86 protein-coding genes are annotated in these 99,785 nt (G+C 62.4%); 44 read left to right on the forward strand and 42 right to left on the reverse strand.

Annotated features, from left to right (window positions below; translation table 11 throughout):
• Positions 1 to 168: 168 nt before the first annotated feature.
• Complete coding sequence (locus M0D66_RS23915) at positions 169 to 1,125, forward strand: LysR family transcriptional regulator (protein ID WP_308112708.1); 957 nt, start codon at positions 169 to 171, stop codon at positions 1,123 to 1,125.
• Positions 1,126 to 1,162: 37 nt separating this feature from the next.
• On the opposite strand, the gene M0D66_RS23920 is transcribed toward M0D66_RS23915, so the two are convergent.
• Positions 1,163 to 2,299: a nucleoside hydrolase gene (locus M0D66_RS23920; protein ID WP_266211720.1), complete on the reverse strand. Its 1,137-nt coding sequence runs from the start codon at positions 2,297 to 2,299 to the stop codon at positions 1,163 to 1,165.
• A gap of 65 nt (positions 2,300 to 2,364) precedes the next feature.
• Here M0D66_RS23920 and M0D66_RS23925 point away from each other — a divergent pair, with 65 nt between their 5' ends.
• Positions 2,365 to 2,601: a LysR substrate-binding domain-containing protein gene (locus tag M0D66_RS23925; protein ID WP_266211789.1), complete on the forward strand. Its 237-nt coding sequence runs from the start codon at positions 2,365 to 2,367 to the stop codon at positions 2,599 to 2,601.
• A gap of 113 nt (positions 2,602 to 2,714) precedes the next feature.
• Here M0D66_RS23925 and M0D66_RS23930 read toward each other — a convergent pair whose 3' ends face one another.
• Complete coding sequence (locus tag M0D66_RS23930) at positions 2,715 to 3,662, reverse strand: hypothetical protein (protein WP_200619734.1); 948 nt, start codon at positions 3,660 to 3,662, stop codon at positions 2,715 to 2,717.
• Positions 3,663 to 3,787: 125 nt separating this feature from the next.
• On the opposite strand from M0D66_RS23930, the gene M0D66_RS23935 reads away from it, so the two are divergent.
• The 4 genes from M0D66_RS23935 (at position 3,788) to M0D66_RS23950 (ending at position 10,745) form a co-directional block, all read left to right on the forward strand.
• Positions 3,788 to 4,633: a M15 family metallopeptidase gene (locus M0D66_RS23935; RefSeq protein ID WP_054036462.1), complete on the forward strand. Its 846-nt coding sequence runs from the start codon at positions 3,788 to 3,790 to the stop codon at positions 4,631 to 4,633.
• A gap of 268 nt (positions 4,634 to 4,901) precedes the next feature.
• Positions 4,902 to 8,804 (forward strand): type VI secretion system membrane subunit TssM, encoded by a 3,903-nt coding sequence (gene tssM / locus M0D66_RS23940; protein WP_093638465.1) that lies wholly within the window; start codon positions 4,902 to 4,904, stop codon positions 8,802 to 8,804.
• A complete protein-coding gene (gene tagF, locus M0D66_RS23945; RefSeq protein WP_054036464.1) occupies positions 8,801 to 9,793 on the forward strand; it encodes a type VI secretion system-associated protein TagF in 993 nt (330 codons plus the stop codon). Before tssM ends, tagF begins: the two co-directional genes overlap by 4 nt.
• A 4-nt stretch (positions 9,794 to 9,797) precedes the next feature.
• Positions 9,798 to 10,745, forward strand: a complete 948-nt coding sequence (locus tag M0D66_RS23950) for an OmpA family protein (protein WP_200565966.1) — start codon at positions 9,798 to 9,800, stop codon at positions 10,743 to 10,745.
• Positions 10,746 to 10,828: 83 nt separating this feature from the next.
• Here the strand turns inward: M0D66_RS23950 and tssA are convergent, their stop codons facing one another.
• From tssA to M0D66_RS23995, 9 genes are all read right to left on the reverse strand, one after another.
• On the reverse strand, positions 10,829 to 11,938 hold the full coding sequence (tssA, locus tag M0D66_RS23955) for a type VI secretion system protein TssA (RefSeq protein ID WP_200619736.1): 1,110 nt from the start codon (positions 11,936 to 11,938) through the stop codon (positions 10,829 to 10,831).
• A 67-nt stretch (positions 11,939 to 12,005) separates the two neighbouring features.
• A complete protein-coding gene (tssH, locus tag M0D66_RS23960; protein WP_266211721.1) occupies positions 12,006 to 14,681 on the reverse strand; it encodes a type VI secretion system ATPase TssH in 2,676 nt (891 codons plus the stop codon).
• 35 nt (positions 14,682 to 14,716) lie between these two features.
• Positions 14,717 to 15,811 carry a type VI secretion system baseplate subunit TssG gene (gene tssG / locus M0D66_RS23965; protein WP_093638448.1) on the reverse strand — a complete coding sequence of 365 codons (1,095 nt, stop codon included), beginning with the start codon at positions 15,809 to 15,811 and terminating at the stop codon, positions 14,717 to 14,719.
• Positions 15,775 to 17,613 (reverse strand): type VI secretion system baseplate subunit TssF, encoded by a 1,839-nt coding sequence (gene tssF, locus M0D66_RS23970; protein WP_093638443.1) that lies wholly within the window; start codon positions 17,611 to 17,613, stop codon positions 15,775 to 15,777. The genes tssG and tssF overlap by 37 nt, the downstream gene beginning before the upstream one ends.
• Positions 17,614 to 17,714: 101 nt before the next feature.
• Positions 17,715 to 18,194, reverse strand: a complete 480-nt coding sequence (gene tssE, locus M0D66_RS23975; RefSeq protein ID WP_054036473.1) for a type VI secretion system baseplate subunit TssE — start codon at positions 18,192 to 18,194, stop codon at positions 17,715 to 17,717.
• An 83-nt stretch (positions 18,195 to 18,277) separates the two neighbouring features.
• Entirely contained in the window at positions 18,278 to 18,781 is a 504-nt protein-coding gene (locus tag M0D66_RS23980) for a type VI secretion system tube protein Hcp (protein WP_054036475.1), read from the reverse strand.
• A gap of 72 nt (positions 18,782 to 18,853) precedes the next feature.
• Positions 18,854 to 20,344, reverse strand: a complete 1,491-nt coding sequence (gene tssC / locus M0D66_RS23985; RefSeq protein WP_093638439.1) for a type VI secretion system contractile sheath large subunit — start codon at positions 20,342 to 20,344, stop codon at positions 18,854 to 18,856.
• Positions 20,345 to 20,362: 18 nt separating this feature from the next.
• Positions 20,363 to 20,908, reverse strand: a complete 546-nt coding sequence (tssB, locus tag M0D66_RS23990; protein WP_093638435.1) for a type VI secretion system contractile sheath small subunit — start codon at positions 20,906 to 20,908, stop codon at positions 20,363 to 20,365.
• A gap of 37 nt (positions 20,909 to 20,945) precedes the next feature.
• A complete protein-coding gene (locus tag M0D66_RS23995) occupies positions 20,946 to 21,635 on the reverse strand; it encodes a tetratricopeptide repeat protein (RefSeq protein ID WP_093638432.1) in 690 nt (229 codons plus the stop codon).
• A 363-nt stretch (positions 21,636 to 21,998) separates the two neighbouring features.
• Here M0D66_RS23995 and tssJ point away from each other — a divergent pair, with 363 nt between their 5' ends.
• The 3 genes from tssJ (at position 21,999) to icmH (ending at position 24,856) form a co-directional block, all read left to right on the forward strand.
• Entirely contained in the window at positions 21,999 to 22,625 is a 627-nt protein-coding gene (gene tssJ, locus M0D66_RS24000; RefSeq protein WP_093638827.1) for a type VI secretion system lipoprotein TssJ, read from the forward strand.
• 108 nt (positions 22,626 to 22,733) lie between these two features.
• Positions 22,734 to 24,080, forward strand: coding sequence for a type VI secretion system baseplate subunit TssK (gene tssK / locus M0D66_RS24005; protein WP_093638429.1), 1,347 nt, complete (start codon positions 22,734 to 22,736; stop codon positions 24,078 to 24,080).
• A complete protein-coding gene (icmH, locus tag M0D66_RS24010) occupies positions 24,077 to 24,856 on the forward strand; it encodes a type IVB secretion system protein IcmH/DotU (protein ID WP_093638426.1) in 780 nt (259 codons plus the stop codon). The genes tssK and icmH overlap by 4 nt, the downstream gene beginning before the upstream one ends.
• 88 nt (positions 24,857 to 24,944) lie before the next feature.
• Here the strand turns inward: icmH and M0D66_RS24015 are convergent, their stop codons facing one another.
• The 7 genes from M0D66_RS24015 to urtA form a co-directional block, all read right to left on the reverse strand.
• Positions 24,945 to 25,274, reverse strand: coding sequence for an FmdB family zinc ribbon protein (locus M0D66_RS24015; RefSeq protein ID WP_200653276.1), 330 nt, complete (start codon positions 25,272 to 25,274; stop codon positions 24,945 to 24,947).
• Positions 25,275 to 25,394: 120 nt separating this feature from the next.
• The gene (gene fmdA / locus M0D66_RS24020; protein ID WP_266211722.1) at positions 25,395 to 26,627 is read right to left on the reverse strand and encodes a formamidase; all 1,233 of its coding nucleotides are present in this window, start codon (positions 26,625 to 26,627) and stop codon (positions 25,395 to 25,397) included.
• 36 nt (positions 26,628 to 26,663) lie between these two features.
• A complete protein-coding gene (gene urtE, locus M0D66_RS24025) occupies positions 26,664 to 27,353 on the reverse strand; it encodes an urea ABC transporter ATP-binding subunit UrtE (RefSeq protein WP_054036482.1) in 690 nt (229 codons plus the stop codon).
• Positions 27,354 to 27,387: 34 nt separating this feature from the next.
• Positions 27,388 to 28,131, reverse strand: coding sequence for an urea ABC transporter ATP-binding protein UrtD (gene urtD / locus M0D66_RS24030; RefSeq protein ID WP_266211723.1), 744 nt, complete (start codon positions 28,129 to 28,131; stop codon positions 27,388 to 27,390).
• A complete protein-coding gene (gene urtC / locus M0D66_RS24035) occupies positions 28,128 to 29,291 on the reverse strand; it encodes an urea ABC transporter permease subunit UrtC (RefSeq protein WP_093638414.1) in 1,164 nt (387 codons plus the stop codon). Before urtC ends, urtD begins: the two co-directional genes overlap by 4 nt.
• 60 nt (positions 29,292 to 29,351) lie before the next feature.
• Entirely contained in the window at positions 29,352 to 30,269 is a 918-nt protein-coding gene (gene urtB, locus M0D66_RS24040) for an urea ABC transporter permease subunit UrtB (protein WP_093638411.1), read from the reverse strand.
• A gap of 72 nt (positions 30,270 to 30,341) precedes the next feature.
• Positions 30,342 to 31,607: an urea ABC transporter substrate-binding protein gene (gene urtA, locus M0D66_RS24045; RefSeq protein ID WP_266211724.1), complete on the reverse strand. Its 1,266-nt coding sequence runs from the start codon at positions 31,605 to 31,607 to the stop codon at positions 30,342 to 30,344.
• A 215-nt stretch (positions 31,608 to 31,822) separates the two neighbouring features.
• Between urtA and M0D66_RS24050 the strand changes: the two genes are divergently transcribed.
• Positions 31,823 to 35,347, forward strand: coding sequence for an ATP-binding protein (locus tag M0D66_RS24050; RefSeq protein WP_200619742.1), 3,525 nt, complete (start codon positions 31,823 to 31,825; stop codon positions 35,345 to 35,347).
• Entirely contained in the window at positions 35,340 to 36,386 is a 1,047-nt protein-coding gene (locus tag M0D66_RS24055; protein WP_266211725.1) for a response regulator transcription factor, read from the forward strand. Before M0D66_RS24050 ends, M0D66_RS24055 begins: the two co-directional genes overlap by 8 nt.
• Positions 36,387 to 36,420: 34 nt before the next feature.
• On the opposite strand, the gene zwf is transcribed toward M0D66_RS24055, so the two are convergent.
• From zwf to M0D66_RS24080, 5 genes are all read right to left on the reverse strand, one after another.
• Positions 36,421 to 37,908, reverse strand: a complete 1,488-nt coding sequence (gene zwf / locus M0D66_RS24060) for a glucose-6-phosphate dehydrogenase (RefSeq protein ID WP_093638403.1) — start codon at positions 37,906 to 37,908, stop codon at positions 36,421 to 36,423.
• 203 nt (positions 37,909 to 38,111) lie between these two features.
• Positions 38,112 to 39,065, reverse strand: coding sequence for a bifunctional Delta(1)-pyrroline-2-carboxylate/Delta(1)-piperideine-2-carboxylate reductase (gene lhpI, locus M0D66_RS24065; protein ID WP_266211726.1), 954 nt, complete (start codon positions 39,063 to 39,065; stop codon positions 38,112 to 38,114).
• 74 nt (positions 39,066 to 39,139) lie between these two features.
• Complete coding sequence (locus M0D66_RS24070) at positions 39,140 to 40,243, reverse strand: TrkA family potassium uptake protein (RefSeq protein ID WP_200653287.1); 1,104 nt, start codon at positions 40,241 to 40,243, stop codon at positions 39,140 to 39,142.
• A gap of 153 nt (positions 40,244 to 40,396) precedes the next feature.
• Positions 40,397 to 40,654 carry a hypothetical protein gene (locus tag M0D66_RS24075; RefSeq protein ID WP_093638393.1) on the reverse strand — a complete coding sequence of 86 codons (258 nt, stop codon included), beginning with the start codon at positions 40,652 to 40,654 and terminating at the stop codon, positions 40,397 to 40,399.
• A 94-nt stretch (positions 40,655 to 40,748) separates the two neighbouring features.
• Complete coding sequence (locus tag M0D66_RS24080; protein WP_093638390.1) at positions 40,749 to 41,381, reverse strand: C39 family peptidase; 633 nt, start codon at positions 41,379 to 41,381, stop codon at positions 40,749 to 40,751.
• Between the two features lie 207 nt (positions 41,382 to 41,588).
• On the opposite strand from M0D66_RS24080, the gene M0D66_RS24085 reads away from it, so the two are divergent.
• The 3 genes from M0D66_RS24085 to M0D66_RS24095 all read left to right on the forward strand — a co-directional run bounded on the left by M0D66_RS24085 (position 41,589) and on the right by M0D66_RS24095 (position 44,332).
• Positions 41,589 to 41,843, forward strand: coding sequence for a helix-turn-helix transcriptional regulator (locus tag M0D66_RS24085; protein ID WP_054036490.1), 255 nt, complete (start codon positions 41,589 to 41,591; stop codon positions 41,841 to 41,843).
• 2 nt (positions 41,844 to 41,845) lie between these two features.
• A complete protein-coding gene (locus M0D66_RS24090) occupies positions 41,846 to 43,186 on the forward strand; it encodes a type II toxin-antitoxin system HipA family toxin (RefSeq protein ID WP_200619748.1) in 1,341 nt (446 codons plus the stop codon).
• 291 nt (positions 43,187 to 43,477) lie between these two features.
• Positions 43,478 to 44,332: a helix-turn-helix domain-containing protein gene (locus M0D66_RS24095; RefSeq protein WP_093638384.1), complete on the forward strand. Its 855-nt coding sequence runs from the start codon at positions 43,478 to 43,480 to the stop codon at positions 44,330 to 44,332.
• An 80-nt stretch (positions 44,333 to 44,412) separates the two neighbouring features.
• Here M0D66_RS24095 and M0D66_RS24100 read toward each other — a convergent pair whose 3' ends face one another.
• Together M0D66_RS24100 and M0D66_RS24105 are read right to left on the reverse strand one after the other, a co-directional pair.
• A complete protein-coding gene (locus M0D66_RS24100; RefSeq protein ID WP_266211727.1) occupies positions 44,413 to 46,290 on the reverse strand; it encodes an ATP-binding protein in 1,878 nt (625 codons plus the stop codon).
• Positions 46,260 to 46,814, reverse strand: a complete 555-nt coding sequence (locus M0D66_RS24105; protein ID WP_266211790.1) for a molybdopterin-dependent oxidoreductase — start codon at positions 46,812 to 46,814, stop codon at positions 46,260 to 46,262. The genes M0D66_RS24100 and M0D66_RS24105 overlap by 31 nt, the downstream gene beginning before the upstream one ends.
• A 300-nt stretch (positions 46,815 to 47,114) precedes the next feature.
• Here M0D66_RS24105 and M0D66_RS24110 point away from each other — a divergent pair, with 300 nt between their 5' ends.
• Entirely contained in the window at positions 47,115 to 48,062 is a 948-nt protein-coding gene (locus M0D66_RS24110; protein WP_266211728.1) for a phosphoribosyltransferase, read from the forward strand.
• A 7-nt stretch (positions 48,063 to 48,069) separates the two neighbouring features.
• Here M0D66_RS24110 and M0D66_RS24115 read toward each other — a convergent pair whose 3' ends face one another.
• Positions 48,070 to 49,755 carry an ATP-binding domain-containing protein gene (locus tag M0D66_RS24115; RefSeq protein ID WP_266211729.1) on the reverse strand — a complete coding sequence of 562 codons (1,686 nt, stop codon included), beginning with the start codon at positions 49,753 to 49,755 and terminating at the stop codon, positions 48,070 to 48,072.
• 246 nt (positions 49,756 to 50,001) lie between these two features.
• On the opposite strand from M0D66_RS24115, the gene M0D66_RS24120 reads away from it, so the two are divergent.
• Together M0D66_RS24120 and M0D66_RS24125 are read left to right on the forward strand one after the other, a co-directional pair.
• A complete protein-coding gene (locus M0D66_RS24120; RefSeq protein ID WP_093638819.1) occupies positions 50,002 to 50,628 on the forward strand; it encodes a glutathione S-transferase family protein in 627 nt (208 codons plus the stop codon).
• A gap of 111 nt (positions 50,629 to 50,739) precedes the next feature.
• Positions 50,740 to 51,318 (forward strand): Fur family transcriptional regulator, encoded by a 579-nt coding sequence (locus M0D66_RS24125; protein ID WP_266211730.1) that lies wholly within the window; start codon positions 50,740 to 50,742, stop codon positions 51,316 to 51,318.
• A 113-nt stretch (positions 51,319 to 51,431) separates the two neighbouring features.
• Here the strand turns inward: M0D66_RS24125 and M0D66_RS24130 are convergent, their stop codons facing one another.
• A complete protein-coding gene (locus M0D66_RS24130; protein WP_200619752.1) occupies positions 51,432 to 51,944 on the reverse strand; it encodes a response regulator in 513 nt (170 codons plus the stop codon).
• 497 nt (positions 51,945 to 52,441) lie between these two features.
• Between M0D66_RS24130 and M0D66_RS24135 the strand changes: the two genes are divergently transcribed.
• Positions 52,442 to 53,164: a ribonuclease activity regulator RraA gene (locus tag M0D66_RS24135; protein WP_266211731.1), complete on the forward strand. Its 723-nt coding sequence runs from the start codon at positions 52,442 to 52,444 to the stop codon at positions 53,162 to 53,164.
• 13 nt (positions 53,165 to 53,177) lie between these two features.
• Here M0D66_RS24135 and M0D66_RS24140 read toward each other — a convergent pair whose 3' ends face one another.
• On the reverse strand, positions 53,178 to 53,966 hold the full coding sequence (locus tag M0D66_RS24140; RefSeq protein ID WP_266211732.1) for a TetR/AcrR family transcriptional regulator: 789 nt from the start codon (positions 53,964 to 53,966) through the stop codon (positions 53,178 to 53,180).
• 75 nt (positions 53,967 to 54,041) lie between these two features.
• Here M0D66_RS24140 and M0D66_RS24145 point away from each other — a divergent pair, with 75 nt between their 5' ends.
• The 3 genes from M0D66_RS24145 (at position 54,042) to M0D66_RS24155 (ending at position 58,360) form a co-directional block, all read left to right on the forward strand.
• Positions 54,042 to 55,589, forward strand: coding sequence for an MDR family MFS transporter (locus M0D66_RS24145; protein WP_266211733.1), 1,548 nt, complete (start codon positions 54,042 to 54,044; stop codon positions 55,587 to 55,589).
• A gap of 440 nt (positions 55,590 to 56,029) precedes the next feature.
• Complete coding sequence (locus M0D66_RS24150) at positions 56,030 to 57,037, forward strand: hypothetical protein (protein ID WP_266211734.1); 1,008 nt, start codon at positions 56,030 to 56,032, stop codon at positions 57,035 to 57,037.
• A gap of 249 nt (positions 57,038 to 57,286) precedes the next feature.
• Positions 57,287 to 58,360, forward strand: a complete 1,074-nt coding sequence (locus M0D66_RS24155; RefSeq protein WP_266211735.1) for a TAXI family TRAP transporter solute-binding subunit — start codon at positions 57,287 to 57,289, stop codon at positions 58,358 to 58,360.
• A 24-nt stretch (positions 58,361 to 58,384) separates the two neighbouring features.
• On the opposite strand, the gene M0D66_RS24160 is transcribed toward M0D66_RS24155, so the two are convergent.
• Positions 58,385 to 59,824 (reverse strand): PLP-dependent aminotransferase family protein, encoded by a 1,440-nt coding sequence (locus M0D66_RS24160; protein ID WP_266211736.1) that lies wholly within the window; start codon positions 59,822 to 59,824, stop codon positions 58,385 to 58,387.
• A 116-nt stretch (positions 59,825 to 59,940) separates the two neighbouring features.
• On the opposite strand from M0D66_RS24160, the gene M0D66_RS24165 reads away from it, so the two are divergent.
• Together M0D66_RS24165 and sapR are read left to right on the forward strand one after the other, a co-directional pair.
• A complete protein-coding gene (locus M0D66_RS24165) occupies positions 59,941 to 60,828 on the forward strand; it encodes a DMT family transporter (RefSeq protein ID WP_200619758.1) in 888 nt (295 codons plus the stop codon).
• A 116-nt stretch (positions 60,829 to 60,944) separates the two neighbouring features.
• Entirely contained in the window at positions 60,945 to 61,850 is a 906-nt protein-coding gene (sapR, locus tag M0D66_RS24170) for a sap1 transcriptional regulator SapR (RefSeq protein ID WP_256457893.1), read from the forward strand.
• Between the two features lie 69 nt (positions 61,851 to 61,919).
• Here the strand turns inward: sapR and M0D66_RS24175 are convergent, their stop codons facing one another.
• The 4 genes from M0D66_RS24175 to M0D66_RS24190 are packed head-to-tail and all read right to left on the reverse strand — an operon-like array spanning position 61,920 to position 66,610.
• Positions 61,920 to 62,660: an ABC transporter ATP-binding protein gene (locus M0D66_RS24175; protein ID WP_266211737.1), complete on the reverse strand. Its 741-nt coding sequence runs from the start codon at positions 62,658 to 62,660 to the stop codon at positions 61,920 to 61,922.
• A gap of 18 nt (positions 62,661 to 62,678) precedes the next feature.
• Positions 62,679 to 63,521 carry an ABC transporter ATP-binding protein gene (locus M0D66_RS24180; RefSeq protein ID WP_093638339.1) on the reverse strand — a complete coding sequence of 281 codons (843 nt, stop codon included), beginning with the start codon at positions 63,519 to 63,521 and terminating at the stop codon, positions 62,679 to 62,681.
• A 10-nt stretch (positions 63,522 to 63,531) separates the two neighbouring features.
• Positions 63,532 to 65,355, reverse strand: a complete 1,824-nt coding sequence (locus M0D66_RS24185) for an ABC transporter permease (RefSeq protein WP_266211738.1) — start codon at positions 65,353 to 65,355, stop codon at positions 63,532 to 63,534.
• A gap of 58 nt (positions 65,356 to 65,413) precedes the next feature.
• Positions 65,414 to 66,610, reverse strand: a complete 1,197-nt coding sequence (locus M0D66_RS24190; RefSeq protein ID WP_266211739.1) for an ABC transporter substrate-binding protein — start codon at positions 66,608 to 66,610, stop codon at positions 65,414 to 65,416.
• A gap of 350 nt (positions 66,611 to 66,960) precedes the next feature.
• Between M0D66_RS24190 and M0D66_RS24195 the strand changes: the two genes are divergently transcribed.
• The 12 genes from M0D66_RS24195 (at position 66,961) to M0D66_RS24250 (ending at position 78,591) form a co-directional block, all read left to right on the forward strand.
• Positions 66,961 to 67,947: a LysR family transcriptional regulator gene (locus M0D66_RS24195; protein WP_266211740.1), complete on the forward strand. Its 987-nt coding sequence runs from the start codon at positions 66,961 to 66,963 to the stop codon at positions 67,945 to 67,947.
• Complete coding sequence (locus M0D66_RS24200; protein WP_266211741.1) at positions 67,944 to 69,434, forward strand: NAD(P)-binding domain-containing protein; 1,491 nt, start codon at positions 67,944 to 67,946, stop codon at positions 69,432 to 69,434. The genes M0D66_RS24195 and M0D66_RS24200 overlap by 4 nt, the downstream gene beginning before the upstream one ends.
• A 15-nt stretch (positions 69,435 to 69,449) precedes the next feature.
• Positions 69,450 to 69,992: a CMD domain protein gene (locus tag M0D66_RS24205; RefSeq protein ID WP_266211742.1), complete on the forward strand. Its 543-nt coding sequence runs from the start codon at positions 69,450 to 69,452 to the stop codon at positions 69,990 to 69,992.
• Entirely contained in the window at positions 69,989 to 70,600 is a 612-nt protein-coding gene (locus tag M0D66_RS24210) for a peroxidase-related enzyme (RefSeq protein WP_266211743.1), read from the forward strand. Before M0D66_RS24205 ends, M0D66_RS24210 begins: the two co-directional genes overlap by 4 nt.
• Before the next feature lie 55 nt (positions 70,601 to 70,655).
• Entirely contained in the window at positions 70,656 to 70,934 is a 279-nt protein-coding gene (locus M0D66_RS24215; protein ID WP_200653737.1) for a hypothetical protein, read from the forward strand.
• Positions 70,935 to 71,158: 224 nt separating this feature from the next.
• A complete protein-coding gene (locus tag M0D66_RS24220; RefSeq protein ID WP_200653736.1) occupies positions 71,159 to 71,749 on the forward strand; it encodes a GNAT family N-acetyltransferase in 591 nt (196 codons plus the stop codon).
• A 9-nt stretch (positions 71,750 to 71,758) separates the two neighbouring features.
• Positions 71,759 to 72,625, forward strand: coding sequence for a MerR family transcriptional regulator (locus M0D66_RS24225; protein WP_266211744.1), 867 nt, complete (start codon positions 71,759 to 71,761; stop codon positions 72,623 to 72,625).
• Between the two features lie 209 nt (positions 72,626 to 72,834).
• Positions 72,835 to 73,836 (forward strand): sulfonate ABC transporter substrate-binding protein, encoded by a 1,002-nt coding sequence (locus M0D66_RS24230; RefSeq protein ID WP_266211745.1) that lies wholly within the window; start codon positions 72,835 to 72,837, stop codon positions 73,834 to 73,836.
• A 247-nt stretch (positions 73,837 to 74,083) separates the two neighbouring features.
• Positions 74,084 to 75,688 carry an NAD(P)/FAD-dependent oxidoreductase gene (locus M0D66_RS24235; protein ID WP_266211746.1) on the forward strand — a complete coding sequence of 535 codons (1,605 nt, stop codon included), beginning with the start codon at positions 74,084 to 74,086 and terminating at the stop codon, positions 75,686 to 75,688.
• Between the two features lie 48 nt (positions 75,689 to 75,736).
• Positions 75,737 to 76,645, forward strand: a complete 909-nt coding sequence (locus tag M0D66_RS24240) for an SDR family oxidoreductase (protein ID WP_093638305.1) — start codon at positions 75,737 to 75,739, stop codon at positions 76,643 to 76,645.
• Positions 76,646 to 76,723: 78 nt separating this feature from the next.
• Positions 76,724 to 77,605, forward strand: a complete 882-nt coding sequence (locus M0D66_RS24245; protein WP_093638812.1) for a metal-dependent hydrolase — start codon at positions 76,724 to 76,726, stop codon at positions 77,603 to 77,605.
• The gene (locus M0D66_RS24250) at positions 77,602 to 78,591 is read left to right on the forward strand and encodes an alpha/beta fold hydrolase (RefSeq protein ID WP_266211747.1); all 990 of its coding nucleotides are present in this window, start codon (positions 77,602 to 77,604) and stop codon (positions 78,589 to 78,591) included. Before M0D66_RS24245 ends, M0D66_RS24250 begins: the two co-directional genes overlap by 4 nt.
• Here M0D66_RS24250 and M0D66_RS24255 read toward each other — a convergent pair.
• Entirely contained in the window at positions 78,566 to 79,120 is a 555-nt protein-coding gene (locus M0D66_RS24255) for a putative glycolipid-binding domain-containing protein (RefSeq protein WP_200619774.1), read from the reverse strand. The genes M0D66_RS24250 and M0D66_RS24255 overlap by 26 nt on opposite strands.
• Positions 79,121 to 79,381: 261 nt before the next feature.
• On the opposite strand from M0D66_RS24255, the gene M0D66_RS24260 reads away from it, so the two are divergent.
• The 3 genes from M0D66_RS24260 to M0D66_RS24270 all read left to right on the forward strand — a co-directional run bounded on the left by M0D66_RS24260 (position 79,382) and on the right by M0D66_RS24270 (position 81,463).
• Complete coding sequence (locus M0D66_RS24260) at positions 79,382 to 80,326, forward strand: urea transporter (protein ID WP_266211748.1); 945 nt, start codon at positions 79,382 to 79,384, stop codon at positions 80,324 to 80,326.
• A gap of 131 nt (positions 80,327 to 80,457) precedes the next feature.
• Complete coding sequence (locus M0D66_RS24265; protein ID WP_266211749.1) at positions 80,458 to 81,234, forward strand: class II aldolase/adducin family protein; 777 nt, start codon at positions 80,458 to 80,460, stop codon at positions 81,232 to 81,234.
• Entirely contained in the window at positions 81,116 to 81,463 is a 348-nt protein-coding gene (locus M0D66_RS24270; RefSeq protein ID WP_200619777.1) for a 4-oxalocrotonate tautomerase, read from the forward strand. The genes M0D66_RS24265 and M0D66_RS24270 overlap by 119 nt, the downstream gene beginning before the upstream one ends.
• A gap of 255 nt (positions 81,464 to 81,718) precedes the next feature.
• Here the strand turns inward: M0D66_RS24270 and M0D66_RS24275 are convergent, their stop codons facing one another.
• The 7 genes from M0D66_RS24275 to garD form a co-directional block, all read right to left on the reverse strand.
• A complete protein-coding gene (locus tag M0D66_RS24275; RefSeq protein WP_211703497.1) occupies positions 81,719 to 82,918 on the reverse strand; it encodes a porin in 1,200 nt (399 codons plus the stop codon).
• A 73-nt stretch (positions 82,919 to 82,991) separates the two neighbouring features.
• A complete protein-coding gene (locus tag M0D66_RS24280) occupies positions 82,992 to 84,344 on the reverse strand; it encodes a TRAP transporter large permease (RefSeq protein WP_054040217.1) in 1,353 nt (450 codons plus the stop codon).
• Positions 84,345 to 84,351: 7 nt separating this feature from the next.
• Positions 84,352 to 84,831: a TRAP transporter small permease gene (locus tag M0D66_RS24285; RefSeq protein WP_200621969.1), complete on the reverse strand. Its 480-nt coding sequence runs from the start codon at positions 84,829 to 84,831 to the stop codon at positions 84,352 to 84,354.
• 137 nt (positions 84,832 to 84,968) lie between these two features.
• Positions 84,969 to 85,961, reverse strand: coding sequence for a TRAP transporter substrate-binding protein (locus M0D66_RS24290; protein ID WP_093646447.1), 993 nt, complete (start codon positions 85,959 to 85,961; stop codon positions 84,969 to 84,971).
• A 641-nt stretch (positions 85,962 to 86,602) separates the two neighbouring features.
• The gene (locus tag M0D66_RS24295) at positions 86,603 to 87,532 is read right to left on the reverse strand and encodes an SMP-30/gluconolactonase/LRE family protein (protein ID WP_266211750.1); all 930 of its coding nucleotides are present in this window, start codon (positions 87,530 to 87,532) and stop codon (positions 86,603 to 86,605) included.
• Positions 87,529 to 88,371 (reverse strand): NAD(P)-dependent oxidoreductase, encoded by an 843-nt coding sequence (locus tag M0D66_RS24300; protein WP_093646442.1) that lies wholly within the window; start codon positions 88,369 to 88,371, stop codon positions 87,529 to 87,531. The genes M0D66_RS24295 and M0D66_RS24300 overlap by 4 nt, the downstream gene beginning before the upstream one ends.
• Positions 88,372 to 88,405: 34 nt before the next feature.
• The gene (gene garD / locus M0D66_RS24305) at positions 88,406 to 89,995 is read right to left on the reverse strand and encodes a galactarate dehydratase (protein WP_266211751.1); all 1,590 of its coding nucleotides are present in this window, start codon (positions 89,993 to 89,995) and stop codon (positions 88,406 to 88,408) included.
• A 239-nt stretch (positions 89,996 to 90,234) separates the two neighbouring features.
• Between garD and kdgD the strand changes: the two genes are divergently transcribed.
• The 3 genes from kdgD (at position 90,235) to M0D66_RS24320 (ending at position 93,572) form a co-directional block, all read left to right on the forward strand.
• A complete protein-coding gene (kdgD, locus tag M0D66_RS24310) occupies positions 90,235 to 91,152 on the forward strand; it encodes a 5-dehydro-4-deoxyglucarate dehydratase (RefSeq protein WP_093646437.1) in 918 nt (305 codons plus the stop codon).
• 125 nt (positions 91,153 to 91,277) lie between these two features.
• A complete protein-coding gene (locus M0D66_RS24315) occupies positions 91,278 to 92,630 on the forward strand; it encodes an MFS transporter (protein ID WP_266211752.1) in 1,353 nt (450 codons plus the stop codon).
• Positions 92,631 to 92,828: 198 nt separating this feature from the next.
• Positions 92,829 to 93,572 (forward strand): FadR/GntR family transcriptional regulator, encoded by a 744-nt coding sequence (locus tag M0D66_RS24320; RefSeq protein ID WP_054040224.1) that lies wholly within the window; start codon positions 92,829 to 92,831, stop codon positions 93,570 to 93,572.
• Between the two features lie 114 nt (positions 93,573 to 93,686).
• Here M0D66_RS24320 and M0D66_RS24325 read toward each other — a convergent pair whose 3' ends face one another.
• On the reverse strand, positions 93,687 to 95,270 hold the full coding sequence (locus M0D66_RS24325) for an aldehyde dehydrogenase (NADP(+)) (protein ID WP_266211753.1): 1,584 nt from the start codon (positions 95,268 to 95,270) through the stop codon (positions 93,687 to 93,689).
• Between the two features lie 245 nt (positions 95,271 to 95,515).
• On the opposite strand from M0D66_RS24325, the gene garL reads away from it, so the two are divergent.
• The 3 genes from garL to M0D66_RS24340 all read left to right on the forward strand — a co-directional run bounded on the left by garL (position 95,516) and on the right by M0D66_RS24340 (position 99,719).
• Positions 95,516 to 96,316, forward strand: a complete 801-nt coding sequence (garL, locus tag M0D66_RS24330) for a 2-dehydro-3-deoxyglucarate aldolase (RefSeq protein WP_211708795.1) — start codon at positions 95,516 to 95,518, stop codon at positions 96,314 to 96,316.
• A gap of 11 nt (positions 96,317 to 96,327) precedes the next feature.
• Entirely contained in the window at positions 96,328 to 97,242 is a 915-nt protein-coding gene (locus tag M0D66_RS24335) for a 2-hydroxy-3-oxopropionate reductase (RefSeq protein WP_093646426.1), read from the forward strand.
• 278 nt (positions 97,243 to 97,520) lie between these two features.
• Positions 97,521 to 99,719 carry a glycoside hydrolase family 28 protein gene (locus M0D66_RS24340; protein ID WP_266211754.1) on the forward strand — a complete coding sequence of 733 codons (2,199 nt, stop codon included), beginning with the start codon at positions 97,521 to 97,523 and terminating at the stop codon, positions 99,717 to 99,719.
• Positions 99,720 to 99,785 lie beyond the last annotated feature (66 nt).

Genomic DNA, 99,785 nt, shown 5'->3' on the forward strand with positions numbered 1-99,785 from the left:
GCAAAGAAAGTAAGTGCCGCCCCGCACAGGGGCAACGCTAATAAACCACTAACAATTCAAGGAAAGGCACCAAAGCCAGAACAAGGAAAGGCCAAAACCCTAAGAACCCGGCCAATGCCGCCGCCAAAGGCAAAAAAACACCCCCTCTCACCAACAGGAGTTTGCATCGTGATTGACAGAATAACTGCAATGCGGACATTCATCCGAATCGTGGACACCAACAGCTTCACCCGCGCAGCGGAATCCCTCAACATCCCCCGCGCGACAGCGACAACCATCGTCCAGAATCTGGAAGCGCTGCTAGGCACACCCCTCCTAACCCGCACGACACGGCGCCTGAGCATCACGCCAGAAGGCGCAGCCTACTACGAACGCTGCGCGCAAATCCTCGCCGACATCGACGAAATGGAAGCGAGCCTCCGTCACGCAACAGACAACCTGACCGGCCGCCTACGCATAGAAATGCCCGGCGCGGTAGCGAGCACCATCGTCCTCCCAGCACTGGAGGACTTCCATGCCCGCTATCCGAATCTCGATCTCGCCATCGGCATCAGCAACCGCACGGTTGACCTGATCTCCGAGGCCATCGACTGCAGCATCCAGCTAGGCGAATTGCCCGACTCGAATCTGATCGCGCGGCAATTGGGCACCCTCGAGCACGTGACATGCGCAAGCCCGGCTTATCTGGCCCGACATGGCACACCCGCCGACCTCGACGATCTGCGCGGACACGTCGCCGTCAATTGCATGTCGCCGCATAACGGCCGCGAAGTCGACTTCGACTTCGAAGTGGACGGCGAAGCGCAAAACGTCAAGGTCAGAGGCTTCGTTAAAGTCAGCGACGAGCAGGCTTATCTCACCTGCGGATTGCAAGGCCTGGGGCTGATCCAGCCCGCGCGAATCGCCGCACAACCCTACCTCGATTCGGGACTATTGCGCGAAGTACTGCCGCAGTGGAAACCTGTGCCGATGGCGGTTTCGGTCGCATATGTGAAAAACCGCCGGGTGTCGCCTCGCGTGCGAGCCTTCGTCGACTGGCTTGCGGAGTTGTTTGAGCAGACCGAACATGTCGATCAGGACTTGTCGCGAGTGCGTCAGTTATTGCGCGGCCTGCATCCCGCTTGAGGCGGGTTTCATGCAGGCCCGCAACATCACGGACGCGTTAGTTCGGTAGTGTCACGGGTACCGGACGTGTCAGCAGATCAACGTAGAAATTGAAAAAGGTCGGATTGTCGAAGCGTTTCACCACTGTCATCTTCTGCAAACCCGCCGGCGGCGAACTGGTGTAACCGGTCGACTTGCCGTCATTGGCGCCAAAGCTCATATCCACATCCACCCATTCATCCACTGTCTGCGTCGCGAACGACGGATGCATCAGATACGCCAGCGTCAGCGTGTCCCAGATATTCGTGGTGTAGTTCGGATTCGTTTCAAAACCGTTCTTCCCGTCGAACCCATAGCCGTTCAAGGTCTTGAATAGTTGCGTGATGATGGTCTGTTTGTTCGGATCGTGCGCAACGCGGTCGTACAGCGCTTTGTCCATCTTTACGGTGTCCGTCACGTCGAGCGGAATCACCACCTGTTTGATCGGCAGGCGCAACACGGTCTTCGCCGCTTCCGGATCGAACCACCAGTTGAATTCAGCCGTCGGTGTCGTGTTGCCAGGCACGTCGATCGCACCACCCATGTAGATGATCTGTTTGATCAACGGCACGATCTCAGGGTGCTGACGCGTGGCGAGCGCGATGTTGGTCAGCGGGCCGATCGCCAGAATCGTCACCTCGCCAGGATATTGCTTCACCGAATCGACGATGAAATCCACCGCGCTCTTGCCCTGCAATTTTGTGTGCGTGGCGAAGCCGTCAGGCGGTGCAACGAGGTCGCTGTCCGATTTCGGCTCGGGCGTATTCCACGCGCCGAGATAGCCGTCCCCGCCCGGGAATTGCTTCTGCTCGGCCTGGATGGTGGCGAAATCATGTGATAACGCATAATTGGCGCCTGCATAGACGCCGATCTGATTTTCAACGCCAAGACGCTCAACCGATTTCAATGCATCCGCTGCGCCCTGCTTCAACCATTGATTGCCTGAGACCACCGTAATACCCAATACCTTCAGTGAACCCTGCGCCTGCAATTGCGCAGCCATTACGCCGAGCTGACCGTCGTCGCTCAGTGTGTTGTAGTCGCTGTCGATAATCACCTTAGGCGGATTCGTCTGCGCATTGATATCGTTCCCGCTACACGCCGAGAGCGCCGAGACGGCTACCACGCAGGTCAACGCCACGAAAAGTCCCTTCACCGATGCCTCCTTTTAATGCAGTCGTACTGCTCCAATAAGCGGGCTCATCTTAGACGCAATATCTGCTGCCGCTCGTGCCTGAGTTTCTTGCGAATCATCCCGCCATTGCGCTCGACATCGTTCTGGCCGATCAGGTGGTGGACCTGCTTGAACAATGCGCCGATATCTCGCTGCGCAACGGTCCGCCGAAGGATTCACAACTGTTGGCGCGCAAGCTGGGGACGCGAAGCAACGCAGGATCGAAGTACCAGTGGAAGGTAATGCGCAGGTCGGCGGTGGCGAAACGAATGCGCGTCGAGTGACGCGCATCGCTAGCTGTGAAGCCGCAGATTCACAAAACGCTGCGACAGCGAATGTGAATTGCGTGGACCGCATGTGCCGCGAGTCACGAAGACGCGCCGCGCATTACGCGAACTTACGGCTGACGTGCCTGCGGCGCAGCCCCCGGACAAGCCGGGTCTTTACCCCAATGTCCATCGCACACGCGCCAGCGGCACAACTGGTCTTCAAAGAAGCCGCGTTGTCCGCACTCTTTCACGCGTTCTGCCAGCTTGGCGTTACCAGGCGCAGCCGATGCACTGACCTTGGTGGCCGTGCTGCCGTCTGCCACTTTCGCGTCAGCCGGTTTGGTGCGCGCCACGAGTGCAGCCAATAGATCGGCATCCGAATCATCTTTCGAAGCATTACCGGCAGGGCGCGATTTCTTCGTTTGAGCGACCGCGGTCGGCGCGCTCGCGTGATGATTGCTTGCGCTCGCGCTTTCCTTCTTGCTGTGCGCCGCTGTGTCGTGTTTCGCATTGCTGGCGACAGCCGTGGAGGAGCTCTTACCGTGCTTTGCCGCCGGCACCGTGACCGCCGACGCAGCCGTTGCGGACGCAACCGGTGTAGACGCGGTGCTCGGCTCAGCGCCATCGGCAAGCGCGCGCGATAAGCGGCTTCCATCACCGCTTGCAGGCTCACCCGCGGATGCCGCTGGCGCCTTGCTGTCGCTGTCATCAGCAACGATCGTGGCCGCTTGCGACGACGCTGCAGCCGGCGCCTCCGCTTTCGCAGTGACCTGCGCAGCACCGCTCGCGGCGGACGCCGGCACAGCAGCTTTCGTGGCGTTGGCAGGCGTGGCTGACGCCAACGACTCCGTCTGCACACGCTGCTGCATATGCCACGCGCCCCAGCCACCGGCCGCGATCACCAGCAAGGCGACCAGCAGCAGCGGCGTTTTGGACCGGCGTGGTTTATCGGTAGGCGGCTCGACGCGGCCTTCCAGATTCGCGAGAATTCGCGAACCATTGCCATCGGCGCCCTTAGCCTTATCGGATAACAGGCTAGGTGGGGCTTTGGAATTCGAACTTTCCGGCGCACTCATTCACTGTCTCATTGAATCCTGGATTATTTCGCCGTGATAATACCGTTCCGGCTCCTCTCCGAGCAGGCCTGATTCTAAGAGCAAGCATTACAAAATACAATTGTTTCCAATTTCCGGGGTCGACTTTGATTGCCGTAGTACTTCTCGCCTATTTCGCCTTCGCCGTTGTGATCGCCGCAATGCTGCTATTGCCGGCGGTACGCGCCTCTTTATTAGGCGCCGCACTCGCCATTCATGGCCGCGTTATGCGCGGAGCATCTCAAGGTGCTTCACGTGCTCGCGGTCAATTAGTGCGTTCGGCAAAAATTTCGCAATCGACTGCAGTCGATATGCAAAAGTTACTGGCAAAGCGGCGCTTGCTGATTTTTACCACCACAGGTATTCTTGCGACGCCGCCATTGGTGGCATTGGCTTTACGCGGCAGGCAATTATTCCAATTCGATGACACTGCACGGGTACCGGACGAGAAAATTGCCGCGTTATTGAATGGCGAACAGCTCGTGCCCCCGCCGCCGCTGCCGCCCGAGGTATTTGCAACGCAGGAAGTGGAGCAGATTCGGCCCGCGCTGAAAGACGCGAGCCGCGACTGGAATTTGCTCGACGCCGATTTCAGAACGCGTTTATTGCTCGTTTACAAAATCATGCACGAGCAGTACGGGTATGAAATGGCATTGCTGGAAGGTTATCGCAGTCCGGAGCGGCAAAACCGCCTGGCGCAAATGGGGGGCAACGTCACCAATGCCGCAGCGTTTCAAAGCTATCACCAATACGGTCTTGCCGCGGACAATGCGTTTTTGCGCGACGGCAAGCTCGTCATTTCAGAAAAAGATCCCTGGGCCATGCGAGGCTATCAGTTATACGGACAGACGGCCGAACAGGTCGGCCTGACGTGGGGTGGCCGTTGGAAATTGATGGATCTCGGGCACGTTGAATATCACAAACCCGGCTTCGTCCTGGGGCGTGGTCATTAAGGCGAAGTGGGCAATAAAGAGGTTGGCAATGGGGCGTTCAAGCAAATTTTCTGGCAAAAGTCGGCAATGCCGCCTGCATAACGGCATTCGTCCCATCGCCATCGGCGAAACATTCCACGGCGGATTTAACAATCCGGCCGCATTCACCTTCGCCTGAATATGCTTTCGATTTATTTCAAACGCGGCGCTGGCAGACTTTGCCCGCGCTCGCACCATGCTGTTTGTCACACACGCGCCACAACACACATCACCAAGACCTGAACGGCCTATGCGACGCATTCTTAACGTGTTGACCCATACACGCACGCTCTCGATCATCGGCTTGCTCGCGCTCGCTGCTGTTTTGTTCATCGGTGCCGATACCTTGCAAATCGACCTGATGTGGCCTGCCATCGTGCTCGGCGCGGTGATCGCGCTATGGCTGCTGGTCTGGGTGGTGCGCCGCCTGCGCGCACGGCGCGCGAACAACAAGCTCGGCGAAATGCTCGAGCAGCAAGCCGAAAAACAGACCGAAACCGGCCCCGCCCCAACGCCCGCGCGCCAGGCCGAACTCGACGTGCTGCGCACGCGCCTCGTCGACGCGGTGAAAACGATCAAGACCTCGAAGATCGGTCAGATGTCCGGCGGCTCGGCGCTGTATGAGTTGCCCTGGTACATCGTGATCGGCAACCCGGCCGCAGGCAAGAGCAGCGCCGTGCTGAATTCCGGTCTGCAGTTTCCTTTCGCTGACAAGAACAACGCCGTGATTCACGGCATCGGCGGTACGCGTAACTGCGACTGGTTCTTCACGACCGAAGGCATTCTGCTCGACACCGCCGGCCGCTATTCCGTGCACGAAGAAGACCGCACCGAATGGATCGGCTTCCTCGGCCTGCTCAAGCGTTTCCGGCCAAAAGCGCCGATCAACGGCATCATCGTCACGGCGAGCATTGCCGAGTTGACCAGCAGCAAGCCCGAGTTCGCGATCAATCTCGCGAAGAACCTGCGCCAACGCGTGCAGGAGTTGACCGAGAAGCTCGAAGTGTTCGCGCCGGTGTATGTGATGTTCACCAAGGCCGACCTGATCACGGGCTTCACCGAATTTTTCAGCGGCAGCGACCGCCACGAATACGACCGCGTGTGGGGCGCCACCCTGCCCTACGAGCCGGACGAAAAGCGCGACGTGGTGGGCCTCTTCGACGAGCACTTTGAAGAGCTCTACGACGGCCTGAAAGAAATCAGCGTTGCGCAGATGTCGATCAACCGCGGCAACAAGCTCTCGCCGGGCCAGTTGAGCTTCCCGCTCGAATTCTCGACGATCAAGCCCGCATTGCGCGCGTTCCTCGCCACGCTGTTCGAAACCAACCCGTTCCAGCACAAGCCGATTTTCCGCGGTTTTTACTTTACCAGCGCCCTGCAGGAAGGCGAGACCAACAGCGCCGCCGCCACGCGCATCGCCAACCGTTTCGGCCTCTCTGCCGACAGTCTGCCCAAGCCGCATAGCGCGTTCTCGAAGAACGGCTTCTTCCTGCGCGACCTGTTCTCCAAGGTGATCTTCGCCGACCGGCAGACCGTCAAGCAGTTCGCCAGTCCCGCCAAGACGCGCATGCGTTATGCCACGTTCTTCGGCTTCGTCGCGGTGCTCGCGTTGGCGCTCGGCGGCTGGACGTGGTCGACGATCGGCAATGAGCAGCTCGCCGACAACGTCAAGGCCGACCTCGACAACGTGGTGCGCCTGCAGCAGAACCGCAACGACCTGCAATCGCGCTTGCAGGCAATGGACATTCTGGAAGACCGCATCGACCAGCTCGAACAGTTCCGCCGCGACAAGCCGCTGGCCGTGTCGCTCGGGCTGTATCAGGGCGACCGCCTCGAGCAGCACTTGCTCACCGAGTATTACAACGGCGTGCGCCAGATCCTGCTCGACCCGGTCTCGCAGAATCTCGCGTCGTTCCTGAAGGACGTCAATGCGCACCCCGATCAGCTCGCGCCGTTGAACCGCACGCCGGACGCCGCAGCGATTCCGGTGTCCGCGCACACTGCCATGGCGGCGAACAGCCAGGGCGGCCTGTATAGCGATGCGTCGCCGACCAACGTCGAAGACGCGTACAACGCACTCAAGACCTACCTGATGCTGAGCGACAAGCGTCACGTGGAAACCGCTCACCTGACCGATCAGGTCGCCCGCTTCTGGCGCGGCTGGCTCGAAACGAATCGCGGCAACATGCCCCGCGACGAGATGATCCGCAGCGCCGAGCGCATGATCACCTTCTATCTGTCGCGCGTGTCCGACAACGACTGGCCGATGATCGACCAGAACCTCGGACTCGTCGACCAGACCCGTGAAAACCTGCGCCGCGTGGTGCGCGGCATGCCGGCTCGTCAGCGCGTCTATGAAGAAATCAAGGCGCGTGCGTCGACCCGTTTCGCGCCGATGACGATCGCGCGCATCGTCGGCGAAAACAATACGGCGCTGGTGGCCGGCAGCTACGCAATCCCCGGCACCTTTACGCGTGAAGCGTGGTTCCAGTACGTGCAGCCGGCGATTCGCGATGCCGCCACCAAGGAATTGCAGGCCAAGGACTGGGTGCTCAATACCTCCGCGCATGACGACCTGACGCTCGAAGGCAGTCCCGAGCAGATCCAGAAAGCACTCGTGGCGATGTACAAGACGGAGTACGCAATGCACTGGCAGAAGTTCATGCAGGGCATTGCCGTGCAGAGCTTCGGCAGCTTCGGTCAGGCGGTGGATGCAATGAACCGTCTCGGCGACCCGCAGGATTCACCAATCCGCAAGGTCCTCGAAACCGCGTACGACCAGACTTCGTGGGACAACCCGTCGCTCTTCAACGCGAACCTGAAGCGCGCGCAAACCGGCATGACGAGCTGGTTCAAGAACTGGTTCTCGCGTGCGCCGACCGGCCAGTTGAACGCCAACATCGACATCAACGGCAATCCGGTCGAAGTGCCGATGGGACCGATCGGCCAGGAGTTTTCGGCACTGGGTCGCATCGTCGTCTCGGGCGACAACGGCTCGATGTTGAAGGGCTACATGGACACGCTCTCGAAGGTCCGTACGCGCTTCAACGTGATCAAGAATCAGGGCGATCCGGGACCGGGCGCACGTCAGCTGATGCAGCAGACGCTCGACGGCAGCGGCTCCGAACTGGCCGATTCGCTGAAGTACGTCGACGAACAGATGCTGACGGGCCTCACCGATTCGCAACGCAAGGCACTGCGCCCGCTGCTGGTGCGTCCGCTGATGGCGGCGTATGCGGTGGTGATCCAGCCGGCCAGCGTTGAAGTCAACAAGGTGTGGAACGCGCAGGTCTACCAGACCTTCCAGGGGTCGCTCGCGAACAAGTATCCCTTTGCAGGCGATGCAAAGGTCGAAGCCGGCGCAGGCGAAATCGCCCAGGTGTTCGGGCCGGACGGCGCGATCGCCAAGTTCGTCGGCACCACGCTCGGGCCGCTCGCGGTGCGCCGCGGCGACACGCTGACCTCACGCACATGGGGCGACATGGGTCTCGCGCTGACGCCCGACTTCACCAGCGGTTTCGCGCGCTGGGTGGCGCCGCTTGCCGGTGGCGCGGCGACCTCGGGTGGTCAAAGCTCGGCCGAACCGCAGACCGTATTCCAGATCCTGCCGCAGCCGAGCAGCGGCACCACGGAATACACGCTCGCGATCGACGGCCAGCAGATGCGTTACCGCAATACGCCGCCGCAGTGGACCAACTTCGTGTGGCCGAATCCGTCGGGCTCGCCGGGCGCGACGCTGAACGCCACGACCTTCGACGGCCGCACGCTGCAACTGGTCAACGAACCGGGCCGCTACGGTCTGGAGAAGCTGATCAACTCGGCGCAACGCAAGCGCCGTCCGGACGGCACCTTCGATCTGTCGTGGACGCAAGGCAATGTCACGGTTGCGGTCAGCATGCGCATCATCAGCACCTCGCAGGCCTCGGGCAGCGCCAGCAGCGATGCACCGCAACAGCAAAGCCTGCGCGGCTTGCGGCTGCCGTCGTCGGTGGCGGACGTGAGCGCCGCGGCGAATTCAGTCAATGCGACGGCCGCGGGTGCGCCAGGACCAACAGGAACAGCGGGCACCGCGCCCGCTGCCGCACCGGCCTCACCAGCGGCACGGCCGGCCACGGCCGCCGCCGCGGTTTCGAACACAGGGGGTGCGCAATGACGCAAACCGTGCAGGCGCAAATCGCCTACTTCGGCAAGATTCCGTCGCGCGGCGACTTCGTCAAAAGCGCGCATAACCCGCAATTGCTAGCCACGCTCGACCGCTGGATCGCCGAGGCCATGGAGTTGCTCACTGACGATCCGCGCTGGAAGATCGTCTACGAAAACGCCAAGCCGATGCACTTCGCGTTCCTCGGTTCGCGCAGCAAGCTGGCGATTGCCGGGCATATGGTGGCGAGCCAGGATCAATCGTCGCGCCGCTTTCCGTTTCTTGCCGCCACCGCGCTGGAAGTAGAAAAGCCGCTGACGTTCCTCGCGCATAGTCCGCTAGCCTTTGCGCGCCTGTGGTCGCGCATCGCCTCGCAGATGAAGCCCTTGCTCGGCGTGAGCGAGCCGGCCGGCGCGTTGCACGCGCTCGGCGAAACGCAAGTGCCGATCGAAATCGGCGGCGGTCCGGGCAATCCGCACGACGGCACCTTCAACGACTTCGTCGAACATCAAACGCTCTCCGGCCTCGAACAAATGCTGCTTGCGAGCGGCCATCCGGTGCGCCTGCGTGGCGCGATGCTGGCGCTCGGTTCGCTGCTGCGTCCGGTGATGCAAAGCGGTTCGTCGCATCTCGAACGCGGGCTCACACTGCCGCTGCCGAACGATCCGTTCTATCGCTCGCTCGTCGCCGCTTTCTGGCTCGAACTGATCGCACCGTTCGTCTCGCAGGCCGATTTCGAACTGGCGATTTTTATCGGTACGATTGCCGAGCGCGAACGGCTCATCATCGGCTTTAACGGCGCCTCGGCCAAAACGCTGCACAGCGTGGTCGATCCGCAGGCGTACGCGGCACACAACATCGATATCGACGATCCCGAGTGGATCGACGAACACGCACAAAACGACCATGGCATCAGCAAGCTCGTCAGTTACCTCGACCAACCGCAACTGTCGTTGCGTGTCAGCATCGACACGTTCCGCGAAGCATTCACGGGAGCGTGACACGATGTTGAGCAAACACACGCGCATTGCCTCGCTGCTGGCAGGTCTTCTCGTCTGCGCACTCGCACATGCCGACAACGACGGCCCCGCACGCGTCACGCCGGTCGACAACAGCGGCATGGCGATTCGCACGACGGCTCTGCCGTCGGCACAGTCGGGCACTGCAGGTCCTGCTGTCAGCACGGCCGGCCTCGCCAGCGGCACCACGGGCGGCGGCACGGGCGCGATCAGCGCAGCGCCGCCACCGGCCAATGCAACACCGGGCCAGGTGGTGGTGGGCGGAAAGGTGCCGGATGAAGCGACCAAAGCGGCCGTGCTCGCACGTCTGCGCGACACCTACGGCTCGGCCAACGTGGTTGATCAGATTGAAGTCGCCGACGTCGCGACGCCGCCGAACTGGTCTGCCAACGTACAGAAGCTGATCGGCCCGCAGTTGAAGCAGATCAGCAAAGGGCAGTTGAAAATCGACGGCACGCAGATCGACGTGAAGGGCGAGGTGCACAACGAATCGCAGCGCCAGCAGCTCGCAAGCGATATGGCGAACGCGCTGAACCCGACCTACACGATCAAGAACGGCCTACGCGTGAGCGCATCGGAACAGGGCCTGCTCGACCAGACCTTGGCGAATCGCACGATCGAGTTCGAGACGGGCAGCGCGACACTTACGCCGCAAGGCCGCGCGATTCTCGATCAGATGGCGGCCGTGTTGTCGAAGATGCAGACGAAGACGGTGGCGATCATCGGCCATACTGACAACTCGGGCAATCGCACCTCGAATATCGCGCTGAGCCAGGCGCGTGCGGACGCGGTGAAGGGTTATCTGGTTGCAAGAGGCATTCCGCCCGAGCAGATGACGACCACAGGAGTTGGTCCGGATCAGCCGATCGCATCGAACGATACGACCGACGGGCGGGCGCGTAATCGACGTATTGAGTTTCGCGCAGGGTCTTGAGTTGCTGCTCGCTTGACCTTATGAATTAAAAAAGCCTGGCACCGATTTCGATGCCAGGCTTTTTTCTTGCGTTCAAGGAAGTTCTAGCTGTTTTCCTCGGGCTTCACGCCCAACAACTCGCGAATATGCGCGAGCGACCCATCGTCCTTCACCACCGAAGACAACCACTGATGCAAAGGCATATCTGCGCATTCCGCCGCCTTGTCCGCGAGGTACGCAGCAGGGTTATGCGGCTCGGTGCTGCGAAAGAACTTGGCCACGGCACGCAACTGCGCGACGGCTTGCGCACGGCTCTGGATTCCTGCAATCGGACTGATCGTGGTCGGCATGGTCGTCAACACGGGTTCCTCGCGTTGCGGTGAAGTCTTGAAGGTAGGCTCGGCGCGCTCGTGTTCTTCCGGCTTCGGCGCCTTCGGCAGTGACGCTTCAGCGCTGACACCCAGTTCGCGCGCGAAGCGTTCCGCCAACCGGTAAACGCTCTCGTACGCATCTTTCGCCTGACGGAAACTCGGCGCTGAATCGCCCGCGCGCTGGTCCAGTTGCTGTTCGAGTGCGAGCATCGCCGCTTCGAATGCTTTCAGATCGACCAGCAGGGTCGAATAGAACGCCGGCGGCGTGGCGCGTTTTGATGCTTCAATCTGCTCGATGGAAGGCTTGCCGCGCGCGATATCGTCGGCGTGATCCGGATCGCGCTTGACCGCTTGCGCGACATGCGTAGCCACGTCCCAATCGATCGTGCTGTACGAGCTGCCTTGCGACGACGTGAGCGGCATCGCCCGCAAGAGATCACCAGTGCGGCCCATCAGCCACGCGACGTTGCCAAGGCGATACTCGGTGTCGTCGCCTTCCGGCAACGGATGGACGTGATCCCAGTACTTTTCGCACAGCCCCGTCAGCAGCGCATACCCTTGCGTGAGACCGGTCACGCCCTCTTCGATGGCCAACGCTTCGGTGAGCCAGACAGCGAGGCGCAGGTCTTTGGTCTGCGTCTGCAGCAGATTGCTGGAGCGTTCGACCACGAATGGCCAGTCGGCCTCCTTGATATCCGTGACCCATTCGCCCTGGTCGAGCGACGGGTCTTCGAATCGGCGCGCGTGCTGAATCGCGTCGAAATCCGCCGAAAACAGCAGGTCGTCGCCACAAGGCGAGGCTTCGCTGATCGGCGCCAGCAGCGTGTTCAGATTAGTCGGCATGACAGAAAGCAATAAGGTTCCGGTACGGCATTAAAACAGATTGGCAAGCAGGCGGGGACTGGCCTGTTCACGCAACCGTGTATTCGAACTCGCCCGCTTCGCTCGCGCGGACCGAGATGCGTTCGATCGCGGTGCCATTGGCAATGCGCTCCAGCACCTGCTGCGCGACTTCAGGCAATAGCGTGCCGTTCAGAATGTGGTCCACATTGCGCGCACCGGAATCCACTTCGGTGCAGCGCGCCAGCACAGCGTCGACGAGCGACTCGTCCCACTCGAACACCGCCTTGTGATTCGATTCGATGCGGCGGCGAATCCGCTCCAGCTTCAAGTCGATGATTTCGGCGAGCACGTCGTCGGAGATCGGGTAGTACGGCACTACTTTCATACGGCCGAGGAACGCCGGCTTGAACGCCTTGTACAGTTGCGGGCGCAACGTCTCCGCGAGTTCGTCCGGATCGGGCAACTCTTCGGCGCTCTTGTTCAGGCACGCCTGCATCACCGCCTGCGAGCCGACGTTCGAGGTCAGAATGATCAGCGTGTTGCGGAAATCGATCTCGCGCCCTTCGGCGTCGTCCATCGTGCCCTTGTCGAACACCTGGAAGAACATTTCCAGCACGTCGGGGTGCGCCTTTTCCACTTCGTCGAGCAGCACGACCGAATACGGATTGCGACGCACCGCTTCGGTCAGCACACCGCCCTCGCCGTAACCAACGTAGCCCGGCGGCGAACCCTTCAGGCCCGACACGCTGTGCGCCTCCTGATACTCGCTCATGTTGATCGTGACCATCTTGCGTTCGCCGCCGTACAGCACATCGGCGAGCGCCAGCGCGGTTTCAGTCTTGCCGACACCCGACGGTCCGACGAACATGAACACGCCACGCGGTTTGTTCGGATCTTCGAGACTCGCGCTGGCGGTGCGCACGCGCTGTGCAATCGCATCGAGCGCGTGGTCCTGACCGATCACACGTGCGGCCAGCAGCGGCTGCAGATTCAGCACGGTCTGGATTTCGTCCTTGATCATGCGACCGAGCGGAATGCCGGTCCATGAAGCGACGATCTCGGCGACCACGTGGCCGTCGACCTGCAATGGCACCATCGGCTGGCCGCCCTGCAAGGCATGCAATTCCGCAACACGCGTGGCCAGCGTTTCGCGCGCCTGCTGCGCCTTGTCCGCCTGCGCGGCGTCCGCGCTGCTGACGCGCGCGGCGTCGATTTCCGCGCGCAAGCCGACGATCTCCGTCACCAATGCACGCTCCTTGCCGTAGCGCGCCTCGTCTTCGGCCAGGTCTTTCACGTCTTCTTCGCGCAGGCTGCGCAGTTCCGCGAGCCGCTCGTCGTGCAACGCGCCACTCGCCACTTCGCGTTCCAGCGCCGCGATTTCGGCGTCGACGCGTTCGAGGCGTTTCTTCGTGTCGTCGATCGCGGCGGGTGTCGAGCTATGCGCGAGCGCGACTTTCGCGCAGGCGGTGTCGAGCACGCTGATCGCCTTATCCGGCAGTTGACGGCCGCTGATGTAGCGATGCGACAGACGCACTGCTTCGGTGATCGCATCGTCCAGCACGCGGACGTTGAAGTGCTTCTCCATCAACGCGGCCATGCCACGCAACATCGCCGCCGCGAGCGTCTCGTTCGGTTCTTCGATCTTTACGACCTGGAAACGCCGCGCCAGCGCCGCATCTTTCTCGAAGTATTTCTTGTATTCGCTCCACGTGGTCGCCGCGATGGTGCGCAATTCGCCTCGCGCCAAAGCCGGCTTCAGCAGATTCGCCGCATCGTTCTGCCCGGCCTGGCCACCGGCGCCGATGATCGTATGCGCTTCGTCGATAAACAGAATGATCGGATGCGGGCTCTTCTTCACCTCGTCGATCACGTTCTTCAGGCGGTTCTCGAACTCGCCTTTAACGCTCGCGCCGGCTTGCAACAAACCCATATCGAGCACGTGCAACGCGACGCCTTTCAGCGGTGCAGGCACGTCGTCAGCCGCAATGCGCAGAGCGAGGCCTTCGACTACCGCTGTTTTACCGACGCCCGCCTCGCCCGTCATGATCGGATTGTTCTGCCGGCGACGCATCAGGATGTCGATGGTCTGACGAATCTCGCCTTCGCGGCCAATTACCGGATCGATCTTGCCTTCGCGCGCACGCTGCGTGAGATTGCTCGTGTAGGTATCGAGCGCGGGGGTTTTAGAAGGTGCACCGGGTGCAGAATCAGCTGCAGCTACATCGCTCACGCCTTCCGCAGCGTTCTCTGCGGTATTGCTCCGTTCGACTTCACGCGACCCCGCGGTCATTTCGTCGAACTTGTGCTTCAGATCCGTCACCCGCACGTCGCGCAGCAACGGCGACATGCGCTCAGCAAACTGCGCGAGGTCCGGCGCCGTCAGTAACGCGAGCAGCAAATGCCCCGAGCGAATTCGTCCGATCTGCGAATCGAGCGACGCGATCAACCACGCCTGTTCAAGCAAATCGATGAGGTGCTTCGAGAAGACCGGTGTGCGCGTATTGCCGGTCTTCAAGCGCTGCAATTCGCGCTCGATGTCCGCGCGCAAAGCATGCGCGTCGACCCGGCTCGCACGCAGCGCCAGCGTGACGTCACTCGCCGGTTCATCCAGCAGCGCGAGCAGCAGATGCTCGAGGTCGACCTCATAGTGACCGCGTGCGAGACAGTTGTTCGCCGCGAGCAACGCCGCTTGCCGGCAGGTCGGATTCAGTTTGGCGATCAGGGTATTGAGGGACGTGCTCATGTCGTGCGATCCGGGTCCAGGTTCTATCGTTGTAGTCAGTGAATCACGTGCAATTCGTAGCGGGCATCCGCACGGTCACGGTCGGCTTCTCGCGTGCACAGAAATGCGTCCCAGCCGAGGCGCGCGCCGCCGCTCAGCGAGCTGGGTCCCACCTCCTTGCGGCGCAGTACCAGCGAGACCTCATATTCGAGGGTCACGCCGGCGAGCAGCGTCAGCATGCGTTCGAGCGCCACGGCGCGGTCGGCGCCAGGTAAAAACGCTTCGTAGTCGGCCTTGTCGAGCGGCCCGATCACAAGCCGCGCGCGCATGTCGCGTTGCCAGACCCGCTCGCCCGCCAGCGCGGTGGCGCCGAGCGTCGCGTTGACACCGCCGAGCACGGTCAATTGATCGCGCGGCACGTCGTACCATTTGCCGACGAACTGCTCAACGCGCACCCGCACCTTGAAGTACTCGGACAGCGTACGTTGCAGATAGGCTGCTGAAACCGGCCGGTGCCGTGCGGCCAATGCATAACCGGCAATCGCTTCGTCGAATAGCGCGCCGTCGCCGCTTTGCAGACTGTTGCGCGTGTCGTCGTCGGCGACGCCTGCCAACGCGAGCAACAGCGGCAAATAACGCTCGTCGCGATCCAGTTCGTAATGAAACGGCAGCCGGTACTTCTTCCACGCCGCGTAGAAAAGCGCAGTCGCGCGATTCGAAAACACGTCGAAGAATTCGCGTGCGGCCCGGTCGCGCTTGATCTGCTCACGCGCGATGATCTGTTCGGTGTAATGCAGCGGCAGCGCGCCCTGTCCGCCGAGCAAACCGAAAAACGCCGGCGTGATATCGACCTTGTGGAGCGAGCCTGCTTCGAGCGCGGCGGTGCGTTGCGGCTTCTCTTTCAGCGCCGTGCCTTCATCGTCGTAAGACTGTGCGCTGTGAATCTCGCTAGGCGGAAACGACATCGACAGCGAATTGCGAAAGGCAATCCGCTGCGCGACGATTTCGCCGGGGCGTCCATGACTCGACGGCGTTTGTTGCGCGAACCACTTCTCGAGAATCCGCACCGCCTGAAAAAATTCGAAGCGATGCGGTTCGTCGAGAAGTTGTTCGACTACGCCAGGATCGATTCGCCGCTGCGCGGTTTGCATCGCAGAATCTCCTCGCCGGTGCGCTTCGACACGACGACCAGTTGCACAAAGCTGTTCAGATGCACGTACAGCCCAAAAAACGTGTCGATCACCCGCACGAACGACGCGAGACTCGTGCCGACGAAATGCTCTTCGTCGATCGTCAAACGAATCTCGATGCCGCGCACGAAGGTCGCAAACGGCTTGCCCGGCAGCCATTGCACCGCTGCGCGCTGCTCGATGCCGACCAACCCATCGATATGCCGCGCCGACACCGCCGTGCGCCGTAAATCGTAAAGCACCAGCATTTCCTTGAGCGCCGACAGGCCGCTATTGGCGAGCGACACATGATTTAACGCCAGATGCGAAATCAGACGCCAGTGCGAGGCGCGCCCACGCTCGAAACGCACGCTAGGCGTCGGCCTGCGCAGCATCGTGATGCTGCCGGTCAGCGAGCCGCCTTCCAGAAACAGATCGCCGCCTTCGAGACCCACGGCGAGACCGGCCGGCAAGTCGCGATTGGTACACGTCAGATCGAGACTCAGCGTATCGGTCTGCGGCGCGGCCGGTTCGAAGTCGATATCGACGATCGAGATTTCGGTCTCGTAGCCGGGGCTTTTCTGCGCGACCCAATCGTTGCGTCGCGCGAACCAGTAGTGCCCTGCACGCGCCGCTTCGCCGTGATGCAGCGAATAGAACGGCCGGAATTCGATCACCGATTCTTCATGCGCCTGCTGCCGGACGAGCTTCACCGAGTCGATCGAATAAACTTCGTACGCGAATGCCCGGCGCGCTTCGGCGATCACCGGGTACGAAATCGCCTGGTGACTGATGCGGATCGGCTCGCCGTGCTGTTCGAACAGATTCACGACCGGCGTGCAGAACAAGCGGAAATGATGCGCGGACAACGAATCCAGCAAGCGCGCAACATGAGAATCGCTGCGCACTTCCTTGAGTACGATGTGCAGCGTCAGACGCTGGCAGCGGCCGCTCGCGCGGGTCATCGCCGCCAGATCGAAATCGGTGAAGTTAAATTTTTCGGGGAAAGCAAAGTATTCAGTCAGCAACCGGTACGCCGGATGCGATTTGGCCGGATAGTCGATCAGCGCATCGTCTTCATCGAAACCGGCTTGTACGACCGGCGATTGACGCAGTTGCGTCCACACGCCGCGGCGGTCGGCTTCCACATAAGTGGCCATCGCGTTGACGAACAGGCAGTCCGCCAGCGCCGCGATAAACGACTGTTCGCCGTGCAGGTGCGTGCGCAACGTGCCGACTTTCAATGCGGAGAGATCGAGCTGCGCAGCTGTGGATTCGAACGTGATCGACACAATCGCCGTAGCGTTGCCCGGCAGAACGGTCGCGCTTGGCGCCATGGCCACCGATGTGTACTTGGCCTCCGAGATCCGGATTGGCGCCAGCGTCACATCGTAGGCGGTCCGGAAGCGGCATTGCACGCCGCGAATCGGGCGCGATTTGAGTTCGGTGCCACGCTCGACCAGCACCGGTTCGGTCAGATGACTGAGCGCGGCCGAGGTACCCAACTGCGCGATCGAGCACGACGGAAACGGCCGCAGGTAGTGCGGATACAGCACTTCCAGCAGCGCTTCGGTGAATTCGGGGTAATCGTCGTCGAGCTTCTTGTTGATACGCGCGCCCAGCAGCGCGAACGATTCGATCATCCGCTCGACGTGCGGATCTTCGCAGTGCTCGCCCGACATCGCGAGGCGCGCTGCGATCTTCGGATAGCGCTCGGCGAAATCGCGCGAGTAGCGCCGCAGAAATGATAATTCGCGCTCGTAATACGGCAGCAATTCTTCCATCGATCTATCCCCGAACCTGAACCATCGCCGCCTGATCAGTCACCACCGTTGCGCGTTAACGGTAACGACAAAGCGGTACTCAAAACACTAAAACGCAGGTACTAAAGCTTCGCGCGTGCGCGCGTCACCGAATATTGCAGCGTAGAAGGCTGCAGCATCGCATCGAAACTCACCGGTTCTTCCGCCGGGTGCACCACCAGCAACGCCTGAATCGCAAAGTTCAGCGCGTTGGTGGATTGTTCGTTCAATTCGAGCGTGACCGCCACCTGCTGCAAGCGCGGCTCATGCCGTGCGATGGCCTGTTGAATCGATTTGCAGATAAACGTGCGGTCGTAGTGACTCGCCAGGCTCAAGCCCGCGAAATCGTTCAGCCCGTACGTGAGCACCGAGCGCTGACATTCCGGCAGCGCCGCCAGCTCGTGCTCGGTCAGGGCAATCCGGGTGTTCAGGATTGCCTCGACGTCGCGTGCAACAGTGGCCTTCAACTCGTCCAACGACAATTGCCGCATCGCCGGGGAAGCCGGCAGATGCGGTTCGTCGTCGAACAGCTTGTCGAGAAAGCTGGGTTCGAAGCGTTTCATCAGCGTCCGAAAAACCGGTTCGATGCGAGGCGCGCGCGGCGGGTGTCAGCCTTTTCAGGCCGCACCCCGCGTGCGCCCCAGCATCAGACCGCGTACGTCTTGTCGTTCTTCGTCAAGCTCCACGCGCCTTGCGCGTTGCCGCCCTGGTTGCCGCCGATCTTCTGCTGCGTGTACTTCCACTGCACGGCAGCGTACTTCAGCGAGAACTGTTCGGTCGGCAGGCCTTCGCCCACCACGCTCGGCGTGGCGCTCGAGATGATCACGTACTTGAGCTTCACTTCCAGGTACTTGATGCGGTTGCCTTCGCCGTCCGAACGCATGAAGTCGATCGTCACTTCGTCGAACGTCGTGCCGCCCGATGCGTGTTGATAGATCAGCGGGCTGACCACGTCGATGTCTTTCGTGAACTGCATGTCAGCGTGCTCGCAACGCTCGGACGTGTGACCGCCCGCCGTCGAAGCGGTTGCCGAACGCGGTTGCGTAATCGAGTGGCTCCACGAATCGATTTCGATCCAGCCAGCATGATCTTTATCGGCAGACTCGCCTTTGATCGCCGGATTGCCGAATTTTAAATAGATGTCCTTCATAACTCATCGACTCCCCAAAGAGGTGGTTTTAACAGCTAACCCGTGCGGCCGGCACGGGCTTTCTGACTTCGTTTATGAATTTGCCGGTTTCGGCAGGTCAGCGACAAGCCGCAAAGAGATCGACAGCTCGTCCAGTTGAAAGTGCGGACGCAGGAACGCGACCGAACGATACGCACCAGGTTTGCCCGGAATCTCCGAGACCTGTATCGATGCCTCGCGCAGCGGGAACTGCGCTTTCTGCTCCTGAGTCGCGTTGTCGTCCAGCAGCACGTACTGCGAGATCCAACGGTTCAGGAATACTTCGACGTTCTGCGCCGATGCGAAGCTGCCGATCTTGTCGCGCATCATCGCCTTCAGGTAGTGCGCGACGCGCGATACCGAGAAGATGTACTGAAGCTGCGCGGACAGCACAGCGTTCGCATTCGCGCTATCGGTGCTGTATTTCTTGGGTTTTTGGACCGATTGCGCGGCGAAGAACGCGGCGTAGTCCGAATTCTTGCAGTGCACGAGCGGAATGAAACCGAGGTCGCTCAGTTCCTTTTCGCGGCGATCGGTAATCGCAATTTCGGTCGGGCATTTCAGCGCGACTTCGCCGTCGTCGGTCTTGAACGTGTGGGTGGGCAGGTCTTCAACCAGACCGCCGCCTTCCACGCCGCGAATCGCCGCGCACCAACCGAAGTCGTCAAATGCAGCTGTCAGGCGCGCGGCAAATGCCCACGCTGCGTTACACCACAGGTATTTGCTGTGATCGGTGCCGTCCACGTCTTCGACGAAGTTGAAGCCTTCCGCCGTGGCGCCGTCTTTCGGATTGAAAGGCAGGCGACCGAGAAAACGCGGCAAGGTCAGGCCGACATAGCGCGAGTCTTCGGAGTCGCGGAACGACTTCCACTTCGCGTATTCGACGGTATCGAACACTTTGCCGAGATCGCGCGGCTTGCCGAGATCGGCAAACGTTTCGAGACCCATCAGTTCAGGCGACGCCGATGCGATGAACGGCGCATGCGCCGCGGCCGCGACATGTGCCATCTGTTCGATGAAGTACACGTCCTCCGGCTGACGCGTCACTTCGAAGTCGCCGATGATCGTGCCGAACGGCGCGCCACCGAACGTGCCGAACTCTTCTTCATACACCTTCTTGAAGAGTGCGCTCTGATCGAATTCGATGGCGTTCTTGAAGTCGCGCACGAGGTCACGCTTCGGCGCGTGCAGCGCCTTGATTTTGACCGTCGAACCGGTATTGCTTTCCTTGCACAGGTAGTCGAGGCCGCGCCACGTGCTTTCCATGCGCTGGAATTGCGGCGCATGCATTACCGCGCTCAGTTGCGCGGAGATCAGGCGGTCGAGTTCCGCGACGCGTGCGTCGATGGTGGCTGACAGGTTGTCGGACATGACCACCGTGCCGTCGAGCACCTGGTGGACGAGCTCGCCGATCAGGTCTTTCGCGCGCGCGTGTTCGGAATCGGACTTCGCCACGCGGCTTTTCTCGACGATTTCGTCGAGCAGCGTGGATTCCGTGCCGCTCTGCACGCTGGCGAGTTGGGCTGCTGCCGTTTGCTGGTTCATCTCACACCCCGTACGTACTTATTCGCCCTGCTTGTCGTGATCCGGCGCGCCGGCGTGGTCTGCTGCGTTGCCCTGATCTTTCGCCAGCGTCTGCAGCTGCTGCGTGTTGTTGAGCACTTCGCTCAGCAGGTCCTCGAGCTTGTCGTTGCCGGCCAGCTTGTTGCGCAGGTCGGCCAGCTTCGAACGCGCATCGAGCAGACGGCGCAGCGGTTCGATCTGCGCGACCACCTCATCCGGATTGAAATCGGCCATCGACTTGAAACGCAAGTCGACTGCAAATTTGCCGCCCGCTTCGCTCAGGCGGTTTTCCACCTGAAATGCAGCGCGCGGCTCGATCGCTTTCATCACGTCGTCAAAATTATCGCGGTCGATATTGACGAACTTGCGATCGCGCAGCTTCGGCTGCTCGACTTCGGACTGTCCTGCCAGATCGGCAACCACACCGACGACGAACGGCAGCTCCTTGATCTCGATCGCATCGCCGCGCTCAACTTCGTACGTCAGTTGAACGCGCGGAGGCCGCACTTTTTGCAAACGTTTCTGAATACTTTCTTTCTTCGCCATCGTCGGCTCCCGGATGCAGATAGGTCAGGCGTGTAGTTCAGCGCAGTGCGCTGAACGGGTCGGACGCGCCGCCGCTTTGTGCGGCTTTGGCGGGTGCTGCTGGCGCAGCCGGGGCGGCAGGCGCCGCGGGAGCCGCCGGCGTAGTGGCCGGAGCCGCTGCGCTGGTGGTGGCATCCGGCGTGTCCCCTGCTTTGCCCTTGGCGACGTGGCGAATGATGCGCTTCTTCTTCACAGCCGGCTTGTCGTTCGGGTCGGGCGGGAACAACGTGGCTTCGCCCAGTGTGTCGCGCAGTTGCTTGGCGAGCGCTTGCGCATCCGACTTCGCATCACCCGCGAGCGACGCATCCTGACGCAGTTCGCCGAGCGATTGCGTGGCCACGCGCAGGCCGGCTACCGCCAGCACGCTCTTGGCCTGACGATCCGTCTGGTCGCGCTGCAGCGCTTCTTGTGCGGCGACGATGGCCTGACCGTAATGACCTTGCGTGAACTGGATCTGCGCAATGCGCGACCACGGCTCTTCACGGGTCGGATCGGATTTTGACAATTGCTGATAAAGCGAGATGGCGCGATCCTGATCACCGCCCTTGGCGACGGTATCCGCGTCCGCGAGTTGCTTATTAAAAGCCTCCGGTGTGGTCGCTGTGTTGTTGCCCTGTGTCGCGCAACCGGCAATCACGCCGCATGCCAACACTACCCCAGATAGTTTTACTAACAGACGCTCATTCATCGTTTTTCACCGACGTGCGATTTTTTTAATTCAAGGAGAAACCGGAGTTTTGCTTTGCTTCAACTGCGCGGGTATAGTACAGGCCAATTTTCGATAATTCAACTTTCGTGTGAAGAAGCATTGCACAAAAAAAATGCATGTGGATGATTTAAACGAAGTATGCAGAAATTGTTTCCTGGCGCAATAGCGGCATTGCGGGGAGCGGAAAAAATTTCCGCACACCGGCCTGCCAACACACGAGTGTCATAGAACAATGCGCTTTGCATAAAGCGGCATTACGCGGCATAACGTTGCTGCAAATTTGCCGGATTGAATTCGTTATTGATGTTTTGACGGGGGACGGCGCTGAGCCGGTCGATGTATATGAATTCGCGTCTTGTTCGCCATGCATCGCTATTGATTGCCAGCGCCGCCGTGTGCGCATTGCTGGGCGGCTGCGCGGCCGCCGTACCGGCGCTGGGAGCCGCTGCCAACGCGGTTTTGCAGGCGAGCGGTCTCGGCAAGCCCGACGTACCGGACGCGCAAAAGCCACCACGTAATGTCGGCCTCACGTTATACGCCGCGCCGAATCTGAATTCCGCCAATGACAATCGCCCATTGGCGCTGGTGGTGCGGCTTTACGTACTGAAAGACCCCACTTCATTCCAGCAGGCGCCATTCGACGCCTTTACCGATCCCGCCAAGGAAAAGAACGTACTGGGCGGCGATCTGCTGGGCGTACGCGAAGTGACGCTGATCCCCGGTCAACGTTACGTCGTCACCGAAAAAGTCTCGCGTGAAGCGCAGGCATTCGGTATCGTCGCTCTATTCCGCGATCCGGCCATGCAGCGTTGGAAATTCGCCTTCGACCCGGCGAAGTCGGAGAAATCCGGCATAATGATCGGCCTGCATAACTGTGCAATGACGGTGACCAACGGCACTGTGATCCCGCCAGAACAGGGATTGCCCGCCCAGCCGTTGAATATGCTTTCTTCGGTAAGCTGTGGCTAAAGATGCCGTGCAAATACGATTTAACAGTTTTTAGAGAATTAACAATGCGGCGTTCGAATCGTTTATCTCCGGACGCGTCACACGCTGAACGCATATAACAGGTTTGAGATGAGTTATTCAGCAAAAGTGCTCTGGGGGGAAGGCCTGTTTCTGAGGCCGCAGCATTTTCAGCGTCAGGACGCCTATCACGAGGCGCGCCTGTTCGAATCGATCCAGGCAATCCAGCCGTACAACTGGGGCGTGCGTTCGGCGCGCTTCGACCGCGACGCGCTCGGCAGCAACGTGCTGCGCGTGAGCGAACTCTCACTGGTGTTTCCGGATGGCGCGCTCTACTCCGCGCCGCAAGCCGACGGCCTGCCACCGCCGATCGCGCTCGACACGCTGCCAGACGGCATCAACGAATTTACCTTTTATCTCGCGCTGCATCCGCTGCGCGAAGCCGGCGCGAACTATTCACAAGATAGCAATGCGGGTTTCGTATCGCGTTACGTCAGCGAGCAAACGCCGGTGGCCGATCATTTCACCGACGCCGCCGAAGCCGACATCACCTTCCTGAAGACCAGCGTCAAACTCATTGCGCATAGCGAGCCGCGCGACCAGCTGCTGTCGGTGCCGCTCGTGCGCGTGCGCCGCACCGCCACCTCGGGTTTTGAAATCGACGACACGTTCGTGCCGCCCTGCCTCGCGATCGACGCGTCGCCGATCCTGCACCAACGGCTGCGTCAACTGATCGACGCGCTGCAGGCCAAGGTCAACGCACTGTATGGTTTTCACCGCGAGCCGACCAAGAACATCATCGAGTTCCGCTCGGGCGACATCGCGTCGTTCTGGCTGCTGCACACCGCGAGCGCCGCGTTTGCCTCGCTCGCGCATCTGTATCAGCATTCGGCGCTGCATCCTGAGCGCCTGTTCCAGGAATTGCTGCGTCTGGCCGGCCAGTTGATGACGTTTTCGAAGGGCTATGCGCTGTCCGATCTGCCGGCTTACCGGCACGACGATCCGGGGCCCGGCTTTGCGCGCCTCGACACGATCTTGCGCGATCTGCTCGAAACGGTGATCTCCACGCGTTACTTCGCGATCGCACTCGAAGAAGTGCGCCCGTCGTTCCATGCGGGCCGTCTCGACTCAGGCAAGATCGACGACAAAACGATGTTCTACATCGCGGTGTCGGCGGACATGCCGACCGCCGAACTCGTCGAAGCCGTACCCGCCCGCTTCAAGGTCGGCGCGCCGGACGACGTCGACAAGCTGGTGCTCTCGGCCATGCCGGGTGTGCGCCTCGTCTACACGCCGCAAGTGCCGCCCGCCATTCCGGTGCGGCCGGGCGCATGCTACTTCTCTTGCGAATCGCGCGGCGCATTGTATGACCGCATGTTGCAGGCCCAATCGGCAATGATCTACGCGCCGTCGGGCATCAACGATCTTCAACTCGAACTGATCGCCGTCACATCATGAGCTACGCGCCTTCCCTGTTTGGCGGCAGCACGCCTGCCGCGACGCCCGCCCCCATGACCGAGCCGAGCTATCAGGTCCGCTCCCTGCTCGATCTGCTCTACGACGGCTTCTTCATGCTGTTTCTGTTGAAGAACGGCCGCGAGCCCGGCGACGCGCACGAATTCAGCCAGCGTATCCAGCAGTTTCTCGGCGACTTCGAGCGCGGCGCGAAAAAGCTCAATGCGTCGGCGGAAGATGTCTACGCGTCGAAGTTTGCGTTCTGCGCCGCGATCGACGAATCGGTGTTGTCGTCGACCTTCAAGATCCGCACGGAATGGGAGCGCCGGCCGTTGCAACTGGTGCTGTTCGGCGAGCAACTGGCTGGCGAGAAATTCTTCCAGTATCTGGAGGAATGCCGTGCGCAGGGCGCCGCGCGTTTGCAGTCGCTCGAAGTGTTCCACATGTGCCTGCTGCTCGGCTTCCAGGGCAAGTATCTGCTCGAAGGACCGGAGAAGCTCGCCTATCTGACCGCGCGCATCGGCGACGAAATCGCGCATATGAAGGGCAAGCGTGCACCGTTCGCGCCGCATTGGCCGCTGCCGGATCAGGTCGCGCACCGGCTCAAGCGCGAGGTGCCGTTGTGGTCGATCGGCGCGGTGTTCGCGCTGGTCGGGCTGCTCGCTTATCTCGGGCTGAACACCTACCTGAAAGATCAGACGTTGCGCACGCTGGCTCCGTATTCGCAGGTGGTCAAGCTCGGCCCGCAATCGGCCACGTTGACGATTTCGCTGCCTTAGAACGTTAAGGGACCCCTTGTGTCCGGTCGCGTTGGCACCGCGACGTCGCTAATAAACCGCTGCCCGGAGCACAGCCCTGTATGACGGGTCAGTGGCTGATCATCCACGGCCGGCCGCCAGGATTGGTCTTGAGGCCGCCTTGGGTCGTCGCACCCGCGGACGCCTTCGACCCGCACCCGCACCCCGGCCCATGACGATGCGTGTATTCGCCCGAACGCTGCGGCGCATGCGCGGAGCGTTCGTTAGTCTGGTGACCGGCACGCGCGGCCGTCGGCATCAGCGACAACGCCGGCAGGCTCAGCATGCGCTGCGCCGGTGCGGTGCAAGCGGGACACGCGCAAGCCGTATCGCGTTCGGCGACGCGGCGTATCGCGGCAAAGGGGCCGCAGGTATCGCAACGGTAATCGTAAGTCGGCATCGTGCTGCCCTCTAAAGATCGGTGGATCGGTATTTACATCGCCCGCATGTCGGATGGCCGCCGTACTGGTTGCGCGGCGGCCTCGGCACGCGCTATCGCGCCCGCTCGATAAGACACGCGTCAGACCAGATCCGGCGACAGCGGCAGATCCACCCCACCCGCTATGTGCCTGACCGGCCCGGCCGAACTCGGCCGGATGTCGAAGTCGAAGATCTGCGTGGGCAACCACAGCGTGGCGCACGCATTCGGCACATCGACCACGCCGCTGATATGCCCTTGTACAGGCGCAGTACCAAGAATCGAATAGGCCTGCGCGCGTGAATAGCCGAACTTCGTCAGATATTCAATCGCGTTCAGGCAAGCCTGCCGGTATGCGATATGCACGTCCAGGTAGTGCTGTTTGCCCTGCTCATCGACCGAGATACCTTCAAAAATCAGGTAGTCGTTGTAGTTCGGTGTGATCGGGCTCGGTTTGAAGATCGGATTCCTGATGCCGTACTTCGCCATGCCGCCCTTGATCAGCTCGACTTTCATATGCACCCAGCCGGCCATTTCGATCGCGCCGCAGAAAGTGATTTCGCCGTCGCCCTGACTGAAGTGCAGGTCGCCGACCGATAGGCCCGCGCCGTCGACATACACGGGGAAATACACCTTCGAGCCTCGCGACAAATCCTTGATGTCGCAATTGCCGCCATGCTCACGCGGCGGCACGGTGCGCGCCCCTTCGGCAGCAGCTTTGGCGTGAGCGTCGCCGGCGAGTCGGCCCATGTGCGCCGTCGCCGCGAACGGCGGATTGGCGAGGCCGGGCACGCGTTGCGGGTCCGTGGCGATCAGCGCCGCCTCGCGTTCATTCCACGTCGCCAGCATCTTCGGATCGGGCAGGCACCCGATCAGCCCCGGGTGAATCAGCCCCGCGAAGTTCACGCCGGGAATATGCCGCGAACTGGTATAGAGACCATGAAAGTCCCAGATCGACTTTTGCGCCTGCGGGAAATGATCGGTCAGGAAGCCGCCGCCGTTCTTCTTCGAGAAGAAGCCATTGAAGCCCCACTGGCTTTCCTGCCTGGCGCCGATATCGAGCAGATCGACTACCAGCAGATCGCCCGGCTCCGCGCCCTTGACGCCGACCGGTCCCGACAGAAAGTGCACGATCGACAGGTCGATATCGCGCACGTCGTCAGCGCTATCGTTGTTCTTGATGAAACCGCCGGTCCAATCGTAGGTTTCGAGAATGAAATCGTCGCCGGGATTGACCCAGCAGGCCATCGGGATGTCCGGGTGCCAGCGGTTGTGGACGTTTTCGTTGTCGTAGGCCGACTGTTTCAGGTCGACCTTGATTAGCGTTTCAGCCATTGCAAACCCTCCTCCTGGAAATGACAGACAGTCGGCTCACACCGACAGGTATTCGCGAATCTTTGCGGTGTCGACGGCGCTGCGCGGACTCTCGTGCACGAGCCGGCCGCCTTCGATGACGAACAGCCGATCCGCGACGTCGAGCGCAAAACTCAGCACCTGCTCCGATACGACGATCGTGATATCGCGCAGCTTGCGGATCTCGTTCAATGCTTTGGCAATGTCCTTGATGATCGACGGCTGGATGCCCTCGGTCGGCTCGTCAAGCAACAACACTTTGGGCTGGGTGACGAGTGCGCGGGCAATCGCCAGTTGTTGCTGCTGGCCGCCGGACAGGTTGCCGCCCTTGCGGGTGCGCATGTCGTAAAGCACTGGGAACAGTGCGTAGATCTCCTCGGGTACCGTCTTCGTGGGGGCATTCTCGAGACCGGTCTGGATATTCTCTTCGACACTCAGCGTGGCGAAAATCTGCCGGCCTTGCGGCACATAGGCGATGCCTTTGGCGACCCGTCGGAAACTCTCGTCACGCGACACCTCCTCACCGTCTACCTGCACCGAACCTGCCTTAAGCGGCAAAATGCCGATCAGCGACTTGAACAGCGTGGTCTTGCCCATGCCGTTGCGTCCCATGATCGCCACGGTTTCGTTGTGGGCGGCGTTGAAGCTGATGCCATGCAGCGCTTCACTCTGGCCGTAACTGACGAATACGTCGTCGACATTCAACATGCTGGGCTCCTCCGTGAACGACTCGATAGCCGGCTCAGTGGCCGAGATAAACGTCGATGACGCGCGGATCAGCCTGCACCTGTTCCATCGCCCCTTCGGCGAGAATCTTTCCCTGGTGCATCACGGTGACCTTGTGGGCGATCTGCGCGACAAACGCCATGTCATGCTCGATCACGATCATCGAGCGGTTCTGGCAGATCCGTTTGAGCAGCTCGGCCGTCACCTCGCGCTCGCGCACGCTCATGCCGGCAATCGGCTCGTCGAGCATCAGCAGTTCCGGCTCCTGCATCAGCAACATGCCGATTTCCAGCCACTGCTTCTGTCCGTGCGACAGCAGCCCGGCCTCGAGATCGAGCTGGTTTTCAAGGCCGATTTCACCGGCCACGTTGCGCACGCGATCGAGCACATCGCTGGTGCGCCGGAACGTCAGCGCGCCAAAGACGCCCCGCCCGCGCGGGAACGACACCTCGAGGTTCTGGAACACCGAGAGGTTTTCGTATATCGACGGCGTCTGGAACTTGCGGCCAATCCCTTTGCGCACGCGGCGAAACTCCGGCAGCCGCGTCATCTCCTCGTTGCGAAACTTGATGCTGCCTTCGCTCGCTCGCGTCTTGCCGCAGATCAGATCGAGCAGCGTCGTCTTGCCCGCGCCGTTCGGCCCGATCACCACGCGCAACTCCCCGCGATCGACATACAGGTTCAACGAATCGATGGCCTTGAAACCATCGAACGACACGCTCAGGCCTTCGACGGCCAGCACGAAATCGGTATTGCTCATGAAGCGCTCCTTGCGCCGAGGCGCGCGAGCCATGGTTTGACGTGGCTGTCGTAGAGACCCGCCAGCCCGTTCGGAAACGCCATCACGACGCCGATGAAGAGCGCGGCCATCAGGAACAGCCACAGATTCGGGAAACTCTCGGAGAACCACGTCTTGCCGAGGTTGACGAGCACCGCGCCATAGACCGCGCCCACCAGCGACATGCGCCCACCCACCGCGGCGTAGATCACCATCTCGATGGACGGCACGATGCCCACGAACGACGGCGACATGAAACCGACCTGCAGCGTGAACATCGCCCCGCCGACCGCCGCGAGCACAGCGGCGATGCAAAACGCGAACACCTTGAACATGGCGACGTCGTAGCCGGAGAAGCGCACCCGGTCCTCCTTGTCGCGCATTGCGAGCAGCAAGGTGCCGAGCTTGCTGCGCTGGATCTGCCGGCAGCAGACAATGGCCACGAGCAGCAGCACCGCGTTGACGAAGTACAGGATCAGCTTTGCTCCATCGCCGCGAATATCCCAGCCGAGCAGCGTGCGCAGATCGGTGATGCCGTTCACGCCACCGGTATAGCCCTGTTGGCCGATGATCAGCACCGACAGGATCAGCGCCACCGCCTGCGTGATGATCGCGAAGTAGACGCCACCCACGCGTCGCTTGAACATCGCGAAGCCGACCACGAACGCGAGCGCGCACGGCACGGCCAGTACCGCCGCCAGCGCAAACGGCAGCGAATGAAACGGCTTCCACCAGAACGGCAAGGCGGTCAACTGATTCCAGTCCATGAAGTCGGGAATGCCCGGCGTCGACTGGATCTTTGTGCTGATCGGGTCCGAAGCTTCGAGCTTCAGAAACATCGCCATGCAGTAGCCGCCGAGGCCGAAGAACACGCCCTGCCCGAGGCTCAGGACACCGCCGTAGCCCCACGCCATCACGAGCCCAACAGCGACGAACGCGTAGGTCAGATACTTGCCCATCAGGTTCAGGCGGAACACATCGAGCGCGAGTGGAAACACCACGAGAATCAGCAGCGCCAGCACGACGATGCTGCCGTAGCCATCGCCCGTCAGCCAGCGCTTCAGCGCATGCCGCAAGCCGGCGCGGCCCGCGGCGGGGTCCGGCGCGACGGACGCGCCGGCGGAAGGGTTCAGCTGGTCCATATTCGTTTCTCCGGGCTGAAGCGATTGAAAAGGCCGTTCAGTGACGCAGTCGATGAGTGCTCAGGCACGGCGCACCTTCGAAGCGAAGAGCCCTTGCGGCCGCAACATCAGCACAACGACGATGGTGAGCAGCGTCACCACACGAGCCGATGAGCCGGTCATGAAGAATTCGCTGATCGACTGCATCTGCGCGATGCCGAACGCGGACGCCACCGTGCCGAGCAAACTCGCCGCGCCGCCGAACGTCACCACCAGGAACGAATCGACGATGTAGAGCGACCCGCTGGTCGGTCCCGTCGAGCCGATCGCCGTGAACGCGGCGCCCGCCACGCCCGCGATCCCGCAGCCGATCGCGAAGGTCAACCGGTCAGTCTTGCGGGTATCGATGCCAGCTGCGTTCGCCATCTGCCGGTTCGCGACGGTGGCGCGCACTCGTAGTCCCCAGCGCGAGCGATACAGCGCCAGCAGTACGCCGCCGGTCATCAGCACCGCGAGGCTCATCACGAACAGTCCGTTGATCGGGATGTCGAGACCCGGCTTCGGCGACCACGAACCCATCAGCCAGTCCGGCAGCGTGGGGCTCACCTCCTTCGGGCCGAACACCGAGCGAAACACCTGCTGCATCCCGAGGCTCAGGCCCCAGGTCGCCAGCAGCGTGTCGAGCGGACGCCGGTACAGGTGGCGGATCAGCGCCCACTCCGCCACCCAGCCTGCCGCGAACGCCAGCACGAAGGCCGCGCAGATCGCGATCGGAAAGTACACCGGCGCGTAGCCATGCCAGTAGTTGTCGGCCAGTTGCGAGAACATGTAGATCGTGTACGCGCCAATCGTCATGAACTCGCCATGCGCCATGTTGATGACGCCCATCTGGCCGAAGATCACCGCCAGCCCCAGCCCCATCAGCAGCAGCACACTGAACAGGCTCAGGCCGGCAAAGCCCTGCATCAGCGTGACGTTAAGAATGTCTGAAGCCGACATGACTCTCTCCTCGAAATAATCCGCGCGCGCTCACGTGGCGGCAGCGCGCCTGATTCGCGGCTGATTCGCGTTTCACTGATAACCCTTGGGGAACGGGTTCGGCTCGATCAGATCGGGCGACTCGGCCACCACCTTGAACTGGCCGTCCGCCTGCGCCTGACCGATGCGTGTGCGGCTCCACAAGTGATGGTTTGCATGGATCTTCACGTAGCCTTCCGGCGCGCTCTTCAACTCGATGCTGGGCGATGCGGCGACGACCTTGTCGACGTCGAAGCTGCCGGCCTTTTCCACCGCCGCTTTCCACAGCCATGGCCCGAGATAGGCGGCCTGGGTGACGTCGCCGATCACCGACTTCGGTCCGTACTTGGCCTTGAACGCCGCGACGAATTTCTTGTTGTTGTCGTTGTCGAGCGATTCGAAATACTTCATCGCCGAATAGAAGCCCGCGACGTTTTCGCCGCCGATCCCAAGCACTTCGTCCTCGGTCACCGAGATGGTCAGCAGGAACTGCTTGTCCGCAGTGATGCCGGCCGCTTTCAGCTGCTTGTAGAACGCCACGTTGGAACCGCCAACGATGATCGCGTAGATGCAATCGGGCTTGGCGATCTTGATCTTGTTGATCAACGAGTTGAAGTTAGTGGTGCCGAGCGGGTAGTACTCTTCGCCGACTACCTTGCAACCGCTCAGATGCTGCTCGATATGCTTGCGCGCAATCTTGTTCGACGTGCGCGGCCAGATATAGTCGGAGCCAATCAGGAAGAAACTCTTCGCCTTCTTCGTCTGGTTCGCCCAGTTCAGCCCCCAGAGAATCTGCTGGGTCGCTTCCTGCCCGGTGTAGAACACGTTCTTCGATTGCTCGAGCCCTTCGTAGAACGTCGGGTAGTACAAGAGGCCGTTATCGCGTTCGAAGATCGGCAACACGGCTTTGCGCGACGCCGAAGTCCAGCAACCGAATACGGCCGCCACGTGATCGTTTTCGAGCAGCTTCTTCGACTTCTCCGCGAAGGTCGGCCAATCGGACGCGCCGTCTTCCTGAATGATCTTGATCTGACGGCCGAGAATGCCGCCTGCTGCGTTGATCTGCTCGATCGCGAGACGCTCCGCCTGAATCGAGCCGGTTTCGGAGATCGCCATCGTGCCGGTTGCCGAGTGCAACTGGCCGACTGTCACTTCCGTATCGGTCACCGCGAGGTGCGTGGTGTTGACCTTCGCGGTCGGATACTGCTGGGCCCGTGCGACACCGGAGATGGCGAGCGCGGGCGCGGCGGCGAGGCCCATCAAGAGTTTGCGGCGCAGCGCCGAAGGCATGCCAGACTCGTTCTGGTCGTCGTGTGACATCGAATTCTCCTTGTGGTCGTAGTCGGGCGACCCGCGCTGGGAACCGGCTGGCGGTGTCGACGGAACGAAAGGTAGGTAGCCAATTTGCGCGGCCCAATACGTCAGTTGACGTAGGGCGCGGCAAAAATCCGCTCCCTATAATCGCGTCGGCATGGCGCGCGAGCGGTGCCGACGCAGCGCCGCCCATGGCATGACGGTGTCGTGCCGGCATTCGAATGGAATGCAATTTGCATGGCCGCACCGTTAGCCCCGGAACCCGTCGACGACAAGCCTCGATGCACCAAACAGAGTCACAGCCCCCGCGCCCCGCCGACCCGGCCACCCAAGCTGGGGCATCGCGCCCACCGTCCGGCGGCACGCAACGCATCGTCAAGATTCGCCGTGACTACAACGCATGGGTCGGCGACGAAACGCTCGAGGATTACGCGCTGCGCTTCACGCCGCGTACATTCCGGCGCTGGTCGGAGTTCCGGGTCGCGAATACGGCGATTGGTGCGGTATCGTTCCTCGTGCTGGAAGCAATCGGCGGTGCGCTGGTGGTGAACTACGGCTTTACGAACGCGGTCTACGCGATCCTCGCCGTCTCGGTCCTGATCTTTTTGACCGGCATACCGATCAGCTACTACGCCGCGCGCAACGGCGTCGACATGGACCTGCTTACGCGCGGCGCCGGCTTCGGCTATCTGGGCTCCACGCTGACGTCGCTGATCTACGCGATCTTCACCTTTGTATTCTTCGCGCTCGAAGCGGCCATCATGTCGCTCGCGCTCGAGCTGTATCTGAAGGTCCCGCTATCGGTCGCCTACGTGATCAGCGCGCTCGTCATCATTCCGGTGGTGACCTTCGGCATCACCTTCATCAACCGCTTGCAAGGCTGGACCCAGCCTGTATGGCTCGTGCTGCTCGTCGTGCCCTACGCCGTCGTGCTGTGGCGTGAGCCGCACCTGCTCGCCGAATGGGTCACCTTCGGTGGTCTTTCGGCGGACGGCCGCGAATTCAACCTGGTCTCCTTCGGTGCCGGCTGCACGGTAGTGTTTTCTCTGATCGTGCAGATCGGCGAACAGGTCGACTATCTGCGCTTCCTGCCGCCGCGCACACGCGCAAATCGCGTGCGCTGGTGGGTCGCGCTGATCTCGGCCGGGCCTGGCTGGATCGTGCCTGGCGCTTTGAAAATGCTGGGTGGGGCGTTTCTTGCCTTCCTCGCAATCGAGCACGAAATCGACCCGGTGAAAGCCGTCGAGCCGACCCAGATGTATCTGGTCGCGTATCACTACGTGTTCCACTCGCCTGAAGGCGCACTCGCCGCGATGACGCTGCTGGTGATCGTCTCGCAACTGAAAATCAACGTCACCAACGCCTACGCCGGTTCGCTCGCGTGGTCGAACTTCTTCGCGCGGCTCACGCATAGCCACCCGGGGCGCGTGGTATGGCTGGTGTTCAATGTGCTGATCGCACTGCTGCTTGTCGAGATGGGCGTATTCGAGGCCATCAGCAAGGTGCTCGCACTCTATGCGAATGTGGCGATTGCCTGGATTGGCGCGGTGGTCGGCGATCTTGTGATCAACAAGCCGCTCGGTTATAGCCCGCGCGGCATTGAGTTCAAGCGGGCACACCTGTACGACATCAATCCCGTCGGGGTGGGTGCCATGGTGATCGCCTCGCTGATTGCCGCGCTGTCCCATGCGGGCGTCTTCGGCGCGATCGCTGAAGCATTAGCGTCCTTCATCGCGCTGCTGGTCGCCTTCGTCTGCTCGCCGTTGCTGGCGATCGCCACACGCGGGCGCTTCTATCTGGCGCGCGACGGTCGCGACCTCGAAGCGGGCGCGGTACTGCGCTGCGTGATCTGTGAAAACAGTTTCGAGCGCGAAGACATGGCGCACTGCCCGGCCTACGCCGGTTCGATCTGCTCGCTCTGCTGCTCACTCGACTCGCGCTGCAACGACTCCTGCAAACCTCACGCACGACTGCCGGCCCAGTTCGGCAAGTCAATGCATGCGCTGTTCCCGCGGCTCAGGCTCGGCGCCGCCGGCCTGCGGCTCGCGCAGTACGCCGGTCTGTTGATCGTCGTGCTCACGCTGCTTGGCGGCGTGCTCGCCGTGCAGTGGTATCAGAGCGTGCGAACCCTGCCCGATCTCGACGCCACGGTCCACGACGTCCTGCTTCAAGGCTATCTGAAGGCCTTTTTCGCACTCGCGCTGGTCGGCTGCATCGCCGCGTGGTGGCTGGTGCTCGCCAACGAGAACCGCAAGGTCACGCAGGAGGAATCGCAGCGGCAAGCGGAACTGCTGATGCAGGAAATCGAGGCACACCGTAAAACCGACGCCGCACTCCAGCAGGCGAGCGCCGCCGCCGAATCGGCCAACCGCGCGAAGAGCCGCTATGTGACGGGTCTGAGCCACGAATTGCGCACACCGCTCAACAGCATCCTCGGCTATGCGCAACTGCTGCTGCAAGGCACCGATGAACTGCCCCCCGCCCGCCGCAACGCAGTGGCAACGATCTATCGCAGCGGCGAGCATCTTTTGGCGCTCGTTGACGGCCTGCTCGACGTCGCCCGCATCGAGGCGGGCAAGCTGCAACTGAACGTGACGGAGATTTCGCTGCCGGATTTCGTCACGCAACTCTCGGCGATGCTCGAACCGCAGGCCACCGACAAAGGACTGCACTTCGATTTCCAGACTACCGGCCGCATTCCTGAAGTCGTACGCGTCGACGAAAAGCGGGTACGGCAGATTCTCATCAATCTGATCGGCAATGCGATCCGCTTTACGTCGAGCGGTTCGGTGAAGGTGCGCGCCGGCTATGCGTGGGAGACCCTCACCTTCGAGATCATCGACACGGGCCCCGGCATGCCGGCTGCCGAACTGGAGCGCCTGTTCCTGCCGTTCGAGCGCGGCGCGGCGGCACGCGAACACGACCACGGTGCCGGGCTCGGCCTGACGATCTGCCGCCTGCTCACGGAACTGATGGGCGGCAACCTGCAGGTGCAAAGCGAGGTGGGCAACGGGACCCGCTTTATCGTCAAGCTATTCGCACCGGAAGTGCGCGCACCGCAATTGCTGGCAAGCGGCCCGCTCAACGTCAAGGGGTACGACGGGCCGCGCCGCACGGTGCTGGTGGTCGACGATCTCACCGAGCAGCGCCGTATCGTCACGCATACGCTTGCGCCGCTGGGCTTCCTGGTAGTCGAAGCGGCCAGCGGACCGGAGGCGTTGCAATGGCTCGGTACGGGGTCGGCCGACCTCATCGTGATGGATGTGTCGATGCCGGACATGGACGGCTTCGAGGCGAGCCGCCTGATTCGCGACAACCAGTTGTCGGCGGCGCCGATCCTGATCCTGTCGGCTAACGCGTTCGCCGACGATCGCGACAAAGGGGCCGCGGCCGGTTGTGACGACTACCTCGCCAAACCGCTACACATTCCGCTCCTGCTCGACAAACTGGCTGCATTGCTGCAACTGCAGTGGATCGTCGAGTCAACTGACACAGCGCTGCCCGCTTCCGCCGTTTCGCTGACCGAAGTGCCGGCAAGCTTGCCCGCCACCCTGCGCGAGAAACTGCATGCGCAGCTTGAAATGGGCTACGTGCAGGGCTTCATCGAACAACTCGACGCGGCGGAGAGCGGCGCGCCGGAGTTGGCTACCCTGCTTGAACCGTTGCGCACGCTCGCGCGACGATTCCGGCTGACTGAACTCGCGCAGTTGCTCGCGCCTACCCAGCAGGTCAATCCCGATGCATGATGAATCGCTGCTCCTGCCCTCTGATACGCAACCGGAACTACCCGACGACAAGCCGGTTGTGCTGATCGTCGACGACACGCCCGACAACCTCGCACTGCTGTCCGATACGCTGCAGGCGTCCGGCTACGCGGTGCTGGTTGCGCTCGACGGACAATCCGCCTTGCAACGCCTCGCGCGCATCACGCCGGATGCCGTGCTGCTCGACGCGCTGATGCCCGGCATGGATGGCTTCGAAACCTGCCGGCAGATCAAGGCCGATCCCCGCAACCGGCATCTGCCGGTGATCTTCATGACCGCGCTGACCGACAGCGAACATGTCGTGCAAGGCTTTCGGGTCGGAGGAATCGATTACGTGACCAAGCCCGTGAAGCCGAGCGAGGTCAGCGCGCGCATTGCCGCGCATGTGCAGCGCTCGCGCCAGCAGCGTCAGGCGGACATGGTGCTCGAAATCGGCATGCGCGCGGCGCTGATTGCCGCCGCGAGCGGAGAAATCAGATGGCAGAGCGACCTCGCGCGGCAGCGGCTCGCGCGTTACGGATCGGGCGACGCGCAAACTGAGGAGAGAAATGGAAGCGCGGAGAGCAACGTGAAGGACAATCTGGTGGACGACGGCACGCGGCTACCGGCCCCTCTTGCCGAAGCCGGCCCGCGTCTGCCGCCGGTGCTGAGTCAATGGCTGGCGCGCTGGATCGAAACGGGCTGCGACCTGCAAGCCGCCTTCGAGACGGCTGCAGACGGCGCGCGCCGCGTCGCGCGGGTACTCGGCCGCGCGACGCGTGGCGACTGGGTGATCCTGCTCGAAGAATTCAACGACGCCGCCCACACCAGCGCGCTCGGCGCGCAATTCAACCTGACGGCCCGCGAAGCGGAAGTCCTGCTATGGGTTTCGCGCGGCAAGACCAATCGCGATATCGGAGACATCCTCGGCATGGCGCCGCGCACGGTCAACAAGCACCTCGAACATGTGTTCGGCAAGTTGCATGTGGAGACTCGCGCGGCGGCGGCGGCGATCGCCGCCAAGGCGAGCACGCGGTATTGAAGATCGCCGCCCTACGTCAAGCCGCGCAACCCGCTTACTGCGACTCTTCCGCCCACACGGCGTTTTCACGCGCCATCAGCGCCGTCGACGCAGCTGGTCCAAACGTGCCAGCCGTATAACCTCGCGGCTTGTCGCCCGACTTGGCCCAGCCTTCCAGAATCGGCTCGGCCCACGCCCATGCAGCTTCGAGTTCGTCGCGCCGCATGAAGTGCGTGAGACGTCCGCGAATCACGTCGATCAACAAACGCTCGTACGCTTCCGCGCGACGCTCGGTGAAAGCCTGCTGCAAGTCCAGGTTCAGATTCACCGGCAGCATATGCATGCCGCTGCCCGGTTCTTTCGCAAGCACCTGCAACTGGATCGACTCTTCGGGCTGCAACTGGATCACGAGCCGGTTGCCATAGTTGCGCCCGCTATTGCCGTTCGGAATGATCGAGAAAGGCAACTCGGAGAACTCGATGACGATCTCCGACACCTTCTTCTGCATCCGCTTGCCGGTGCGCAGGAAAAACGGCACATGGGCCCAGCGCCAGTTGTTGATATGCGCGCGCAACGCGACGAAAGTCTCGGCGCGGCTGCCGGCCGGCACGTTGTCTTCTTCCTGATAACCCTTCACGGCCTCGCCGTCCACGGCGCCCGCGGTGTACTGGCCGCGCACCGTATCGCGCGCGATGTCCTCGGGCGTCATGGGGCGCAACGAGCGCAGCACCTTGAGCTTTTCATCGCGCACCGCATCCGGATCGAGCGACACCGGCGGCTCCATCGCAACGATGCACAGCAATTGCAGCAAGTGGTTCTGCACCATGTCGCGCAGCGCGCCGGTTTTGTCGTAGAAGCCCGCGCGGCTGCCTACACCGACCGTTTCCGCCACCGTGATCTGCACGCTCTTGATATACGGCGCCTGCCACAGCGGGCCGAAAATCGGATTGCCGAAGCGCAGCACCATCAGGTTCTGCACGGTTTCCTTGCCGAGGTAGTGGTCGATCCGGTAGATCTGCGCTTCGCTGAAATGCTTGCCGACCGCCGTGTTGATCTCCTGCGCGGACGCCAGATCGTGGCCCAGCGGTTTCTCGAGCACGACCCGCGAATTCTCGTCGACCAATCCCGCTGCCGAAAGGTTTTCGCAAATATTCGTGAACAGATCCGGCGAGGTCGCAAGATAGAACACGCGCCGCACACCTTCGCGCGACACTTCCTTCAGACGCTGGTAGTCCTCGACCGAATCGACGTCCATGCGCACGTACTCGAACAGCGCCATGAATTTGTCCCAGGCGGCGGCATCGAACGCCTTCTTTTCGATGAAGGGCTTCGCCTTCGTTTCCATGAATTCGCTGATGTACTCCTCACGCGACCACGGCTTGCGGCCGATCGTGAGAATGCGGGTATCCGGCGGCAGATTGCAGTGCAGATGCGCCATGTAGAGCGCGGGCAGCAGCTTGCGGAACGACAGGTCGCCGGTGCCGCCGAAGATGATCATGTCGAGCGGCAGGTTGGGAGTGGCAGAAGCGTGTTGGGTCGTCATAGCGCGGTCGCAGCGTCGTGGTAGGCGTCAAGTCAACAGACAAAGGGCAAAAAAACGCCGGCGGACCGGCGCTTCTTTCTGGCAAACGCCTATGGTGCAACGTTTTGAGATTGTTTGCACGGCAACATGTGCCGCAGGTTGGCGCAAGATGCCAACCCGGAGCGCCGAGCCGCAACGCGCCGGGTGCGGCGAACTGTCCGCGATCAGCCGCCCGACAAGGCTTCGCGCGCCACGCGGCAGGCCGCCAGATCCCACGCCGCGCAACCGACACTTTTAAAAACAATCGGTTGTTTCGACGGCAACAAAGCAGTGTTGTCCACCACGGCGGCAATTCCGCCGACCCGCGCCCAATCGACACCGGCCTGGATGAAATCGCCGGCTTCATGCCGCGCGCCGGCTTCGTCGTCGACGAACAGCGCGCTGCCTGCGATCGTGTGCGCGCCGATCTCGACCATCTCCGGCGTGAACGCACCGACGCCGATCACGAACCGGTCCGCGCGGCCGGCTTCGTCGTAGACGGCCTGCTTGCTGGTGGTCAGCGCGATCACCACGTCGATCGAATCGGGAATGGTTGCGTTGGGGTCGGCTAGCGGTTGCAGTTCGCGCGCGCTGCCACCCTGCGCACCCTGCGCAGCATGTGCGGCGCAAAACGCCTCGGCACGCGCGGGCGAACTGCCCTTCACCCACACGCGGGCGTCGGGAAACAGTTCGCCGATCGCTTCCAGATGATTCACCGCCTGCGTGCCGGTGCCGATCAGCAGGAATTCGCGCGGCGTTGCGGACGCGAAAGTGTGTACGCCGAGCATCGACATCGCCGCCGTGCGACGCCCGGTCACCGTCGGGCCGTCGAGGATGAAGAGCGTCTCGCCGGTATCGGCGTCGAAGGCCATCACCTGGCCGTGGATCGTCGGGATGCCGCGCGTCCGATTGCTCGCGCACACGTTGACCAGCTTGTGGATCGCGAGATCGGGCGCGGTGGCCGGCATCGATAGCATGATGCCGCCCTCGTTGAGCGGTACGACGAGCCGCTCGGGACTCGCAATGCGCTGCTGCGCGTAGTCGATGCTCGCACGCCTCAATGCGTCGACGAGCGGTGCATAGGGGATCAGCCGCGCGGTGGCGGCGGCGTCGAAAATCTGCGTAGTCGGGCGGGTCATAAGCGGGCTTTTCCTGTTCAGGCGAGTTGATGCATTCGATTCAGCGCACCCGGTCGTGCGCGTTGCTGTGTCGGCTAGCGCGACGAGTCTGCTCGTGGCGGACGCGACGACTGGATCACCATGAGCAGGTCATCTGCTTCGATCGGGCACGGCTCGTCGTCGTAAAACGACAGCATGCGCCCCGCGCGAACCAGGCCGACCACCACTGCGCCCGGCAATGCATTGCTCCAGCGGCCGACTTCCTGCGCCGTCGCCGGACGCTCGATCAGATTGGCACGGCCGCGCGCCGACAGCAGATCGTTGACGAACGGCACGATGTAGTTGCTGTCCACCGCGTCAGCGAGCAACAGGCCACCGATCTTGGTCGACGAAACGATCACGTCCGCGCCGGCCTGGCGCAACTGACGCTGGTAAGTTTGCTCCTGAATCCGCACGACGATTTTCGTATCCGGCGCGACGCTGCGCACGGTCAGTGTGAGCAGGATCGCGACGGCGTCGTCGCTGACGGCAATGATCACCGCTTTGGCGATGCGCACCTGCGCCTGCTGCAACAGATCCTCACGCGAGGGATCGCCGAGCAGGCCCGCCACGCCCAGCGCCGTGGCCGCTTCGAGCGCGTCCTGCTGCGAATCGATGACGACGATCGACTCCGCGGCGAAACCGCTTTCCAGCAGCTCGCGCACCGCGACCGAACCGCTCAAGCCGTAGCCGCACACCACGACGTGATCGCGCAGTTGTTTTTGCAGGCGTTTCATGCGGAATTCCTCAATGACGCGTTGAATGACGAACTGATAGGCAGTGCCCAGAAACACGAACCAGATGACGATACGGATCGGCACGATGAAGAAGGCGTCGATGAGCCGCGCGCGGGCGGTGACCGGCACGATGTCGCCATAACCGACGGTGGCGACGGTGACCATCGTGAAGTACATCAGGTCGACGATGCCGAGTACCTTGCGGTTGGCGTCACGCAGACCGTCGCGGTCGAGATAGAGCACGGCGAAAGCGAGCACGCACAGGCCGAGCACGAGATAGATACGCTGCAGCAGCACGCGCTGCGGCGAGGCTGCGGGGCGTGTAAAGAGCGTGCGGGCGCGCGGCGCCTGCCAGGGCGTGCGGGCACGGCGCGGTAGACGAAAACGTGGCGGGCGTGACTGCGGGTGTGGCTGGTCAGGCACGCGGCTACTCCGGGAATCGGGAACAAGCGATTCTACGACGCCCGGCGCGCCGCGGGGCCGGATCGGGGGATCGCGGGCACGCAACTGCAATTGCAACTGCGGCGCAGGAATTAGCGTGATTCGCTGACAAGCAGCGGCGCGCCGCCGCTACGGTCACTGCGAAGCAGCGTTGGCTTTAGCGTCATCTTTCTTGCCGCCCTTGAACATCGCGCGGCACGGCGGACTAAGTTCGTCGAGGTGCTGCTTCATGCAGGCGGTGATTTTTTCCTTGTTCGGAATGTCGGCGGCGCAGAAATGCATCGCGTCGCCGCGGCAGGCCTTGGACTGGTCGTCCTGGGAAGCTGCATGCACTGCGGTGACGGCGCCGAGCGCGACGAGGCTGGCGGCAAGCACGGCATAGGTTCGCTTCATGGCGGGCTCCGGTATCGCAAAAGTCGGTTGAAGCTCTTCAGCAGAAAACGGGCCCGATCATCGCGTTCGCCGTGCGTCTCGCCTGTTGCCGTATCTAGCGCGCGCTGCGGGTGAGCGTCATGCCGCGCCCTGCGTAGAAGCGCGCCATCGTTGCGAACGGCAGATAGACATCCGCCTGATGAGGCGCGATGCCCGACGGATTATGAAACCATACGCCACCGCGATCGCGCCCGTGCAGCAGGATCAGATGCCCGCCCTGACGCTGATTCGGCCGCTCCGGATAACGGATCTCGGGGCTCACGGAAACGATCGCCAGCGTGTCGCCGTCGATGCGCACGGCGATCTCTTCGAGCGGCGCCTGCGGCAGCACCTCGACCTGAATACCGAATGCGTCGCCCAGCCAGTCGGCGAACGGCCGGTAGATCAAACCGTCGACGCCGCCATCGTCGCGCAGCCGGTACACGCCGTGGCGCAAGGCTTCATCCAGCAAGGCGGCGCGCGGCGCGTGTTCGATGCGCCAGTAGTCGAGCGCGGATTCGAGGCAGGTCAGACCGCACAGGCGTTTCGCCCAGAAACGGTAACGCTCCGGGTCGGCAAAACCACTGCGCTGCCAGTGTGGATCGTCGCATGGGTCGCCCTCCTGTTCGACGATGTGGCGCACCCATTCGGGGCTGCCCCATTGCGTGTGGTACGGCACGTCGGTGTGGCGTAGTGTCGGTTGGTTCATGAGTCGCGCGGAGTCGGCAGAAAATATTTTCACAGCATGCTACACGGCCAGCCCAGCAGGGGCGGACACAGACGGAATTTATGCGTCACGCAGATATTTGCCATTTATTCGCCAGACAGATATTTGTCGAATATGCGCCACACGAATATTTGACAAATATCTGCGTGACGCATAAAGTGCATTTATTCGTCTCACGGATAATTTGCCATGATCCACCTCGTCGCCACGCCGGACCAGATGGCCCAGCTGCTCGCTGCCGGCCGGCGCCAGGCCGGCCTCACCCAGGCCGATGCCGCTGCGCGCATCGGCGTCAGCCAGAGCCGCATCTCGGCGCTGGAAACCGACGCCACCGCCCTCACCCTCGCACAATTGCTGGCGCTATGCGGTGCCTACGGCCTGCAATTACAGGTGCGCGACAAGAACCAGCCGGTGCCTGAACCCGCGCCTTTGGTCGAGTGGTAAGCATGGGTCGCCAAACGCATTCGCGGGCGCTTTCGGTGTGGGCCAACGGTGAGCGCGTCGGCGTCTGGCGCCTGCCCACCCGCGGCCCCATGGAGTTCGCTTACGACCCCGCATGGGTCGCCTCACCCGCTGGCCGGCCGCTTTCGCTCTCGCTGCCGTTCGCGCCGAGCAACGTGGCGAACAAAGGCCACCGGGTGCTCAACTATTTCGACAATCTGCTCCCCGACAGCGAGGCGATCAGAAAACGCATCGCCCAGCGCTACCAGACCGATACGCTCGATCCCTTCGATCTGCTACAAGCCATCGGCCGCGATTGCGTGGGCGCCGTCCAGTTGCTGGCCGAAGACGACGCGCCGGCCGGCGTCGAACGCATCGACGGCACGCCGCTCTCCGACAGCGAGATCGAGACCATGCTGGCACGCACCGTCAGCACCCCCGCCCTCGGCGCGGCCGACGAAACGGACGATTTCCGCATCTCGCTCGCCGGCGCACAGGAGAAAACCGCCCTGCTGTGGCACGACGGCAAGTGGCAGCGCCCGCATGGCGCCACGCCCACCACGCACATTTTCAAGCTGCCGCTCGGGCTGGTCGGCAACAAGCTCGCCGACCTCAGCACCTCGGTCGAAAACGAATGGCTGTGTCTGCGGATTCTGCGCGCCTATGGCCTGCCCGTGGCCAACACCGAGATCATGACGTTCGGCAAGCAGCGGGTGCTGAGCGTCGAACGCTTCGACCGGCAACTGCATTCGAGCGGGCAATGGCTGCTGCGCCTGCCGCAGGAGGACTTCTGCCAGGTGTATGGCGTGCCGTCGCATCGCAAGTACGAAAACGAAGGCGGTCCGGGCATGCTGGACCTCGCGCGGATTCTCCAGCAATCGGTGTCGGCGCAACAGGACATCGAAACGCTGCTGGCAAGCCAGATCCTGTTCTGGATGCTGGCGGCGCCTGACGGCCACGCCAAGAACTTCAGCATTCGCCTGCTGGCGGGCGGCCAGTACCGTCTCACGCCGCTTTACGACGTGATGTCGATCTGGCCGGTGGAAGGCAACGGCCCGAACCAGTGGTCATGGTTCAAGGCCAGGCTCGCCATGGGGATGTGGTCGCGCAGCAAACACGACGCCTTCCGCGACGTGCAGCGGCGCCACTTCAACACCATGGCGCTGAGATGCTCATACGGCGCGAACGCCGAACCGTTGATCCAGCGGCTGATCGAACAGACGCCGGAGGTCATCGCGCGGGTCTCGGCCGAATTGCCCGAGCGCTTTCCGGGCAAGGTCGCCGAGCGGATTTTCAAAGGCCTGAAAAACTCGGCGGCCAAGCTCGACACCATGCCGCCGGCGTGACAGCGGGTGAGTAACAATCCAATCGGAATTACTTACAGATTCCTACCGATTTAATCGGTAAAATACATTTGATGCCAAAGGCATAAACAGATCGCCGAATTCGTCTGTGCGCACCTCGTACCGACAGGTTTGGCGGCAGTCATCCCAAAACACAGGCCGTAAGACTTTTTACGGTACATTTGCTGTCCCCCGCGTTGCCGCGTCGATGCGCATCCAATGTGCATGGCCACGCTGCGCGTGCCGTATCGCATGCCCCCAGCCACCCTTCAAGAAGGCAGATCCTCACGCAGTATGACCAACGAAACAAACTCACCTGACTCCATTGCCGTCGCCGAGCGCGTGCGCGAGTTGATGAGCCGGCATGGAATCGGCAAACGCCAGCAGACCACTGAGCTATGCCGCATCCTCGATCTGAGTTTTTCGCAGGGACACCGCAAGCTGCGCGGCAATAGCCCGTGGACCCTCTCGCAGATCAAGAAGGTCGCCGAGGTGTTCGGCGAACCTGCCGCCCAGCTATTCGGCGCACAGTCGCTCGATCCGGGCATGGTCGGCGCCATCGCCCAGGAGGCGCTGTTCTGCGTCGGCGCGATCGAGCTGGCCTGCACCGCATGGGTCGGCGCCGCGCTCGAACCGGGCAGCCGCCCTGAATTCGTCGCGTACTCGAAGCTCGGCCAATGGCGCGTGGCGCGCCACGACGGCACGCTCTACCAAAGCGCGTACGAAGTCCACAAGATCGAGATCTATCCGCGCCGCGCCGAAACCGACAAGCCGACCATCGCCGTGGTGGACGACGATCAGGCCTCCGCCGACAACCTGCGCGACTATCTCGAACGCAGCGGTTTCGCGGCGGTGGCGATCTACGGCCTCGCGGCGTTCACCGAACAGCTGCAAACGCAGGTCTTCGACGGCGTTGTGATCGATTGGCTGTTCGGCTCGCAGACCTCCGCGGCGGCGATCCGCGCGGTGCGGGCGTCGGAGAATCCGGACGCGCCAATTTTCGTGCTGACCGGCGAACTGCTGACCGGCAAGGCCAGCGAATCGGAAATCAGCCAGGTCATCCGCAATTACGACGTCGCGTGCTATGAAAAGCCCGCGCGTATGGCGATCCTGGTCGCCGATCTGTCCAAACGCCTCAACCGGCCATAACGACGCATATGCCGGCAAGCGGCTGAAGGTGTGTGCTCAGGTTGAGCCCTCCTCCAACTGCGTTTCCTCAAGGCGTCACGTCACTCCGTATGCCGCGAAGCCAAAGCTCGCTGCAACGCACTGCGCAGTTCCTCGTAATGTACTGGCTTTAATAACGCTTCAAAGAACGGCTGCAAGCCGGCCTCTCCCGCTTCCCCTGCCGCACCACTCGCCCCACCCGCACTAGCTACGCTATCCGCCTCCGGCGCATACGCGCTCACCACGATCACCGGAACACCCGACGACGGCCCTCTGCGTGCCGCGAAGTCCGCAAGGAACGTATACCCGTCGCGATCCGGCATATGCAGATCGAGCAACACCACGTCACAGCGTCGCGCGTCGAGCCACGCGAGTGCATCGTCGGCATTGGAGACGGCGTGCGCGTCGAAATCCATGTGCGCGATCATTTCGCTGAGCGACTCGCGAATCAGCCGGTTATCGTCGACGATCAACACGCAGGGGCGCGCGCCGCCTGGTTCGGCCTGCGCCGCCACGCCAGGAGGCGCGGTTGCCGCGACCGGTCTGACCGGAATCGTCACCGTAAAGGTCGTGCCCTCGCCCACCGTGCTCGCCACCTCGACGGTGCCGCCGAACAGCCTGACCAGCCCCTGCACGATCGCGAGTCCCATCCCCGCACCCTCGAAGCGGCGCGCGCGCGACGCGTCCAGTTGCGTGAACTCCTGGAAGATCAGCGGAATCTGCGCTTGCGGCACGCCCGGCCCCGTATCGCTGACGACGAAAATCAGCACCGCCGGCCGCTGCCTCAGTTGCACGCGCACCGTGCCGGTTTCGGTGTAACGGATCGCGTTGGTGACCAGGTTGTTGACGATCTGGCGGATGCGGTGCGGATCGGAATCGACGAGACCGCTCATGCCGCTCGCCTCGCTTTCCAGTTTGAGGCCGCGCGCGGCGGCCGACATCGCGTGTTCGTCGACGATCGACGCCAGCAGCTCGCGCGGCTCGAAGTGCTCGTGACGCAACTCGAGCTTGCCGGCGCCAAGGCGCGCGTAGTCGGTCAGGTCTTTCATCTGTGCTTCGAGATGCCGCCCTGCGGTTTCGAGCCGCTGAATGACCTTGCGGTCGGCCTCAGAGTGATAGTTGAAGCCCAGCAATTCGATCGACGACACGATCGCATGCAAGGGCGTGCGCAGTTCGTGGCTGATCATGCCGAGAAACGCGTCCTTCGCGAGACTCGCCTCGCGCGCCGCGCGGCTCGCCTGATGCTCTGCGTCGAGCGCCGCGTGCTGCTGATGCATCAGACGCGTGCGGCGCCGGCCGTTGAGCACCAGCAGCGTGGTCGCGGCCGCAGACAACAGCAGCAGCAACAGGCCGCCCGCGAACAGCATGCGGCGCTTGTCGATGAAATCGCGGTTCATCGCCTCACGGTCGGCCACGTCGGCGAACCGGCGGCTCAACGCGAGGTCGTTGACCTCGTTCCAATGCTGACGCAACTCCACGACGATCTTATCGGCGCGACTGCGGTCCTTAGGCAACGCATCCACCTCAGGCTGAATCCCGTCCAGCAAATGATCGAGCGACTGGATTTCCTCCTGTTGCCGTTGCAGCAGCGCAAGCTGCGTAGTCAGTCTGCGGGTCGAACCAGCCATCACGTGCAGCTTCGATTGCAGCAACTGGTAGCGCAGCATGAGCCGCTGATAGTCGTCGTCGACGCCGGATTGATACAGCAGCAACTGGTTCTCGAATCGCGCGTAGGCGATTTGCAGCTGCGCGGCGTCCCAATAGAAACCATCGTACTGACCGGTCAGCTGTTCGGTGGCGCGCGGATTGAGCAGGTTCGCGTACAACAGATAGCCGATCGCGCCGGCCGGCGCCGCAAGCGCGGTCAGCCAGATCAACACATAGAGGACACGGCGCCAGGGGCGGCGTGTTATTTGACGATGAGTGCCTTGATCTGCCATACGAATTTAGAATCGCCCGCCGCGCCCATGAGTTCATCGGGAAACGCGTCGCGCGGATAGATAAGAAACAGCGGCCCGAAGTCGCTGATCTTCAGGCGCTGGCCGTTCATGCTGTACGCAACGACCACGCCGTAGCGATCGCAGTCCGACACCGGAATGGTGTAGGTATAGTCGTCGAGCGTATGGATCTCGACTGCGCTGCCGGATGCGCCGACTGTCTTCAGGATATCCGCGAGCAGCGGTCCTGTGAAGGTGGAACGTGGCGTCCAGGTGGTAGCGGTCGTAATCGAATGAGCCGGCAGCGCGAGCAGTTGGGCCTCGGTGAAGTGATACAGCTGGTGCGCCGCATCGTTGGTCTTGCTGATCTTGCCCTTCACGTCTAGCGATAACGGCAACGACTCCGCCTGCGCCTGCGCCTGTGCCTGCATGCTCCACGCGGCGAAAGCGAGGAGCAGACCCAGCCCCCACCATGCGCCCCTGACCACGCCTTTCCTGCCATCCACCGCTATGCCCGCCTTGGTCATCTTCATCTGTTTGGTCATTCCATCGTTTGTTATTTTGCGGGCGGCTGCGCTGCGCCGGCTTAACCGGCCAGCGAACCTGCAGCACCCCGCCGTTGTCCTTTTCCCGCGGCGGCGGTCGTCTTTGCGACACGCCCCATCCGGCGACGCGCGTCACCCCGACGCGCGATCTTTGAACCGCATGCATAATATCGCCAAAATTCTTCGTCTCAAAAACGGGGACCTGCCGCAGCACCGCGCCGCACGCCGCTCTCCGTCTACAGGACACCTGCCCTACGCGCGCATCGCGACGCCCTGAGAGTCATGAACAAGCCGGTTTTGCCCCTGACGTACGAACAACTCGATCACTGGATCGAGTCGCTGCAACCCGCGTTGCTGGCGGAGCGCTTCACCATGGCGATCGGCATTCTGCGCGGCGGCGCACCGCTCGCGCTGATGGTTTCGCATGCGGCCGGCACGCCCGTCGCTTTCCTTCGATACGACCGGCAGTCACGCACGGTCGCCTGGGATTCGACGCTGCCGATTCCGCCCGCCGGCTCGAAAGTGCTGCTGTGCGAAGACATCGCGGGGCGGGGCTTTACGCTGACCGATTGCATCGCATTCCTGCAGCAGCATGGTCTCGACGTCAAAACGTTGACCGCCGCGGTCGACGACCTGAGCCGCACACAACCCGACTACGCAATCGACGCTCGCGGCTACTTCGCGCTGTTTCCGTGGGAGCGCCAGGCCTACACCGAGCGTTATCGCGAGGACTGGGAGCGCGTCGAAGCGGGCACCGCGCCCGCCATGGCCGAGGATCACGAATACGCCACCTACGCGATCGACCTCGACGGCATTCTGCTGCCCGACGTGCCGCTCGCCCGCTACGACGAGGATCTGGCCGCGGCGCTCGCCGAACGCGACGCGCTGCTGCCGTTCGAGGTGCTGCCGGGCATCGATCTGCAACGCGTGCGCACGATCATCACCGGGCGCCCGGAACTGGATCGCGCGCGCACCGAAGCATGGCTCACGCGGCACGGCTTCGGTCATATGCAACTGGTGATGCGCACGCCCGGCACGCACGACGAAAGTGCCGCCGGCGCAGCTGCTCACAAGGCCGCGGCGGCGTTGCGCGGCGGTGTCACGCACTTTGTGGAGAGCGATCCGGTGCAGGCGCTGCTGATCGCGCAGCAAGCGCCGTTACTGCGCGTGATCTGGTGGGATGCATTTACGCAAACCGGGATGCTGGTGGGTGCGCGCGCGTGGACGTGAGCGGCGGCTAGGCTTCTTTCGTCTCTCTGAGCTCTTTACCATCACGCAAATGCAGATGCCGCGCGGCCCTCTGCGAGGCGACGATGATCAGCTTCATCGTCGCACGCGTGGCGCCGACGAACAGCTTGCGTGCAATCCGCTCGTCGAATAGTTCGAAGTCGACTTCCGTGAGAATGACGCACGGCGCCGCCTGTCCCTTGAAGCGGTAGATCGACTCGAACAGCACATCCCCTTCGCGATACTCCGGGTTGCCGAACAGATCGTACTTACCGGTGAAACTGCGCAACCGATGCGGTCCGAGATGATCCTGCGCGGTCATCGCCGAGCCTTCGCGGCCGCGAAACGACAGCACGGCAATATCCTGTTTACGAAAGCCGAGCGACAAGGCCTGCGTGATCGCCCGCTTGGTTGCCTCGATGCTGCCTTCGGCGGCGTTCGTTTCGTCGTAGACGGAGAGCGAAATATCGGAGCCGTCGAACGGACTGCCCGAGGCCAGGGCCGCCGCGACCGGCACCGAAGCGCCAACCACGTCCCGCACATAATCGAGAATGTCACGCGGACTGCGGTAATTGGTGGTCTCTTTCAGCGTGGTCCAGCCGTGCAGCTCGACCGGCTCGCGCATATACAGATTCTGCAGCGGATCTTCGAGCCACCACCACGCAGCGCCCGGCCGCAACAGACGCTCGAGTGCGGCCACCCACGGCTGCTGGAAATCCTGTCCTTCGTCGACGATCAGCACGTCGAATTGCCAGCGCGCGTCGATCGGCGTTTCGGCGAAAGTCGATTCAAGCTGTTTGAAGACGTCGCCGGACTGGAAATCCGGCTCGCGGCCCGCATCGCGCGCGATCCAGTCGCATAGCTGGTGATAGTTCGCCACCTTCGCCTCAGGCGGCGCGACCCGCGCAATGTGATCCGCGAGCGGGCGGTTGAAACACACATACAAAGGCCGCTGGCCACGCGCCGCCGCGTCCTTCATCACCTGCACCGCCAGTTGCGTCTTGCCTGAACCGGCCGTGCCGATCACGCGCAGCCGGAACGGCGAAAACTCGAGTCGTCGCGCCCAGGTCGCGAGGCCGCCGGCCAGACGCGTGACGAGCGTGCCGGCCTGGCCGACCAGTGCGCTGGCGTCGGGCGTCAGCGAAAGTTCGTCAGCGAGAAAGTGATGGATTTTCGGTGCGCAGGCGAGGCGCGCTTCGTCGGCCGGCAAGGCTTCGCGAATGATCGCGGCAAGCCGGTCCTTGCGCGTCGCGTCGACGATCCGCGCGGGATTCACGCCGGCAATCGCCGCGTCCTTGACGATGTGGTCCGGGCAATACAGCAGTTCTTCGATGAAATACGTACCTGCGCCGAACGCCGCGGTGAAGCGCCGGTGCAGCGTTTCGACGGTATGTGCGAGCGCGATCGCCACATTGCGCTCCGTCTGAAGGTAGACCTTGACGAGCCCCTTGGGCGTTTCGCGCAGGAAGCCGGTTTTCTGTTCGACGATCATCACGCGCCCGGCCGGGCTGACGATCACGAAGTCGGCCTCGCCGAACACCGAAAAGTTCTGGTTCAGACGGGTCCAGTGCACGCCGTGATAGACGGTGTAGCCATCGGGCAGCGCTTCTTCCAGCAACGCGAGGGTTTCGCGTTCGCGTGCGGCCGCGCCGGTGGCGGCGAGGCTCTTCCAGTCGTCGGGGACAATGCGGGCCATGCGGTGCCTCGTCGTATTCGGGTGCGCTCATTGTACGCAACGCTCACGCGTTGCCGGCATGGCATATCGGGCAATACACGGACCTCCATGGGCAAGGTGCTTCCGACTAGGCTCCGGGCAATATTTCACACAGCAGATTGCAGGCTGGCGGCGCGCAAACCCATGCGCATCGTGTATCGTTACTGGCTGAACGCCGTGCGCCGCGCGCGGCTTGCCACCTGTCAATATAAAGAAAGGATTTACCGGATGATCACGATCTGGGGACGCGCCAACTCGGTCAACGTACAGAAAGTCTTGTGGTGTTGCGACGAACTGGTGCTGCCGTACGAACGCATCGACGCGGGACTGCAATTCGGCCGCAACAACGAGCCCGACTACCTGGCGATGAACCCGACCGGCAAAATTCCGACGCTGGTCGACGACGGCTTCGTGCTGTGGGAATCGAACTCGATCCTGCGCTATCTGGTGCTGCAATACGGCGAATCGAGCCTCCTCTATCCGTCGGAACCGAAACTGCGCTCCAGCATCGACCGCTGGCTCGACTGGTCGCTCACCACGCTGCAACCCGCGGAAAGGCCGGTGTTCTGGGCCCTCGTGCGCACACCCGCCGCCGAGCGCGACGCCAGCAAGCTCGCTACCGACTTCAGCGCGGTCACGTTGCTGTGGCGCCTGCTGGATAACCATCTGCAAGGCCGCTTCTTCCTCGAAGGCGAAAAGTTCACGCTTGCGGATATCGTGATCGGCGCGTACGCGAAACGCTGGTTCGGACTGGACGGCGTCGAACGCCCGCCGTTGCCGAATCTGGAGCGGTGGTATTCGCGGCTTGCGACTCGCCCGGGATTCAAGAAATACATCGATTTCCCGCTGACTTGAACAATCCGGCCGCTATCGGACTGCCTCATGTCCCACCGAGGCGTCCAGCCGCGATCGGCAGGTACGCCGCACACCGGCACAGCCAGGCGCGATGGCCTTTATAATCCACGCATGAAGACCGCCAAGCCCGCCGCGAACGCCGACAAAACCACGCCTGCCGCCTCCGCTCATCATCATGAGCCGGGGCACATGCACAGTGGGCACGGGGAATCGCAGGAAGCCGCACTGACTCTCGCGGAAGAATATTGCCGCGAACGCGGCGAAAAACTCACGCCGATCCGCCGCAAAGTGCTCGAATTGCTGTTGAATTCCGGGCGCGCCACCAAAGCTTATTCGCTGCTAGACGACATGCGCCAGATCCATCCGGGCTCGGCGCCGCCTACGGTTTACCGGGCGCTGGACTTTCTGCTCTCGGCAGGACTCGTGCACCGGATCGAATCGATCAATGCGTTCACCGTCTGCCACGACCTGACCCAATGCCAGCACGGCATTCTGGTGGTTTGCCAGCAATGCGGCAACGTCACCGAGTTGCATCAGCCGAAGCTGCGCCAGGCCCTCGTCGCGCAAATCGAAGACGCGGGTTACCGCCTTGCGAGCGATGAAATCGAATTGAAGGGGTTGTGTTCCGCCTGTCAGGCAGCGGAAGCGGCCAGGGCCAGCGCGGCTGCACCGGTCGCCGCCGCCAAATAACAGCGGCGCCTGCAATCAGGTTTGCAATCTGATTGCAGATCGTTTCGCCAGACGAAAGCTTGCGGCCGAAGATCCGGCGGCTAGAAACCGCCCTCCGGCTGCGAGGCCGCTCCTCAGCCTGCCGCGCGAGCGTCGATCGCGTCGTGCAACAGTGTCACGAGGTCTTCCGGCAATGCCGGCTTGGTCATGAAATGCTGGAAGCCTTCGCCGATGCTGCGTAAGCGGTAAGCGTCGTCGGTATGGCCTGTGAGCGCCACGGCCACTGAAGGCGCATGGTCACCGCGAATCTCGTGATCGCGCAGCCGCTGGATCAGATAAAAGCCATCCATGGCCGGCAATTCGAGGTCGCACACCACGGCGTCAGGCAACAGCCGCAGCGCCGCTTCGACGCCCTCTTCCGCATCCGCCACAGCGACGACATGCGCCCCTTCCGCCTCGAGTAACAAGGTCAGTGATTCCCGGCTATCCGGGTCGTCTTCGACGAGCACGATCGTGGCCTGATCGAGCCTCAATGCTCCGTTCATGTTCTGTTGTTGCTCTAAAAAACCGGTTAGGCCATCAGACTCGGCCAACGTATCGCCCTGCTGTTTGCCGCCGATTTGCGCGGCTGCGGTATTGCTGTCCATGGTTCCGACTCGATTTCATGCGTCGAGTTGCATGCAGGCCCGCGATTGTAAAACATGGCCTCGGCGCAACGCGTGCGCACAGTAACGCGCCAAAATTGCACGCCAATGAAAAACCGGCCCTCGGCTCCATTGCCTGGCTGACCGATGCCGACACCCGATTCGCCGTGGCGGCTGGCGCAAACCCACGTCCATCGCCTTGTCCGCCCCAGCATCTGCCCTGACATTCCTGTTCTATTGCAACGCCGACGCTGTTATCTCTCCCGCGCGGCGCTCAGATCCACTCCTCAGGTAGCACGTAGCGTGCCTCGCCGGCTTCGCCAGATTCATCAGATTCGTCGTTACGGCAGCATGGTTGCGCGCGCCTGCCGCACGATCCACAGCGGCGCTATGATCGTGTGCGCGAAATCGCAGCGGCTGCGGTACGTTCCGCCGCTGCGACGCAGCACGTCATATGAGCGCCATCTCCCCGCCCCTAAAACCTGAGGCCGCCCGACACCATGTCCGATCTCGACTCCGCCACGCTCGAAGCACTCCGTCATGTCAGCACTGCCACGCTGACCACCCAGTTGTTCAAGCGCGGCTTGCGCAATACGTTCATGCAGGGCGTCGCGCCGCTCGCCGCGCACAGTGGCGCAAATCTGGTCGGGCCAGCCTTCACGCTGCGCAATATTCCCTCGCGCGAGGACATCGACGTACTCGAACTGTTTGCGGATCCGGAGTACGCGCAACGCAAATGTGTCGAGACCATTCCGGCCGGTCACGTGCTCGTGCAGGATTGCCGCGGTGAACGCAGCAGCGCCTCGTTCGGTTCGATCCTCTCGCAGCGCTTGCAGGTGCGCGGCGTGGCGGGCATGGTGTCCGACGGTCCGGTGCGCGACAGCACGACGATCGCCGCGCTCGGCATGCCGGTGTTTTGTGCGGGCGCAAGCGCGCCGCCGAATCTGATCCGGCATCACGCGGTGGATATCAATGTGCCGATCGGCTGCGGCGGTGTCGCGGTATTTCCCGGCGACGTGATCGTGGGCGATGCGGACGGCGTGGTGGTCATCCCGTTCAAAATGGCAGCCGAAGTTGCGCAAGCCGCCGTCGAGCAGGAACAACTCGAAGTGTTTCTCACCGAACGTATTCGTGAGGGCGCCGCTCTGCCCGGCACTTATCCGCCGAACGAAAAAACCAGGGCTGCGTATGAGGCGTGGCGGCAGAAACGCAGTTCTGAATGAGTCAGGTGGTGTATCAGGCCGCTTTGCCCGGACCGACGCCCTGCACCAGCAAGGCCACCGCATGCCGGGCGATCTCCTCGCTACCGATGTTGCATCGCGCGGGATCGTTACGCCACAGCTTCGAAGTGGCCAGCGGCAGAATCGTCATGCCCAGTAGCGTGACGAACACCAGCGAGGGCTCCAGTCCGGCATTCAGTCGGCCTTCCTTTTGCCAGCGCGCGATGGCTAACAGCGACGCCTTCTGAGCCGCGTCGCCAAACCGTTCATGCATGCGCTGACGCAGCAAGCCGCCGTCGCTGATCACTTCGCGCACCCACAGCGACGGAAACCACGGATTGTCGCTCGCGGTCTTCACCAAACGCTGCGCGAGCTGCGTGATGGCCGCCACCGGATCGTCGGGATTTTCCTGAAACGGCACGCCGATCCCCGCGCGCAGCGGCGCGAAACGCTCATCGATCAGCACGTCGAGCAGTTGATCGCGCGTCTTGAAGTAGTAATGCATCATCGCCGGCGTGAACCCCGCCTCGCGGGCAATCTCCCCGAGCGTGGTGTCGACGATGCCCTGCCGCGCGAAGAGGGCGAGCGCGGCGTCCAGCAGGCGGCTGCGCTGCTCCGGACCGCGCGCCGAACCCGAAGGCCTGCCCGGTCGCCGTGCGGGTGCGGACGGCAATGCGGCATTTGAAGCGTCCGCAGCATCGCCCGCCGCGGCTGAAGCCGGATTCGAAAGCTTTCGCGCCTTCACGGCGGTCGTGGTGCGCGGTTGGCGTTTCACTTCGCGGTCATCTGACGTAATCCTTGCCATTGCATTCAATTTGACGAGAGACACAATGTCGCATATATTAATCTCCGAATTAATTAATTTCAACACCTTGGCGCCATGGACCAAACGACAACGACTCAACCCGCCGGGCTAATGCTGGCGGATGCGCAGCCAGATGTGCAGTCCGGCCAGCAGGCAAATGACCACCCGCCGATCCGCCTGCTGTTTCCGGCGCTCCTGCTGGTCATGCTGCTCGCCGCGCTCGATCAGACGATCGTCTCGACCGCACTGCCGACCATCGTCGGTGAACTCGGCGGGCTCAACAATCTCTCGTGGGTGGTGACCGCCTACCTGCTCAGCTCGACTATCGTCGTGCCGCTGTACGGCAAATTCGGCGATCTGTTCGGCCGCAAGATCGTGCTGCAAACCGCGATCGTCGTGTTCCTCGTCGGCTCCGCGCTGTGCGGTGTCGCCCAGAACATGACCCAGCTGATCGTGCTGCGAGCGCTGCAAGGGCTCGGCGGCGGCGGTCTGCTAGTCGTGACGATGGCCGCCATCGCGGACGTAATTCCGCCGGCTGAGCGCGGCCGCTTCCAGGGTGTATTCGGTGGCGTATTCGGTCTCGCGACGGTAGTCGGGCCCCTGCTCGGCGGCTTTCTCGTCGAGCATCTGTCATGGCGCTGGATTTTCTACATCAACCTGCCGCTCGGCCTCATCTCGCTGGCTGTGATCGGTGCGGTCTTCAAGCCGCACGTGCAGCACGTGAAGCACACCATCGACTACATGGGCGCCGCGTTTCTCGCCGGCGCACTCACCTGCATCATCCTGTTCACGAGCCAGGGCGGCACGATCCTGCCGTGGTCGTCGCCGCAATTGTGGTTCACGCTGGGGATGGGGCTGGTGGCGATCTGGGGCTTCATCCACGAGGAGCGCACTGCCGTCGAACCGATCATGCCGCTCGAACTCTTCAAACAGCGCACGTTTTTGCTGAGCAGTCTGATCGGCTTCATCATCGGCGTGTCGCTGTTCGGCTCGGTCACGTTCCTGCCGCTGTATCTGCAAGTGGTCAAAGGCTCGACGCCCACGGAAGCCGGCATTCAAATGCTGCCGATGATGGGCGGCCTGTTCGTGATGTCGATGGTGACCGGACGCGTAATCAGCAAGATCGGCAAGTACCGCATGTTTCCGATCGCCGGCACGTTTCTCGTGGCCGTCGCGATGGTGCTGCTCGCGCGCCTGCAGATCGACACGCCCATTCGTGTGATGTATATCGACATGGGCATTCTCGGCTTCGGTCTCGGCATGGTGATGCAGGTGCTGATTCTCGCCGTGCAAAATACGGTCGAGTTCAAGCACATGGGTGTCGCTACTTCGGGCGCGACGCTGTTCCGTTCAATCGGCGGCTCGATCGGCGTGGCCGCTTTTGGCGCGGTGTTTTCGAACGGCCTTGCCGCGCGACTGGAAAAACTGATTCCGGCGGACACCGAATTGCCGCACGCGCTCGGACCGGCGGCCATCCACCAGTTGCCCGAAGCGTTGCGCAGCGACTATCTGCAAGCGTTTGCCGGCGCGTTGCACACGGTGTATCTCTCAGCGGCCTGCGTTGTCGTGCTGGCCTTTGCGCTCGCGTGGCTTCTGAAGGATCATCCGCTGCGCAAGCACTGATTTCGCATCTCCCGTTTCCAGTGGGTGTTTTCTGCAAGCGCTTGATGACGAGGTCGAACGCTACGCGCTTCGACCTCGTTTTGCTTTCATCGCCGCCATTTCGTTCTGCCAATTCCGCCAACGCGCCATCGTTGTCGACGCCTGCTCACAGCAACTTCGCAAACCGTGTGAAAAAAACAGACAGTCTGTTCGTTCTGCCGACATATGCACTGTTTCGTCGTACCTACAAATGCGCTCTGGCGCGCATAAAGTAGGTAAGAACGTCGATTGACGTTCTCATCGAAACGCCACATATTGCATTTAGCGGCACCGCAAGCGAGGACTTGCGTCCGAAGGTTCTCCAGCGCATGTGGATCGTGGTTTCCGCGGACATTACTCCTGCCTCAACACGATCTGGAGCATGCCGTAACGGCACTGTTTTCCACAGGTGGGTCCACAGTATGTCCACCCAGACAATACTCGGCCATAGTTTCCCGACGCCCTGCAAACGCTGCGGTGGTGCGCTGTACCGGCAAGTCGACTATTGCCCGTATTGTGGCGCCGTGCATCCGCTTGACGCCGGGCCGCACAAGCGTGTCGTGATTCCCGGCAGCCGCGCCAGTGCCGTCAGCAAGACAGCGCAGAAAAACGGCTTCGATCCGACACAGCCGGCTGAAATCGACCTCGCCGTGCCGACTGCGGTCACCGACGAAGCCGCGCCTATAGAGTCCCCGATAGAAGCGCCGGCACTCGTGCCTGAGGACGAGCCGATTCCGCCGCTCACCGATCTGAAGTATTCTGCGGACCGCAGCGCGTTCCCGATACGCCGGGTGCTGCTCGCGATCGTGGCGATTGGCGCAATCGGACTAGCGTATGTCGCCTTTACACTATTCAGCGACGACCACGAATCGCGGAACGGCAATACCGAGCAGACGGCGGACAATCCTCAGGACGCCAGAACGGCGACCGGCACGATTGCGCCGTACGCACCGGCTCAGCCAACGAATCAGGCCGCCGCGGTTAAGCCCGCTATCCCCAGCAATGCCGCCAATCCCGCCAAGGCAGCACCGACAATCCTGACCACGCCCGTCGCGCCGCCGTTGCCCCCAGAGCCTGTAAAACCAGCAGCGCCGCAGTTCCGCGATGCCGCACAAGCGCTGCAGGCAGCGCGTCTGGCGTTCCGCGCCAACGACCTCTCCGCGGCACAAGCGGCGCTTGGCACGGCGCAAACGCTGCAGCCCGGCAACGCCGACGCACAAAGCCTGCTGACCGAATTGAAGCCACTCGCCGCGCGCCGCGACGCCGCGTTGCAGGCCGCACAACTGTGCGCCTCGCAGCAGTCGTGGAGTTGCGCGCGCCAGCACGCCAATGAGGCGCTCGCGATCGACACCGGCAACGACACCGCGAAAACGATCCTTGCACGCGTGATTCACGAGACAGGTTGGGCACCGCTCAAGCCACATGCGTAGACCGGCATTCCAGCGAGCGAAAAAGTTTGGATACCGAATTTCATGGCCGTTCGCACGTTCGATTTGTCTGACTGACCGCATGAATCGTGGCACGCCCGATTGCACTGGCGTTTCACTTTCCCTCTGAGCGGCAACAGACGGACATAGCGGGCGCCATCCATTGAACATGAGAAGGCAAGCCGGCTCACCGGTGCTTCGCGCGCGCCGACGCGAGAGGCAGTTCAACCCTGACCGATAGGTAGATAAACCATGCTGAAGAGACTTCTAACGGGATGGCTAGGGCTGCTGCTGATGATCATGTCTTCGTTTGCAGGCGCCGAGGCCGCGCACTACAAGATCGTCACCGGCCCGGAACGCGGCACGTACATTCAGATCGGCCAGGATCTGTCGAAGTGGGTGGCGCAGCCGGCCGGCATCGACCTGGAAGTGATGGCGTCGAAAGGTTCGGCTGAGAATGTGCAGCGCATGCGCTTCGAGCCGGGCGTCAAGCTCGCACTAGTGCAGTCCGACGTGTATCAGGCCTACATCGACATGGCCAACGCGGGCAATGCCGACGCGGGTACGGCAATCCGGCCGCTACGGCTCATCATGCCGCTCTACGACGAGGAAATTAACGTCGTGGTGCGCGCGGACTCGCCGATGAAAACCTTCGCCGACATCAAGGACAAGAGCATCAGCGTGGGCCTGCTCGGCAGCGGCACTGCTCAAACGGCCACGACGCTCTATCACCTGATGTTCGGACAGGCGATTCCGGAGCAGAACGTCCAGCACCTGAGCAACGAAGATGCGCTGGCCGCATTGATCGTCAAGAAGGTGGACGTGGCGATCATCGTGGTCGGGCAGCCGGCGAAACTGTTCAACGACATGAATCCCGAGCTGCTGCAACAGATCCGCCCGCTGAAGGTTGATCCCAACGCGCCCGAAACCACCCGTGCAAAGCAGACGTATTTTCCCACGACACTCCGCGCGACCAGTTATCCGAACTGGCTGAAGGAAGATGTCCCAACGCTGACGGTCAAGGCCTTCCTCGTCACTTACGATTACGGTCTGCGCGATACCGTCGGCAATCTGAATCACTTTGCGGACTCGCTGTGCGCCAACTTCGACAATCTGCAGGAGCATGGGCATCCGAAGTGGAAGCAGGTGAAGCTCGAATTGCCACCTCTCGTGCGCGGATGGAAATACTACGGGCCGGTAGAAAAACATCTGCGCGCGTGTCTCGCGAACAAGAGCGCGGGGATCAGCGCGGCGGCCGCGCAAGCCGCGCAGAAACCACGCTCTTCCTGCACGGATCAGGAGCGTCTGCTCTTGCTGTGTAAATAACGTTGCGTGGCGAGGCGCGCGCGTTCAGGCGTGCGCCTTCGATGCAGCCGACACGTCTATCGCCCGTTGCAGCGCCTCGTACACCTTCGGCCGGTTGCATTGCGACACGTTAAAGCGCAAAAAGCCGGCCGCCGATTGCGACGCGCTGAACACATTGCCCGGCGCGAACACCACACTCTCGGCTAATGCGTGACGCGCGATATCGGCGGCGTCGAGCGCATCGGGCAAGCGCGCCCACACGAATATCCCACCGCGTGGCCGCGTCCACACTTCAAGGCCGGCATAGCCCAGCCGTCTGATCGTCTCCCCCATGGCGTCCGCGAGCTTCGCGCGCATCGATTCCAGATGCCGCCGGTAGGTGCCATCCACCAGCAAACGATGCACGACGCTCGCCGCAAGCTGACCGTTGCCGAACGTGGTGGCCAGCTTCAGGTCGACGAGCGGTTCGATCCATTCGCTGCGCGCCGCGATGTAGCCGCAGCGCACGGCCGCGGACAAGGTCTTCGAAAAGCTGCCGATCGAGACGACCCGCGCGAGACCGTCGAACGCCGCAAGGCGCGGCGCGGGTTCGTCTTCGAAGTCAGCAAAGATATCGTCTTCGATGATCAGCAGATTGTGCTCACCCGCCAGTTTCAGCAGCCGATGCGCAATGGCCGGCGCAAGCGTCGCGCCGGTCGGATTGTGGATCGCGGAATTGGTCACGTAGAGCCGCGGGCGGTGCTCGATCAGCGCCCGCTCGAATGCCGCCAGATCCGGACCCGACGGCGTATAAGGCACACCGACGATGCGGACGCGATGCGCGCGCAGCAGCGCCTGGAAGTTGAAGTAGCAGGGATCGTCGATCAGGACCGTGTCGCCGGGTTCGAGCAGAAAGCGGCAGACGAGATCGAGCGCGTGCGTGCCGCCGTCGGTCAGCACGATCTGCTCGGGCGGCGCGTCCACGCCGTGCTGTGCAAGCCGCCAGGCGAGTTGCTGGCGGAGCGCGGGCAGACCGAGCGGGCTCGCATAGTCGGCGAGCGGCGACTGCGGATCGCGCGCCACGGCACGCAACGCGCGGCGCACGCCGTCTTCCGGCAGCCATGAAGGCGGCATCCACCCGCAGCCCGGCTTGAACACCTTCGCACCGGCCTCCAGCGACTGCCGCGTGAGCCACAGCGGATCGACCTCGCGATCCAGCCGCGGCCCGAGATCGGCGAGCGCAAGCGGGGGCGCATGGCCGGACACGAAAAAGCCGGAACCACGCCGCGCCACGATCACCCCTTCCGCGACCAGCCGGTCGTACGCTTCTACCACGGTCGACTTCGACACGCCGAGCGTCTCCGTCATCACGCGGATCGAGGGCACGCGCGCCCCCGGCATCAACGAACGGCTTGCGATGCGCTCGCGCAAGCTGTCCATCACCGTGCCGACCCGCGTGCCGGCTGGCGCGCCCGAGGCCGCCCGGTTGGTATCGCTTTCCGCCATCTGTACTGCTCCATGTTCGGTACAGTTTGTACGAATTGTACTGATCCGTAGCTTACCCTTTGCAGCGCGAAAGCGGATGCTGTAGGTTCCATTTTCAATGCGCATGGACTCTTTCGATGGACAAGACAACGAACGGCTGGGTGAGCGGCATGGTGGGCGTGTTGATTTTCAGCGGCTCGCTACCCGCCACCCGCATCGCCGTACAAGGCTTCGATCCGGTGTTTCTGACGATGGCCCGCGCGACCATCGCGGGCACGTTGGGTCTGTTGCTTCTGCTCGTGTTTCGCGAGGCTCGGCCCGCGAAGCGCGACCTCGTCCCGCTGGTGATCGTCGCGCTCGGCGTGGTGGTCGGCTTTCCGCTCCTGACCGCCCTCGCGCTGCGCCACGTGAGCGCCGCGCACGCCGTGGTGTTCGTCGGGCTGCTCCCGCTATCCACCGCGATCTTCGGCGTGCTGCGCGGCGGCGAGCGCCCGCAGCCGGCGTTCTGGCTGTTCTCGGCGCTCGGCAGCGGCGCGGTGGTCGCGTTCGCCTTGCGCCACGGCCTCGACGCGTCGCCACTCGGCGATGCGCTGATGCTCGCGGCGATCGTCGTCTGCGGCCTGGGTTATGCCGAAGGCGCGCGGCTGTCGCGCCATCTCGGCGGCTGGCAGGTGATTTCGTGGGCGCTGGTGCTGTCACTGCCGGTGATGCTGCCGCTCGCCTGGTGGGCGCGGCCTGCATCGTTTGAAGGGGTGAGCCATGCGGCGCTGTGGGGACTCGCGTACGTGTCGCTCTTCAGCATGCTGATCGGCTTCGTGTTCTGGTATCGCGGACTGGCGCTCGGCGGCATCGCGGGGGTCGGGCAACTGCAATTGCTGCAGCCGTTCTTCGGCCTGCTGCTCGCCGGTTTGCTGCTGCACGAACAGGTGCCGCTCGCGATGGTCCTGGTGACCGTCGTGGTGGTCGCGTGTGTAGCCGGCGCGCGGCACTTCTCGCGGAGCGCGCCCGTGCGGCCGGCCGTCTGACCGGTGTCTCGCCCGCGTGTGCGTGCGTTCCCTGATTTTGGGACCGCGCGGGGTCGACTGTCGGATGAATATGTCATCATCTCGATAATCGATCCACCACTCGCGCCGCGACTACGATGCCGACCGCATTTGCACAAACCGTCGAAGCCCGCTTTGCCGAACTCACGCCCACCTCCAAGCGCGTTGCCAGTTACATGCTGGCGAATCTCGACCGGCTCGGCCTCGAAAACGCCGACCAGATTGCCCAGCAAGCCGGCACCAGCGGCATCTCCGTGGGCCGGTTCTTGCGCAGCATCGGCTACCAGAACCTGGACGACCTGAAGCGCGAGTTGCGCGGCACGCAGGAGCGTCCGTGGCTAATCACCGACCGGCTCGACGCATTTCGCCGCACCTCCGGCCAACATGACGAAGCCACACCGGCCGCAAGCGGGCCTGATATTGCCAACCCCGCCCCCAACCCTGCTCTCGCCCACTCGCTCGAACTCGAAATCGGCGCGATCCAGCATGTCTACCAGCTTGCGCAATCGCCGGTGTTTGCCCGCGTGGCCGAACGCATTTCGAACGCTGACGCCGTGTATATCCTCGGTATTCAGTCCACGCGCGGCATCAGCAACGCGTTCTACAGCTACCTGGAGTACATCCGTCCACGCGTGTTCTATTCGGACGGCATGTCGGGCTCCTATGTCGATTCGCTGAACTCCGAGTTCAAGTCACCGTATCTGATCGTCACCGATACGCGCGCCTATTCGATGATCGCGCGCCGCTATTGCGAGGCGGCCACGCGCCGTGGGCTACCCTTTGCGCTCGTCACCGATATTTACTGTCCGTGGGCGCGCGAATTCGATGGTGATCTTTTGCAGGTGAAGACCGATGTCGGTCAGTTCTGGGACTCGCTGGCGCCGCTCACGTGCCTGTTCAATCTGCTGATTTCGGCGATTGTCGAACGGCTCGGCCCGGGCATCGACGAGCGCGTGGCACGCAACCGCGAACTGCAAAGCGAATTCGACCAGTTCGACCTTTGAGGCCGCGTTTGCGGAAAGCCACGTGATTGACGATCGGCTTACCGGCGGCCTCCGCGCTTCGCAATCGGATCAGGACGCGGTCGTCGCCGCGGCTTCCCCACCGAGATACGCGTCACGGATCCGCTCATCGCCGAGCAGGGACTCCGCCGTGCCTTCGAGCACGACGCGGCCGGTCTGCAACACGTAGCCGTAGTGCGCGATTTCCAGCGCGAGGCTGGCGTTCTGCTCGACCATGAAGAACGTCACGCCTTGCTTATTGATCGTGTCGATCAGTTCAAGCACTTTATCGACGTAGAGCGGTGACAAACCCATCGTGGGTTCGTCCATGCAGATCAGTTTCGGCCGGCTCATCAGCGCGCGCGCCATGGCCAGCATCTGCTGTTCGCCACCCGAGAGCGTGCCCGCCTTTTGCACAAGGCGTTCTTTCACGCGCGGGAACAGGCCCAGCACGCGCTCATAGTCTTCGTCGATGGCAACACGGTCGCGCCGTGTGTATGCGCCCATCAGCAGATTCTCACGTACCGTCATGTCGCCGAACAGCCGCCGCGCCTCGGGTACGGACCCAACACCGCGCCGTACGATCTGCGGTGTACTGAGTCCTGTAATCGCCTCACCTTCGAACGTTATGCTGCCGGAGCGCGGCTTGTGCAGACCGAGAATCAGCTTCATGGTGGTCGATTTGCCGCTCGCGTTGCCGCCGAGCAAACTCACGATCTGCCCGCGCCGCACTTGAAAATTGACGTCGAAATGCACCTGCACGGGACCGTAAAACGTCTCGATGTGTTCGAGTTTCAGTAGAGCGTCGCTCATCGTCGATGTTCCAGAAGTTCAGGCCGCGACGCGCACAGCCGCCGCGCCGCCGACATTGCGATGACCCAGATACGCCTCGATCACACGCGGATCGTTGCGCACGTCGCGCGGCAACCCTTCAGCGATTTTCCCGCCGTTGTCGAGCACGATCACGCGATCCGATAGCCGCATCACCATGTCGAGCTTGTGTTCGATTAGCAGAATGGTCAGCCCGCGCGCTTTCAGTTGCTGGATCAGCACCAGCATCTCGGCGGTTTCGGATTCATTCATGCCAGCCGTCGGCTCGTCGAGCAGCAGGATGCGCGGATGCAAGGCAAGCGCGCGGGCGATCTCGACGCGTCGGCGGTTCGCATACGACAGGCTGTGCGCCGGATGATCGATACGCGGCGCGAGGCGCTCGCCAAACCCGGCGATGATCTCGCGCACTTCGTCGCGTAACGCCGCGTCTTCACGCCGGATCGAAGCGGGCCCGATCAGTGCACGCGCGACTTCGGCAATAGCGCCGACAATCGGCCAGCCCGTACGGGTAGCGCGCAAGCGTGCATGCGCGCCGATCAGCACGTTGTCGAGCACGCTCAGATTGCCGAATACGCGGCCATGTTGAAACGTGCGTGCAAGTCCGAGCGCGGCGAGCTTTTCCGGCCGCACGCCGGTGATGTCACGGCCGTCGAATTGCACGCTGCCCGCGTCTGGCGTATCGAGCCCGGTGATCAGATTGAACAGCGTCGACTTGCCCGCGCCGTTCGGCCCGATCACGCTGACGAGTTCGCCTTCCGCAATCGAAAGATCGACGCCGTTCACCGCGGTCAATCCACCGAAGCGCCGTGTCACGCCGCGCACGTCGAGAAGGGTCTGTGTCATGTGCGCTCCGTCATGCCGTTCCCAGCAAACCCTGCGGCCTGAACCGCACCAGCAGCAGCAACACCAGGCCGTAGATCAACATCCGATAGTCTGCCGCCCAGCGGAAAATCTCCGGCAGGCCGATCAGCGCGACCGCGCCGACAATGCCGCCCAGCACGTTACCGAGGCCACCGAGAATCACCATCGTCAAGGCGAGGATGGACACTTGCGAGTCGAAAGTCTGGTTGTTGATGTAGCTATACAGATGCGCCGCAATCCCACCGCTGATGCCGGCCGCCAGTCCACCGAACGCAAACGCGATCGCCTTGTAGCGGTTCGGGCGAATCCCATGCGAGCGCGCGGCGACTTCGTCTTCGCGAATCGCCCGCAGCGTGCGGCCCAGATGCGAGCTCAACAGCCGCGTTTGCAAAAGCGCCAGCACGATCAGCACGCCCAGCGCGAACCAGTAGATCGCACGCGCGCTGTCGGGCGTCCAGCCGAACACCGACAACGGCGCAATGCCCGCGATGCCGAGCGGGCCGCGCGTCAAACTATCCCAGTTGAGGATCACAAGGCTCACCACTTCGCCGATGCCGAGCGTCGCAATCGACACGTAGTGGCCGCGCAAACGGAACGCCGGATAGACCAGCAGCGTACCGAGCGCGGCGGTGATCAGACCGGCGCAGAAGATCGTCACGACCGGCGACCAGCCGAGATTCGTCGACAGCAACGCAGACGCGTACGCGCCGATCACCAGCAACGCGGCATGGCCAAGCGAAATCTGCCCAACCGTACCCGCTACCAGCGTCAGACTCAACGCCAACATTCCGTACAGCCAGGCATTGGTGAGCGTTTGCAGGAGATAGGACGAACTGGCGACGAACGGCAGCGCAACCGCAGCCAGCGCCAGCGCAATCACCACGGCACGCGGCACTTTCACCGCTTTGCCCGCCGACAGGAACGTGCCCGTCATCGGCTCGGGCGGCAAACGGCGGCTGCCGCTAAAGAGTCCATTGGGACGCCACACCAGAAACAGCAACAGCAAAACGAACGCGAACAGATCGCGGTAACTGGTGCCGAAGATCGCCACGCCATAACTCTCGACCAGACCCAGCAGCAGGCTGCCGACAATCGCGCCCGGCACGTTGCCCAGACCGCCGATCAGCAACGCCACCACGCCTTTGAGCGTAGCCTGGAAACCCATCGCCGGATCGATGCTGTTGTAGTACATGCCGACCAGCAAGCCGCTCACACCGCCGAGCGCGCACGCAATCGCAAACACCGCCTGATTGACGCCGTTGACGTTGACGCCCATCTGCTGCGCCGCGTCCCGGTCCTGCGCAGTGGCGCGTACGGCCCAACCGAGACGCGTGAAACGCAGGAACACATAGAGCACGGCAGCCGCCGTCACGCCGATGCCTGCGATCAGCAGATCCAGCGAACCGATCGTTGCGCCGCCGAGGCGAAAGTGCCAATCGGGCAGCGTGCTCGGCACCGGCCGCGGATCGGCGCCGAACAGCAGCTGCGCGCATTGATCGAGCACGAAGCTGATACCGATCGTCGCGAGTAGCGGCGCGATGCGTGCCGCGCCCTGCAGCGGCCGCAAGCCAATGCGCTCGATCGCGATGCCCAGCAGCCCGCAGCCGACCACCACCGCCAGCAAGGCCAGCGGCAACGGCAAACCGAGCCGCGTCAGGCACAGCCAGCCGATGAAGCTGCCGATCATGTACACCGAGCCGTGCGCAAAGTTGATCAGATGCGACACGCCAAAAATCAGCGCGAGGCCAACCGCCAGCAATGCATAGATATTGCCGACGATCAGTCCGTTGATCGTGTAGTCGAGCCATGAAGCCATAGCATTCAGATCCGGTGAGAAGCAGACACGTGAGCGTTGCTTGTGCGTTGCCCAGGCGTTATTTGGAAGCGATCTGCGGCTTAGCACCGTCCCATTGCGTGAACTGATTGTCCTTGACGACCAGGTACACGCTGCGCGCACCGGCCACACGGCGCGTCTGCGGATCGAACTGCACCTTGCCGAAGATCAGGCTCGGCACGTCCTTGATCTGCTTCAGGCCGTCATGCACTGCCTGACGGGTCACGCCGTAGCGGCGCATGACTTCCGCCGAAACGATCATCGCGTCGTAAGCGCGCGCGGCGAAGGTATCGGGCTCGCCGCTGTACTTCGTGCGATAACGCTGCACGAAGTCCTGCACTTCAGGCCGCTTGTCGCCGGGGAAGAAATTCGATTCGGTGAATACGCCGTTCACGGCCTCGCCGCCGAGTTCAAGAAACTTCGGCGAATAGACCGAACCCACTGCCGCGATCGGTTGCGTCAAACCCGACGAACGCGCCTGGCGCACGATTTGCGCTCCATCCGCGTAGTACGAGATCAGCACGAGCGAATCGGGCTTCGCTTCGTTCACGCGCACCAGCGTCGCGCGGAAATCCTTTTCGGTCGGCTGATAGCCCTCCGCCGCGACAACCTGTGCGCCATCCTGCGTGGCCGCTTTCGCGAAAATGTCCTTGCTGGTGCGGCCCCAGTCGGTATTCAGATAGAGCACGGCGATACGCTTGAAGCCGAGCTCTTTCGTCGCGTAGTGCGCGAGCAGCGGTTGCTCTTCGGCTTGACTCAGTGCAGTGCTCCACATGTAGTCGCCACCCTTGGTGAAGTCGGGGTGCGAATTGGTGAAGCCGAATTGCACGAGTTGTGCCCGCTGATAAATCGGCGAAGCAGCCATCGAGGTCGTGCTAGACAGGTCACCCAGCTCCAGCAGAATGCGCGGATCGCCGACGAACTTCTGCGCGATCGACACGGCCTGGCGCGGGTCGCCACGGCTGTCCTCGAAGTCATAGGCAAGCGGGCGACCCTTGATGCCGCCCTGGCTGTTGATCTGCTCCAGCGCGAGATCGAAGCCGCGCTTCCACTGCGTGCCGTATTGCGCGTCCTGTCCGGTCAGCGGTCCGCTCACGCCAATGAGATACGGCTCGCCCGTTGCGGCGCCGGCGTAGGCCGGCGAGGTTGCTGCGATGCCCACTACTGCTGCGAGCATCGGCAGCGTTTTCAGCCAGCGTGACCAGTTGGTCCGCGACGATTTGGATTCGTGTTTCATGTTTGCCCCGCCTGTCAGCTTCAAAGTGGGGCCATGTAACCACGGTGAATTCCGGCGAACCAACGAAGTTTTGGGAATATGGTTATCACGTAGGAAAGGATGCCGCCGCTCGCTCGCGGCAACGCGACGAGCCCGTGTTCACGCTCATGCGCAGGCACACCGTGGTATCTCATTGACGCAACTGACTTTTCTCTCTTCCGACACGCGCCATATGAAACAAAATCCGCGCCGCCACGCCCTCGTCCGCGAATCCGCTTCGCATTTTTTCGGCTGTCGATATCGGAATTCATTATATAAATCCCGCATTCAGACGACCCTACAATGCGCAGACCGAATTGCCAGGGCGAGTCATGGAGCTGCATCAACTCGAAGCATTTTCGGCGGTTATGTCCGCCGGCAGCATCACCGGTGCGGGACGTTTGCTCGAACGCTCGCAGCCGGCCGTCACGCGTCAGATTCAGGAGCTCGAGGCGGATCTCGGCTATGCGCTGTTCAATCGCAACGGTCCGCGTGTGACGCCGACGCATCGCGCATTTCTGCTTTACGAAGAAGTCGAGCGTTCGCTGATCGGGCTGAAGACCATCGAGCAACGGGCACGCGCCATCGGCCTCGACGAAGCGGAACCATTGCGCGTGGCGGCCACGCCCGCGCTGGCGGCGTCGATCGTGCCGCCCGCCATCGCTTCGCTGCCGCCGCTCGGCCACGCACCGCAATTCCAGTTACGCAGTTTGTCGGCGGAACACGTCGTGCATGAAGTCCTGACCCGTACCGCGGATATCGGTCTGGTGACGCTGCCGATTGGGCATGCTGGACTCGACATCCACTGGATCGCCGAAGCGCCCTGCGTGGCGCTCGTGCAGAGCGGCGATCCGCTAGCCACGCAGCCGAGCATTGCGCTGCGCGATCTGGCGGACCGGCGCATCGTCACCGTGGCGAACCGCTTTCGGTTGCGGCATCGGATCGACGCAGCGTTCGCGGCTGCGCGCATTTCCGCTGACGTGTTTCTCGAAACCAATGCCTCGCTAAACGCAGTGATGGCCGCTCGCGCGGGCGCCGGTGTCGCGATCGTGGATCCGGCCACCGGACTCGGTCTGTCTATCGAAGGTGTAACGGCGCGGCCGCTCGACTGCGCGATTCCGTTCTTCTTCGGCGTCGCGACGCCCGCAGGCAAACCACGCCGCGCGGCCGTCGACGCATTGCTGCGAGCCATCGAGCACGCGACCCGTGAGCTGCTGGAAGGCGTTGTGCTACATCCCGCCCAGCAACACGATGCACTGCTACAGCGCGAAACCCGCGTCTCCCGTGCGCGCACCAAACACCCGGAACACACAGCATGAATCGCCTTGCCGCACTCGAAGCCCGCTTGCGTGAAGATCTGCGCTGGCTGGAATTACCCGCACCCTCGTGGGTCCCGCCGCGTTTCGCCGATGCTGAACGCGTGCTCGATGTCGCCGTGATCGGCGGCGGCATGGCGGGGCTCGCCGCGGCGGCGGAACTGCGCTGGCTCGGCATCGACAATCTGCAGGTGTTCGACCGCGCGCCGTCAGGACGCGAAGGTCCATGGGTATCGTTCGCGCGAATGGAAACGCTGCGCTCGCCCAAGCAACTCACGGGGCCCGCCCTGCGCATGCCGGCCCTCACGTTTCGCGCGTGGTACGAAGCGCAATTCGACAGCGCTGCGTGGGATGCGCTCTACAAGATTCCGCGAACGCAGTGGATGGACTATTTGCGCTGGTATCGCGAGGTGCTCGATCTTCCGGTGCAAAACGACACCACGTTGACCTCGCTACGTCCTCGCGACGATGGCCTGCTTGAACTCGATCTCGCTGATGCGAGCGGGCAGCGCACGGTGCTCGCGCGGCATGTCGTGCTCGCCACCGGACGCGACGGTTTGGGCGGTCCGTCGGTACCTGGTATCGCCAATACGATTGCGCACCGCTACTGGGCGCACTCCGCGGATGCAATCGATTTCGCCGCATTGACCGGCAAGCGTGTCGGTGTCGTCGGCGCGGGTGCGTCCGCCTTCGACAATGCCGCGACCGCGCTCGAAACGGGTACGGCCAGCGTCGATCTGTTTATCCGCCGTGACGATATTCCGCGCGTGAACAAGCTGACGGGCATCGGCAGTCCGGGGCTCGTGCATGGTTTCGCCGATCTCGACGATGCGTCCAAATGGCGTTTCCTGCATTACGCACAGACCGAGCAAACACCACCGCCAAGAGACAGCGTGCTGCGGGTTTCACGCCACGAGGGCGCACGCTTTCACGTCGGCAGCCCAATTGTTGCACTCGATGAACGCGACGGCGCGCTCGCGGTAACGACGCCGAAAGGCCACTACGTGGTCGACTTTCTGATCTTCGCGACCGGCTTTCATTCGGATATCGCCACGCGCGCCGAATTCGCGCCGTTCGCCCGCTTTGTGCGGCGCTGGAAAGACCGCTATCAAGCGGACCCGGCGTTGCCTTCGTACGAACTGGCCGAGTCGCCGGATCTCGGCGCCGCGTTCGCGTTTCAGGAGCGCGAGCCCGGCACGTGTGCCGCGCTGACGCAGATCCATTGCTTCAATCATGCCGCGAGCCTCAGCCACGGCAAGCTCTCCGGCGACATCCCCGCGATCAGCGATGGCGCGCAGCGCCTGGCACGCGGCATCGCAAGCCGCCTGTTCGACGCGGATCGCGAGCGGCACCATCAGGCGCTGCTCGCCTTCGATACGGCTGAGCTGCGCGGGGACGAATGGAGCGATGCGGATGCATCGTCCGACACTTCGCGCGCTCGCCTGCAAGCAGAGAACGCAGCTGAAAACACCGCTGAAAACACCGATTAACCCGCCGGAGCAGACATGACCGACCTCGCTTCACCGACTCAAGCCGCAACGCCCTCTGGCGCTGACACCATCGACACCCTCGCTGGTCTGCAAGCCGGCAGCCCGCTCGCCGCGATCCGCCACGCCCGCGACAAAGTCGCGCTGCACACGCAACGCAGCGAAGACGCGTTGTTCGATCCGGCGTTGCCCGACCTGTCGCTGCAGGAGCGTTTGTTTGCCGCGTGGTATGCCGCGCGCCTCTCGCTCGCCAACGACCTCGCCGATGCCTACGCAGCGAAGCTCATCGCCATTGGCGCACAGCCGACCACATTTGACGCAATCGAAGCAGGCACGCTCGACGCCGCCACCAACGCTCGCCTGATCGCGATCCTCTCGCACGTCAAACTGCTGACGATCAAGCCAGTCGAAGCACGCCCCGAGCATCTGCAAACGCCGCAGCAGGCCGGCATCACGACACGCGGCATCGTCGCACTGTCGCAACTGATTGCGTTCGTCACATATCAATTGCGCGTGGTAGCAGGCCTGAAGGCATTGCGCGCCGCACAGGAGGCAGCATGAGTCAGGTGAACACCAGTGCATCGCCGGTTGATCCGTTCAACGGCTTCACCTTCGATACGCTCGGCTGGCGCCCATGGCTCGACACGGTCAGCCTCGCCGGCGCCACACTGGAGCAGATCGCCGTGCTCGAAGAGAGCCATCCGCACGCCAAGACCTCCGACTACTATCTGCTGCTGGTCCAACAGGCGGAAATTCTGCGGCAGCGCTCCGGGGTCTTCAACGCGATCATGTATGCGCCAGGCGGCCTGCCGCGCGCCGAGCGCGAACTCGCCAGCACCGTGGTGTCGCGCGTGAACGGCTGCGTGTATTGCGCTTCGGTGCATGCACAACGATTCGGCCAGCTCGCGAAGCGGACCGACGCGATCGAACAGGTTTTTGAAGACCCGTCGAGCGCGGGCACGACGGAGCGCGAGCGCGCGATCATCCAGTACGCGATCGAACTGACCGACCACCCTGAGAACGTTGACGCCGCCGCCATCAAGCGGCTAGAAGCCAACGGCCTGACGCAGGCGGAGATTCTCGACCTGACTCACGCTATCGCGATCTTCGCGTGGGCCAACCGGCTGATGCTCACGCTTGGAGAACCCGTGTTTCCGCAAGCCGAATAGGTCACCGGTCGCATTGCGGTATCCTCACGGGCTCGTTCAGAAGGAGGATGCATTCATGAAGTTTTCGATTTGCGTGGCGGTTGCCGCCCTGACGCTGTCCGCCACCGCGTACGCGCAAACCTTTCGCTTCGGCGAAGGCCAGAGCTCGCTGCCGTCCGGCAACGCCCATCCGGCGCCCGCGCCCGGCGCCCAGGCCCAACAGCCGCAACCGGTGCAGGCCCAGCCACAACCGCAACCGGCGGAACAGGCTCCGGCCAAGCCGAAGCACAAGGCAAAGCATCACCGGCATCATCGCGGGCATGTGACGCAGCCGGATACTTACTCGCATAACTGATCGGCGAAACGCATGCCACGTGCATGCGTCTTCACGACGAAAATCCGTAGCGCCCGGCGCAGCCGCATGGCCGGGCGCTGCGCGCCATCCCTCGATCACGCCGCTCACCTATGCATACGCGGATACTGCCTATAGGTCGCGGCGATTTTTGACTCGCTTCAAATTCTCGCCCGCGGCGGGCATAGTGAAACGTATCCTCAGACTCACCGCCGACAGGACCACGTATGAGCACCACCCGCCCCGCCCCCTCCACGCCTCATTCAGCCGACTCCACTGCCTCCGCGCCCTTGATCCGCGACGCCACCGAAGCCGATCTGCCCGCAATCCAGGCGATCTACGCGCACCATGTACTGACCGGCGTCGCTTCATTCGAAGAGATCCCGCCTTCCGTCGACGACCTGCGCACGCGGCTCGCGTCGGTACGCAGTCACGGGCTGCCGTATATGGTGGCCGAGATCGACGGCGAAGTCGCCGGCTATTGTTACGCGACGCCGTACCGGCCGCGCCCCGCCTATCGCAACACGATCGAAGATTCGATCTATGTGAACGATGCCTATCGCGGACGCGGCCTGGGGCGCGTGCTATTGCAGGCGCTGATCGAGCGCTGCGAAACCGGACCGTGGCGGCAAATGGTCGCCGTGATCGCCGACGGCGGCAGCGGCGGTTCGCTGTCTTTGCATACGCAGTTAGGCTTCGAATTGACAGGCACGTTGAAGGCGGTCGGCTTCAAACACGGCCGGTGGCTCGACACCACGCTGATGCAGCGAACGTTGGGCGTGGGCGATTCGACCGTGCCGGATGACGTGGCGCGTTAAAATCCCCTCATGCCCAAAACGCCGCCCCCCATTTTGCCCTCGTCCGACGCCCCGAGCGTCCCGGCAAGCGCCACGCCGCGCAACGAATACACGGTCGACGAACTCGCGCGCGTGAGCGACACCACCGTGCGCAACGTGCGCGCCTATCAGGATCGCGGCCTGCTCGAGCCGCCGGAAAAGCGCGGCCGCGTCGGCGTGTATGACGACACGCATGTCTCGCGTCTGAAGCTGATCAACCATCTGCTCACGCGCGGCTACACGCTCGCGAACATCCAGGATCTGATCATGGCCGTCGACGAAGGCCACGATCTGCGCTCGATCCTCGGTCTCGAAACCGCGATCGGCAGCCGCTGGTCGCGCGAACGGCCGAAAAAATACTCGCTGCTCGAACTGCTGCAAATGTTCGGCGACAAAGCCTCGCCGAGCGCCTTGGGCAAAGCGGTCGACCTGGGTTTGCTGGAGCGCGACGGGCTTTCCTTTGTGTCCGGCAACCCAACGGCGCTGGCCGCCGGCGCAACCATGGCCAAGGAAGGCATTCCGCTTGCCGACCTGCTCGACGCCGTGGGTATCGCGAGGCCCCATTTCAATGCGGTCGCCAAGGCGCTGGTCGATCTGGTGGTCCGTCAACTGGATCGCTATGACGCCGACGCCCTGCCGCCGCCCGCCGATGTGCCCGCCCTGGTCGACGCGATCTGGCGTGTGCGGCCGCTGGCGATGGTGCTGGTGGAAAGCGAAATGAACCGCGCGCTGGAAGAAGCCTCCGGCGACTATCTCGGCGACCGTGTCGCGGCGATCATGGAAAAGAAGCTGGGTCACGCGCCCGAAGGCACGGCAGGCGAGCGCGCCGCGGCAAAGAAAGACAAACCCAGGAAATAGCGTTGCACGCGGCCATTTGCTTTGATTTGCTTTGGCTAGCGGTGCTGTTCGCGTGCGGGGCGAGCGCCTTCCCTCCCGCGCGCGAGTAAGCGCTTTCATACCCCGGCTGTTCGCGCGCGCGTCATATTCAAATCTGCATTGCTTCGTTTGATCGGCGGGACGTCCATGCGACGATCTTCGACCAATTGAACGCAATGGAGATTCGCAGCATGTCCCGTCACACCCGCATTTCGCTACACGTCGCCGCTGCGTTGCTGGCGGCGCTCACCACATTCAACGCGACCGCGCAAAGCACCAGTAATGGCAACGGCAGCGAGCCGGCCAACGTGCTGCGTATCGGCTACCAAAAGTCGGGCTTACTCGCGATCCTCAAGGCGCAAGGCTCGCTCGACGAAAAGCTCAAGCCGCTCGGCTACAGCATCAAGTGGTTCGAATTTCCGGCCGGCCCGCAACTGCTCGAAGCGCTAAACGCGAACAGCGTCGACTTTGGCTATACAGGCGCGCCGCCGCCCGTGTTCGCGCAGGCCGGTGGCGTGCGCTTCGTGTATGTCGGCGCGGAGCCGTCAGGCCGTCATGCCGAGGCGATTCTGGTCAGAAGCGATTCCGCGCTGCATAGCGTGGCGGAATTGAAGGGCAAGCGCGTCGCGCTGCAGAAGGGTTCCAGCGCGAACTATCTGCTGCTCGAAGCGCTGAAAAAAGCCGGTCTGCGTTACGAAGACGTTCGCCCGGTGTATCTGGCGCCCGCCGATGCGCGCGCCGCCTTCGAAAGCGGCACCGTCGATGCATGGGCGATCTGGGACCCTTACTACGCGGCCGCACAACAGACGCTGAAGGCTCGTACGCTGGTCGATTATGCCGAGCTCAATAGCCCCAATAATTTCTACGAGGCGACGCGCGACTTCGCGCAGCAGCATCCGGATGTGATCGGTGCGATTCTTGGACAGTTGCGCACCACCGGCCTATGGGTGAATGACCATCCGGTGGAAACTGCTGCGCTGATCGCGCCGAAGGTCGGCCTCGATCAGAAGCTGGTCGAAACCTGGGTGCGCCGTTACCCATACGGCACCACCGCCGTGACCGACGAGATCGTGCGCTCACAGCAGGTCGTCGCGGATGCGTTTTACGGCGCGCATCTGATTCCGCAAAAAATCACGGTGAAGGACAACGTCTGGCAGAACCGCGAGGTGACTGCGGCGCTGGCCGCGAAGTGAAGCGGCAGCGGGCTGGCGCGCTGCCGGGCTGTACGCCTTGCGCATAGGCACTGTAGCCAGGAATAGCGGACCCGCGGGTCCGCTTTTTTACGCCTGATGTCCTTATCTTTATTTCACATTGCGGGAAAACCTGCGGCCGGTCTTAGAGACAAGGGTCTAACAGCCGACTTGCGTCATCCGTTGACAGTCTCTATTGTTACATCATTCAATGTAACAGTTAAGAGCCAACAACAAGGAGACGGATCGGATGAACGCACGCACGATGCCCCCCGACGACGCGGCGCCCAACGCATCCGCGTCCGTCGATACCGATATCGCCATCATCGGATCCGGCTTTGCCGGCCTTGGCATGGCGATCCGGCTGCGGCAAGCCGGCATGACCGATTTCATCATCGCCGAAAAGGCCGAGTCGGTTGGCGGCACCTGGCGCGACAACCACTACCCCGGTTGTGCCTGCGACGTGCAATCCCACGTCTATTCGTTCTCCTTCGCCCCGAATCCGCGCTGGACCCGCATGTTCGCGCGCCAGCCGGAAATTCGCGCCTATCTGGAAGAATGCACGCAACGCTTCGGCATCCAGCGTCATCTGCGCTTCGGCCACGAACTGGCCTCCGCGATCTACGACGAAACCCGCCGCCGCTGGCAACTGACGTTCGCGAACGGCCAGCAATGGTCGGCGCGCGTGCTGATTTCGGGGATGGGCGGACTGTCACGCGCGGCCCTGCCGAACATTCCCGGCATCGAGAAATTCAAGGGTAAGGCGTTCCACTCGCAGCACTGGGACCACACGTATCCGCTCGAAGGCAAACGCGTCGCGGTGATCGGCACCGGTGCGAGCGCGATCCAGTTCGTGCCGCAGATCGCGCCGCGCGTCTCGCATCTGAATCTGTTCCAGCGCACGCCGCCGTGGATCATGCCCAAGGCCGACCGCGCGGTGAAACCGTTCGAACAATGGTTGTTCAAGCACCTGCCGTTCACGCAGAAGATCATGCGTTCGGCGCTCTACTGCATGCTCGAATCGCGCGCCTTCGGTTTTGCGATTCATCCTTCGCTGATGAAGACCGCGCAGAAAGTCGCGGAGCGGCATCTGCGCCGCCAGGTGCCCGATCCGCAACTGCGCGCCACGCTCACGCCGAACTACACGATGGGCTGCAAGCGCATCCTGATCTCAAACGACTACTTCCCGGCGCTGTCGCGTCAGAACGTGTCGGTGACGACTACGGGCATCGCTCGCGTCGAAGAAGATGCCGTGATCACGACCGACGGTGCACGTCATCCGGCCGATTGCCTGATCTTCGGCACCGGCTTTCAGGTGGCCGACCCGTTTCCGGCCGGCGTGGTGCGCGGCCGTGGTGGCATCGATATCGTCGATACGTGGCGCGATGGCGCACATGCGTATCTCGGTACGACACTGCCTGGTTATCCGAACTTCTTCATGATCGTCGGTCCGAACACCGGCCTCGGTCACAACTCGATGGTGTTCATGATCGAGTCGCAGGTCGAATACGTGCTGCGCGCGCTCAAGACGATGAACGCGGAACGCGCCGATGCGATCGAAGTGCGTCCGCATGTCGAGCGCGCCTACAACGAACAGATCCAGCAGAAACTCGGCCGCGCAATCTGGTCGACGGGCGGCTGCAAGAGCTGGTATCTCGATCCGAAGACCGGCAAGAACACCACGCTGTGGCCAGGATTCGCCTACAAATTCCGCCAGGCGACCAGCACTTTCAGCATGGACGATTACCTCGCGTATTCGCCCGCGGTGCAGCCGGTAGGCGGCCACGTGGGCTCACAGCAGCAACCCGTGCATGCACATGGCAATGCAGCCGCGACATCCGCCGAAGCAACCTGAAAAAACATAACGACAAGGCACCGTTCAGAGAGGACAGGAGATAAGCCAATGAAGAACTTCACCGACAGAGTGGCCGCGATCACCGGCGCAGGCTCAGGCATGGGCCGTTCGCTCGCGATCCGGCTGGCGCGCGAAGGCTGCCACCTTGCGCTCGCCGATCGCAATGCCGCGAGCCTCGCCGAAACCGCGCAGCTCGCACAGGCCGCCGCGCCGCATATCGTCGGCTCGCCGCTGCGTATCACTACGCGTGTGCTCGACGTGTCGGACCGCGCTGCGATGTTCGAATGGGCCGCTGAAACGGCCGCGCAGCATCAGCGCGTGAACCTCGTGTTCAACAACGCGGGCGTGGCATTGTCGAGCACCATCGAAGGCATGGAGTACGCCGACCTGGAGTGGATCGTCAACATCAATTTCTGGGGCGTGGTGCACGGCACGAAGGCGTTTCTGCCTTATATCAAGGCGTCGGGCGAAGGACACATCGTCAATACGTCGAGCGTGTTCGGCCTCTTCTCGCAGCCCGGCATGAGCGGCTACAACGCAACCAAGTTCGCTGTGCGCGGCTTTACCGAAGCGTTGCGCCAGGAACTCGATCTGATGAAGTGCGGCGTGTCGGCTACCTGCGTGCACCCGGGCGGCATTCGCACGAGCATCGCGCAGTCGAGCCGGATCTCGTCGAACATGGTCGGCTTCATGCTGGAAAACGAACAACAAGGCAAGGACGATTTCGAGAAGTTTTTCATCACCACCGCCGACGAAGCCGCACGCGTGATTCTCGACGGCGTGCGCAAGAACAAGCGGCGCGTGCTGATCGGCCGCGATGCGCGCGCCGCCGACTGGCTGGCGCGTACGTTGCCGGCCGCTTATCAGGCGCTGGTCGTGATGCAGACGCGCCGCATGAAACGCATTGCGGAAAAGCGCGCACGCCGCGCCGCGCAAGTGGACGGCCGACGTGCGTGATGCACCGCCTGACGGCGTGCAGCGCGCAATGCAATCCACACGATCAACAGGACATAAAGGAAAACAGGGAGAATGGCCATGATGCCGGTTCGCCGCGACCTCCGCTTCAACTTACCGCCCGAACGCGCCTCGGATTGGCACGTGCAGGGCTCGCATGTGACACACTTCTTCAACGCGCTTTCGCTGCTCTTCCCTGCCGGCGAACGTTTCTTCATGGACAGCGTGCGCTACTACCGCGACCAGATCGACGACCCGGTGCTGAAAAAGCAGGTGCTCGGCTTCATCGGCCAGGAAGCGATGCATACGCGCGAGCACATCGAATACAACGATCTGTTGCAAGAAGCGGGTTTGCCCGCGCATAAGCTCGACAAGCGGCTGTGGGCGATTCTCAACTTCGGCCGCAAGATCCTGCCGCATTCGTATCAACTCGCGGTCACGGTCTGCCTCGAGCATTACACGGCGATGCTGGCGGGCCTGCTGTTGGAGGACGCATCGCGAATCGGCGGTTCGGTCGAAGGCTATACGCAGATGTGGACGTGGCACGCGCTCGAAGAAACCGAACACAAGTCGGTTTCGTACGACGTGTGGAATACGGTGCTGAAGCCCGGCCTCGGACGCTATCTGCTGCGCACTGGCACGATGCTCGCCACGACGCTGACCTTCTGGCTGATCGTGTTCGACTTCCACGTGCGTCTGCTAATCGCCGATCGCAAACGCGGCGGCCATATCCGCGGCATGTGGCGCGTCGTGAAGTATCTGTACGGCCCGCGTCATGGCGTGTTTCCGCGTATTGCCGGCGAATGGCTGAGTTTCTTCCGACCGGGCTTCCATCCGTGGGATCACGACAATCGCGCGCAACTGTCGCGCATTGACGGCCTAATCGCCGCGGTGGACGCCACCAACGCCGCCACGCCGAGCGCACGTAAAGCCGCACGACGCGGCGTGCAGGCGGCCGCGTGATACGCGACACGCTGTCGGTCCAGGCCGGCGACGTGCGTCTCGCGGTCTACGTGAGTGGACCGCGAGACGCGCCGCCGATCGTGCTGGTGCACGGTTATCCGGATTCGGCGGCGGTGTGGGAGCCAGTGCGCGCGCAACTCGACGCGCGCTACCGCGTCATCAGCTATGACGTGCGCGGCGCAGGGGCATCTGACGCACCCGGGTCACGCGCGGCTTACCGGCTCGAACGGTTGGCCGCCGATCTCGCGGCCGTCGCCGATGCAACGTGCGGCGCGCGACCGTTTCACCTGGTCGGCCACGACTGGGGTTCCATTCAAAGTTGGGAAGCGGTCACTGATCCGGCCTTCAAAGGCCGCATTGCGTCGTACACATCGATCTCAGGGCCGTGCCTGGATCATGCGTCTTTCGGCTTACGCGGCGTTAGCGCTGGTGATGATGCTGGTGCTGGTGCCGATCGTGCGGAACAGTCCAATGCGCATCAGACAGCCAAGCGCCCGTTCGGCAGCGGCCTTCGGCAAACACTCAAATCCTGGTACATCTTCTTCTTTCACCTGCCGTTGCTGCCGGAGCTGGTATGGCGCGCGGGCGGCGCACGCACGTGGCCGTTATGGCTGCGCCTGACCGAACGGGTACGCCCTGAACGCGATCCTGCGCAGATGCGCAACGCGATCAACGGTCTGAATCTTTATCGCGCCAATTTCATCGACAAGTTGCTGCACCCGCGTGCGCGCCATGCGCATGCGCCAGTGCAATTCATCGTGCCGCTGCGCGATCGCTACGTCGGGCCCGAGCTCTCCATTGGACTCGAAGGCTGGCTCGGTCCGTATAGCCGCACCGAAATCGATGCCGGGCATTGGGTCGTATTGCGCGAACCCGAGCGTATCGCGGCAGGCATCGAGCGCTTTGTCGAGCAGCACCGGGCACTGCAAGCAGACAACGGTGGCCCCGGCGCCTCGACGGTCACCGGTCGCGCGGCAGGCGTGTGAACAGCGTCGGATAGTCGATCACGAGGCCGTCTCCATCCACCGTCAGGTCCGCGGTGAAATTGCGGAAGATGCCCTCATAGCGATACACGCGATTCAACTCTATGCACGAATACGCCTGTTCGGCACGCGTAACCTGTAAATCCGGCGTCGAAATATAAGCCACGGAAATCGGCTGACGTTCGCCTTCGGCCAGTTGCAAGCGGCGGATCGGCAACGTGTTCGTATAGGGCGTCGCGGCGATATCGATATCGATGCAGCCTTCAATCGCGCTCAGCACGAGGCCATGCCCGTCGTGCCAATGGCCGGCGCCGTCGCCGTGCAATTCCAGCTCAGCGCCGCCGACGATCTTCAGCCACGCGTACGTGGTGCGCCATTGCGCATCGCAGCGCACCTTATAGTGCAGGCCATATTCCTTGCCGTAGCGCTGCCCGACCAGGACGCTTTCCACCGCAAAGCCGTCCGCGCGCGCGTCGAACACCAGATGTTCGAAGCCGTCGCCTTCTTCCGATGCCCACCTTAGTTCACGCATCAGCCTGTCTCCTTGTGGAACGGCGCGGCAAACGCGCCGGGTTTCTATCGTAGCGCGAAAATTTTCGGTTCGCCGACGCATCGTTTTCCGGCTTTCGGCTCTATCGTGCGCATGTGTCGCAAATAGCCACTATCAACGGCGGCGATGCCCGGCGCGGCGCCAGTAGCCTATGCTCGCGGTTTATTTTCAACCTGACCCGCTGCGCGTGCCTCACCGGCACGCGGCAAAGTCGCGCCGCATCGAATCCGCCGCCCTCAAACCATGCACGCCGCCGCAACCGAAGCACACTCCGCCGCCTTGCGCACCCTGCTGCGCAGTTTTGGCCAGATCGTGCTGCAACCAAACGCCTTCACCGGCGCGTGCCTGCTGGGCGCGTGGCTGCTATACGATCCACGTCTCGCCTGCGCGGCGCTGATCGGCGCGATCGCGGCCAACGTGAGCGCGGTGCTAGCCGGCTATCGCGAGCACGACACGCGCGCCGGCCTGCATGGCTTCAATGGCGCGCTGGCCGGTCTCGCCGCGTTCAGCTTCATCGCCGACAACGCGACGGCCGCCGCCGTGGCCATCCTGGCTGCGACAAGCACGGCATGGCTGCTGGAACCGTGGTCGCGCTGGTTGCGCGCGCGTGGTCTCGGCTATTTCTCGAGCCCCTGTTTGATCGTCACGTGGCTTTGGCTGCCGCTGGTGACACGTGTCGCTCAACAAGCAAGCCTCGCCACCGAACCCACGCTCAGCGCGGTGCAATTGAGCAGCGGCTTACTCGCCGGATTCGCGCAAACCGGCTTTGCGTCTGGCGCGTTGCCAGGCGTGCTCATATGGATCGGCATTGCGGCTGCGTCAAGACGGCACGCGTTGTGGGCGCTGGTCGGCGCGGGCCTCGCGAACACCATGCACCTGCTGCTCGGCGCGAGCGCAAGCTCGTTCGACGCAGGCCTGTTAGGATTCAACGGCGCGCTGACCGCGATCGCGCTGGCCGATTGCGGCATCGCGATGACGCTCGGCGGTGTTGTGCTTTCGGTCGTGCTGCAGATGGCGGCTGCTTACTATGTGTTGCCGGCCATGACCGCGCCGTTCGTACTCTCGACGTGGAGCATGCAGTGGCTCACTGGCCGTTTTACGCAAGGTACGGCAATGGCCAAACTGGCGAAGCGAGTCGAAGCCGGAAGGCGTGTCACGTCGTCAGCATCGTTCAGGCGCCCGGGTTAGCACTGCGGGTTTGGGTTGAAGATTTGGGCCAAGGGCTTAAGCCTCAGGTTTGAGTGCAGATCCTGGCCGCGGGTTTAACCCATGGACCCAAGTCGCAACCACAGCGCATCAAGCAATCTCAGGAGACAGACATGTCGTTCACCCATACGCCCACTGGCCGCGTCACCGAGGCGGGGCCAAGATCCGAAGCGGAACAGCAGACCCGCGTCGATCTGGCCGCCGCCTATCGCCTCGCGGCGCTCAACGGCTGGGACGATCTGGTCTATACGCATATCTCAGCCAGCGTTCCCGGCGAACCCGGTCACTTCCTGATCAACCCGTTCGGCCTCGCATTCGACGAAGTGTGCGCGTCGAACCTGGTGAAGATCGATATCGAAGGCAACATCGTCGGCGCGAGCGAGCATCCAGTCAACGCCACCGGCTTCGCGCTGCACGCCGCCGTACACGCGGCACGTGCCGATGCTTTCTGCGTGATGCATTTGCACAATACGGCAGGCGTGGCGATTTCCGCACAACCGGCCGGCTTGCTGCCGGCGTCGCAACATGCGCTGCGTTTCTACGGCCACCTCGCGTATCACGATTACGAAGGCCTCGCCTTTACGCCGACCGAAGGCGAACGCCTCGTCGCGCATCTCGCCAACAAACCGGCCATGCTGTTGCGCAATCACGGCACGCTGACCGCCGGCCGCACCGTCGCCGAAGCCTATGTATTGATGGCGACGCTGATCAAGGCCTGTGAAATCCAGTTGCAGGCGCAAGCATGCGGCAGCGAACTTGTCGTGCCGGGCGATGCCGTCGCAGCACGCACAGCCGATCAACTGTACGACGGCGGTGCGATTGAAGGCGCGGTGGAATGGCCTGCGTTGCTACGCAAGCTCGATAGGCTCGATCGCACATACCGCGATTGAATTCACTTCTCAACATCACTCATCACGGAGTCATGCAATGCCCACGTTTCGTATCGAACTCTTCGAAGGCCGCTCGCTGGAACAAAAACGCCAGTTCGTCGAAGCCATTACCAAAGCGACTTGCGAATCGCTCGGCGTCGAACCGAACTCGGTGGACATTATCCTGACCGACGTCAAACGCGAAAACTGGGCAACGGGTGGGCGTTTGTGGTCCGAACCGGACGCTTGATTGTCCGTATTGACCATCCAACGTCTTAATCCTGTCCGATTGTCACAACAGATTCGCGGCCTGTGAGCTGAAAAGCCGCCACTGGGTCTGTCCGTGGACAGTAGCGCGACACGGGGCGCTTCGCGACTGAACCGAAGTCCGTGCGCCATAGAAAATGCTGCGCGCGTTGCGCGCGCAGCAGGTACTTCTGGGTGACGCGTATCTGAAACGCGTCGGCGTGGCAGTGTCGACAGACGCCGCCACGCCACCCGGCAATTAGAACCGGTGGATGATGCCTACGCCCGCAGCAAACTGGCTGCGTGACGAGGACGGCGCGCTGTTCTGGCCGTCGCCGATATCCGCCGTTGCGTTGATGATGCTCGTGCCGTTCGTTCCGATCGTCTGACCGCCCGCACGCTGATAGGCTTCCAGCGCGTACAGACCAGTGCGCTTGGAGAGGCTGTAGTACTGCGAGAGGTTGAACTGCTGATAGCGTGCCGAGCTCGAGATGCCATTCGACTGCGTTGCGCGCGTATAGCTATAGCCAGCAGCCAGATCGAGCACCGTCAACGGCTTGAAGTGCAGCACTGCGCCAGCGGTGTTGAAAATCGCCTCGTTGTGGAACTTCGAGTTGATGCCCGGGATGTACTGCACGTTCGAGTACGAGAACGAGACGTCCCATTGCGCGCTGAACGCATAGCCGCCCGTCACCGCAACGCGCTGCTGCGCCTGCGCCGTCTGGTAGCCGTTATTGATGCCCGACACACCCGCCTGCGCGCCCGCATTCGACGTCGTGGAGTTAGCGTCCCACGCACCGCCGCCAGACGCCGCGTTATTGATGCGCTGGTAGCCTGCCGCGATCCCGAACGGACCATTCAGGTACTGGATTGCCGCGCTATACGTCGAACCGGCATTGGTGCTGCCCGCCACGCCACCCAGCGCATACGAACCGCTCACCGTCACGCCGTACATACTCGGCGACGTGTACACCAGCGAGTTATTCACGCGATACACCGTATCCAGCGAGTCGATATCGCCCGGGTGTGCGCCGTATGCGCCCGTCAGCCATGTGGTCGGGCTATACGGCGACAGCAGCGTGTAGTACGACGTGTATTGACGGCCGGCCGTGAACGAGCCGTACGTGGCATTGGCCACGCCGACATACGCCTGCCGGTTGAACGCCAGACCAGTGACTGCCTGTGCGCCGGTTGCGCTGTTAAAGCCTTCTTCCAACTGGAAGATCGCCTTCGTGCCACCGCCCAGATCTTCGGAGCCCTTCAGGCCGAAGCGGCTGCCGGCCCAGATGCCGTTCAGCATCTTGATCACCGAGCGGCCGCCACTCGTCGAACCGAGCGACGTCTGGCTGCTCTGATAACCGATCCCCGTATCGACGATCCCGTACAGCGTCACGCTGCTCTGAGCGTGTGCGCCGAGGGCGACCAACCCAAGGGCCGAGGTTGCTATTACCTTTTTCATTTCTGCTCCTCTTTAAAAAACTTATTTGTCGTATCTGGCAGTGCCACACCGGCGCTGACTCTTAATCAAGCATTCAAAACACCGGGTGACCATTGATCAGGCTAGGCAACCACGTCGAAAACATCGGTACGTACGTCACAATGTTGATCGCGCTGAAGATAGCCAGGTAATAAGGCCACGCCACCTTGGTGGTTTCACCTATCGACACATTGCCGATCGCGCACCCGATGAACTGCACCGAACCAATCGGCGGATGCACGAGACCCAATGCGCAGTTCAGCAAAATCATGATGCCGAACTGAACGGGGCCGACGCCGGCATGCATCGCCATCGGCAGGAACAAGGGCGTGGTGATCAGGATGTGCGCGGCCATATCGACGAACGTGCCGAGGAAAATCTGGATGATGTTGATGTAAAGCAGCATCAACCAGGGCAAGCTCGTTGCACCGTCGAGCATGTGTTCGATGGCGTCGGGAATCTCCAGATAGGCCATCTGGTAGCGCAGCATGTTCGACACGCCGATCAGCAGCAACACCACGCCCGTGGTTTTAGCGGCCTTGGACAGCGCATGAAAGAGTTTCTTCATCGTCATCGTGCGATAGATGACGATCGTCAGCACGAGCGAATAAGCCACTGCGATAGCAGCGGCTTCCGTCGCTGTAGCAATACCCTTGGCCACGCAGAACAGAATGATCGCGATCACCATCAAGCCGGGCAATGCGCCGAGGAACGTGCGGGCCACCGCGAACCAGCCGGGAAAGCGCTGCAATTCGGTCGAGCCGTCAGGACGGCGCGGATAGCCGAACTTGACCGCTTGCCAGTACGCGGCGATGAGCACGAAACCCATCACCCAAAGCACCGGCAACAGACCAGAAAACAACAGATCGCCGATCGACACACCACTCATCTGGTGACCGTTCAACGTCCCCGTGATGCCTTGGGCCGCGAACGCATAGATGATCATGTTCGTCGACGTGGGCATCAGCGCGCCCGCCAGCGACGAATGGGTCGTCACGTTGACCGCATAGGCCGCGCTGTAGCCTTCGCGCTTCATCAGCGGAATGACGACGCCGCCCATGGCCGACGTGTCTGCCGTCGGCGAACCGGACACACCGCCGAACAGCGTGCACGCGACCACGTTAGCCATGCCGAGCCCACCGCGGAAATGGCCCACCGTGGCCTGCGCAAAGCGCAGGATGCGGTCGGCGATACCACCGTGCAACATCAACTCGCCGGAGAAAATGAAGAACGGGACCGCGAGAAACGAAAACGCGTTCATTCCCGAAATCATCGACTGCATGGCGGTAGCCGCCGGCAAGCCTTCATACAGATAGGTCAGGACGCACGAGAGTCCCAACGCGAACGAAACAGGAACCCCGAATACGAGGAAGACGAGGAAACTAACTGAGAGGATGGCAAGTTCCATGATTCTTCTATTTTTGTTTCTGTGCGAAAAGCCCCAGCAGGTTCTCGAACGAGAACAGAGCGATGCAGGCGCTGGCAATGACCGGAATCAGATATCGAAGCGCTTCCGGAAGGCCCAGGATCGGGATCTTGTCGTCCATCGTCGTTTCCGCCATCTGCCAGCAGCCGAAGAAGATCGCCACGGCCAGCACGATCAGGCAAATATGCTGGAACGCATGGGCGATCGTCTGGCCTTTCGGCGGCAGCTTCTTGACTAGCGAGTCGAGCCCGATGTGGCCGCCTTCGCGAACTTTGAGCGCGGCGCCGAACATGGCGATCACAATCACCAGCAGGAGGGCAATGGGTTCGACAAAATCCGGTGCATCGCTGAAGACATAGCGCATCACGACGCTATAAATCACCAACAGGCACAGCGTGGCGAGACTCGCCGACGCCACGATCACCAGCACGCGGAAGAGAAAATCGTTTGGGCGTTTCATGAATCTCATTGACCCCATCCTTGCATACAGCGGACTTATATTTGATCTTCAGGAATCCTGCCAAGCCTCACCGGCTCAGGAAACCGCACGGCGGGAGAAACCGGCAGCGCGCTGCACGGCCCTTCTCCACCGTGTTACGTCCAAACTTATTTGACTGCCTGGATTTCGTCGACGAGTTGCTTCATTTGCGGCGTCTTTTCATACTTCGCCCAGACCGGTTGCATCGCCTTCACGAAAGCAGGACGGTCGATCTGCGACGCGGTAACGATCGTCGCGCCGCCCTTGGTGACCGTCTTTGCCGCGTCGGCTTCACGCGCGGTCCACAGCTTGGTGTAGTAAGGCACTGAGTCGGCCGCCGCCTTCTTGATGATGTCCTGTTCCTGCGGCGTCAGCGTGTCCCACACCTTCTTGGAGAACACCAGCACTTCCGGCGTCATCGAATGCTGGGTTTCGGAATAGACCTGCGCGACTTCGAAGTGCTTGGTCTCTTCGTACGACGGCAGGTTGTTTTCCGCGCCATCCACCAGACCCGTCTTCAGGCCCGTATAGACTTCGGCGAACGGCATCGGCGTCGGCGTGCCGCCCATCGCCTTGATTTCGTCGACCATCAGATCCGACGGCTGCACGCGTACCTTGAGGCCCTTCATGTCGGCGGGAGAATGGATGGCCTTCTTCGCGTACATCGAGCGCGCGCCGCTCTCATAGAACGTCAGCGCGATCATGCCCTTCGCCTTGAAGGCGTCGAGAATCTTCTGGCCTTCCGGGCCGTACATCACCTTGCGGAAATGGTCGATGTCGCGGAACAGGAACGGCAGCGACGGAATCATCGATTCAGGCACGATCTCGTTGAAGGCTGCACCGTTGGCGCGCGCCATATCCAGTGCGCCGATACGCACCTGATCGATCGTGTCGTTTTCGGAACCCAGCGCGCTGTTGCCGAAGACCTTCACGGAATCCTTGCCACCGGTTGCCTTGCTGATTTCTTCACCCATATATTTCACGGCCATATTGGTCGGATAGGTGTCGCCATGCACGTCCGACACGCGGAACACGCGCGCGTGTGCCGATACGGTGCTGAACGCCAGCACGGAGGCCGCGACAATCATCGAAACACGGGAAGAGGCAAACTTGTTTTTCATCGTGACATTCCTTGAAATTAGATCATCCGGATGCGGAGGGCCGCTTACGAAGGACCGCTTTCGCGGGGTCGCTTACGGAAGGCCGCTTACGGATGCGACATGGTTTTGATGCGTCTCCCGGCTCCACGCACGCAACCCCTGTGGGTAGCGTGTGGTTTGCCGTGCTGGCCTGTTCTGCTTCCCCGGAACAGATGCTCAGCACTCCTGTCAGACAACTCGACTTCTTTGCTTCGACTGCTTCGGCATGAACCCCGCGCGCGTTGGTCATGCGCGCAGAGAACGCTGCCCTCTTTGTCCAGCGCCCCAAAACCATCTTGAAATGAATTTGTTGGGGCTCATATGTTGTACGACGACATATGAAGTCTATAAAACGTGATATGAGTTGTACAGCCGGTATTTACCCGCACGACAGCGGGTTAGACGTAAAAGTTTCTGAGTCGAAATCCGGCCTGAAAGCTATGCCAGAAAGGGATGCGAGCAAAATCTCCGCTTCGCAGATTTATATTTTTCGTAGGGAGGAAGATGACCCGAGAGTGGCATTTTTGCCACTATGTTGTACGACAAGTGATGAATAAAAGGCTGCAACTGTTGGGCGCCGGCGTGCTAATTCCCCGGCGCCCCGCCTCATTCACGTCGCTTATTCAGAGTTCGCCCGCGTATTCGGGCTCAGGCAGCCCGGTCACAGCGGGGCGAACGGCGAACAGGTGGCCGTCGTGTTCACTCGCGCCCGTCGCGGGACGGATCGACGTCACGAACAGCGTGTCCAGATCCCGGCCGCCGAACGCGCACATCGCGGGCTTCACGGCCGGCACGGCAATCTGCCGATCGAGCTTGCCTTGCGGCGTAAAGCGCAGCAAGAGGCCGGCGTCGTTTGCGCAAATCCAGTAGCAGCCGTCCGCATCCACGGCTGCGCCGTCGGGACGACCAGCGTAATCATGCAGATCAGCGAATACGCGCCGATTGCGCGGCTCGCCCGCTTCGATGTCGTAATCGAACGCCCATATTTGCCGGCGCAGAGGATGCGAGTCCGACAGATACATCGTGGTTCCATCCGGCGACCACGCCAGACCGTTTTGCGTGATCAACGCGTCGACAACCGGCGCCGACAACATGCCGCGCTCGTCGAAGCGATAGAGTGCGCCCGCAGGATTTGCCGCTGCCATATCCTGCACCATCGTGCCGGACCAGAAGCGCCCTTGCCGATCGCAACGGCCGTCGTTGAAGCGCATATCGTCGAAAGCGAAGTGCGGCGCGGCGAGCTTTCTGCCCGTCACCTTCATCGCTTCGCCACGGGGCGCGCCTTCAGTCAGCGTGACAGCGAAGAGCCCCGTCTCACAGCCAGCCAGGACCGTGCCGTGATGATCGAAGGCGATGCACGCCACCTTCTCCGGCAATTGCCACTCGGTGCGCTCTCCAGAATCGATCCGCTGCCGCACGATCTTTTGCGCCGGAATATCCACCCAGTAGAGCGCCTGTTCAGCGGCACGCCATACCGGGCTCTCGCCGACTGACGCGGGCGCCTGCCCTGCCGCTTCGACACGCTCCACCCGCGGGTTCGTCAAGCCGCTCACCGCTTCGGCTCCATCGGACCGGCCAGCACGAACGGGCCGCCCTGGAAATGCTGCGTCGGATCGTCGAGGTCGGTGGTGGGCGCCGTGACCGGAAAGAGGTGCTCGAACTCGATCGAACTGTCCTGCGGACGAAAACCAAGGAACGCCGCCTTGGTGTTGTCGACCCACTTGGTCCGGTTATCCGACACGCCATAAACGATTGCGTGGCCAACCCGGTTGGTGAACAGCGAGCAGCGCACCAGTTCGATAAAGTCGCGATAGCTCAGATAGGTGACGAGCATGCGCGGATTCTTCGGCTGCTCGAACGACGAGCCGATCCGCAGACACACCGTCTCGAGACCAAAGCGGTCGAAGTAATAGCGCGACAGCGATTCGCCGAAGCACTTCGTCACGCCATACAGGCTGTCGGGACGCAGCGGCGCGTCGATATCGACCACCGACGTCGTGGGATGAAAACCCACCGCATGATTCGAGCTCGCGTACACGATGCGCTTCACGCCCTGCTTCTGCGCCGCCGAATAAAGGTTGTACAGGCCGCGGATATTCGCTTCGAGCAGATCTTCGAACGGCGCCTCGACGGAGATGCCGCCCAGATGCACGACCGCATCCACGCCTTCCAGCAGCGCGTGAACGGCGGCTTCATCTGCGAGGTCCACGATCGATGCTTCTTCGTGCGCCGCCACTTCGCCCAGCGGCGCGATATCGGTGACGCGCACGACATCGGCCCATGCAGCGAGCGCACCGCGCAACTGCTGGCCGAGGTTGCCGGCAGCGCCGGTGAGCAGAAGACGGCGGAAAGGTTTCTGCGCCGCCGGGCGGTCGAGGTTCGAGTCAGTCATGTCTCAGTCTTTGTCGTGATTACGATCGGTACTATCAGGTCACCGGCGCTGGATTGAACAGCGTCAACGCATTGTGGAGTTTGAGTTTCTCCGCGCACGTCTCTTTACGTCCGCTTGCGACGTCGAGCATCAGGCGGAACAGCTCCCAACCCACGTCTTCGATCGTCGCTGCGCCGGTCGCAATAGTACCGGCGTTGATATCCATCAGATCGTGCCAGCGGCGCGCGAGATCGGAGCGCGTCGCGACCTTGATGACGGGCACTTCCGCGAGGCTGTACGGCGTGCCGCGGCCGGTCGTGAACACATGCAGGTTGATGCCCGCCGCGACCTGCAGCGTGCCGCAGATGAAATCGCTCGCCGGCGTGGCCGCGTAAATCAGGCCCTTCTGCTTGACCTTTTCACCAGGCGACAACACACCTGAGATGGCCGAGTTGCCCGACTTGATGATCGAGCCCATCGCCTTTTCAACGATGTTCGACAAGCCGCCCTTCTTGTTGCCGGGCGTGGTGTTGGCGCTGCGGTCCGCACCGCCGCGCTTCAGATAATCGTCGTACCACTGCATCTCGCGGATGATCGCAGCCGCCACGTCCGCGTTGGCCGCGCGTGCCGTCAGTTGATCGACACCGTCGCGCACTTCGGTGACTTCGGAGAACATCACCGTCGCCCCGGCGCGCACCAGCAAATCAGTCGCGAAGCCCACGGCGGGATTAGCGGTCAGTCCGGAAAATGCATCGCTGCCGCCGCATTGCACGCCGATCACCAGATCGGAGGCCGGGCAGGTCTCGCGGCGGCGATTGTTCAGCCGCTTCAGGTGACCCTCGGCCATTCGCATGATCGACTCGATCATCGACTGGAAGCCGACGTGCGCTTCGTCCTGAAGCACAACAACGTCGCCATTCAGATCGGCTTCGACGTCGCCGATGTCAGCCACTTCGGCGACATTCGCAGCAGCGGCAATCGGAATCGTGCCCGGCGGCATCAGGCGTTCAGGCTGCAGCTTCTCGCAACCGAGGCTGACCATCATCACTTCGCCGCCGAAGTTCGGATTCAGGCTGATGTTGCGCACCGTGCGAATCGGCACCATCGCGTCCGGGGCGTCGATCGCGACACCGCAACCATAGGTATGGCCGAGGCTCACCACATCGTCGACGTTCGGATAGTTCGGCAGCAGTTCGGCCTTAATGCGCGTGACCGCGTGCTGAACCACGTCGGCGACGCATTGCACCGTGGTCGTGATGGCCAGAATGTTGCGCGAGCCGACCGAGCCGTCGGCATTGCGATAGCCTTCGAACGTGAAGCCTTCCAGCGGCGGCATCTCCGGCGCCTTGATGGTGGCGATCGGCAGATCTTCCAGCCCCGGCGGACTCGGCATGCGGATTACGTGTTCGTTGATCCAGCTTCCCTTCGGCAAATCCTTGAGCGCGTAACCGATCACCACGTTATAGCGGATGACCTCGTCGCCTTCCGCGAGATCAGCCAGCGCGACTTTGTGCCCCTGCGGAACACGCTCGCGCAGCGCGAGGCCATCGGGAAATACGGCGCCCTCACCCAGACCGCCGTCGTTGACGACAATCGCGACATTGTCATTGGGGTGAACGCGAATGTAGAGCGGGGTTTGTTCCATGACATCGATCCTTGTGGCGATTTCACGCCTGCTGCGCCAACCGTTGCACCAACTGTTGCGTCAATCATTCATACGTCATCCTACAACATGAAAGATTGCCCAGACGTTCCGTATTTACCCTATGGCGCGCATTATGCCGTGAAAACATCGTTGAGTTAGCCGAATTTTTGTTGTACGATGACGTATAAGAAATCACCATTTCTAAATACTGACCCCATTCGACGCCCTGGATACTCATCATGACGACACCGCAGGAACTGAAGCAGATCGTTTCGGAAGGCCTTCTGTCCTTCCCCGTTACCGACTTCGACGAACAAGGCGATTTCCGCGCCGACACCTATGCCGAGCGCCTCGAATGGCTCGCGCCTTACGGCGCCTCGGCGCTGTTCGTCGCCGGCGGCACGGGCGAATTCTTCTCGCTCACGCATAACGACTACTCGAACGTCGTGCGTACGGCAACCGAAGTCTGCAAAGGCAAGGTACCGATTCTCGCCGGCGCCGGCGGCCCGACCCGCGTCGCAATCGCGTATGCCCAGGAAGCCGAACGTCACGGCGCGAACGGCATTCTGCTGATGCCCCACTACCTGACCGAAGCCTGCCAGGAAGGCATCGCGGCGCACGCCGAAGAAGTCTGCAAGTCCGTGCCGAACATGGGCGTGATCATCTACAACCGCGCGAACTCCAAGCTTAACGCCGACATGCTCGAAGGGCTGGCCGAGCGCTGCCCCAACCTGATCGGCTTCAAGGACGGTGTGGGCGAGATCGAGAACATGGTGTCGATCCGCCGCCGCCTCGGCGACCGCTTCTCCTATCTCGGCGGCCTGCCTACCGCTGAAGTCTACGCCGCGGCCTACAAGGCGCTGGGCGTGCCGGTGTACTCGTCGGCCGTGTTCAACTTCATCCCGAAGACCGCGATGGACTTCTATCGCGCGATTGCCGCGAACGACCACGCGACGGTCGGCAAGCTGATCGACGAATTCTTCTTGCCGTATCTGGCGATCCGCAACCGCCGCCAGGGCTACGCGGTCAGCATCGTGAAGGCCGGCGCGAAGCTGGTCGGCCACAGCGCAGGTCCGGTGCGCGCACCGCTGACCGATCTGACCGAAGAAGAAATGGCGCAACTCGACGTGCTGATCAAGAAGCTCGGCGCGCAGTAACACAGCAAGGCGCCAAGCCGTGCGAGCCTGGCCGAACTGGCTCGAGCACGCGGCACCGTAAAGAGCGTCCGGGACGGCAACGTCGCCGGGCGCTTTTTCACAGATAAAAAGTTCAGGAGATGACGATGGAAATGAGCCGCACCGCGAGCCCCGCCCATGTCGCAAAGCGCACCAAGGTCCGCTACGGGATTCTGTTGCTGATCTTTGTGATCACGACATTCAATTACGCGGACCGCGCCACGCTCTCAGTAACCGGATCCGCGATGCGCGCCGAGTTCGGTTTCGACGCGATCAGGATGGGTTACATCTTCTCCGCGTTCAGCTGGGCCTATGTTCTGTCGCAATTGCCGGCGGGGTGGCTCCTCGACCGTTTCGGCGCGCGGCGCGTCTACGCGGCGAGCATTTTCCTGTGGTCGTTGTTTACGCTGCTGCAAAGCTCGATCGGTCTGCTGGGCAGCGCAGCCGCCGCCGTCATCGCGCTGTTCGTGCTGCGCTTCGCAATGGGCGCCGCTGAATCCCCGGCGTTTCCGGCCAATGCCAAGGTCGTGGCGAGCTGGTTTCCCACCAACGAACGCGGCACTGCCTCCGCCATTTTCAATTCAGCGCAATACTTCGCAGCGGTCATTTTCACGCCGCTGATGGCCTGGCTGACCCATGCGTTCGGCTGGCACGCGGTCTACCTCGTGATGGGCGTGGCCGGACTGCTACTCGCCCTCACCTGGCTGAAGGTGATGAAGAACCCCGCCGATCACCCGCGTGTCTCGCGCGCCGAACTCGACTACATCGAACAGGGCGGCGGCGTGGTGAACGGGCACTCGAAAGCGGCCCGGGCCGCGGACGTCGCCAGCACCGGTGGCTGGTCGCTCGTGCGTCAACTGCTGACCAACCGCATGCTCGTCGGCGTCTATCTCGCTCAGTACTGCATCAACGTGCTGACCTACTTCTTCCTGACCTGGTTTCCGATCTACCTCGTGCAGGCGCGCGGCATGACGATTCTGCAGGCGGGTCTGGTGGCGTCGCTGCCGGCGATCTGCGGATTCTCCGGCGGCGTGCTGGGCGGCATCCTGTCCGATGGGCTGATCCGGCGCGGGCATTCGCTCACCATCGCGCGCAAGGTGCCGATTGTCGGCGGCATGCTGCTGTCGGTGTGCATTATCGGCTGCAACTATGTGTCGACCGACTGGATCGTCGTCGCGCTCATGTCGCTCGCGTTCTTCGGCAAGGGCATCGGCGCACTCGGCTGGGCCGTGGTGGCTGATACATCGCCGAAAGAGGCACTCGGTCTGTCGGGCGCGATCTTCAATATGTTCGGCAATGTCGCCGGCATCGTGACGCCCATCGTGATTGGCTATCTCGTCGCGAAGACCGGGTCGTTCAACGGCGCGCTGGTTTTCGTCGGCCTGAATGCCCTGCTGACGGTGTTCAGCTACCTCGTGATCGTGAAAGACATCAAACGGGTCGAACTGCGCCGGGGCTAGCAGTCAGGCTGTTATCGTACTTCCCGGGGCGCCTACAAATTAACGCGGCTTGTCCGCCAGGCGCCTGAAACCGGGCATCGACGCCAGGTCCGACACCGATGCCGAAATTGATCCGGCGTTTATATAATCAGTCGTCAGACGACGGTATAATGAATCGCAAGAAGTACCTGCAACTATCTGATTCAAGGGGCGTTTTCGATGGCTACACCACTGGCATCCGCAGCACCGCCACGGCGCGCGCGCAATCTTGCCGAGTTTGTCGTCAGCTACGTCACCGAGCAAATCGCGTCTAACGCATTGAAGCCCGGCGACAAACTGCCGACCGAATCGCAACTGATGGTCACGCTGAGCGTGAGCCGCACCGTCATCCGTGAAGCGATTTCACGCTTGCAGGCAGGCAAGATCATCGAGACGCGCCATGGCATCGGCAGTTTCGTGCTGGAACCGCAGCGCGAAAAGCTGGGCATCGACATGGTGCCCGCCACCACCTTGCGCGACGTACTGTCGATCCTGGAACTGCGTATCAGCCTTGAAACGGAATGCGCGGGTCTCGCCGCTCAACGGGCCAAACCAGACGACCTCGCGCGCATGCGCGCCGCGCTCGACGCGATTGAAGCTACCCGCCACAACGGGCTGGATAGTGTCGACGCCGACCTGCAATTCCATATCTCCGTGGCGCGTGCAACCGGCAACCGGTATTTCGTCGACATCCTCACGCAAATGGGTAGCGCGCTGATTCCGCGCAACCGGCTCGATTCTGCGGGGATCGCGCGTGCTGAACCCGACGCGTATCTGTCGCTCGTCAACCTGGAGCACGAAAGCATTCTCGAGGCGATCACGCGGCACGACGCAGAAGGCGCGCGCGCGGCGATGCGCATGCACCTGTCGAATAGCCGCGAGCGGCTGCGGCGCGCCAACGAAGCGGCGGAAGCAAATAGCTGATTCCTTGCGCTGAGCAAGGTCTGATTCATCACGCTGAATGCAAAAATGGCCGGGATATCCCGGCCATTTTTTTGTCTCATGCGGCGCCCACTTGGGCGCCGCTCACGGCTTCGCTTAGCTGCGCGTGATCTCGCCGTCACGACGACGCCACAGGTCCAGCGGGTTGGCGTCGGCCAGCGCTTCCGGCAGCAGATCGGCCGGGAAATCCTGATAGCACACCGGACGCAGGAAGCGCTCGATCGACGCCGTCCCCACTGACGTCGCCCGGCTATCGGACGTCGCCGGGAACGGGCCGCCATGCACCATCGCGTGCGAAACCTCGACGCCGGTCGGGAAACCGTTGACCAGAATCCGGCCGGCCTTGCGCTCGAGAATCGGCACCAGTTTCTTCGCCGCTGCCAGATCCGCGCTATCCATCTGCACCGTGGCGGTCAGCTGACCGTCGAAGTGCTCGGCGACGGCGAGCAATTCCTGCTCGTCCTTGCAGCGCACGATGGCCGACGCAGGCCCGAAAACCTCGTCCTCCAGTGCCGGTGTGGACAGGAAAGTCTGCGCGTCGGTAACGAACAAAGCTGCGCAAGCCTGCGTCGGCCCTGTCGCGTCAATGCCGCGGGCAACCGCCTCGACGCCGCGCGTCGCCGCCAGCTTGTCCTCGCCCTCTTCGTAGGCCGCGTGAATGCCGGCGGTCAGCATGGTCTGCGCCGGCTTGCCGCTCAGCGCCTCGGACGCCGTTGCAACGAAACCCTTGAGTGCGTCGCTGTCGACGGCGATCGCGAGCCCCGGGTTGGTGCAGAACTGGCCCGCGCCGAGCACCAGCGAATCGACGAAGCCACGCGCGATGGTCTCACCGCGTTGCGACAGCGCGTTCGACAGGAGGAACACCGGGTTGATGCTGCTCATTTCCGCGTAGACCGGAATCGGCTCGGCCCGGGCAGCCGCGACGCGCATCAGCGACGTGCCGCCTGCGCGCGAACCCGTGAAGCCCACCGCCTTGATCGCTGGATGCGCGACCAGCGCTTCACCGACCGAATTGCCGGCGCCGACGATCATCGAGAACACGCCTTCAGGCAAGTCCATGTCCTGCGCGACTTGCTGAATCACACGACCGACCATCTCCGAGGTGCCGAGGTGAGCACGATGCGCCTTCACCACCACCGGGCAGCCTGCCGCGAGCGCCGCAGCGGTATCGCCGCCCGCCACTGAAAACGCGAGCGGGAAGTTGCTGGCGCCGAACACGGCGACCGGGCCCAGCGGAATCTTTTGCATCCGCAGGTCGGAACGCGGCAGCGGCTTGCGCTCGGGCAACGGCGAATCGAGCGTGGCGGCAAGCCATTGGCCGGCGCGTACGACTTGCGCGAACAGTTTGAGCTGGCCAGTCGTGCGGCCGCGCTCGCCTTCGAGGCGCGCCTTCGGCAGGCCGGACTCTTCGTGCGCGCGCTGGATCAGCGCGTCGCCGAGCGCCGTGATGCCGTCCGCGATACGCTCGAGAAACTCGGCACGCACCGTGAGCGGAAGATGCCGGTACGGGTCGAACGCTTTCTGCGCGAGTTCACAGGCGAGTTCGACATTCGCGACCGAGCCGCTGCCGAACACCGGCTCGGCGATGTCGGCACCCGTGGCGGGATTGAACGCGCGCAAGGGTTTTTCCTCGCCGCGCACTGCTTTGCGACCAATCAGCATTTCGCCGGTAATAGACATTTCGCTTTCCTTGGATGGACATCTCAGATATAGGTCATCCTACAACATTGGGTAGCCTACGCGCAACCTGAAACCCTTGCTCAGCGAGGAATTCGGGTTTACGTGGCCGTTACAACCAATCGGTCCGATGCTAATCTTCATTAAGATGTACGACGACCTATAACATTTCAATCAGTAAACGTCGGAGCTTGCCCGCTTATCTGCCAGCTTACCTGCCCGCTCAATCGCAGCTCGAGGAGACACCCATGACAGCCGCCACGCCTTACCAGCCTTTGCCCAATAGCTTTCGCCGCGCCGTCTGCGGCGGCGAAACCCTGATCGGCTGCTGGGCTTCGCTTGCCAGCCCGATTGCTACGGAGCTGCTTGGCATTGTCGGCTTCGACTGGATGCTGCTGGATGCCGAGCATGCACCGAACGACGTTCTGACGCTGATCCCCCAGTTGATGGCGCTCAAGGACAGCCCGAGCGCGCCGGTGGTGCGGCCGCCGGCCAACGACAGCGTGTTCATCAAGCGACTCCTCGACAGCGGCTTCTCGAATTTTCTGGTGCCGTTCGTCGATAGCGCCGAAGACGCGGTGCGCGCTGTCGCCGCGACGCGTTACCCGCCGCAGGGTATCCGCGGCGTCTCGGTGAGCCAACGAGGCAATCGCTATGCGACCGTTGCCAATTACTTCGATATCGCCAACGACAACGTCTGCGTCATCGTTCAGATCGAGAGCCGCAAGGCGGTCGATAATATCGACGAGATCCTCGCCGTGGACGGCGTCGATGCCGTATTCGTCGGACCGTCCGATCTTGCGGCTGCCTATGGCCACATCGGCAACCCGAATCATCCCGACGTGCAACAGGCCATAGCGCGCGTCTTCGAGCGCGCCCAGGCGGCCGGCAAGCCGAGCGGCATCCTCGCGCCCGTGCAGGCCGACGCGGAGCGCTATATCTCGATGGGCTGCCGCGTCATCGCGGTCTGCGCCGATATGGGGCTGCTGAAAGCTGCCGCGCAGACCGTTCAAAAACACTTCATGCAGAAACAGGCGGACCGGACGTAAGGACGGCCGCCATGACATCTCCGGAGATTTCCATGCAAAAAGCAGGCTTTATCGGACTCGGCATCATGGGCAAGCCCATGGCCGCCAACCTTCTCAAGAACGGCGTGGCTCTCGCGGCGTTTACGCGCAGCGGCGTTCCAGACGAACTCACCCAGGCCGGCGCCGTCGCGTGCGACAGCCCCGCCGCCGTAGCCGCGCATGCCGACGTGATCTTCGTCATGGTGCCGGACACGCCGGACGTCGAACGCGTGCTGTTTGGCGAACACGGCCTCGCCGAGGCCTTGCGCCCCGGACAGACGGTGGTCGACATGAGCTCGATTTCGCCGATGGCCACCCGTGACTTCGCAGCCCGCGTGCGTGAGCGCGGCGCGGACTATATGGATGCACCGGTTTCAGGTGGCGAGGTCGGCGCCAAGGCCGGTTCGCTGACCATCATGGTGGGGGGCGAGCCGGCGACCTTCGATAGCGTCAAACCACTCTTCGACATGATGGGCAAGAACGTCACGCTGATCGGCGCCGTCGGCGCGGGCCAGGTGTGCAAGGTGGCCAATCAGGTCATCGTCGCCGCGACGATCGAAGCCGTCGGCGAAGCGCTGCTGCTCGCCTCCAAAGCCGGCGTCGATCCGGCGCGTGTACGCGAAGCACTGATGGGCGGCTTTGCGTCCTCGCGCATTCTCGAAGTACACGGTGAACGGATGACGAAGCGCACCTTCGACCCGGGCTTCCGGATCGAGCTCCACCAGAAGGATCTGAATCTCGCACTCTCGACGGCTCAGGCGCTCGGCGTCTCATTGCCGAATACCGCCACCTGCCAGCAGCTCTTCAACGCCTGCGTGGCGCATGGCGGCAAAGCATGGGATCACTCCGCCATGGTGCGCGCGCTCGAAATACTCGCCAATCACGAGATCGGCCAGAAGACCGCCTGAACCTGCAAGGCCGCAAGCCCAATCCGCAGCGCCGTTTCCGCCTGCTCTATGCAAATAGAGAAGATGGAACGGCGCACGCCGCGTTAGGCGTCCCAGCGAATCTTCACAGCAACCCAACCACACTCATCAACAAAGTTTTATTACAAATATTAAGGATGACTGACGGCCATGCAAATGGGTTCGATATTCGCCGCTTAATCAAGCGACGGATTGAAGAGGCATGGCCCATCGAAAACTGACGATCACTTACAGCGCCCGCAAAGGGCAAGGAGACATCCGTGGCATCTAAAGATAAAAATAACGGCAAGCCGGCGACATCGAGAATCCGCAGCCAGGACGAACCCAACTCACCTAAACGCAGAGCGTTTATGGTGCTCGCGGGAACCTCCGCGGGCGCAACCCTGCTAGGCGGACTGTCCGCCTGCGGCGGCAGCAGCAGCGGCTCTTTAAGCGCTACGACACCCGTGTCGACTACGCCAACCGCAGCTGCGGACCCAATCTGGGGGCCAACCGGCCAGGCAACGGCGATTATCAACAAGCTTGCGGGCATCACCACGTCGACGTTCCCAGCGGTTGATTTCCAGGTGACGGGCTACGGCGCACGGACGCTGCCGGCGTCCGCCTTGATCCAGGCAAGCGCGTGGCCCGGTGGCGCGATTTCATGGGTGACGGGCTCGCAGGCTGCAACGTCGCCGCAAAGCCCCGGCTCGAACGTGATGGTGCCGTGGGATATGACGGACACCGGCTATGATTCGTGCTCCGCGTTCAATGCCGCGATTCAGGCCGCGCATGCGGTGGGCGGCGGGCGCGTGGTGGTGCCTGCGGGCAACTGGTACTGCGGCGGCCCAATCGTTCTCCTGAGCAACGTGAATTTCCATTTGAGTTCCGGTTGCACGATCTATTTCAGCCCGAACCCGGCTGACTACGCGAAGAATGGTCCGTACCCGACTGCGAACGGCAATCTGTACTGGACGCGCTGGCAAGCGAACGACTGCCTGAACTTCGGCTCGCCGATCTATGCGTATCAGCAGAACAACATCGCGCTGACCGCCGACGACAACACGTGCGTTCTGAACGGTCAGGCAATGACGCCGATGCAGTTGAGCACCAAGCCGCCGACGTCATGCTGGTGGACCTTCAAGGGCACGAGTAGCGCGTACGGTTACGTGAAACCGGCTTCGGGAGGCACACCGGTTTCGCAAGCCGACGCCAACACGGGCACCACCTCCTACCCGGGCAACGCCGGCACCTACCCGGCCAGCACTGCCCTGACGAGTCTGCCCGCGGCCCAGGTCACGAATCCGCAAGCCAACGTGTCGTTCACGAATCAGGATGGCACGACGACGACGCTGATGAACCTGCTCACGGTTTCGGGCTGGAATCAGGACCAGAACTACCTGCCCGCGCTGTCGGAACTCGGCGTGCCGGTCGTTAATCGCGTCTTCGGCCTCGGCCACTTTCTGCGTCCATGCATGGTCGAATTCATCGGCTGCACCAATGTGCTGCTGCAGAATTACCACACGCAGAACACGCCGTTCTGGCAGCACCATCCGACCGATTGCACGAACGTGGTGATCGACGGCGTGTTTGCCGACAGCATCGGCCCGAACAACGACGGCTTCGACCCGGATGCGTGTAACAACGTGCTGGTGCAGAACGTTCAGTTCAATACCGGCGACGACTGCATCGCGATCAAATCCGGCAAGTGCCTCGACACGGAGTACGGCCCGATGCAGAACATCGTGGTCCAGAACTGCACGATGCAGAGTGGCCACGGCGGCCTCACGATCGGCAGCGAAATGAGCGCGGGCGTGGAAAACGTCTACGCACGCAATCTGACGATGCAGAACGAGAATTGGGCGACCAATCCGCTGAATATCGCGCTTCGCTTCAAGACCAACATGAACCGTGGCGGCTTCATCAACAACGTATGGATCAATGGTGTAACGCTGGCCAATGGCGTGAATCTGGCGGGGAAATACGGCGGCGGCGCGCTGGGCTCGAGCGTTCCGGGTTCGATCCCCGGTACGGGCACGGTCGGTCTCGCGGCAAACCCGTCTACCGGACAGGGCGGCCTGATCACGTTCGACTGCGATTACAGCCCCTCGGGCGATTCGGTGCGCTGGAACCCGGCGACGATCAACAACGTCAACATCACGAACGTGAACGCGACCAACGTGTCGGGTACGGTGAGTTACGCGATGCCGACAGGCTTCTCCGCGACATCGGCTTCGTGCTTCCAGGCAATCGTCGCGCAGGGGCCGGTCGCTGCGGACTACAACGGTCCGCTACCCGTGCCGACAGTGCAGCCGATTACCGGCGTGACGATCTCGAACTGCAACCTCGGAACGCCGATCTGCGTGGGACCCGCAACTACGACCACGCCGGGGCCGGTCTTTGTGAGCAACGTGAAAGCCATCACGCTCAGCAACGTGGTGATCGGTGGCGTCACGTATAACAGCTCGCTGGTGGGCTGATGGGCAAGCGGTCTCCGGCATGCGTCATGCTGGAGACCTTACGTCGACCGTCGATCAGCGTTAAGG

It is taken from the genome of Paraburkholderia sp. SECH2 (assembly GCF_030464795.1).
GTDB lineage: Bacteria > Pseudomonadota > Gammaproteobacteria > Burkholderiales > Burkholderiaceae > Paraburkholderia > Paraburkholderia aspalathi.

Coding starts and splice junctions, on each gene's coding strand:
- M0D66_RS23930 (WP_200619734.1), bottom strand. CDS start 3,662: ATGAGTGCGCCGGAAAGTTCGAATTCCAAAGCCCCACCTAGCCTGTTA.
- tssM (WP_093638465.1), top strand. CDS start 4,902: ATGCGACGCATTCTTAACGTGTTGACCCATACACGCACGCTCTCGATC.
- tagF (WP_054036464.1), top strand. CDS start 8,801: ATGACGCAAACCGTGCAGGCGCAAATCGCCTACTTCGGCAAGATTCCG.
- M0D66_RS23950 (WP_200565966.1), top strand. CDS start 9,798: ATGTTGAGCAAACACACGCGCATTGCCTCGCTGCTGGCAGGTCTTCTC.
- tssA (WP_200619736.1), bottom strand. CDS start 11,938: ATGCCGACTAATCTGAACACGCTGCTGGCGCCGATCAGCGAAGCCTCG.
- tssH (WP_266211721.1), bottom strand. CDS start 14,681: ATGAGCACGTCCCTCAATACCCTGATCGCCAAACTGAATCCGACCTGC.
- tssG (WP_093638448.1), bottom strand. CDS start 15,811: ATGCAAACCGCGCAGCGGCGAATCGATCCTGGCGTAGTCGAACAACTT.
- tssF (WP_093638443.1), bottom strand. CDS start 17,613: ATGGAAGAATTGCTGCCGTATTACGAGCGCGAATTATCATTTCTGCGG.
- tssE (WP_054036473.1), bottom strand. CDS start 18,194: ATGAAACGCTTCGAACCCAGCTTTCTCGACAAGCTGTTCGACGACGAA.
- M0D66_RS23980 (WP_054036475.1), bottom strand. CDS start 18,781: ATGAAGGACATCTATTTAAAATTCGGCAATCCGGCGATCAAAGGCGAG.
- tssC (WP_093638439.1), bottom strand. CDS start 20,344: ATGAACCAGCAAACGGCAGCAGCCCAACTCGCCAGCGTGCAGAGCGGC.
- tssB (WP_093638435.1), bottom strand. CDS start 20,908: ATGGCGAAGAAAGAAAGTATTCAGAAACGTTTGCAAAAAGTGCGGCCT.
- M0D66_RS23995 (WP_093638432.1), bottom strand. CDS start 21,635: ATGAATGAGCGTCTGTTAGTAAAACTATCTGGGGTAGTGTTGGCATGC.
- tssJ (WP_093638827.1), top strand. CDS start 21,999: ATGAATTCGCGTCTTGTTCGCCATGCATCGCTATTGATTGCCAGCGCC.
- tssK (WP_093638429.1), top strand. CDS start 22,734: ATGAGTTATTCAGCAAAAGTGCTCTGGGGGGAAGGCCTGTTTCTGAGG.
- icmH (WP_093638426.1), top strand. CDS start 24,077: ATGAGCTACGCGCCTTCCCTGTTTGGCGGCAGCACGCCTGCCGCGACG.
- M0D66_RS24015 (WP_200653276.1), bottom strand. CDS start 25,274: ATGCCGACTTACGATTACCGTTGCGATACCTGCGGCCCCTTTGCCGCG.
- fmdA (WP_266211722.1), bottom strand. CDS start 26,627: ATGGCTGAAACGCTAATCAAGGTCGACCTGAAACAGTCGGCCTACGAC.
- urtE (WP_054036482.1), bottom strand. CDS start 27,353: ATGTTGAATGTCGACGACGTATTCGTCAGTTACGGCCAGAGTGAAGCG.
- urtD (WP_266211723.1), bottom strand. CDS start 28,131: ATGAGCAATACCGATTTCGTGCTGGCCGTCGAAGGCCTGAGCGTGTCG.
- urtC (WP_093638414.1), bottom strand. CDS start 29,291: ATGGACCAGCTGAACCCTTCCGCCGGCGCGTCCGTCGCGCCGGACCCC.
- urtB (WP_093638411.1), bottom strand. CDS start 30,269: ATGTCGGCTTCAGACATTCTTAACGTCACGCTGATGCAGGGCTTTGCC.
- urtA (WP_266211724.1), bottom strand. CDS start 31,607: ATGTCACACGACGACCAGAACGAGTCTGGCATGCCTTCGGCGCTGCGC.
- M0D66_RS24050 (WP_200619742.1), top strand. CDS start 31,823: ATGGAATGCAATTTGCATGGCCGCACCGTTAGCCCCGGAACCCGTCGA.
- M0D66_RS24055 (WP_266211725.1), top strand. CDS start 35,340: ATGCATGATGAATCGCTGCTCCTGCCCTCTGATACGCAACCGGAACTA.
- zwf (WP_093638403.1), bottom strand. CDS start 37,908: ATGACGACCCAACACGCTTCTGCCACTCCCAACCTGCCGCTCGACATG.
- lhpI (WP_266211726.1), bottom strand. CDS start 39,065: ATGACCCGCCCGACTACGCAGATTTTCGACGCCGCCGCCACCGCGCGG.
- M0D66_RS24075 (WP_093638393.1), bottom strand. CDS start 40,654: ATGAAGCGAACCTATGCCGTGCTTGCCGCCAGCCTCGTCGCGCTCGGC.
- M0D66_RS24080 (WP_093638390.1), bottom strand. CDS start 41,381: ATGAACCAACCGACACTACGCCACACCGACGTGCCGTACCACACGCAA.
- M0D66_RS24085 (WP_054036490.1), top strand. CDS start 41,589: ATGATCCACCTCGTCGCCACGCCGGACCAGATGGCCCAGCTGCTCGCT.
- M0D66_RS24090 (WP_200619748.1), top strand. CDS start 41,846: ATGGGTCGCCAAACGCATTCGCGGGCGCTTTCGGTGTGGGCCAACGGT.
- M0D66_RS24095 (WP_093638384.1), top strand. CDS start 43,478: ATGACCAACGAAACAAACTCACCTGACTCCATTGCCGTCGCCGAGCGC.
- M0D66_RS24100 (WP_266211727.1), bottom strand. CDS start 46,290: ATGGCAGATCAAGGCACTCATCGTCAAATAACACGCCGCCCCTGGCGC.
- M0D66_RS24105 (WP_266211790.1), bottom strand. CDS start 46,814: ATGACCAAGGCGGGCATAGCGGTGGATGGCAGGAAAGGCGTGGTCAGG.
- M0D66_RS24110 (WP_266211728.1), top strand. CDS start 47,115: ATGAACAAGCCGGTTTTGCCCCTGACGTACGAACAACTCGATCACTGG.
- M0D66_RS24115 (WP_266211729.1), bottom strand. CDS start 49,755: ATGGCCCGCATTGTCCCCGACGACTGGAAGAGCCTCGCCGCCACCGGC.
- M0D66_RS24120 (WP_093638819.1), top strand. CDS start 50,002: ATGATCACGATCTGGGGACGCGCCAACTCGGTCAACGTACAGAAAGTC.
- M0D66_RS24125 (WP_266211730.1), top strand. CDS start 50,740: ATGAAGACCGCCAAGCCCGCCGCGAACGCCGACAAAACCACGCCTGCC.
- M0D66_RS24130 (WP_200619752.1), bottom strand. CDS start 51,944: ATGGACAGCAATACCGCAGCCGCGCAAATCGGCGGCAAACAGCAGGGC.
- M0D66_RS24135 (WP_266211731.1), top strand. CDS start 52,442: ATGTCCGATCTCGACTCCGCCACGCTCGAAGCACTCCGTCATGTCAGC.
- M0D66_RS24140 (WP_266211732.1), bottom strand. CDS start 53,966: ATGGCAAGGATTACGTCAGATGACCGCGAAGTGAAACGCCAACCGCGC.
- M0D66_RS24145 (WP_266211733.1), top strand. CDS start 54,042: ATGGACCAAACGACAACGACTCAACCCGCCGGGCTAATGCTGGCGGAT.
- M0D66_RS24150 (WP_266211734.1), top strand. CDS start 56,030: ATGTCCACCCAGACAATACTCGGCCATAGTTTCCCGACGCCCTGCAAA.
- M0D66_RS24155 (WP_266211735.1), top strand. CDS start 57,287: ATGCTGAAGAGACTTCTAACGGGATGGCTAGGGCTGCTGCTGATGATC.
- M0D66_RS24160 (WP_266211736.1), bottom strand. CDS start 59,824: ATGGCGGAAAGCGATACCAACCGGGCGGCCTCGGGCGCGCCAGCCGGC.
- M0D66_RS24165 (WP_200619758.1), top strand. CDS start 59,941: ATGGACAAGACAACGAACGGCTGGGTGAGCGGCATGGTGGGCGTGTTG.
- sapR (WP_256457893.1), top strand. CDS start 60,945: ATGCCGACCGCATTTGCACAAACCGTCGAAGCCCGCTTTGCCGAACTC.
- M0D66_RS24175 (WP_266211737.1), bottom strand. CDS start 62,660: ATGAGCGACGCTCTACTGAAACTCGAACACATCGAGACGTTTTACGGT.
- M0D66_RS24180 (WP_093638339.1), bottom strand. CDS start 63,521: ATGACACAGACCCTTCTCGACGTGCGCGGCGTGACACGGCGCTTCGGT.
- M0D66_RS24185 (WP_266211738.1), bottom strand. CDS start 65,355: ATGGCTTCATGGCTCGACTACACGATCAACGGACTGATCGTCGGCAAT.
- M0D66_RS24190 (WP_266211739.1), bottom strand. CDS start 66,610: ATGAAACACGAATCCAAATCGTCGCGGACCAACTGGTCACGCTGGCTG.
- M0D66_RS24195 (WP_266211740.1), top strand. CDS start 66,961: ATGGAGCTGCATCAACTCGAAGCATTTTCGGCGGTTATGTCCGCCGGC.
- M0D66_RS24200 (WP_266211741.1), top strand. CDS start 67,944: ATGAATCGCCTTGCCGCACTCGAAGCCCGCTTGCGTGAAGATCTGCGC.
- M0D66_RS24205 (WP_266211742.1), top strand. CDS start 69,450: ATGACCGACCTCGCTTCACCGACTCAAGCCGCAACGCCCTCTGGCGCT.
- M0D66_RS24210 (WP_266211743.1), top strand. CDS start 69,989: ATGAGTCAGGTGAACACCAGTGCATCGCCGGTTGATCCGTTCAACGGC.
- M0D66_RS24215 (WP_200653737.1), top strand. CDS start 70,656: ATGAAGTTTTCGATTTGCGTGGCGGTTGCCGCCCTGACGCTGTCCGCC.
- M0D66_RS24220 (WP_200653736.1), top strand. CDS start 71,159: ATGAGCACCACCCGCCCCGCCCCCTCCACGCCTCATTCAGCCGACTCC.
- M0D66_RS24225 (WP_266211744.1), top strand. CDS start 71,759: ATGCCCAAAACGCCGCCCCCCATTTTGCCCTCGTCCGACGCCCCGAGC.
- M0D66_RS24230 (WP_266211745.1), top strand. CDS start 72,835: ATGTCCCGTCACACCCGCATTTCGCTACACGTCGCCGCTGCGTTGCTG.
- M0D66_RS24235 (WP_266211746.1), top strand. CDS start 74,084: ATGAACGCACGCACGATGCCCCCCGACGACGCGGCGCCCAACGCATCC.
- M0D66_RS24240 (WP_093638305.1), top strand. CDS start 75,737: ATGAAGAACTTCACCGACAGAGTGGCCGCGATCACCGGCGCAGGCTCA.
- M0D66_RS24245 (WP_093638812.1), top strand. CDS start 76,724: ATGATGCCGGTTCGCCGCGACCTCCGCTTCAACTTACCGCCCGAACGC.
- M0D66_RS24255 (WP_200619774.1), bottom strand. CDS start 79,120: ATGCGTGAACTAAGGTGGGCATCGGAAGAAGGCGACGGCTTCGAACAT.
- M0D66_RS24260 (WP_266211748.1), top strand. CDS start 79,382: ATGCACGCCGCCGCAACCGAAGCACACTCCGCCGCCTTGCGCACCCTG.
- M0D66_RS24265 (WP_266211749.1), top strand. CDS start 80,458: ATGTCGTTCACCCATACGCCCACTGGCCGCGTCACCGAGGCGGGGCCA.
- M0D66_RS24270 (WP_200619777.1), top strand. CDS start 81,116: ATGCCGTCGCAGCACGCACAGCCGATCAACTGTACGACGGCGGTGCGA.
- M0D66_RS24275 (WP_211703497.1), bottom strand. CDS start 82,918: ATGAAAAAGGTAATAGCAACCTCGGCCCTTGGGTTGGTCGCCCTCGGC.
- M0D66_RS24280 (WP_054040217.1), bottom strand. CDS start 84,344: ATGGAACTTGCCATCCTCTCAGTTAGTTTCCTCGTCTTCCTCGTATTC.
- M0D66_RS24285 (WP_200621969.1), bottom strand. CDS start 84,831: ATGAGATTCATGAAACGCCCAAACGATTTTCTCTTCCGCGTGCTGGTG.
- M0D66_RS24290 (WP_093646447.1), bottom strand. CDS start 85,961: ATGAAAAACAAGTTTGCCTCTTCCCGTGTTTCGATGATTGTCGCGGCC.
- M0D66_RS24300 (WP_093646442.1), bottom strand. CDS start 88,371: ATGACTGACTCGAACCTCGACCGCCCGGCGGCGCAGAAACCTTTCCGC.
- garD (WP_266211751.1), bottom strand. CDS start 89,995: ATGGAACAAACCCCGCTCTACATTCGCGTTCACCCCAATGACAATGTC.
- kdgD (WP_093646437.1), top strand. CDS start 90,235: ATGACGACACCGCAGGAACTGAAGCAGATCGTTTCGGAAGGCCTTCTG.
- M0D66_RS24315 (WP_266211752.1), top strand. CDS start 91,278: ATGGAAATGAGCCGCACCGCGAGCCCCGCCCATGTCGCAAAGCGCACC.
- M0D66_RS24320 (WP_054040224.1), top strand. CDS start 92,829: ATGGCTACACCACTGGCATCCGCAGCACCGCCACGGCGCGCGCGCAAT.
- M0D66_RS24325 (WP_266211753.1), bottom strand. CDS start 95,270: ATGTCTATTACCGGCGAAATGCTGATTGGTCGCAAAGCAGTGCGCGGC.
- garL (WP_211708795.1), top strand. CDS start 95,516: ATGACAGCCGCCACGCCTTACCAGCCTTTGCCCAATAGCTTTCGCCGC.
- M0D66_RS24335 (WP_093646426.1), top strand. CDS start 96,328: ATGACATCTCCGGAGATTTCCATGCAAAAAGCAGGCTTTATCGGACTC.